General features: G+C 59.9%; 107 protein-coding genes (2 of these 107 only partly in view). 36 read left to right on the top strand and 71 right to left on the bottom strand.

The annotated features are described in order from the left end of the window. From N8H71_RS03475 to N8H71_RS03435, 9 genes are all read right to left on the bottom strand, one after another. On the bottom strand, positions 1-227 hold the 5' portion of the coding sequence (locus tag N8H71_RS03475) for a hypothetical protein (RefSeq protein ID WP_262192870.1). 58 nt of this gene lie to the left of the window's left edge; only the first 227 of its 285 coding nucleotides appear in the window; it begins with the start codon at positions 225-227; its stop codon lies off the left edge, out of view. An 83-nt stretch (positions 228-310) separates the two neighbouring features. Then, positions 311-541: a hypothetical protein gene (locus N8H71_RS03470; RefSeq protein ID WP_007958902.1), complete on the bottom strand. Its 231-nt coding sequence runs from the start codon at positions 539-541 to the stop codon at positions 311-313. A gap of 120 nt (positions 542-661) precedes the next feature. Further along, positions 662-892, bottom strand: a complete 231-nt coding sequence (locus tag N8H71_RS03465) for a hypothetical protein (RefSeq protein WP_007958903.1) — start codon at positions 890-892, stop codon at positions 662-664. A gap of 71 nt (positions 893-963) precedes the next feature. Continuing rightward, entirely contained in the window at positions 964-2589 is a 1626-nt protein-coding gene (locus N8H71_RS03460; protein WP_262192869.1) for an ABC-F family ATP-binding cassette domain-containing protein, read from the bottom strand. Positions 2590-2733: 144 nt separating this feature from the next. After that, positions 2734-3771: a DNA topoisomerase IB gene (locus tag N8H71_RS03455; RefSeq protein ID WP_262192868.1), complete on the bottom strand. Its 1038-nt coding sequence runs from the start codon at positions 3769-3771 to the stop codon at positions 2734-2736. A gap of 73 nt (positions 3772-3844) precedes the next feature. Beyond that, on the bottom strand, positions 3845-4924 hold the full coding sequence (gene modC, locus N8H71_RS03450) for a molybdenum ABC transporter ATP-binding protein (RefSeq protein ID WP_262192867.1): 1080 nt from the start codon (positions 4922-4924) through the stop codon (positions 3845-3847). A 3-nt stretch (positions 4925-4927) separates the two neighbouring features. Beyond that, on the bottom strand, positions 4928-5608 hold the full coding sequence (gene modB, locus N8H71_RS03445; RefSeq protein WP_262192866.1) for a molybdate ABC transporter permease subunit: 681 nt from the start codon (positions 5606-5608) through the stop codon (positions 4928-4930). Next, a complete protein-coding gene (gene modA / locus N8H71_RS03440; RefSeq protein ID WP_262192865.1) occupies positions 5609-6364 on the bottom strand; it encodes a molybdate ABC transporter substrate-binding protein in 756 nt (251 codons plus the stop codon). Between the two features lie 174 nt (positions 6365-6538). Then, the gene (locus N8H71_RS03435) at positions 6539-7600 is read right to left on the bottom strand and encodes an NAD(P)H-dependent flavin oxidoreductase (RefSeq protein WP_262192864.1); all 1062 of its coding nucleotides are present in this window, start codon (positions 7598-7600) and stop codon (positions 6539-6541) included. Positions 7601-7814: 214 nt separating this feature from the next. On the opposite strand from N8H71_RS03435, the gene N8H71_RS03430 reads away from it, so the two are divergent. Both N8H71_RS03430 and N8H71_RS03425 read left to right on the top strand, forming a co-directional pair. Then, positions 7815-8798 (top strand): MDR family oxidoreductase, encoded by a 984-nt coding sequence (locus N8H71_RS03430; RefSeq protein WP_262192863.1) that lies wholly within the window; start codon positions 7815-7817, stop codon positions 8796-8798. Positions 8799-8859: 61 nt separating this feature from the next. Then, positions 8860-9318 (top strand): GyrI-like domain-containing protein, encoded by a 459-nt coding sequence (locus N8H71_RS03425; protein ID WP_262192862.1) that lies wholly within the window; start codon positions 8860-8862, stop codon positions 9316-9318. Here N8H71_RS03425 and ada read toward each other — a convergent pair. From ada to N8H71_RS03400, 5 genes are all read right to left on the bottom strand, one after another. Next, on the bottom strand, positions 9315-10382 hold the full coding sequence (ada, locus tag N8H71_RS03420) for a bifunctional DNA-binding transcriptional regulator/O6-methylguanine-DNA methyltransferase Ada (protein ID WP_262192861.1): 1068 nt from the start codon (positions 10380-10382) through the stop codon (positions 9315-9317). The two genes, N8H71_RS03425 and ada, sit on opposite strands and share 4 nt — an antisense overlap. Before the next feature lie 88 nt (positions 10383-10470). After that, complete coding sequence (gene alkB, locus N8H71_RS03415; RefSeq protein WP_279309491.1) at positions 10471-11133, bottom strand: DNA oxidative demethylase AlkB; 663 nt, start codon at positions 11131-11133, stop codon at positions 10471-10473. A gap of 5 nt (positions 11134-11138) precedes the next feature. Continuing rightward, positions 11139-11852, bottom strand: a complete 714-nt coding sequence (locus N8H71_RS03410) for a 2OG-Fe(II) oxygenase (RefSeq protein ID WP_262192860.1) — start codon at positions 11850-11852, stop codon at positions 11139-11141. Between the two features lie 90 nt (positions 11853-11942). Then, positions 11943-12113 (bottom strand): hypothetical protein, encoded by a 171-nt coding sequence (locus N8H71_RS03405; RefSeq protein ID WP_007958927.1) that lies wholly within the window; start codon positions 12111-12113, stop codon positions 11943-11945. A 34-nt stretch (positions 12114-12147) separates the two neighbouring features. Beyond that, positions 12148-12450: a DUF1883 domain-containing protein gene (locus N8H71_RS03400; protein WP_007958929.1), complete on the bottom strand. Its 303-nt coding sequence runs from the start codon at positions 12448-12450 to the stop codon at positions 12148-12150. 211 nt (positions 12451-12661) lie between these two features. On the opposite strand from N8H71_RS03400, the gene N8H71_RS03395 reads away from it, so the two are divergent. Both N8H71_RS03395 and N8H71_RS03390 read left to right on the top strand, forming a co-directional pair. After that, positions 12662-13018 carry a hypothetical protein gene (locus tag N8H71_RS03395; RefSeq protein WP_262192859.1) on the top strand — a complete coding sequence of 119 codons (357 nt, stop codon included), beginning with the start codon at positions 12662-12664 and terminating at the stop codon, positions 13016-13018. A gap of 72 nt (positions 13019-13090) precedes the next feature. Beyond that, a complete protein-coding gene (locus N8H71_RS03390; RefSeq protein ID WP_011334337.1) occupies positions 13091-13321 on the top strand; it encodes a hypothetical protein in 231 nt (76 codons plus the stop codon). Positions 13322-13323: 2 nt separating this feature from the next. Here the strand turns inward: N8H71_RS03390 and N8H71_RS03385 are convergent, their stop codons facing one another. Both N8H71_RS03385 and N8H71_RS03380 read right to left on the bottom strand, forming a co-directional pair. Next, positions 13324-13620 carry a hypothetical protein gene (locus N8H71_RS03385; protein WP_115078075.1) on the bottom strand — a complete coding sequence of 99 codons (297 nt, stop codon included), beginning with the start codon at positions 13618-13620 and terminating at the stop codon, positions 13324-13326. 140 nt (positions 13621-13760) lie between these two features. After that, the gene (locus N8H71_RS03380; protein WP_007958936.1) at positions 13761-13949 is read right to left on the bottom strand and encodes a hypothetical protein; all 189 of its coding nucleotides are present in this window, start codon (positions 13947-13949) and stop codon (positions 13761-13763) included. A gap of 247 nt (positions 13950-14196) precedes the next feature. On the opposite strand from N8H71_RS03380, the gene galU reads away from it, so the two are divergent. Together galU and gorA are read left to right on the top strand one after the other, a co-directional pair. After that, positions 14197-15036, top strand: a complete 840-nt coding sequence (gene galU / locus N8H71_RS03375; protein WP_007958937.1) for a UTP--glucose-1-phosphate uridylyltransferase GalU — start codon at positions 14197-14199, stop codon at positions 15034-15036. Between the two features lie 129 nt (positions 15037-15165). Next, complete coding sequence (gorA, locus tag N8H71_RS03370) at positions 15166-16524, top strand: glutathione-disulfide reductase (RefSeq protein WP_262192858.1); 1359 nt, start codon at positions 15166-15168, stop codon at positions 16522-16524. Here gorA and N8H71_RS03365 read toward each other — a convergent pair. After that, a complete protein-coding gene (locus N8H71_RS03365) occupies positions 16521-17525 on the bottom strand; it encodes a DNA-binding protein (RefSeq protein ID WP_262192857.1) in 1005 nt (334 codons plus the stop codon). The genes gorA and N8H71_RS03365 overlap by 4 nt on opposite strands. Positions 17526-17702: 177 nt before the next feature. Here N8H71_RS03365 and N8H71_RS03360 point away from each other — a divergent pair, with 177 nt between their 5' ends. The 3 genes from N8H71_RS03360 (at position 17703) to ahpF (ending at position 21032) form a co-directional block, all read left to right on the top strand. After that, positions 17703-18641: a site-specific integrase gene (locus N8H71_RS03360; protein WP_262192856.1), complete on the top strand. Its 939-nt coding sequence runs from the start codon at positions 17703-17705 to the stop codon at positions 18639-18641. A gap of 136 nt (positions 18642-18777) precedes the next feature. Continuing rightward, a complete protein-coding gene (gene ahpC, locus N8H71_RS03355; protein ID WP_003224621.1) occupies positions 18778-19341 on the top strand; it encodes an alkyl hydroperoxide reductase subunit C in 564 nt (187 codons plus the stop codon). A 128-nt stretch (positions 19342-19469) separates the two neighbouring features. Then, a complete protein-coding gene (ahpF, locus tag N8H71_RS03350) occupies positions 19470-21032 on the top strand; it encodes an alkyl hydroperoxide reductase subunit F (RefSeq protein ID WP_262192855.1) in 1563 nt (520 codons plus the stop codon). An 81-nt stretch (positions 21033-21113) separates the two neighbouring features. Here the strand turns inward: ahpF and gloA are convergent, their stop codons facing one another. Then, a complete protein-coding gene (gene gloA / locus N8H71_RS03345; protein WP_085730808.1) occupies positions 21114-21635 on the bottom strand; it encodes a lactoylglutathione lyase in 522 nt (173 codons plus the stop codon). A gap of 142 nt (positions 21636-21777) precedes the next feature. Here gloA and N8H71_RS03340 point away from each other — a divergent pair, with 142 nt between their 5' ends. Next, positions 21778-22296 (top strand): DUF4946 domain-containing protein, encoded by a 519-nt coding sequence (locus N8H71_RS03340; RefSeq protein WP_262192854.1) that lies wholly within the window; start codon positions 21778-21780, stop codon positions 22294-22296. A gap of 205 nt (positions 22297-22501) precedes the next feature. Here the strand turns inward: N8H71_RS03340 and N8H71_RS03335 are convergent, their stop codons facing one another. From N8H71_RS03335 to N8H71_RS03325, 3 genes are all read right to left on the bottom strand, one after another. Further along, positions 22502-22867 (bottom strand): histone-like nucleoid-structuring protein, MvaT/MvaU family, encoded by a 366-nt coding sequence (locus tag N8H71_RS03335; protein WP_262192853.1) that lies wholly within the window; start codon positions 22865-22867, stop codon positions 22502-22504. A gap of 234 nt (positions 22868-23101) precedes the next feature. Then, positions 23102-24637 (bottom strand): EAL domain-containing protein, encoded by a 1536-nt coding sequence (locus N8H71_RS03330; RefSeq protein ID WP_262192851.1) that lies wholly within the window; start codon positions 24635-24637, stop codon positions 23102-23104. Positions 24638-24752: 115 nt separating this feature from the next. Beyond that, complete coding sequence (locus N8H71_RS03325; RefSeq protein ID WP_262192850.1) at positions 24753-25625, bottom strand: LysR family transcriptional regulator; 873 nt, start codon at positions 25623-25625, stop codon at positions 24753-24755. A 77-nt stretch (positions 25626-25702) separates the two neighbouring features. Here N8H71_RS03325 and N8H71_RS03320 point away from each other — a divergent pair, with 77 nt between their 5' ends. Then, positions 25703-26650 carry a DMT family transporter gene (locus N8H71_RS03320; RefSeq protein ID WP_262192848.1) on the top strand — a complete coding sequence of 316 codons (948 nt, stop codon included), beginning with the start codon at positions 25703-25705 and terminating at the stop codon, positions 26648-26650. A 246-nt stretch (positions 26651-26896) separates the two neighbouring features. Next, a complete protein-coding gene (gene hppD / locus N8H71_RS03315; RefSeq protein ID WP_007958955.1) occupies positions 26897-27973 on the top strand; it encodes a 4-hydroxyphenylpyruvate dioxygenase in 1077 nt (358 codons plus the stop codon). A gap of 126 nt (positions 27974-28099) precedes the next feature. Here the strand turns inward: hppD and rarD are convergent, their stop codons facing one another. Both rarD and N8H71_RS03305 read right to left on the bottom strand, forming a co-directional pair. Further along, positions 28100-28981 (bottom strand): EamA family transporter RarD, encoded by an 882-nt coding sequence (rarD, locus tag N8H71_RS03310; protein ID WP_007958956.1) that lies wholly within the window; start codon positions 28979-28981, stop codon positions 28100-28102. A gap of 277 nt (positions 28982-29258) precedes the next feature. Continuing rightward, on the bottom strand, positions 29259-30272 hold the full coding sequence (locus N8H71_RS03305) for an aldo/keto reductase (protein WP_262192847.1): 1014 nt from the start codon (positions 30270-30272) through the stop codon (positions 29259-29261). 253 nt (positions 30273-30525) lie between these two features. Here N8H71_RS03305 and N8H71_RS03300 point away from each other — a divergent pair, with 253 nt between their 5' ends. Beyond that, complete coding sequence (locus tag N8H71_RS03300; RefSeq protein WP_262192846.1) at positions 30526-32481, top strand: hypothetical protein; 1956 nt, start codon at positions 30526-30528, stop codon at positions 32479-32481. A gap of 84 nt (positions 32482-32565) precedes the next feature. Here the strand turns inward: N8H71_RS03300 and N8H71_RS03295 are convergent, their stop codons facing one another. Beyond that, positions 32566-33474: a LysR family transcriptional regulator gene (locus N8H71_RS03295; protein WP_262192845.1), complete on the bottom strand. Its 909-nt coding sequence runs from the start codon at positions 33472-33474 to the stop codon at positions 32566-32568. Positions 33475-33571: 97 nt separating this feature from the next. Between N8H71_RS03295 and N8H71_RS03290 the strand changes: the two genes are divergently transcribed. Together N8H71_RS03290 and N8H71_RS03285 are read left to right on the top strand one after the other, a co-directional pair. Continuing rightward, entirely contained in the window at positions 33572-33934 is a 363-nt protein-coding gene (locus N8H71_RS03290; protein ID WP_262192844.1) for a hypothetical protein, read from the top strand. Between the two features lie 399 nt (positions 33935-34333). Beyond that, positions 34334-34705: a DUF6124 family protein gene (locus N8H71_RS03285; protein WP_262192843.1), complete on the top strand. Its 372-nt coding sequence runs from the start codon at positions 34334-34336 to the stop codon at positions 34703-34705. 87 nt (positions 34706-34792) lie between these two features. Here N8H71_RS03285 and N8H71_RS03280 read toward each other — a convergent pair whose 3' ends face one another. Then, positions 34793-36103 (bottom strand): MFS transporter, encoded by a 1311-nt coding sequence (locus tag N8H71_RS03280; protein WP_262192842.1) that lies wholly within the window; start codon positions 36101-36103, stop codon positions 34793-34795. A 171-nt stretch (positions 36104-36274) separates the two neighbouring features. On the opposite strand from N8H71_RS03280, the gene N8H71_RS03275 reads away from it, so the two are divergent. The 4 genes from N8H71_RS03275 (at position 36275) to N8H71_RS03260 (ending at position 41834) form a co-directional block, all read left to right on the top strand. Continuing rightward, complete coding sequence (locus N8H71_RS03275) at positions 36275-37387, top strand: sugar diacid recognition domain-containing protein (RefSeq protein WP_262192841.1); 1113 nt, start codon at positions 36275-36277, stop codon at positions 37385-37387. Positions 37388-37615: 228 nt separating this feature from the next. Further along, the gene (locus N8H71_RS03270) at positions 37616-38755 is read left to right on the top strand and encodes a glycerate kinase (RefSeq protein ID WP_262192839.1); all 1140 of its coding nucleotides are present in this window, start codon (positions 37616-37618) and stop codon (positions 38753-38755) included. 222 nt (positions 38756-38977) lie between these two features. Continuing rightward, on the top strand, positions 38978-40603 hold the full coding sequence (locus tag N8H71_RS03265; protein ID WP_262192838.1) for a methyl-accepting chemotaxis protein: 1626 nt from the start codon (positions 38978-38980) through the stop codon (positions 40601-40603). Positions 40604-40646: 43 nt separating this feature from the next. Next, positions 40647-41834 (top strand): pyridoxal phosphate-dependent aminotransferase, encoded by a 1188-nt coding sequence (locus N8H71_RS03260; RefSeq protein ID WP_262192837.1) that lies wholly within the window; start codon positions 40647-40649, stop codon positions 41832-41834. A gap of 124 nt (positions 41835-41958) precedes the next feature. Here N8H71_RS03260 and N8H71_RS03255 read toward each other — a convergent pair whose 3' ends face one another. From N8H71_RS03255 to N8H71_RS03235, 5 genes are all read right to left on the bottom strand, one after another. Further along, positions 41959-42936, bottom strand: coding sequence for a 2-hydroxyacid dehydrogenase (locus N8H71_RS03255; protein ID WP_262192836.1), 978 nt, complete (start codon positions 42934-42936; stop codon positions 41959-41961). A gap of 21 nt (positions 42937-42957) precedes the next feature. Then, complete coding sequence (locus N8H71_RS03250; RefSeq protein ID WP_262192835.1) at positions 42958-44256, bottom strand: MFS transporter; 1299 nt, start codon at positions 44254-44256, stop codon at positions 42958-42960. Between the two features lie 58 nt (positions 44257-44314). Then, entirely contained in the window at positions 44315-45373 is a 1059-nt protein-coding gene (locus N8H71_RS03245; protein WP_262192834.1) for a sugar kinase, read from the bottom strand. After that, positions 45366-46148 (bottom strand): sugar phosphate isomerase/epimerase family protein, encoded by a 783-nt coding sequence (locus N8H71_RS03240; RefSeq protein WP_262192832.1) that lies wholly within the window; start codon positions 46146-46148, stop codon positions 45366-45368. The genes N8H71_RS03245 and N8H71_RS03240 overlap by 8 nt, the downstream gene beginning before the upstream one ends. A 189-nt stretch (positions 46149-46337) precedes the next feature. Next, positions 46338-47366: a LacI family DNA-binding transcriptional regulator gene (locus tag N8H71_RS03235; RefSeq protein WP_347710516.1), complete on the bottom strand. Its 1029-nt coding sequence runs from the start codon at positions 47364-47366 to the stop codon at positions 46338-46340. A 224-nt stretch (positions 47367-47590) separates the two neighbouring features. Here N8H71_RS03235 and N8H71_RS03230 point away from each other — a divergent pair, with 224 nt between their 5' ends. From N8H71_RS03230 to N8H71_RS03220, 3 genes are all read left to right on the top strand, one after another. Then, complete coding sequence (locus N8H71_RS03230) at positions 47591-48436, top strand: hypothetical protein (protein ID WP_262192831.1); 846 nt, start codon at positions 47591-47593, stop codon at positions 48434-48436. Between the two features lie 115 nt (positions 48437-48551). Beyond that, positions 48552-50564, top strand: coding sequence for a hypothetical protein (locus tag N8H71_RS03225; RefSeq protein WP_262192830.1), 2013 nt, complete (start codon positions 48552-48554; stop codon positions 50562-50564). 199 nt (positions 50565-50763) lie between these two features. Continuing rightward, positions 50764-53007 carry an autotransporter outer membrane beta-barrel domain-containing protein gene (locus N8H71_RS03220; RefSeq protein WP_262192829.1) on the top strand — a complete coding sequence of 748 codons (2244 nt, stop codon included), beginning with the start codon at positions 50764-50766 and terminating at the stop codon, positions 53005-53007. 64 nt (positions 53008-53071) lie between these two features. Here the strand turns inward: N8H71_RS03220 and N8H71_RS03215 are convergent, their stop codons facing one another. The 4 genes from N8H71_RS03215 to N8H71_RS03200 all read right to left on the bottom strand — a co-directional run bounded on the left by N8H71_RS03215 (position 53072) and on the right by N8H71_RS03200 (position 58811). Beyond that, positions 53072-53587: a hypothetical protein gene (locus tag N8H71_RS03215; RefSeq protein ID WP_262192827.1), complete on the bottom strand. Its 516-nt coding sequence runs from the start codon at positions 53585-53587 to the stop codon at positions 53072-53074. Between the two features lie 130 nt (positions 53588-53717). Then, entirely contained in the window at positions 53718-54359 is a 642-nt protein-coding gene (locus N8H71_RS03210) for a DUF1345 domain-containing protein (protein ID WP_262192826.1), read from the bottom strand. A 180-nt stretch (positions 54360-54539) separates the two neighbouring features. Beyond that, positions 54540-57638, bottom strand: coding sequence for an efflux RND transporter permease subunit (locus tag N8H71_RS03205; protein WP_262192825.1), 3099 nt, complete (start codon positions 57636-57638; stop codon positions 54540-54542). A 15-nt stretch (positions 57639-57653) separates the two neighbouring features. After that, on the bottom strand, positions 57654-58811 hold the full coding sequence (locus N8H71_RS03200) for an efflux RND transporter periplasmic adaptor subunit (RefSeq protein WP_262192824.1): 1158 nt from the start codon (positions 58809-58811) through the stop codon (positions 57654-57656). A gap of 273 nt (positions 58812-59084) precedes the next feature. Here N8H71_RS03200 and N8H71_RS03195 point away from each other — a divergent pair, with 273 nt between their 5' ends. Together N8H71_RS03195 and N8H71_RS03190 are read left to right on the top strand one after the other, a co-directional pair. Further along, positions 59085-59786 carry a response regulator transcription factor gene (locus N8H71_RS03195; RefSeq protein ID WP_065261627.1) on the top strand — a complete coding sequence of 234 codons (702 nt, stop codon included), beginning with the start codon at positions 59085-59087 and terminating at the stop codon, positions 59784-59786. A gap of 4 nt (positions 59787-59790) precedes the next feature. After that, complete coding sequence (locus N8H71_RS03190; protein ID WP_262192822.1) at positions 59791-61092, top strand: ATP-binding protein; 1302 nt, start codon at positions 59791-59793, stop codon at positions 61090-61092. 31 nt (positions 61093-61123) lie between these two features. Here N8H71_RS03190 and pncA read toward each other — a convergent pair whose 3' ends face one another. The 4 genes from pncA to N8H71_RS03170 all read right to left on the bottom strand — a co-directional run bounded on the left by pncA (position 61124) and on the right by N8H71_RS03170 (position 63637). Then, positions 61124-61750, bottom strand: coding sequence for a bifunctional nicotinamidase/pyrazinamidase (gene pncA, locus N8H71_RS03185; RefSeq protein ID WP_262192821.1), 627 nt, complete (start codon positions 61748-61750; stop codon positions 61124-61126). A 50-nt stretch (positions 61751-61800) separates the two neighbouring features. Continuing rightward, complete coding sequence (locus tag N8H71_RS03180) at positions 61801-62559, bottom strand: anti-sigma factor family protein (protein ID WP_262192820.1); 759 nt, start codon at positions 62557-62559, stop codon at positions 61801-61803. Further along, positions 62556-63041, bottom strand: a complete 486-nt coding sequence (locus N8H71_RS03175; protein ID WP_431768300.1) for an RNA polymerase sigma factor — start codon at positions 63039-63041, stop codon at positions 62556-62558. The genes N8H71_RS03180 and N8H71_RS03175 overlap by 4 nt, the downstream gene beginning before the upstream one ends. A gap of 62 nt (positions 63042-63103) precedes the next feature. Continuing rightward, positions 63104-63637, bottom strand: coding sequence for a tetratricopeptide repeat protein (locus tag N8H71_RS03170; RefSeq protein ID WP_262192819.1), 534 nt, complete (start codon positions 63635-63637; stop codon positions 63104-63106). Positions 63638-63794: 157 nt separating this feature from the next. On the opposite strand from N8H71_RS03170, the gene N8H71_RS03165 reads away from it, so the two are divergent. The 3 genes from N8H71_RS03165 to nudC all read left to right on the top strand — a co-directional run bounded on the left by N8H71_RS03165 (position 63795) and on the right by nudC (position 66413). Further along, a complete protein-coding gene (locus N8H71_RS03165; protein WP_262192818.1) occupies positions 63795-64568 on the top strand; it encodes a class I SAM-dependent methyltransferase in 774 nt (257 codons plus the stop codon). A gap of 195 nt (positions 64569-64763) precedes the next feature. Next, entirely contained in the window at positions 64764-65576 is an 813-nt protein-coding gene (locus N8H71_RS03160) for a crotonase/enoyl-CoA hydratase family protein (protein ID WP_262192817.1), read from the top strand. Between the two features lie 6 nt (positions 65577-65582). Then, on the top strand, positions 65583-66413 hold the full coding sequence (nudC, locus tag N8H71_RS03155) for an NAD(+) diphosphatase (protein WP_262192815.1): 831 nt from the start codon (positions 65583-65585) through the stop codon (positions 66411-66413). Here nudC and N8H71_RS03150 read toward each other — a convergent pair. The 4 genes from N8H71_RS03150 to N8H71_RS03135 all read right to left on the bottom strand — a co-directional run bounded on the left by N8H71_RS03150 (position 66381) and on the right by N8H71_RS03135 (position 69120). Further along, complete coding sequence (locus tag N8H71_RS03150; protein ID WP_262192813.1) at positions 66381-67160, bottom strand: TSUP family transporter; 780 nt, start codon at positions 67158-67160, stop codon at positions 66381-66383. The genes nudC and N8H71_RS03150 overlap by 33 nt on opposite strands. A gap of 108 nt (positions 67161-67268) precedes the next feature. After that, on the bottom strand, positions 67269-67790 hold the full coding sequence (locus N8H71_RS03145) for a hypothetical protein (RefSeq protein ID WP_262192811.1): 522 nt from the start codon (positions 67788-67790) through the stop codon (positions 67269-67271). Positions 67791-68021: 231 nt separating this feature from the next. Then, positions 68022-68501 (bottom strand): DUF1348 family protein, encoded by a 480-nt coding sequence (locus N8H71_RS03140; protein WP_115078041.1) that lies wholly within the window; start codon positions 68499-68501, stop codon positions 68022-68024. Between the two features lie 52 nt (positions 68502-68553). After that, on the bottom strand, positions 68554-69120 hold the full coding sequence (locus N8H71_RS03135) for a TetR/AcrR family transcriptional regulator (RefSeq protein ID WP_262192961.1): 567 nt from the start codon (positions 69118-69120) through the stop codon (positions 68554-68556). Between the two features lie 205 nt (positions 69121-69325). Here N8H71_RS03135 and pssA point away from each other — a divergent pair, with 205 nt between their 5' ends. Continuing rightward, complete coding sequence (gene pssA / locus N8H71_RS03130; protein ID WP_262192808.1) at positions 69326-70669, top strand: CDP-diacylglycerol--serine O-phosphatidyltransferase; 1344 nt, start codon at positions 69326-69328, stop codon at positions 70667-70669. Positions 70670-70819: 150 nt separating this feature from the next. Here pssA and efeO (N8H71_RS03125) read toward each other — a convergent pair whose 3' ends face one another. Genes efeO (N8H71_RS03125) through efeU form a run of 4 tightly spaced genes read right to left on the bottom strand, consistent with a single transcriptional unit; the run spans position 70820 to position 75029 of the window. Beyond that, positions 70820-71644 (bottom strand): iron uptake system protein EfeO, encoded by an 825-nt coding sequence (gene efeO, locus N8H71_RS03125; RefSeq protein ID WP_262192806.1) that lies wholly within the window; start codon positions 71642-71644, stop codon positions 70820-70822. 21 nt (positions 71645-71665) lie between these two features. Then, complete coding sequence (gene efeB, locus N8H71_RS03120) at positions 71666-72964, bottom strand: iron uptake transporter deferrochelatase/peroxidase subunit (protein WP_262192804.1); 1299 nt, start codon at positions 72962-72964, stop codon at positions 71666-71668. 17 nt (positions 72965-72981) lie between these two features. After that, complete coding sequence (efeO, locus tag N8H71_RS03115) at positions 72982-74181, bottom strand: iron uptake system protein EfeO (protein ID WP_262192802.1); 1200 nt, start codon at positions 74179-74181, stop codon at positions 72982-72984. Positions 74182-74189: 8 nt separating this feature from the next. Beyond that, positions 74190-75029: an iron uptake transporter permease EfeU gene (gene efeU / locus N8H71_RS03110; protein ID WP_262192801.1), complete on the bottom strand. Its 840-nt coding sequence runs from the start codon at positions 75027-75029 to the stop codon at positions 74190-74192. Positions 75030-75208: 179 nt separating this feature from the next. Between efeU and N8H71_RS03105 the strand changes: the two genes are divergently transcribed. The 6 genes from N8H71_RS03105 (at position 75209) to N8H71_RS03080 (ending at position 82173) form a co-directional block, all read left to right on the top strand. Beyond that, positions 75209-76225 (top strand): AraC family transcriptional regulator, encoded by a 1017-nt coding sequence (locus tag N8H71_RS03105; protein WP_262192800.1) that lies wholly within the window; start codon positions 75209-75211, stop codon positions 76223-76225. Between the two features lie 245 nt (positions 76226-76470). Then, positions 76471-78135 (top strand): AMP-binding protein, encoded by a 1665-nt coding sequence (locus tag N8H71_RS03100; RefSeq protein ID WP_262192799.1) that lies wholly within the window; start codon positions 76471-76473, stop codon positions 78133-78135. Positions 78136-78150: 15 nt separating this feature from the next. Beyond that, positions 78151-78912 (top strand): SDR family NAD(P)-dependent oxidoreductase, encoded by a 762-nt coding sequence (locus N8H71_RS03095; protein WP_085603435.1) that lies wholly within the window; start codon positions 78151-78153, stop codon positions 78910-78912. A gap of 12 nt (positions 78913-78924) precedes the next feature. Then, positions 78925-80118 (top strand): acetyl-CoA C-acyltransferase, encoded by a 1194-nt coding sequence (locus N8H71_RS03090; RefSeq protein ID WP_262192798.1) that lies wholly within the window; start codon positions 78925-78927, stop codon positions 80116-80118. Between the two features lie 139 nt (positions 80119-80257). After that, positions 80258-81385 (top strand): acyl-CoA dehydrogenase, encoded by a 1128-nt coding sequence (locus tag N8H71_RS03085; RefSeq protein ID WP_262192797.1) that lies wholly within the window; start codon positions 80258-80260, stop codon positions 81383-81385. A 14-nt stretch (positions 81386-81399) separates the two neighbouring features. Next, the gene (locus N8H71_RS03080) at positions 81400-82173 is read left to right on the top strand and encodes an enoyl-CoA hydratase (RefSeq protein WP_262192796.1); all 774 of its coding nucleotides are present in this window, start codon (positions 81400-81402) and stop codon (positions 82171-82173) included. 89 nt (positions 82174-82262) lie between these two features. On the opposite strand, the gene N8H71_RS03075 is transcribed toward N8H71_RS03080, so the two are convergent. The 11 genes from N8H71_RS03075 to argH form a co-directional block, all read right to left on the bottom strand. After that, the gene (locus N8H71_RS03075) at positions 82263-83414 is read right to left on the bottom strand and encodes an acyl-CoA dehydrogenase family protein (protein ID WP_262192795.1); all 1152 of its coding nucleotides are present in this window, start codon (positions 83412-83414) and stop codon (positions 82263-82265) included. A gap of 3 nt (positions 83415-83417) precedes the next feature. Then, positions 83418-84524, bottom strand: coding sequence for an enoyl-CoA hydratase/isomerase family protein (locus N8H71_RS03070; protein WP_262192793.1), 1107 nt, complete (start codon positions 84522-84524; stop codon positions 83418-83420). 970 nt (positions 84525-85494) lie between these two features. Continuing rightward, positions 85495-86181 (bottom strand): HPP family protein, encoded by a 687-nt coding sequence (locus tag N8H71_RS03065; RefSeq protein WP_262192792.1) that lies wholly within the window; start codon positions 86179-86181, stop codon positions 85495-85497. A gap of 157 nt (positions 86182-86338) precedes the next feature. Further along, positions 86339-87517, bottom strand: a complete 1179-nt coding sequence (locus N8H71_RS03060; protein ID WP_262192790.1) for an MFS transporter — start codon at positions 87515-87517, stop codon at positions 86339-86341. 171 nt (positions 87518-87688) lie between these two features. Next, a complete protein-coding gene (locus N8H71_RS03055) occupies positions 87689-89041 on the bottom strand; it encodes an MmgE/PrpD family protein (protein WP_262192788.1) in 1353 nt (450 codons plus the stop codon). Further along, a complete protein-coding gene (locus N8H71_RS03050) occupies positions 89038-89928 on the bottom strand; it encodes a polysaccharide deacetylase family protein (RefSeq protein ID WP_262192787.1) in 891 nt (296 codons plus the stop codon). The genes N8H71_RS03055 and N8H71_RS03050 overlap by 4 nt, the downstream gene beginning before the upstream one ends. Then, positions 89921-90769 carry a polysaccharide deacetylase family protein gene (locus N8H71_RS03045; RefSeq protein ID WP_262192786.1) on the bottom strand — a complete coding sequence of 283 codons (849 nt, stop codon included), beginning with the start codon at positions 90767-90769 and terminating at the stop codon, positions 89921-89923. The genes N8H71_RS03050 and N8H71_RS03045 overlap by 8 nt, the downstream gene beginning before the upstream one ends. A gap of 136 nt (positions 90770-90905) precedes the next feature. Next, positions 90906-91730: an ABC transporter substrate-binding protein gene (locus N8H71_RS03040; protein ID WP_085603455.1), complete on the bottom strand. Its 825-nt coding sequence runs from the start codon at positions 91728-91730 to the stop codon at positions 90906-90908. Positions 91731-91769: 39 nt separating this feature from the next. Next, positions 91770-92534 (bottom strand): amino acid ABC transporter ATP-binding protein, encoded by a 765-nt coding sequence (locus tag N8H71_RS03035; RefSeq protein ID WP_007951284.1) that lies wholly within the window; start codon positions 92532-92534, stop codon positions 91770-91772. Between the two features lie 10 nt (positions 92535-92544). After that, positions 92545-93423, bottom strand: a complete 879-nt coding sequence (locus N8H71_RS03030) for an amino acid ABC transporter permease (RefSeq protein ID WP_262192784.1) — start codon at positions 93421-93423, stop codon at positions 92545-92547. Between the two features lie 164 nt (positions 93424-93587). Beyond that, positions 93588-95015, bottom strand: a complete 1428-nt coding sequence (gene argH, locus N8H71_RS03025; protein ID WP_007951286.1) for an argininosuccinate lyase — start codon at positions 95013-95015, stop codon at positions 93588-93590. A gap of 311 nt (positions 95016-95326) precedes the next feature. Here argH and N8H71_RS03020 point away from each other — a divergent pair, with 311 nt between their 5' ends. Then, positions 95327-96292 (top strand): LysR family transcriptional regulator, encoded by a 966-nt coding sequence (locus tag N8H71_RS03020; RefSeq protein WP_262192783.1) that lies wholly within the window; start codon positions 95327-95329, stop codon positions 96290-96292. On the opposite strand, the gene N8H71_RS03015 is transcribed toward N8H71_RS03020, so the two are convergent. From N8H71_RS03015 to arnB, 10 genes are read right to left on the bottom strand one after another with little or no spacing between them, the layout of a single operon-like run. Further along, complete coding sequence (locus N8H71_RS03015) at positions 96276-96803, bottom strand: GNAT family N-acetyltransferase (RefSeq protein WP_262192782.1); 528 nt, start codon at positions 96801-96803, stop codon at positions 96276-96278. The genes N8H71_RS03020 and N8H71_RS03015 overlap by 17 nt on opposite strands. Before the next feature lie 36 nt (positions 96804-96839). Continuing rightward, a complete protein-coding gene (locus N8H71_RS03010) occupies positions 96840-98459 on the bottom strand; it encodes a glycosyltransferase family 39 protein (RefSeq protein WP_262192781.1) in 1620 nt (539 codons plus the stop codon). Next, positions 98432-99811: a UDP-glucose dehydrogenase family protein gene (locus tag N8H71_RS03005; protein ID WP_262192780.1), complete on the bottom strand. Its 1380-nt coding sequence runs from the start codon at positions 99809-99811 to the stop codon at positions 98432-98434. Before N8H71_RS03005 ends, N8H71_RS03010 begins: the two co-directional genes overlap by 28 nt. Continuing rightward, positions 99808-100212 (bottom strand): 4-amino-4-deoxy-L-arabinose-phosphoundecaprenol flippase subunit ArnF, encoded by a 405-nt coding sequence (gene arnF, locus N8H71_RS03000; protein WP_262192778.1) that lies wholly within the window; start codon positions 100210-100212, stop codon positions 99808-99810. Before arnF ends, N8H71_RS03005 begins: the two co-directional genes overlap by 4 nt. Beyond that, entirely contained in the window at positions 100209-100553 is a 345-nt protein-coding gene (gene arnE, locus N8H71_RS02995; RefSeq protein ID WP_262192777.1) for a 4-amino-4-deoxy-L-arabinose-phosphoundecaprenol flippase subunit ArnE, read from the bottom strand. The genes arnF and arnE overlap by 4 nt, the downstream gene beginning before the upstream one ends. Continuing rightward, positions 100550-102199, bottom strand: coding sequence for a lipid IV(A) 4-amino-4-deoxy-L-arabinosyltransferase (gene arnT, locus N8H71_RS02990; RefSeq protein WP_262192775.1), 1650 nt, complete (start codon positions 102197-102199; stop codon positions 100550-100552). Before arnT (N8H71_RS02990) ends, arnE begins: the two co-directional genes overlap by 4 nt. Beyond that, positions 102196-103080: a 4-deoxy-4-formamido-L-arabinose-phosphoundecaprenol deformylase gene (gene arnD / locus N8H71_RS02985; protein WP_262192774.1), complete on the bottom strand. Its 885-nt coding sequence runs from the start codon at positions 103078-103080 to the stop codon at positions 102196-102198. The genes arnT (N8H71_RS02990) and arnD overlap by 4 nt, the downstream gene beginning before the upstream one ends. Continuing rightward, complete coding sequence (gene arnA, locus N8H71_RS02980) at positions 103080-105071, bottom strand: bifunctional UDP-4-amino-4-deoxy-L-arabinose formyltransferase/UDP-glucuronic acid oxidase ArnA (RefSeq protein ID WP_262192773.1); 1992 nt, start codon at positions 105069-105071, stop codon at positions 103080-103082. The genes arnD and arnA overlap by 1 nt, the downstream gene beginning before the upstream one ends. Next, positions 105068-106090 (bottom strand): undecaprenyl-phosphate 4-deoxy-4-formamido-L-arabinose transferase, encoded by a 1023-nt coding sequence (arnC, locus tag N8H71_RS02975; RefSeq protein ID WP_262192771.1) that lies wholly within the window; start codon positions 106088-106090, stop codon positions 105068-105070. The genes arnA and arnC overlap by 4 nt, the downstream gene beginning before the upstream one ends. Next, a complete protein-coding gene (gene arnB, locus N8H71_RS02970) occupies positions 106087-107235 on the bottom strand; it encodes a UDP-4-amino-4-deoxy-L-arabinose aminotransferase (RefSeq protein ID WP_262192770.1) in 1149 nt (382 codons plus the stop codon). The genes arnC and arnB overlap by 4 nt, the downstream gene beginning before the upstream one ends. 431 nt (positions 107236-107666) lie before the next feature. On the opposite strand from arnB, the gene N8H71_RS02965 reads away from it, so the two are divergent. Next, complete coding sequence (locus N8H71_RS02965; protein ID WP_262192960.1) at positions 107667-108557, top strand: site-specific integrase; 891 nt, start codon at positions 107667-107669, stop codon at positions 108555-108557. A gap of 13 nt (positions 108558-108570) precedes the next feature. Here N8H71_RS02965 and N8H71_RS02960 read toward each other — a convergent pair whose 3' ends face one another. The 4 genes from N8H71_RS02960 to arnT (N8H71_RS02945) all read right to left on the bottom strand — a co-directional run. Beyond that, positions 108571-109626 carry an ABC transporter ATP-binding protein gene (locus N8H71_RS02960; RefSeq protein ID WP_262192768.1) on the bottom strand — a complete coding sequence of 352 codons (1056 nt, stop codon included), beginning with the start codon at positions 109624-109626 and terminating at the stop codon, positions 108571-108573. After that, positions 109623-111218, bottom strand: coding sequence for an ABC transporter permease (locus N8H71_RS02955; RefSeq protein ID WP_262192767.1), 1596 nt, complete (start codon positions 111216-111218; stop codon positions 109623-109625). Before N8H71_RS02955 ends, N8H71_RS02960 begins: the two co-directional genes overlap by 4 nt. Before the next feature lie 3 nt (positions 111219-111221). Further along, positions 111222-112235, bottom strand: a complete 1014-nt coding sequence (locus N8H71_RS02950; protein ID WP_262192766.1) for an iron ABC transporter substrate-binding protein — start codon at positions 112233-112235, stop codon at positions 111222-111224. Between the two features lie 276 nt (positions 112236-112511). After that, positions 112512-112894, bottom strand: the end of a protein-coding gene (arnT, locus tag N8H71_RS02945; protein WP_262192764.1) for a lipid IV(A) 4-amino-4-deoxy-L-arabinosyltransferase. 1339 nt of this gene lie beyond the right edge of the window; the window shows 383 of its 1722 coding nt (coding positions 1340-1722); the start codon falls outside the window, past its right edge — the gene reads right to left on this strand; its stop codon occupies positions 112512-112514.

The following is a 112894-nucleotide window of genomic DNA, read 5'->3' as shown; positions in this document are numbered from 1 at the left end:
GTCAGCCGCTCGATCCACTCGGAACGCCAGTCGGACGCCGTGTGCGCATCCTTTGAATGGTGAGCCGCGCGCCGCGCCGCATTGCGCTGGTCTTTGCGCGCATCCTTGTATGCGTCGGTATTGCGGCAGCTGCGGCACTTCACACGATTGAGTTCGCTGCTGGAGGAGAGGTTGTTGCCCTTGTGCCCGCAGGCCAGGTGCCCGTCGACTTTGAAATGAATGACCATAAGACGTCTCCTTGGTGACGTGTAAAGGTATTGACCTCTAACGACCAAGGACGTTCTTTTTTCGCGCACCGTGAATCGATGACCTACCTGAAGCGTGGCAACGGCCGGTCGATCGGTTTGAGCGATGACAGGGTGCTGCGAATCAGCGGGGTATCCTTTTCGATATCGTTCAGCCGGTCGCGGATGCGCAGGGCGGTGGGGTGCCCGCCTTGATGGTCGACCCAGTCGGCGATCTCTTTGCAGGCCGCGGCCAGACGTGCTTCGCGGGCATCGAGCAAGGTGAGGAGAGTGGTGATGGACTCTCTTTCGGACATGGAACACCTCCGTTCATTAATCCGCTCGGTGGCAGCAAAAAGCCCGCGAAGGGCGAGCTTTCTGCCGTTGGGGCGCTGCTCCTTCAGCTGGTTTGAGTATAGACCCGTAAATGACAGCTATCAGCCCGACGACTCGGGTGCGGTCACTCGCGAGCTGGCGGCGTTGAGCCGATGACATTCCTTGCGGGCGTCTTCTTCCCGATCGTAGCCGTCGCCGATGAAGCCGCCGGTTCGCGTGTCGCAGATGCGATACCAGCCCAAGGCTTCGGCGGGCTCATGGAGAGTCTCTCCGGCGCGCCGGCCGTGGATGACGATCTTGTTGCAACGCTTCACGACGAATATGTCTTCCATGGCGTCACCGCGGCTGATTCGTACCAGATCAACTATAGAAGCCCTGAGCAATCGTGCAAAAAATAGCCAAGTCAGTTCGTCGGGTGCAGTTGCCAGCCTGATGGGTACCAGTGCAGGTGGTGAGTCGGATTCAAGGCCTCGAGGAAGTCCTGATCGTGGGAAACGGCGACAATGGCGCCCGGAAATGTCTGCAACGCTCGTTCGAACGCTTCCACAGAAGGCAGATCCAGATGATTGGTCGGTTCATCCAGCAGCAACAGCTGCGCAGGATCCGCTCGCCACAAGGCCAGCGCCAAGGCCGCTTTCAGACGCTCGCCACCGCTCAATGCTGCACAGAGGCCCGTCGCGCGGCTAGCATCCAGCTGCAAGTGGGCGAGATAGCTGCGCAGAGTGCCCTCGCTCAGCGCGGCCCCTTGTGTCATCAGCTGTTCGGTAATGGAGCGCTGATCGTCGAGTTGGGCCAGTTGCTGATCCAGGAATGCGAAGGGAACGTGAGTCGTGGCGGTTCCATCGACGGGTACAAGTTCCCTGGCAAGCACCTTCAGCAAGGTCGATTTGCCACAGCCGTTGGGGCCGCTGACAGCGATCCGCATCGGGCCGTGGATCGTAAGACTCAGTGCATCGTTCGGCAGCCATGGCAGCCGAGCGTCAATCAGCGTGCAGATCTGTCGGTTGTTCGGCACGGCGCTGCCAGGCAGATTGATCAGCACGCTGTCCTCGGGTTGCACCTTGGCGAAAGCCTCGCGCACCTGGGCATCCAGCTCGGACTTGCGGGCCTGATGGCCTTGACGGACATGCCCCATGATTTCCCGGGCGGCGCCCTTGATCGCCACGTATTCGAAACTGGCAATGTTGGCGGTTTCGGCGTTGCGTCGAGAGTTGGCGGCGTGGCGCTGTATCGTGTCGTGCTCGCGCCGTAGCCGAATCCGCTCGCGCTGACGTTCGCTTCTTGCGTGGTCGAGACGGGCTTGGGCCGCCGCTTGATGAACTCGCTGGTGCTCTCGGAAAGCCGAATAATTACCACCGAATTCGATAGCCCCCGACGCGCTCAACTCGACGATCCGCTGCATCCGGTCGAGCAATTGCCGATCATGGCTGACAACGATCAAACCGGTGTGCCAGCGCTCCAGCGAGTTCATCAGCCATTGCCGTCCTAATGCATCCAGGTGGTTGGTCGGCTCATCGAGAACCAGCAGCGGAGCCTGACTCAAAAACGCACCAATCAGGGCGATGCGCGCTTGTTGTCCGCCACTGAGGTGCTCGGTCAAGTCGGTGAAGGCGACTTCGGTCAGCCCGGCGTCATTGAGCAGCCGGCGCAGACGGTCTGGCAGATCCCATTGCTCACCAATGAGATCGAAATCCTCGGCAGATCCGCAGCCCAGATTCATTCTCTCCAGTGCCTGAAGAATAGCGGCGCTGCCGGTGGTCGCGGCGACCGTCTCGCCGGGTGTTGGGACAAGGGTTTGCGCTACGTAGGTCGTCGCCACGGCATGCGTCACGCTGCCGCTGGTGGGTTGCCATTGTCCGGCGATCAGGCGCGCCAGTACGCTTTTGCCGACGCCATTGCGCCCGACGATGGCGGTGGGGTTGTGATCGAATTTCAGATTGAGTGCAGTGAAAATCGTCTCGCCATTGGCGAACTGGAAGCTCAGTTGATTCAGGGAGACGAGTGCAGGCGTACGCGAGACGTGAGTCATCGGCACCTCCAAAAAATGTCGTGAACACTGACACGCGCCATGAACGGCGTGTCGCGATTACATTTTTGAAGGCTTAGTTGTTCACTTGTGCGGTCGTCCTGAAGGAGGTAGGAGGGCGTAGCCTAGTCGAGACGGCCGAAGGCTTCAAGGCGCGCCTGCCTTCTCGGTCATCCGCTCAAGGAACAGTGCCAACGCGACCTCTTCTTTGCGCAGGCCCTTGCGGATGCGCGGTTTCGGCAATTCGGCCAGTGCCCCGAGCATGAAATGCTCCACCACCGCCGGGTGGATGTAGCACTTGCGGCAGACCGCCGGTGTGTTGCCCAGTTGGCGGGCGACACCTTTTACCATCTCGACCACATGCCGCTTGGCCTCGGTCTCGGACTCCCATTGCAGCTCCCGCAGAACTGCCAAAGCGAGGGCGCTGCCGGCCCAGGTCCGGTAATCCTTGGCGGTGAAATCCGCGCCGGTCAGGGTTTGCAGGTAGGTGTTGACGTCGGAGGAGCTGACGGTGTGCCGCTCGCCGTTTTCGTCCAGATACTGGAATAGATTCTGCCCCGGAATTTCCAGGCAGCGCTTGATGATCCGCGCCAGGCGTCGGTCTTTCACCGTGATCTGATGTTCGATGCCGCTCTTGCCGCGAAACTGGAACAGGATCGCACTGCCGTTGACCTCGACATGCCGGCTGCGCAGGGTGGTCAGGCCGTAGGAGCGGTTGTCCCGCGCGTATTGCGTGTTGCCGACGCGGATCAGGGTGGCGTCGAGCAGCGTGATGACCGTCGCCATGACTTTGTCGCGGCTGAAACCGGGCGATGCCAGCAGCGCTTCCAGCTGCCTGCGCAGTTTGGGCAGCGCCAGGCCGAACTCGCGCAGACGCGAATACTTGTCCGCGTCGCGCACTTCGCGCCAGCGAGCGTGATAGCGATATTGTTTGCGCCCACGGGCATCGCGGCCGGTGGCCTGCAAATGGCCGCGGGGATCGGCGCAGATCCACACGTCGACGTAGGCCGGTGGAACGGCCAGCGCGTTGATGCGCTTGATCTCGTCGGGGTCGGAGATGCGCTGACCTGCGGGATCGAAGTAGGCGAATTTTCCGCGCAGTTTTTTGCGGGTGATACCGGGCTGCGTGTCATCGACGTAATGCAGGTCCGAAGGCAACACCTCGGTGAGCGCAGTATCGGGCATGGCGGACTTCCTTCGCGACAAATCAGGCTGTTAAAGCCATTGACCGCACGTCATGAAGGTCGTGCCCGCGGATTTACGCCAGTACCGCGACAGCCTTGATCTGGGCCCACAATGACTGGCCGGCGTGCACGCCAAGCTGATCCCGCGAATAGCGAGTGATACGCGCCAACAGCGGCGTTCCGCCGGCATCGAGGCGAATCAGCACGTGCGCGGCGTTATCGGCCGGTTGCTCGCTGACGACCGTGACCGGCAGGCGATTGAGGATGCTGCTGAGCTCGCTGTTTTGCAGGGTCAGGCTGATGTCGCGCGCGTGAACCTTGCAACGCAGTCTCTGGCCCGTCGTCATCGGCGCGTGGGTTACGCGAATGCTCAGTGGTGAGTTCGGCAATTGCAGGGTGAGCAATTGATAGTCGGCATCGTAGCTGCTGACCTGGCCTTCGATGATTACGCCCGCGTCGTTGTCCATGGCCAGGGGCAGGTCGAGCCGGGCCAGGGTTTCGCCAATCGGGCCGCTGGCCAGCGCTTTGCCATCGCTGAGCAGCACGAGGTGATCGGCGAGTCTGGCCACTTCGTCCTGCGCGTGGCTGACATACAGTACCGGGATTTCCAGTTCATCGTGCAGGCGTTGCAGGTAGGGCAGGATTTCGCTTTTGCGCTGACTGTCGAGGGCCGCCAAAGGTTCGTCCATCAGCAGCAGTCGGGGGCTGGTCAGCAGCGCGCGAGCGATGCCGACGCGCTGACGCTCACCGCCGGACAAGTGCTGCGGGTGACGATCGAGCAAGTGGCCGATCCCTAGCAGTTCTGTGGCCTGGGTCATGTCGACCCGACGCTGCGCCTTGGCAATGCGCTTGAGGCCGAATTGCAGATTGGCCAGCACCGACAGGTGCGGAAACAGGCTGGCTTCCTGAAAGACATAGCCGAGCGCGCGTTTGTGCGGCGGCACGAAAATGCCTTTTTCGCTGTCCTGCCAGACCTCGTCATTGATGCGGATAAAGGCTTGCGGCGCGCGTTCGAGCCCGGCAATACAGCGCAGGCACGTGGTCTTGCCCGAGCCGGACTGACCGAACAGCGCCGTCACGCCGCGACTGGGCATCTGCAGGTCAACATCGAGGCTGAAGCCCGACCAGGCCAGTTTCAGACGTGCATCGATCATCGATCAACTCCAGCCCGCGCGAGTCTTGCGGCTGGAATACAGCGCCAGCAACACCAGAAACGAAAACACCAGCATCGCCCCGGCCAGCCAGTGCGCCTGCGCGTACTCCATGGCTTCGACGTGGTCGTAGATTTGTACGGAAACCACCCGGGTCTTGTCGGGAATATTCCCGCCGATCATGAGCACCACGCCGAATTCGCCGACGGTGTGGGCGAAGCCGAGGATTGCCGCAGTGATAAAACCGGGGCGGGCCAGGGGAAGAATCACGCTGAAAAAGGTATCCCAGGAATTGGCACGCAAGGTCGCGGCCACTTCCAGTGGGCGAGTGCCAATCGCGGAGAAGGCGTTTTGCAACGGCTGCACCACGAAGGGCATTGAGTAGAGCACCGAGCCGATCACGAGGCCGGTGAAGCTGAACGTCAAGGTGCCAAGCCCCAGCCATTGGGTGAAATGACCAATGAAGCCATTGGGGCCAAGCGCCAGCAGCAGATAGAAACCGATGACCGTCGGTGGCAGCACCAACGGTAGTGCGACAATCGCGCCGATAGGGCCGCGCAGCCAGGAACGGCTGCGCGACAACCACAGGGCAATCGGAGTGCCGACGACCAGCAGGATCGCAGTGGTCAGGGACGCCAGTTTCAGGGTCAGCCAGATCGCCGCGAAATCGGCACTCGTCAGCGACATTTAGAGCTGGTAACCGTAGGACTTGATGACCGCAGCGGCTTTCGGGCCTTTGAGGTAATCAACCAGCGCCTTGGCAGCTGCGTTGTCTTTGCCTTTGTTCAGGATCACTGCGTCTTGCTTGATCGGGTCGTGCATGCTCGCCGGAACGATCCACGCCGAGCCGCTGCTGACCTTGCCATCCTTGTAGATCTGCGACAGCGCGACGAAGCCCAGTTCGGCGTTGCCGGTGGACACGAACTGATAGGCCTGGGTGATGTTCTGGCCTTCGACGATCTTGGCTTTGGTGGCCTCAGTCAGTTTCAGTTTTTCGAGTACTTGAGTTGCTGCCAGACCATAAGGGGCGGCTTTCGGGTTGGCGATGGACAGGTGCTGGTACTCGTTTTTCTTCAGGACGTCGCCTTTGGCATCGACGTAACCTTCCTTGGCCGACCAAAGCGCCAGGGTGCCGATGGCGTAGGTGAAGCGCGAACCTTTGACGGTGTCGCCTTCTTTTTCGAGTTTTTCCGGGGTGGTGTCATCCGCCGAAAGGAACACTTCGAACGGCGCGCCGTTTTTGATCTGAGTGTAGAACTGGCCGGTGGCGCCATACGCAGCGATCAGTTTGTGCCCGGTGTCTTTTTCGAAATCGGCGGCAATCGCCTGGATCGGTGCGGTGAAGTTGGCCGCGACGGCGACTTGCACTTCGTCGGCCTGCGCGGCGCCGATGGCGAATACCGCGAGCAGGGCAGGGGCAAAACGTGAGGCACGATTGATCATGTAACGGCTCCGTGGGTGGCAAGTGCAGTGGGCAGTTGTTATTGGAGGGGTAGACTGCGCCGATGCGAGGGGGTGAAACGCTATATAGCGAAATATATAGCGAAATGCCGCCAAACGGGAAGCACTGCTTTTAAACCGGGTGAGAGCGCCACGCTCCTCACCCGTTCAGGTATATCACCGCGTCAGTTTTGCCAGCGCGCCCTCAGCCAGTTGCCGGGTCAATTCGGCAGTGCCGAGGTCTTTGCCAAGCGTGAAAGCCTGGCCGGCCCAGAGGTTGCTGAAGTCCGCTTCACCCTTCGCGCGCAACGGCATCAGGGCACCACCAGCCAGCGGAAAGGCGGGGGCCTTGTCCGACATCGGGCCCAGCTCGCGCATCACTCGATTGAGAATCCCGCGCGCCGGGCGTCCGGTAAACAGATTGGTCACCGCCGTCTCGCTTTCCTTGGCCGTGCGCAAAGCTTTGTGGTGAGAGGCACTGACTTTCGCTTCCGGAGTAAACAGATACGCCGTCCCGACCTGAACCGCTGAAGCACCGAGCAGGAACGCTGCTGCCACGCCGCGCGCATCGGCAATCGCACCGGCTGCAATCACCGGCACACTCACGGCGTCGACCACTTGCGGCACCAGCGCAAACGTACCGACCTGGCTGCTCAAGTCATCGCTGAGAAACATCCCGCGATGGCCGCCGGCCTCGTAACCCATGGCGATGATCGCGTCGCAACCGTTCTGCTCAAGCCAGATCGCTTCGTCGACGGTAGTTGCCGATGAGATGATTTTCGCGCCGGTGGCCTTGACCCGATCCAGCAAGGATTTTTCCGGCAGGCCGAAGTGGAAACTCACCACTTCAGGGCGAAATTCTTCCAGTACTTCGCAGGCGGTCGCATCGAAGGGCGCGCGGTTGGACACCGGCGTCGGTGCATCGAAATCCACACCCAGTTCGCGATAGTAGGGCTCCAGCAGATTCTTCCAGTCGCGGGCCTTTTGCTCATCGGCGGCCGGCGGTTGATGGCAGAAGAAGTTGACGTTGAACGGCTTGTTCGTGCCCTGGCGAATGGTCTTCAGTTCTTCGCGCAGTTGTTCGATGGTCAGCATCGCGGCCGGCATGGAACCGAGGCCGCCGGCGTTGCAAGTTGCGATGACCATGGATGAGTTGGTGGCACCGGCCATGGGGCCCTGGATGATCGGCAGTTCGATGCCGAACAGGTCAAGAATGCGGGTATCAGGCCATTGGCTCATGGAATAGCTTCTCCGACGACAAAACAGGGCAGGGACGGTAGCAGCCGGTTTTTTAACGCAAAGCCAACCCCATGACCAGCACAGATTTGTAGCTTGAACAGCCGGCGCTGGCTGGGGGTTCGGGCCCGATTGGCTAAAGGTCGAGTGGGGCAAAATGTTGCAGTGTGCTATTCCAATCCCTCGACATCCTGAATTCCACCCGTGAGAGGCAGTCATGTTCAAAGGCATTTTGATCGACAAAGACGACAGCGGTTATCGCGCCAACCTGCAGGAGATCAGCGACGAGCAGCTGCCGGAGGGCGATGTGACGGTTCGCGTCGCGTATAGCACGCTGAACTTCAAGGACGGCCTGGCGATCACCGGCAGCAGCCCGGTGGTGCGCAAGTTCCCGATGGTGCCGGGGATAGATCTGGCAGGCACCGTCGAAGTCAGCTCGCACCCGGATTACAAGGTCGGCGACCCGGTGCTGCTCAACGGCTGGGGTGTCGGTGAAAACCACTGGGGCGGTCTGGCGCAAAAAGCGCGATTGAACGGTGACTGGCTCATTCCGCTGCCCAAGGCATTCACCGCTGCGCAAGCCATGGCCATTGGCACGGCGGGTTATACGGCCATGCTGTGCATCATGGCGCTGGAGCGCAACGGCGTGACATCGCAACAGGGCGAAGTGCTGGTAACGGGTGCCAACGGCGGCGTCGGCAGTTTTGCCATCGCGTTGTTGAGCAAGCTGGGCTACCGCGTGGTCGCTTCGACCGGTCGGGTGTCGGAGCACGAATATCTGAAACAACTGGGTGCCAGCGAAATCATTGATCGCGCCACCCTGTCCGAACCCGGCAAGCCGCTGGCCAAAGAGCGCTGGGCGGGCGTCATCGATTCGGTCGGCAGCCACACGCTCGCCAATGCCTGCGCCAGCACCCGGGCCGAAGGCACCGTGGCTGCGTGCGGTTTGGCTCAGGGCATGGATTTCCCGGCATCCGTGGCGCCGTTCATTTTGCGTGGCGTGACGCTGGCCGGGATCAACAGCGTGACCCAGCCCAAGGCTCGCCGTATCGAGGCCTGGGATCGTCTGGCGAAGGATCTGGATTTCGCGCTTTTGCCGCTGATCAGCCATGAAATCGGCCTCCACGAAGCCCTCGAGGCGGCCCCGAAGTTGCTCGCCGGTCAGTTACGCGGGCGGGTTGTGGTCGACGTCAATCGCTGACACATTAGCGCCATCGCGGCCCGTCCGGGCCGCACTTCGAGCTAATGGAGTGGCGTTTTCGATGGACTTACAACAGCAACACGTCGAGTCATTCACGGTTTCCGGCCTGCGCGTACGCACCACCAACGCAGCCGAACACAACCCTGAAACCGCGCAGATCGGTCCGATGTGGGGACAGTTTTTTGCCAAGGGGCTGGCCGAGGCGATTCCCGGCAAACTGACCGAGTCGTCCGTGTATGGCGTGTATTCGGCTTACGAGTCGGATGCCTCCGGGGCGTTCGATGTCACCGCCGGGGTGGCGGTGGCCGAACCGTCAGCAGACTTCGAAACGATCCGGATCGAAAGCGGCAACTATCTGGTGTTCGAAGGGCGCGGCCCGTTGCCGGGAGCGGTCATCGAGACCTGGGGCCGGATCTGGCAGCACTTTGAAGTCAATCCGCAGATCGAGCGTCGATTCGCCACCGACTTCGAGGCCTATACCGGTCCCGAATCGGTGGCGATTTACATCGGCCTGCGTTAAGCCGGCGTTTCACGTAGCAACAGCTCGCGCTTGCGCTCCACGCCCCAGCGGTAGCCGCTGAGATTGCCGTCGCTGCGCACCACGCGGTGGCAAGGAATGGCCACCGCCAGGCTGTTGGCACCGCAAGCCTGGGCCACTGCGCGCACGGCTTTTGGCGAGCCGATCCGCAGGGCGATATCCGCGTAGCTGGCGGTGCTGCCGACCGGAATTTCCCGCAGCGCCTGCCACACCCGTTCCTGAAACGCCGTGCCGCGCACATCCAGTGGTAAATCCAGCCCGATAGCTGGCGCTTCGATGAAGCCGACGACGCGTGCGATCAGTTGTTCGAACTCGGCATCGGCGCCGATCAGATTGGCCCGGCGAAACTGGTCCTGCAGGTCGCATACCAATTGGTGCGGATCGTCCCCCAGCAGAATTGCGCAGATCCCGCGTGCACTTTGTGCCACCAGAATGGCGCCGAGCGAGCACTGGCCGACGGCGAAGCGGATGTCGTTGTTCTGGCCGGCGGCCCGGAAGTCGCCGGGTTTCATGCCGAGTACCTGATCGGCTGCCTCGTAGAAACGGCTGTTGGAATTGAAGCCTGCGTCATACAGCGCTTCGGTCACCGAGCCGCCGTCTGCCAGACGCTGACGAACCCGGCGCGAGCGATGCGCGGCCGCGTAGCCTTTGGGCGTCAGGCCCGTCGCGGCTTTGAACACGCGATGAAAATGGAAGGCGCTCAGGCCGGCGGTTTCGGCCAGCTCGTTGAGCGCCGGCAGACTGTCCGACGCTTCGATCTGGCGACAGGCTGCGGCGACGGTTGCGGCATGCTGAGCAGCGACATCGGTCTGATCCTTGCTCGCCCGTTTGCTGGGGCGATAGCCCGCGGCCTCGGCGTCTTCGGCGGTGTCGAAAAACTCGACGTTCTGCGGTTTCGGCAAGCGCGCCAGGCTGCTGGGGCGGCAATAGATGCCGGTGGTTTTCACGGCATAGACAAACTGGCCGTCCGCCCGAGGGTCGCGTGCCACGACAGCGGCCCAGCGTGGATCGTCTTCAGTGTTCAGCGAGGTGGAAAGCGTTTTCATGATGGAGAGTCCGTTGACCTGTTGAATTTCAGGTTAACCAGTGCCACCGGCCGGAACACTCCGACCCTTGCGGTCAAACTTTGCAGGATTATCCAGCGGTGCGAAACGTCAGGTTGAAACGCTGTTCACCCAGGCGCGGATGCCGGCCAGGCTTGATCGGCAGGATACCGTGATAGCGCAGCCGGTCGACGCCGCCCCAGATCACCATGTCGCCGTGCAGCAACGAGATTTTCTGGCTCCTGTCGCCGCGTGCGAAACCGCCGAACAGGAACGTTGCCGGCAAGCCCAATGACAGAGAAACGATCGGGGCTTCATAGGCATTTTCGTCTTTGTCCTGATGCAGCGACATCTTTGCGCCAGGGACATAGCGATTGATCAGGCAAGAATCCGGTACGAAGTCGGCAAATCCGGCGCGTTTCGCTGCCGTCTGAGCCAGCTCGCGAAAAACCTCGGGCATGGCCGGCCAGGGTTGATGGCTCACGGGATCTTCGGATGAATAGCGGTAGCCGCTTCGATCGGTGATCCAGCCCAGTGCGCCGCAACTGCTGGTGGCCACCGACATGCTGAAACCCCCGGGTGTCATCATGTGGCGCAAAGGGGCGCAGGCGATGATCGATTCCAGGGCCGGCAACAACTGCTCGATTTGCGGCAGAGCAAAGCCGCGCAGCACCCAGGATTGTTCGCCGATCTGTTCGGCGCGCCGGGGCTGCTCGGATCCTGTGTCGGCGAACAGATCGAAGGTGGTTTGCATGATCGTCAGGTCGCGTCGTGGAAGATGATGCCCAGAGTATGCCGTTTTCCGCTGTGCAGTCGGCTGACGCCGTGGCGCATGGTCACCCGATAGTCGCCGCGCAAGCCTTTGACCGGGCGCTGGTTGACCGCAAAGATCAGCGCATCGCCTTTTCTCAGGTCCATCACCAGCGGACGGGACTGCATTCTCGGACGTTGTTCGGTCATGACGAACTCACCGCCGGTGAAGTCTTCGCCAGGTTCTGACAGAAGAATCGCCACTTGCAGTGGAAACACATGCTCACCGTACAGATCCTGATGCAGACAGTTGTAGTCCTGCGGGCCATATTGCAGCAAGAGCGGGGTAGGTCGCAGTTGACCGGCGGCGTGGCAGCGCTCGAGAAATTCGCGGTGCTGCTCTGGAAAGCGTTCTGGCAGACCCATTCGTTCATGCCAGCGGTTGGCCAGCGGCACGAGTCGTGGATAGAGCGCACTTCGCAGGCGTTCCACCAGGGGCGGAAGCGGATAGCGCAGGTATTTGTATTCCCCGCGCCCGAAACCATGGCGGGCCATGATCACCTGGGACCGGAACGGTTCGCTGTGCGGGTAAAGCGCACTCAGCCGATCGCAGGTGTCCGGGCGCAGCAGCGTGCGGATGATGGCAGCACCGTCCTGATCCAGTTGCTGCTCGAGGGCGATCCAGTCGAGCGCGTCGAGCGAGGAGGCGGGTGAGGGTGACATGCTGATTCCTTGGTTTGCATTCAGGTATCAGTCTGGGCCGTCCACCCGGCCGGAACACTCCGCCGCTTGCGGTCGAATTGTCGCCCGGTCTTACAGAGCCTTGCTGACGCTGATGTCGCTGATTACATCGTCGCTCTGGCCGTGCAGGGCATCCAGTGCGGCCTTGGCTTCTTCCGGCGTGCCGTTTTCCAGTTGGGCGAACTCGAAGCGGCGTTCACCGTTGAGTTTGTACTTGATCACGTATTTGGTCGTTTGGGCCACGTTGATGCTTACCTGTCTGCGTTGGTGGAACCGCTCAGCTGAGCTTGGAGCTCGAGCGGCGAATGATCTTGATCGAATGCGTCAGGGTCGGCTTGCGGGTCACGCTGATCGCGCGGCGGTTGACGGTGTCGATGGTGATGTTCCAGAAACCGGTGCTCGGCGCGGTGATACGGGCCGGGAACGTGTCGAAAGCACCGCCGTGATAGGTGTGACGGCCGCCATTCTTGAAGCTGCGGAAGTTGGCGTCGTTCATCAAGCGGATGTTGCAGGTTTGCGAGCATTGAATGACGACGATGTCGTCTTCGTTGAGGTGCTCGCGCTGGTGAATGAATTTCATGGGCGCCTCCAGAAGGGCTTTTTCTACAAAATCAAAACGATAGCATTGTCGATTGGCGCAGTTTATCAGCCCGGACAGGTTATTATCCGGCCGTCGGGCACCGCTTTGACAATTAAAAACAGATATTCACGATTCGATGTGGGTTAAATGCAGTGAGCCTCGGAGAAAAACGGCATTCGTGCTGTCGGAGGGTCTTTATTGGAGGTTTTGTATGAAGTGGGGTGTGGTGATTCTGCCGTTGGCATTGGCAATGGGTGGTTGCGCAAGCGTTTCGGAAATCAATGAAACGCTGCCGACCATGAACGTCATTTCCGGCAAGAAACCCCATGAGTATGCAGAGTGCCTGGGCGAAAAGCTGGCCGACAGCCGTGGCGCCTTGCAGGTGGAGCGGGGCAAGGACGAAGTCCGGGTCATCGTTCCGGGCAAGCTGGGCTCGGGCCCTGCCGCGGTGTTTGACATCGAGGATCGCTCCGGTGGCAGCAGCATCAAGCTGCATGAGCGGATGTCCAATGTGCCGCTGCGTCCTTGGGATGTGCGCAAAGCCGCCACGGCCTGTATTTCCGGCTGATAGACTGTCAGCCGTCAGCATTGATGCCGTCACAGTGTTGCTGTGACGGCATTGTCATTTCTGGAGAGGTGAATGAAGAGAGAGCAGGTGCGGGAGCGACACAAGGAAGGGCTCATTGCGGCGACCCATGTGATCCAGAACCCGGCGAATCCGGGAGAGTGGATCGTGTTTTTCAAGAAAAGCGCCGGTCGCAGTTACTTCCTGGTCGACGATAACGACGAAGTCGAATCTTTCAACCGGCTCGACGACCTGATCGAGGTCGTGCGCGGACTTGGCATCAAATTCGCCGAAATTCACATGTAAGGCTATTTGCACACCACCACAACGCTACGGTTTTTGTAGTTGCCGACATCGACGCCCAGCGTCTTGTCGTCTTCCTTGGGCGCCGGTGTGCCGTCGGTCCCGACGATGCGATAACCGGTTCCGGCACAGGACGCGTCAGCCTTTTCATAACAGCTGGCCCAGGAGTTGGCCTCGCCGGAGCAGTCGATGCTCAACCCTTGTTCGCCGTTGTTCAGGTACGTGGTCTGCGAGGTGGCGCAGCCGGCCAGGGCCGCAAGCGCAATCAGGGGCAGGAAGCTGATGAAGGGGCGGTTGATCATGGCAATGTCGTCTTCGAGGAGGAGGGGGCTAGACGCTATGACAGCGCCGGCATGAAAAGGTTATAGCGATTGGCCACTTCTTTGTGTGCAGCCCAAAAAAAGCCCTGCGCGAAGGCAGGGCCGGGATTCGTCGTTGCCGATCAGTCTTGATCCTTGCCGCGACGCTTCGGCGCAGGAGGCGTGTAATCAAGCACCGCGGCCACTTCAATCGCCATCGCTTCAGTGGGCAGCGGACCGGACACATCTTCGCCGTTGGCGGCGGTGATATGCCACTGGCCATCTTTCCCCTTGGCGACGGTGTACCCATTGATGATTTTTGCTGCGGACATCTAACGGCCTCGTTGGCTGGTTCAAAGGCGCCATGATAACGGTAAATGGCCGAACGGGCGCAGGTCGATGAGGTGTTCCGAGATCTTTGGGCTACGCTGATTGCGCAGCCTCTGTGTGCGGATTGAACTATCCGCCAGATTATTTCTCTATGTTGACATCGGTTAGCCAGTGCGGGGCATTGTAAGGTGCACGCCGCCTGATTAGACTGCGCCGAAACTCGTACACACAGCCCTTTCAAGGACTTATATGATCAAGAAATGCTTGTTCCCAGCAGCCGGTTACGGTACTCGCTTCCTCCCAGCGACTAAGGCCATGCCCAAAGAAATGCTGCCGGTGGTAAACAAGCCACTGATCCAGTACGGCGTCGAAGAAGCTCTGGATGCTGGCCTGAACGAAATCTCCATCGTGACCGGTCGTGGCAAGCGCGCCCTGGAAGACCACTTCGACATCAGCTATGAGCTGGAAAACCAGATCAAAGGCACCGACAAGGAAAAATACCTGGTCGGTATCCGCAAGCTGCTGGACGAGTGCTCGTTCTCCTACACCCGTCAGACCGAGATGAAAGGCCTGGGTCACGCGATCCTGACCGGCCGCCCATTGATCGGTGACGAACCGTTCGCCGTGGTGCTGGCGGACGACCTGTGCGTCAACCTTGAAGGCGACGGCGTACTGACCCAGATGGTCAAACTGTACAAGCAGTTCCGCTGCTCGATCATTGCCATTCAGGAAGTCGATCCGCAGGAAACCAGCAAGTACGGCGTGATCGCTGGCGAAATGATCCGCGACGACATCTACCGCGTACACAGCATGGTCGAGAAGCCAAAGCCGGAAGACGCACCGTCGAACCTGGCGATCATCGGCCGCTACATCCTGACCCCGGACATCTTCGACCTGATCGAACAGACCGAGCCAGGCAAAGGCGGTGAAATCCAGATCACCGACGCCCTGATGAAACAAGCCCAGAACGGCTGCGTGATGGCCTACAAGTTCAAGGGCAAGCGTTTCGACTGCGGTGGTGCTGAAGGCTACATCGAAGCAACCAACTTCTGCTTCGAGAACTTCTACAAGACTGGCAAGGCTTACTGATAAAGCCTGATCTGCCTGTACGAAAAAGCCACCCTCGGGTGGCTTTTTCATTTTCCGCCCCTATATCGGCAGGAGTGCTTGCCCAACGGACGACGGCGGGTATGCTGATCGCCTGCCGAGGAGATAGAAATGGCCTACGATTTTGACCTTTATGTGATTGGTGCCGGTTCCGGCGGTGTGCGGGCTGCGCGTTTTGCTGCCGGGTTCGGTGCGAAAGTGGCGGTGGCCGAGAGCCGTTATCTGGGCGGAACCTGCGTCAACGTCGGTTGCGTACCGAAAAAACTGTTGGTGTACGGCGCCCACTTTGCCGAGGACTTCGAACAGTCCTCTGGTTTTGGCTGGAATCTGGGCGAGGCGGATTTCGATTGGGCCACGCTGATTGCCAACAAGGATCGCGAGATCAATCGCCTGAACGGCATTTATCGCAATCTGCTGGTCAACAGCGGCGTGACTCTGCATGAGGCTCACGCGAAAATCGTTGGTCCTCACGAAGTCGAGGTCAACGGCGAACGCTACACCGCGAAGAATATTCTGATCGCCACCGGTGGCTGGCCGCAGATCCCCGAGATTCCGGGGCATGAGCATGCGATCAGCTCGAACCAGGCGTTCTTCCTCAAAGAGTTGCCCAAGCGTGTGCTGGTCGTCGGCGGCGGTTACATTGCCGTCGAGTTTGCAGGGATCTTCCATGGCCTGGGCGCCAACACGACGTTGCTGTATCGCGGGGATCTGTTCCTGCGCGGTTTCGACGGTTCGGTGCGTAACCACCTGAAGGAAGAGCTGACCAAGCGCGGTCTGGATCTGCAATTCAATGCCGACATTGCCCGTATCGACAAGCAATCCGATGGCAGCCTGAAAGCGACTCTCAAGGATGGTCGCGTGCTGGAGGCGGATTGTGTGTTCTACGCCACCGGCCGACGTCCGATGCTGGACAAGCTGGGGCTGGAAAATACCGATGTGCAGCTAGACGACAAAGGCTTCATCAAGGTCGATGAGCAATATCAGACCACCGAGCCATCAATTCTGGCGCTGGGCGATGTCATCGGGCGTGTGCAGTTGACGCCGGTGGCGTTGGCGGAAGGCATGGCGGTGGCGCGACGTTTGTTCAAGCCTGAGCAATACCGTCCAGTGGATTACAAGATGATCCCGACGGCCGTGTTCAGTCTGCCGAACATCGGCACCGTCGGCCTGACCGAAGAAGAGGCGCGGGAAGCGGGTCACGACGTCGTGATCTACGAAAGCCGCTTCCGGCCAATGAAGCTGACCCTGACTGACTGCCAGGAGCGCACGCTGATGAAACTGGTGGTCGATGGTAAGACCGACAAGGTGCTGGGCTGTCACATGGTCGGCCCGGATGCCGGCGAGATCGTGCAGGGTCTGGCGATCGCGTTGAAGGCTGGCGCCACCAAGCGTGACTTCGACGACACCATCGGGGTGCACCCGACGGCGGCCGAAGAATTTGTCACGATGCGTACGCCGGTCGGCGCTTAAGTCTTTTTCGGTTCTGCTGCGTCTGGCGCTGCCGCAACGGTGGTGGCCAGACGCAGGCTGTCTTGCGCCTTGGTCAATTCCTTCTCCAATGACTGATTGAGCTGCGATTGCTCGTCGACGTTCTGCTTGAGCGTCTGACTTTCCAGCAGGGCCACGCGCAGGCGTTCCTGGAGGAGGGTGCGTTCGCTGTCGACGCGGGACGCTTGCTCCAGCAATTGATCCTGACGCTGATTGCTGTGTTTGAGCTGATCCTGCATCAGGCTCAGTTCGCGTACGGTGCCGCGATTCTCGGTCAGCAAACGCTCGTTGTCGCGGTGCAATTGAGTGATCTCATCCTGACGTACCAGTGCGCTTTGCTGTGCCTGACGCAGCTCCATCTGCAATTGCTGAACCTGAGTTTCGTGACGGCTCTGTTCCTGCTCGCGCTGTTCCTTGATGGCGTTGCGGTAGTGTTCAAGCGCATCGCGGGCGTGCAGGTGCTTTTCTTCCAGTGAGCGGATCTGCTCGTCCTTGTCCTGCAAGCGCAATTCAAAATCTGCCAACGCCTGATTCAGCCCGGCGTTGCGGGTCTGCTCGGTCTGCAGCATCGAGCGTGTATCGCTCAAGGCCTCGGACTCCTTGGCCAGCGCGGCAGCCTGGATGTCGTGCTTCTTCTCTAGTTGCGCATGATCCTGACGAAGCTGATTCAGCTCGTCCTCCAGTGCCTGACGCTGTTGCTCGTACTGCTCGCGCGCCTGATCGATCGGCTCTTGCGCCTGCTCTTTCAGGCGTTGTGCAAGGCGAGTGACAAGTGCCAGCAGCTCGTCGTCGATGGGTTCTGCTGAAGGATCGGCCGGTTCGCTGCCGTCATCCAGTTCTTTCAGATAACGATGAATCGTGGTTTTGGAACCCGTATTGCCCAGCTCGATGCGTACTGCGTCGATGCTGGGGTGTTCGCCACGGGCGAGGATCGCTGCGCGCGCGATCTGGACTACTGCTTTGTTTACGCCGCCACGGGCCATATCTGCTCCTACCATTTCGTACTGTGGTACATGCCACCAAAGTACGCATTGTACCACGTTGAAAATAAAGTGAAATAAGCACCGATAAACGGGCGGGATATACTGGTATTACCCCATGTGAAACCCCTAAAATCGGTTTCCGCAAAAAACCTCAGTACGCCACGAGAAAATCAGCCCATGAGCGATATCGATCGCTATCTGCAAGCCGCCACCCGTGACAACACCCGCCGCAGTTATCGTGCGGCCGTCGAGCATTTCGAAACGGTATGGGGTGGGTTCCTGCCCGCGACAGCGGACAGCATCGCGCGGTATCTGGTGGCGCATGCCGGCGTGCTGTCGGTCAACACGTTGAAGTTGCGTCTCTCGGCGCTGGCGCAGTGGCACAACAGTCAGGGCTTTGCCGATCCCACCAAGTCGCCGGTGGTGCGCAAGGTGTTCAAGGGCATTCGCGCTCTGCATCCCGCGCAGGAAAAACAGGCCGAGCCACTCCAGTTGCGCGATCTTGAGCAGACTGTTGCCTGGCTTGAAAAGGAAATGAAAGACGCCCGGGAACAACAGGATCGACCGTTGCTGCTACGAGCCTGCCGTGACCGGGCGTTAATCCTGCTGGGTTTCTGGCGCGGGTTTCGCAGCGATGAACTGTGTCGGGTGCAGATCGAGCACGTGCAGGCGCACGCCGGCAGCGGCATCACCCTGTACCTGCCGCGCAGCAAAGGCGATCGGGAAAATCTCGGCCAGACCTATCAGGCCCCGGCGCTGCTGAAGTTGTGCCCGGTGCAGGCTTATATCGAATGGATCACCGAAGCGGCGCTGGTGCGGGGGCCGGTGTTCCGCGCCGTCGACCGCTGGGGCAATCTGAGCGAGGAGGGCTTGCACGCCAACAGCGTGATTCCGTTGCTGCGCCAGGCCCTGGAGCGCGCCGGGATCTCCGCCGAGCGTTACACCAGCCACTCCCTGCGACGCGGCTTTGCAACGTGGGCCCATCAAAGCGGCTGGGATCTCAAATCGTTGATGAGTTACGTGGGCTGGAAGGATATGAAGTCCGCCATGCGCTATGTTGAAGCGAGCCCTTTTCACGGGATGGCCCGGATTACGGATAAGCCGCTGTCGCCGTAGATATCGTTTTCTTCTATTAATACAGTCAGCTAATAGCGAAAACAAATCACCAGCATCAGGTTTGCCAATGAGCCATCCGTCGAGTGACTGGGTAGGATTCACCCATCGAATTCACAACCCTGACGGAGAGTCATCAATGCCTATCATCAACAGCCAAGTAAAACCGTTCAAAGCTACCGCGTTCAAAAACGGCGACTTCGTACAAGTCTCGGACGCTGACCTGAAAGGCAAATGGTCCGTAGTGTTCTTCTACCCGGCCGACTTCACTTTCGTCTGCCCAACCGAGCTCGAAGACCTGGCTGACAACTACGCCGCCTTCCAAAAGCTGGGCGTAGAGATCTACAGCGTTTCGACCGACACCCACTTTGCCCACGCGGCCTGGCACAACACCTCGCCAGCCATCGGCAAAATCGAATACACCATGATCGGCGACCCGACCCACGTCATCTCCCGCAACTTCGACGTGCTGATCGAAGAAGCTGGCCTGGCGGATCGTGGCACCTTCGTGATCAACCCTGAAGGCCAGATCAAAATCGTTGAACTGAACGATGGCGGCGTTGGCCGTGACGCTTCCGAGCTGCTGCGCAAAATCAAGGCTGCTCAGTACGTCGCTGCTCACCCAGGCGAAGTTTGCCCAGCCAAGTGGAAAGAAGGCGAGGCCACTCTGGCTCCGTCCCTGGACCTGGTCGGCAAGATCTAAGTCTGTGACACGCAATGCAGGGCGGAACTCCGCACCTACTTAAGTAAGCTGCACCGCCCAATAGAAAAGCCCGGGCGAGATTCGCTCGGGCTTTTTTTCGCCTCAAATAAATTCAGGAGATCGCCCGTATGTTGGACGCCAATCTTAAAGCCCAGTTGAAATCGTACCTGGAACGGGTCACCCAGCCGATCGAGATCGTTGCTTCACTCGACGACGGTGCGAAATCCCGTGAAATGCTCGACCTGCTGAAAGACGTTGCCAGTCTTTCGCATCAAATTACTTTGATCGACAGCGGCGACGATGCTCGCAAGCCGTCGTTCTCGATCAGTCGCCCGGGTGCCGATATCAGCCTGCGTTTCGCCGGCATCCCGATGGGCCATGAATTCACTTCGCTGGTGCTGGCGCTGCTGCAAGTCGGCGGTCACCCTTCGAAGGCCAGTGTCGAAGTGATCGAACAGATCCGCTCGCTCAAGGGAGAGTTCAACTTCGAGACATACTTCTCGCTGTCCTGTCAGAACTGCCCGGACGTCGTTCAGGCGCTGAACCTGATGGCCGTGCTGAACCCGAACATCCGCCACGTCGCCATCGACGGCGCGCTGTTCCAGGACGAAGTCAATGATCGCAAGATCATGGCTGTACCAAGCATTTACTTGAACGGCGAAAACTTCGGTCAGGGCCGCATGGGCCTGGAAGAAATCCTCGCCAAACTCGACACCGGCGCCATCGAGCGTCAGGCCGAGAAAATCAGCGCCAAGCAAGCCTTTGATGTGCTGGTGGTCGGCGGTGGCCCGGCCGGTGCTTCGGCGGCGATCTATGCCGCACGTAAAGGCATTCGCACCGGTGTTGCTGCCGAGCGTTTCGGCGGTCAGGTGCTGGACACCATGGCTATCGAGAACTTCATTTCCGTGCAGGAAACCGAAGGCCCGAAACTGGCGACCGCGCTGGAAGAGCACGTCAAGCAATACGACGTAGACATCATGAACCTGCAACGCGCCGACAAGCTGATCCCGGGCAAAAATGGCGAGCTGCATGAAGTCCGCTTCGCCAGCGGCGCGACCCTCAAGGCCAAGAGCGTGATTCTGGCGACCGGCGCGCGGTGGCGTGAAATGAACGTGCCGGGCGAGCAGGAATACCGCAACAAAGGCGTGGCGTACTGCCCGCACTGTGACGGTCCGCTGTTCAAAGGCAAGCGTGTGGCGGTGATTGGCGGTGGTAACTCTGGCGTCGAAGCGGCCATCGATCTGGCCGGTATCGTGTCCCACGTGACCCTGCTGGAGTTCGACGTTCAGTTGCGCGCTGACGCCGTATTGCAACGCAAGCTGCACAGCCTGCCGAACGTCACCGTGATCACCAGTGCGCTGACCACTGAAGTCACCGGCGATGGCCAGAAGGTCAATGGCCTGCGTTACAAGGATCGCAATACTGACGAGCTGCGCACGGTCGAGCTGGAAGGGATCTTCGTGCAGATCGGCCTGCTGCCTAACACCGATTGGCTCAAAGGCACCATCGAGCTGTCGCCGCGCGGCGAGATCATCGTCGACAACCGTGGTGAAACGTCGATCCCGGGCATCTTCGCTGCCGGCGACGTGACCACCGTGCCGTACAAGCAGATCGTGATTGCAGTGGGCGAGGGTGCCAAGGCTTCCCTCAGCGCGTTCGATCACTTGATCCGCACTTCGGCTCCGGCGTAAACCCCGGGCCCGAAAAAGAAAAACCCCATCAGCGATGATGGGGTTTTTTCTTTGCGGGGTGCTTTCTACCCAGGTTCAGCTTTACAGCGGTGCCGGCTGGATGATCTCGACCCAGTACCCATCCGGATCCTTGATGAACGCCAGGCTTTTCATGCGGCCATCGGTCAGGCGCTTCTGGAAGTCGCAACCCAGCTCTTCAAAGCGTGCGCAAGCCGCAACGATGTCCGGCACCGAAATGCAGATGTGGCCGAAACCACGCGGGTCGGTGTTGCCGTTGTGATAGGCGAAGTCTGCGTCGTTCTCGGTGCCGTGGTTGTGGGTCAGTTCGAGAATGCCGGGAATCGACTTCATCCACTCGGTGCGGGCAGCGGCGTCGGTCGGGATCTGCGATTTGTCGACCAGGGCTAGGAAGTACAGGCTGAATTCCGCTTCGGGGAAATCACGCTTCTCTACCAGCGAGAAACCCAGTACGCGAGTGTAGAAGTCCAGCGACTTGGTGATGTCTTTGACGCGCAACATGGTGTGGTTGAACACGAAGTTGCGGGTTGCGCTGTCCGGGGTGGCGGTGACGCCGGGGAAGGTGTTCAGTTCTTGCAGGCTCATGGGCCCTCCGTAACAAATTGGGGCGAGTGAATGGGCGCAATGATACGCATGCCTGGCAGCATCGCCAAACCGAAAGCGCGGGCTTGCCCTGTGGGCGGGCCGGCCTCAGACTTCACGGCTCAATTCGCGAGTGCCTCTGGTAATGATCCGACCGTTCAAATCGCTGTTCGTTTTCCTGGGTTTTTCCCTGTTTGCTCTGCCGGCTTTTGCCGAGGCGCCGAGCATCACCTGGCCGGCCGGCTGGGAAGTCGAGGCGTTGCCCGAAACCTCCCCGCAAGTCTCCCGTCAGCGCGCTGTGAAGACCGACGCGGATGGCAATCAGGTCATGGTGATGGAGCTGACGATGACCCGCGTGGAAAGTGGTCATCAGGTGAATTTGCAGGGCGTGTTGCTGGAGATGCGCAAGTCGGTGCAGAAGGGCTTTTTTCAGGGCGGTTATCAGAGTGTCTGCAACAAGGTTCATTCCAGTACGTTGGGTTCGCTGACGGCACTTGAGACCACTTGCACCGTGACCGAGAACGGTCGTCACGTGTTGTCGCAAACATTGGTTGCAGCTGTCGAGGCGGATAAAGCGTATGTACTTTCGTATGCAGGGCAGGCGGAGGTTTATAAGGCCAGTGGCGACGAAATAATGGCGGCGAAAAACAGCCTGAAATTCTAGCCAGCTGTTTGCCGGTCAGTGCATCACTAGATGCCTGAAGTGATTAAATACAAAGTTAATCTGACGATAAGCGCAATATCCGGAAGCATAGTTCCAGCAAGAGCGAGTGATTTCCGCTCAACTTTCACCACGCTGAATCGTTGCGTTTGTTAGATATTGTCAAAAAAAAGCCCTGCATTTGCAGGGCTTTCTTGTTTACGAGGGATTAACCGCGCAACCAGGAATCAACGGTGGCCGCACCGTATTGTTCCTTCCAGGCTTTCAGGCCGCGATGGTTGCCGCCCTTGGTCTCGATCAGCTCGCCGGTGTGCGGGTTCTGGTAGACCTTGACCACGCGAGCGCGGCGGGTTTTTGGTGCGGCGCTCAATTGCACGCCGGATTTTGCCGGGTTCGGATCAAGAATGGCGATGATGTCTTTCAGGCCTTTGCCATAGGTTTTCATCAGACCCTGGAGCTTTTCTTCGAATTCGATTTCTTTCTTGAGCCCGGCATCGTTCTTCAGCGATTCCAGCTGCTTGAGCTGTTCCTGAAGGGCCTTTTCAGCTGCACGAAATTCAGCGAGTCTGGACAATATCTTTACTCCAATAGTGTGTTTGGCTGATACCAACCGCAAACAAAGCTATAAGCCAAGAGCCTTGAAGCGACTCGGTGATAATGGCTCACCTGTCCATCTTGCAACAGGCAAGAAAAATTGTAGTAGTTAATGACGCAAGAGTAAATCCTGACTTTTTCTTCATGTAACAACAGCGCTGTTTTTTTTCAAATTGGTGCGCGCTGTCGGCGTTTCAGGATTTATCACATTTAGTTAATGATGAGTTAATGCTTCGATGAAGTCTGCGGCCGGCATGGGTTTGCCGAACAGATAGCCTTGCAGGAAATCGACATGGTGAGCGGCCAGGTAATCAGCCTGGGCTTGCGTCTCTACGCCTTCGGCCACCACGCCGAGTTCCAGCTTGCCGGAGAGCTCGATGATGCTGTCCAGAATGTGCCGGGACAGGGCGTCCTTGTCGATCATGGCTACGAATGTCTGGTCAATCTTCAGAAAGTCGACGTTGAAGGTTCGCAAGTAGCCCAGGCTCGAATGACCGGTGCCGAAGTCGTCGAGCGCGATTTTTACCCCTATTGAACGCAGTTGCGCGAACAAGCGATGAGTGATGTCGGTCGGCTCGATCAACTCGCGCTCAGTCAGCTCCAGCACCAGACTGATGCTGTCCGGCGCGAATGCTGACAAAAACTCACGGCAATCTTCCACCAGCTCCAGGTCGTGGCAATGGCTGGCGGTGATGTTGATGCCGATATGAAAAGGCGCCGTAAAGGTCGACGACAGCGGTCCCAGCACGGCAGCTGTCTGTTGCATCAGCAAGCGGGTCATCGGCACGATCAAGCCGGAATGCTCGGCAAACGGTATGAACAGGTCCGGACGTACCAGACCTTCCTTCGGGTGGTTCCAGCGCATCAGCACTTCGGTGCCTGACCATTTTTTACTGTCGCCGTGTACCACCGGCTGAAAGTACGGGACGAACTCTCCGGCCTCCAGCGCCCGCAACATCTCATGGCTGGGCGAAGTTGAGCGTTTCTGCACGATGTAGCCAATCATCCCGGACACCGCGCCGAAAAAAATCAGCAGGCTGAACAGTGGTGGATACTCGTCACTCATGTAGCGCCAGGTTTCACCGTCCGGAAAACCGGCAGTCACCGTGAATGCGTATTGCGAAGAATTGAGTGTGCTTTGCGCTACCGGCAAATGAGGCAGCGGGCCTTGATGTACTTTGCCGTCGGCGGAGAGCCAGTTATTGCCCACTTGCAGCATTAGCAGTGTTTGCCGGCCGATCAGGCGCAGGATGTTGCCCAAGTGGTAGCCATCCAGTGTCGTCAGCGCTCCACCACGCCCTTCGCTCAAGCGATACACCAGCAACGCGGTATCGGGTGTCACCGGGTTGCCGTTCATCAACCACAGTTTGCCTTGGGTGTAGTCGCCCGGATTGACGGCTTCCTTGAAGTCGCCGAACAGCGAACTGCAATAGAGGTTGTTATCCCACACCAGATTGGTCGAGCGAACGAAGGGGCGGCGAGTCACCTGTTCACGCAACGCCAGTTTGACTTGCTCGCAGGTCTGACCGGCCAGTGGCAGCAAGTCACGGGCGGCCTGGGCCGTGTTGTCGAGCATCAGCTCGAACTGGCGCAAGGCTTCTTCTGCGGTGTGTTGCGAACTCTGCTCAAGCGTGCGCTCGGCCTGCATGTGCAGAATGATCGTGCCCAGCAGAACCGGAACGAGAGCGCACAACAATGTCACGGTGATTCGAGTGCCGCGTTTGCGGCGGGGCCTGACGGTCAGAGGCATGAGCGCATCCTGTCGCGATGGAGTGGGGCTCTCGACTGCAGGCGGGGCAACGGCGCAGCTTCGGGAAAGCGTTTTGTCTGTGCCCATGATAGTTGGCGGATGGCGCTTGCGCCGCTCAACGGTATTTCAGTCGGGTCGCCAGCTGGATGAATGCCAGGGTGGCGGGGGACGCCTGGCGCTGGTCGAGCACGGCCACGCCGACTTGTCGTTGAACGGCGGGTGACAGCGGCTTCTTTACGTAGTGTGGATCCGGATCGATCGGCAGCGAACCTTCGGCCACGACCGTAATGGCGTCACCACGGCCAACGGTATCGAGGGTGCTGAGCAATTGCGAGCAGCGATAGCGGATGTTCGGGCTCAATCGGGCGGCGTTGAACAGGCGTGAAACCAGCTCTGAGGAACCTGCTTCGGTCAGTACGAACGGATCGTTGCATAAGTCTTCGAGCCGCACTGATTCGTGCGTCGTCAATGGATGACCGAGCGGGAGCAGGGCGACCATCTGATCTTCGATCAAGGCAAAGGTGTCAAAGCGATCTTCCGGCAACACCACGAAACCGATATCGATCCGCCGTTCTTCCAGCCACTGGAACACTTGTCGGTCCGGACCTTCGTCGATGTGAATTTCGATACCGGGATGAGCATCGCGATATTGCTGAAGAATCCTGGGCAACAGCGTAATCGAAGACGTGGGGCCGAAGGACCCGATGCGCAAGGTGCCGCGTTTCATTCCCCGCGCATCCGCTGCTTCCTGACGCAGCGTATTGGCCAGCCCGAGCATCGCCCGTGCCCGCAACAGCAGTTGCTCGCCGATGTCGCTCAGTTCCACTTGGGATTGATGTCGGCGCAGCAGTTCGACGCCCAGTTCCTGCTCCAGCGACTTCAAGGCGTGAGACACCGCTGACTGGGAAATCCCCAGACGATGGGCGGCGAGGGTGAAACCACGCAGTTCGGCCACCAGCGAGAAGATTTCGAGTTGGGTGAGGGTCATGAGTAAAGACTCATTTTACGATGATGAAGAATAAGTCGAATGATAAGTCATTCGTCTGGCGTGTCGTGAGGAGAGTTATGAGCAGTTATGAGCAAAGCCGCGTTACAACTTCAGATCTGCCGGTTTATCTGAATCTGGCCTTGGTCACCATGATTTGGGGTGGGACGTGGGTAGCGGGACGATTTCTGGCCGGAAGCCTGAGCCCGGCTTTTGCCGCCAGCCTGCGGTTTCTGCTCGCCAGTGTAGCGTTGCTCGGTTTTCTGCGGATTGCAGGGATTGCGTTGGTGAGGCCGAAAGTCCGCCAGTGGCTGCAACTGGCGATGCTGGGTTTCTTCGGAATTTTCTTCTACAACCTGTGCTTCTTTTACGGGTTGCAATACATCAACGCTTCACGGGCTTCACTGATCGTGGCGTTGAATCCGGCGGTGATCGGTCTTGCATCCTGGCTGCTGTTCAAAGAGCGGTTAAGCCGGCTGAAAGTGATCGGAATCGGGATCTGTATCAGCGGGGCGGCTGTGGTGATCGTCAGTCGCAACCCGCACTTGCTGAGCGGAACGCCGGACGCGTGGATCGGCGACCTGCTGATCCTTGGTTGCGTGCTGAGCTGGGGCATTTATTCGCTGTTTTCCCGCAGCCTCAACCAGAGCATCGGTCCGGTGCAGACCGTGACCTTTTCGATTCTGCTCGGCACCCTGATGTTGTGGGTACTGGCCCTGAGCCGAGGCGAAGTGGACGTTGCGGCGGTGGCCGCACTCGGCACACGCCAATGGCTGAGCCTGGCCTATCTTGGCGTACTCGGCTCGGCGCTGGCCTACATCGGTTACTACGATGGCATCTGTAAAATCGGCGCCACCCGTGCGGGCGTGTTCATCGCGCTCAATCCGCTGACCGCCGTGCTGGCCGGTGCCGTCCTGCTGGGCGAACAACTGACGATGCCCATGTGCCTGGGCGGCGTGCTGATTCTGACGGGCATCTGGCTGTGCAACAAACCCCTTGCGCCGGGCCGAAAAAAGCGGATTTTATAGAGAGGGCAGACAACCCTATTTACGCTGTGTAGAATCCGTTTACGCATACAATAATAATCGTCTTCTGGCAGCAGAAGCCTCGCCCGCAAGAGCCTTGGGTCGACAATGAAGATATTCGGGTTTCAACTGATCTACGGTGACTTCCTCGCCCGCAGTGTGCGTGGCATCTCCTGTGCGCCACCCACCGGTCTCAGCATTACTGACAAATAACTCTGGTTAATTGATAAGAATGATGAGGCGCCAACCATGGCAGATTTATACGAAAACCCAATGGGCCTGATGGGCTTCGAGTTCATCGAGTTCGCATCGCCGACACCTGGCACCCTGGAGCCGATCTTCGAGATCATGGGCTTCACCAAGGTCGCGACCCACCGTTCCAAGAACGTGCACCTGTATCGCCAGGGCGCGATCAACCTGATCCTCAACAACGAACCCCATAGCGTTGCTTCCTACTTCGCGGCTGAGCACGGCCCGTCGGTGTGCGGCATGGCGTTCCGGGTCAAGGATTCGCAGAAGGCCTATAACCGTGCACTGGAACTCGGCGCCCAGCCGATCCACATCGAAACCGGTCCGATGGAGCTGAACCTGCCGGCGATCAAAGGCATCGGCGGCGCGCCGCTGTACCTGATCGACCGTTTCGGCGAAGGCAGCTCAATCTATGACATCGACTTCGTGTTCCTGGAAGGCGTTGACCGCAATCCGGTCGGTGCCGGCCTGAAGATCATCGACCACCTGACCCACAACGTGTATCGCGGCCGCATGGCCTACTGGGCGAACTTCTACGAGAAGTTGTTCAACTTCCGCGAAATCCGCTACTTCGACATCAAGGGCGAATACACCGGCCTGACCTCGAAAGCGATGACCGCACCGGACGGCATGATCCGCATCCCGCTCAACGAAGAGTCGTCGAAGGGCGCCGGGCAGATCGAAGAGTTCCTGATGCAGTTCAACGGCGAGGGCATCCAGCACGTGGCGTTCCTCACCGACGACCTGGTCAAGACCTGGGATCAGTTGAAGAAGATCGGCATGCGCTTCATGACCGCGCCGCCGGACACCTATTACGAAATGCTCGAAGGTCGCCTGCCGAACCACGGCGAGCCGGTCGATCAACTGCAATCGCGCGGGATCCTGCTCGACGGTGCGTCGGATAAAGAAGACAAGCGTCTGCTGCTGCAGATCTTCTCGGAAACCCTGATGGGCCCGGTGTTCTTCGAATTCATCCAGCGTAAGGGTGACGATGGTTTCGGCGAAGGCAACTTCAAGGCACTGTTCGAATCGATCGAGCGTGACCAGGTGCGTCGTGGCGTGCTCGCCACCGAGTAATTAGCTGCACCGATAAAAACTGTGGGAGCGAGCTTGCTCGCGAAAGCAATCGTTCATTCAACACTTCAGTTGACTGATCCGACGCCTTCGCGAGCAAGCTCGCTCCCACAGTTGTTTGTATTGCTTTTAGGGTCTGCGCTGGCGCATCAGGTGCTTGAAGCCTTCAAACACCAGCACCACGACTGCGAGCCAGATCGGGATGTAGGTCAGCCATTCGCCGGGCTTGATGCTCTCGCCGAGCAGCAGCGCCACACCCAGCAACAGCACCGGCTCAACGTAACTCAACAAACCGAACAGGCTGAACGGCAGCAAGCGGCTGGCAATGATATACACCACCAGCGCCGACGCACTGATCAGGCCGAGCAACGGAATCAGCCACGTCAGCGCCGGGTACTGATCGAACACGCCGAAACCCTGTTCGCCGCCGCGCACAAACCAGTACGCCACCGGCAGCATTAAAGTCATGTCGACCCACAAACCGCCGAGGTTGTCAGTCTTGAGGTATTTGCGCAGCACGAAGTACAGCGGGTAACCGACGACCACCACCAGCGTCGCCCAGGAAAAACCGCCGACCTGATACAACTCGTTCAACACGCCGAGGCTGGCAAAAAACACCGCGACTTTTTGCAGGTACGACAGGCTTTCGCCATAAGCAATGCGGCCGGTCAGGACCATGGCCAGCGGCAACAGGAAATAGCCCAGTGACACATCAAGGCTGTAACCGTTGAGCGGCGCCCACATGAACAGCCACAACTGCACGCCCAGTAACGCGGACGAAACGATCAGGCCACCGATCAACTTCGGCAGTGCAGGAACCCGGCGCAGCAACTCCAGCACCCGCCGCCATTCACCGGACAACAACATGAAAACGGTCATGCAGGGCACGGTCAGCAGCATCCGCCAACCGAAAATTTCCACGCCGCTCAAAGGGGTGAGCAACGAGGTGTAGTAATACATGACGGCAAACAGCGTCGAAGCTGTTACCGAGAGAGCGATACCTTTAGACAAACTGTCCTCGCGGGGTGATGGTCAAACGGGGCGCGCAGGATACGTGTTTTTTGTGCTGAATATTGGCCGAGTGATCAATATTTCCCACATGAGACAAAACCTGTGGGAGCGAGCCTGCTCCGGGCGGCGATCCGACGATGAGGTCAGCACATTAAGCATAGGTGGTGTATCGACTATCGCTATCGCGAGCAGGCTCGCTCCCACATTGGGTCCGTGCGGAACACATGATCTGCATTCACCCAAGATCCCTGTGGGAGCGAGCTTGCTCGCGATGCTTTTAAACCTGGCGCGGTTTACGGCCTGGCACAAAATGGCTCACATCATTGAACCCCGGCGTCGACGCATGCCCCGGCGTCACCAGCGAGTCGATAAACGCCTCATCCTCCGCCGTAATCTTCATCGCCTGCGCCTTGGTGTACGCGTCCCATTGTTCTTCGGTGCGCGGCCCGACAATCGCCGACGTCACTGCGCCGTTGTTCAGCACCCAGGCAATCGCAAACTCGACAATCCCGACCCCGCGCTCCTGGGTGTATTGCTGAATCTGCTGGGCAATGCGCAGCGACTCCACCCGCCATTCAGTCTCCAGAATCCGCTTGTCCTGACGCCCGGCGCGGCTGTTGGCGTCAGGGGTCACGTCCGGTGCGTACTTGCCGCTGAGCACACCACGGGCCAGCGGGCTGTAAGGCACCACGCCGAGGCCGTAAGTCTGGGCGGCGGTGATTTGCTCGGTTTCGGCCTGACGGTTGACGATGTTGTACAGCGGCTGGCTGATCACCGGGCGATCAACGCCGAGTTTGTCCGCCACGCGAATCACCTCGGCAATCCGCCAGCCACGATAGTTCGACAGGCCCCAATAACGGATCTTGCCCTGGCGAATCAGATCGCCAATCGCCGAGATCGTGACTTCCAACGGGGTGTTGTGGTCTTCGCGGTGCAGGTAATAGATGTCGAGGTAGTCGGTGCCGAGCCGGGTCAGGCTGGCCTCCAGACCATTGAAAATGTGCTTGCGGCTCAGACCGCTGCGATTCGGCACGCCGTCCACCGGGCCGAAGCCGACCTTGGTCGCCAGCACCCATTCATGCCGATGACGGGCGATGGCCTCGCCGACGATCTCTTCCGAGCGGCCGTTGGTGTAGACGTCCGCCGTGTCGATGAAATTGATGCCCTGATCCCAGGCCTTGTCGATGATGCGCAGCGAGTCTTCTGCGCTGGTCTGCTCGCCGAACATCATCGTGCCGAGGGTGAGGGTAGACACCTGCAACCCCGAGTGACCCAGTGTGCGATAGCTCATGCCGAAATCCTTTTGTCGGTGGGAAAGCTTCCATCAAATACCAGAAACCTTGCTGGGGGCAATCCGATTTATCGCAGGCTACGGAAGTCCGGTCGAAGTAAACGCTCGATCCACAGATATAAAACGATAACAGGCAACCACTTGTCGCTACTGTCAGATCTGACAGTAGCGAACGGACTTCGGCATCAGCTCTTATTTCATCTGAGACCCGAGAGTATCTGGGCGAAATTTTCGATGACTCAGGAGCGTTGCCATGAACACTGAAACACTGGAACAACCAGATAGCGATAACGCTGTGCTTGTGTTGTATCCACCCGATCTGGTCGACAGCAACAAGTCGGTCGTGGGGGCAGATTGTGGCATTGCCATCAATTACTACGATCTGACCCCTATGGGGGCGAAAGTCAGGGTCGATCCTTATGTCGATCAAGCTCCGGGAGACACTGTCTCTCTGAATTTGAACGACGAACCGAATATTGCCAGTACTCAAACCCAGTCCACTGACGATGCAGTCATTTTGTACATCCCGAAAAACAAGCTGTTATCCGGTGCAGATATCATCAATGAGCTGACTTACACTGTGACCAGAGGCAGTCAGAACCAAGGAACCTCCGAACCACCGCTGCGAGTCCTTTATTACGGCGTTCGACCCGGCAAGGAGAATCGCACTCCCGGCGGACCAGGCCATTCTGAGCTCAAGCTTATCTTGCCGCAGGATGTGCTGGACTATGGAATCGATGCGGATCGCGCCGAACAGGGTGTACATGTTTGTTTCGAATACCCCTATTGTGGGGCGTTCAACACAATTCGCCTGAACTGCAACGGTCATGATGTATTCCGCAAGGTTACTGTGGATGAGGCACCCTTGACGCCGACAGCTGTACCCACACGAATTTGTCTCACATTGAAAAAAGCTGATCTTGAACAGGTCAAAGACCATCCGCAGGCTGTTTTCAACTTCACGGTCGACGATCAAGTCGGCAATGGGGCTGACTCGGACTCCCCATGGTCGGCACCCACGTTAGTGGCTGTTGATTTGCAGGGGGGGCGTTTGACAGCACCTGATATCACCGAAGACCCGGATGATCCCAATGATGCCCCGGAAACCATTGACAAGAACAAGCTCGGTGCCAACGACCTGACCATTCAGGTACACGTATTGGCCCCGACATGGGCAACAGAGGACATTATTCGTGTGAAATATGTGGCAACGCCAAACTCCGGCGGTACGCCGGTGGAACACAGCGTTGAAGCTACTGTCGCGCGCATCCCGTTCGTGCAGAAATTGATGATTCCCAACGCCAAGGTCATTGCCGACAGCGTGGTCAGGGTCAGTTACGAGCAAGTCAGGGGCGGGGTGGTCATCGCGCGATCTCGAGTGGCGATGGCGCGGGTCATTCTGGCGCCGGTCATTACCGGGGCCAAGGACCTGGCCGGCGTTGTGTTGGAAAACGGAGGTTCCGTTTCCCACAACAAGATAATCCTTGAAGGGTCCGCCCTTACGGACGCTGTATTGGAGATTCTTGATGGTACGACGGTTGTCCAGGAGGTCCGTACGGGCGCTGATTACAAATGGAAAAGCACAGCGATATCGATTGCTGTTGGGCGGCATGTTTTTACTGCCCGGGAAAAGGCAGGGAATCAGTTGGTTTCGGAGCCTTGGGCGATTGAGCGGTTGGCGTTGAGCATTGATCGGACGCAGATGAAGTTGAATGGGTTTTCGGTGAAGGTCGATGGGTGGCCGAAAACAGGGGAGGATTCGATTGGCAATACCGGCGTTAGGGGTCCAATCGGAGGGATACCGCCGTATGACTATGCATCGTCTGATCCACTGACGGCTCCCGTGACGGCACAGGGTCAAGTGGTGGGGTTGAAAAGTGGCGTGGCAACTATCTATGTTACCGATCAAGAAGGCAGTACTTTGTCTTATGTAGTTGCGGTGACTAATAAATTCAAGCTGGAAATTAGTCGCACCGCAATGACACCTGTTGATGCAGTTCAATGGATGAACTCATTGGGAGGGGTCAATACGTATAACGGAGTTTTCAGGAACGATATCCTGCGCACTTATCTACCTCCAGTTCGTACCGAAAACACATGGTGTTGCGTTAGTTTCGGGCGCTGGCACGGATATATTAGGGTGGACTATTCGTTTAATACCTATGTGTATAACTACGTCTGGATTGCATGGTGCTTGGTCCCGATCTAAACCGGACCATTGGTGTCGGGACAGAGCCTTGTCCCGAAGCCTAAATAATTTGAACTAGAACATTGCAAGAAAGTACTGAGGGTCTTAGATGCGATACTGAGTCAAAATTTCGCAGCGCTCCTTTAAAAAAGTTTTTAACACCTTCACCCGCTCCGACACCTGCACCCGGTGCGGACACAACAGATTGAACGGCACGCTCTCGCCGTGCCATTCATCGAACAGCGTCACCAGCCGCCCGGCGCGCACGTCTTCGGCCACGTCGAGCCAAGCCTTGTAGGCGATCCCGTGCCCGGCGAGCGCCCAGCGTCGCGCGACTTCGCCGTCGTCGCTGAGGTAGTCGCCGCGTACTTCGACCTCGACCGTTTCGTCGTCGCGATGGAAGCGCCAGGTGTTGTAAGGCCGGCCGTTGCGAAGGTAGAGCAGGGCACTGTGTTCGCTCAATTCGGCAGGGTTATGCGGTGTGCCGTGATATTCCAGATACGCGGGACTGGCGCAAGCCACACGCCGATGCTCGGGCAGAATCGGCAGCGCCACCAGCGTCGAATCACTCGGCACGCCAAAGCGCAGCGCGACATCGACTGTCTCGCGAAACAGATCCGCATGTCGGTCATTGAGCAACAGTTGCAGTTGAATGTGCGGGTGCTCGCGCTTGAAATCGTCCAGCCACGGCAGCAACACATTGCGCCCGAAGTCCGACGGCGCCGCCAGTTGCAGCACGCCGCTCAGGCCTTCGGTCTGCTGCTTCAGTGCTTGCTCACCCTCGGCCAGAGTGGCCAGCGCCAGTCGCACGCTTTCCAGATAGCGCCGGCCTTCTTCGGTCAGGCGCATGCTGCGGGTGGAGCGGGCGAAGAGGCGGATGCCGAGGCGGGTTTCCAGACGTTTCAGCGCGATGCTGGCGGCGGCCGGGGTCAGCTCCAGCGCTCGGGCAGCGGCGGAGATGCTCCCGGAGTCGGCAGTGCGCACGAAGATTTCCAGATCGAGGATTGAGCTCATTAGTAAAAATCCGTTGAAGATCCTTGGCGTTTTGCGGGATTTTTCCGGGATTGGCAAGCGCAGATACTGGAATCCTGAATAACTGCAGGAGACAGACATGACTTGGACATTTGATCATCTGGCCTTCAACACTGCTGACGGTCAGGCGCTAGAGGACGCTTTCGGCGGGTTATTGGAATTGACGCCGGGGCGTAGGCCGCCCTTTCCGTTTCCGGGGCGGTGGTTGTATCAGGAAGGGGAGGCGTTGGTACATGTGATTGAGCAGCCTTCATCCGAGGACGCTGCTTTGAGCCATATTGCGTTTCGCACCGATGAAGATGCGGCGGTGGTTTTGGCGCGGGTGCAGGGCAGTGGGTTGCCGTACCAGGTGGCGCAGGTGCCGGAGGACGGGATCTGGCAGATTTTTGTGCAGATGCCGGGCGGGTTGGTGCTTGAGCTGGATGCGAAATCCATAGGGTGATGCTCGTTCCCACGCGGAGCGTGGGAACGATCTGATGCGAGGGTGTTTAAGTGTGGTGTTTAAGCGACATGTTCGGACATGCACCCCAGGCTACACAGCCTTGCGCCGTTGCCTACGACTAAGCCAGAATCCGCCGGCTTGTGCGCTCAAGGGCCGGGTTTTATCGTTGTCCCGTCGCTGAAAAACAGCGATCGGGTTTGGTAGCCCGGATCTGACTTGTTGCGCAATTCACCGTATTCGGACGCTCATCCGTCCGTGCTTTTATGGTGGCCATGCGTGGGGCGCTTTCGAGCGCGCCGGTTCTCCAAGTCACCGGTCTACCAACCCGTGCATGGCCACCACCTCTTCGTTTGGTAGCGAAGTTTGATGGCTCCATTTTTCTGATTTGGAGATTCAAACGTGATCAAACCAACACCCAACCCACCCGCAACCGACACCACCTCGCCCTACGAAACCCTCGATTCAAAGAAATTCCACGAAGCCGCCGACCGCGCCCTCGACCACTACCTCAATCCGCTGCTCCCCAGAAAACCGCTGCTCAAACCCAACACCCGCTACCTCATCGCCCCCGGCATCGACAGCGAAGAACTGCTGGCCGATGCCTCTGAAACCCTGACTTGCGCCAAAACCATGGCCACTGACTTCGCCGGACTGGTTGACGGCTCGCAGCGACATGTACTGCTGGGCATCGCGCAACTGATCATGCTGAGTGAACTGGCGGTGAACCGAGCGCTGGATAATCTGGAGCTGAAGACCGAAACGCCTGTGTAGCCTGTTCGTTCCCACGCAGAGCGTGGGAACGATCTATCTGAGGAAAAAAAACGGCCCTTAATGGGCCGTTTTTGTGTTCGCCAATAATCAGGCTCGCAACGTCCGCGTCATCCGCAACGCCAGCAAACTCCCGCCCACAATCACACCCGCCAGCAGGTACAACGCCGCATCGGTCGACCCGGTGCTGTCCTTGACCCAACCCACAAGGTAGGGGCTGAGGAACCCGGCCATCTGCCCCATCGAGTTGATCAACGCTAACCCACCCGCTGCAGCACCCGCGCTCAGCATGGCAGTCGGCACCGGCCAGAACATCGGCAGACCGGTCAGCGCACCCATCGTCGCAATGGTCAGACCAAGAATCGCAATCGCCGGATTCGCCGCGAAGTTCACCGCGATCAGCAGGCCGACAGCGCCCATCAACATCGGCACCACCAAATGCCAGCGACGCTCTTTACGCAAGTCTGCCGAACGACCGACCACCAGCATGAACACTGCCGCCAGCAAGTAAGGAATCGCACTCAACCAGCCAATCACCAGGTTATCGCTGAAGCCGAGGTTCTTGATGATCGACGGCAGCCAGAAGTTGATCGCGTACACGCCGCTCTGGATGCAGAAGTAGATCAGGCCGAAGGCCCAGATGGCCGGGTTCTTGAACACGGCGATCAGCGAGTCGGAAGTGGTTTTCGGTTTATTCGCCAGGTCTTCCGCCTGATCGGCTTCCAGCACCGAACGCTCATGCGGGGTCAGCCACTTGGCGTTGGCGAAGTTGTCGCTGAGCAGGAAGTAGGCGAGGGCGCCCAGGACCACGGTCGGAATGCCTTGCAGCAGGAACATCCACTGCCAACCGGCCAGACCACCCTGGCCCGCAGCGAAGTGATTGAGGATCCAGCCGGAAAACGGGCTGCCGAGCAGGCCCGACACCGGAATCGCCGACATGAACAACGCCATGATCCGGCCACGGCGGAACGTCGGGAACCACTGCGAGAGATAGAGCACAACGCCCGGGAAGAACCCGGCTTCGGCGGCGCCGGTGAACAGGCGCAAGGTGTAGAACTCGGTCGGCGTGGTGACGAACAGCAGGCAGGTCGACAGCGTGCCCCAGGTGATCATCATCAGCGCGATCCAGCGCCGTGGGCCGAATTTGGTCAGGGCCAGGTTGCTCGGTACGCCGCACAGCACGTAGCCGATGAAGAAGATACCGGCCCCGAGGCCGTACACGGTTTCGCTGAACTTCAGCGCGTCGAGCATCTGCAGTTTGGCAAATCCAACGTTGACCCGGTCGAGGTAGTTGAACAGGTAGCAGATGAAGATGAAGGGGATCAAACGCAGGGTGATGCGTTTGTAGACGGCATTTTTATCGTCAGCAATGGTCTGGGTAGCTGCGGCGCTCTGCGACATAGCGGCTCTCTCTTTATTATGATTTTTTGCGATGCAAAGGGTAACGTTGATCGCCCTGAGAGTCTCGGCCACCTTTGGCCGGATTGTCTTTGTGCCTGAGCACAGGGTTTGTCGCCAGACCCTGTGCGGGTGAACAACCGTCCGCGCCTGTTTTCAAGGATTTCAGCCCCTATGTTCGAACTCGATCACGACCTCGCCCAGGACATCGTCGACCGGGCCATGGCCATTTTGCCGTACAACGTCAATGTCATGGACAGCCAGGGGTTGATCCTGGGCAGTGGCGAGCCGGAGCGGATCAACACCCGTCATGAAGGCGCGCAACTGGTGCTGGCCAACGGTCGGGTGGTGGAGATCGACGCGCAGACGGCTGTGCATCTGAAGGGCGTGCAGCCGGGGATCAATCTGCCGCTGTTGCTCGATCAACGCTTGATCGGTGTGCTCGGCATCACCGGCGAGCCAGAACTACTGCGCACTTACGCCGAGCTGGTGCGCATGACCGCCGAGATGCTGGTCGGTCAGCGCAACCAGCAATCCGAGCAGCAATGGCGGCGGCAGCGTTGCGATGACTTATTGGCATTGCTGTTGAGCGAGGCGGGGGATTCACCGCGTCTGGTGGACGAGGCCCAGCAACTCGGGCTCAAACCCCAACTGACGCGGGTGCCCTATCTGTTCGAGCTGGGCCTGGAGCATGCGCCTGGACAAACCGTCGAAGCGCTGAGTGCCTGGTTGATATCGCGTTATCCGGACAGTTGGTGTGTCAGCTCGGCGAAGTCGTCGCTGCTGTGGTGCCGTCCGGCAAGCCAGAACATCGAGCACGATCGCCTGCTGGAAAAACTCGATGGTCTGGGTTGGAACATTCTGCGCATTGCGGTCGGCGGGCAGGCCGATGGTCTGACCGGGCTGCGGCGTTGTTATCGGCGGGTCGGCGATTTGCTCGCTTATGGCCGCGAAGTGCTGCCGAATTCACGGCTATTGACCCTCAATCGCTATCGCTTACCGGTGATGCTCTGGCGCCATCGCAACGATGATGCGCTGGATGAACTGCTCAAACCGTTGCGCAAAGTGATCGCCAAGGACAGTAACGGTCAGTTGCTCGCAACCCTGCGCAGTTGGTGCGATCACGACGGGCAGAGCCAGGCCTGCGCCGATGCGTTGGGGATTCACCGCAATAGCCTGCGCTACCGGATGGAGCGAATTGCCGAGTTGAGCGGGGTGGATCCGTTGAAGCTCGACGGGATGCTGGCGCTGTATCTGGGGGTGCAATTGCTGCCGCAGACTGACTGAAGTTTGTTCGGTGCCTTGGATAATGCTATCGCGAGCAAGCTCGCTCCCACAGGGAAATGCATTCACCTGTGGGAGCGAGCTTGCTCGCGAAGAGGGCGGGACATTCAGCATCCATCCCAGAGCCTTTGTGAAAATGAACAATAAACGCCAATCCAACTTGTGCAGCGGACAGGCGTCAACGCGCAAGGCGACTGGCAGCATGAGGGGCATTGGAACTGGAGAATTCGCATGAAAATCGTCATCGCCCCCGATTCGTTCAAGGACAGCCTGAGTGCCCAAGGCGTTGCAGAAGCCATTGCGCTGGGCCTGGTGCAGGTCTGGCCGCAGGCGACGCTGGTCAAATGCCCGATGGCCGACGGTGGCGAAGGCACGGTGGAGTCGATTCTCGCCGCGTGCGAAGGCGAACTGCGCCGCACCCGTGTGCGTGGACCGCTGGGTGCAGCGGTCGAAGCCGCGTGGGGCTGGTTGCCGCACAACCACACCGCGATCATCGAAATGGCCGAGGCCAGCGGTCTGCAACTGGTGCCACCGGGGCAGCGTGATGCGTGCATCAGCAGCACGTTCGGCACCGGTGAACTGATCCGCGCCGCGCTGGACGCTGGCGCGCAACGAGTGATCCTTGCCATCGGCGGCAGCGCCACCAACGACGGCGGCGCCGGCGCGATGCAGGCGCTGGGCGTGAAGCTGCTGGATGCCCAAGGGCAATCGCTGGTGTCGGGGGGATTGGCGTTGGCGCAACTCGCAAAACTGGATCTCGACGAACTAGACCCGCGTCTGGCGCAAGTCCGCTTCGACATCGCCGCCGACGTCAACAACCCGCTGTGCGGCCCCCACGGCGCCTCGGCGATTTTCGGCCCGCAGAAGGGCGCATCTCCTGTGCAAGTGCAACAACTGGATCAGGCCCTCGGTCACTTTGCCGAACTTTGCGCGCAGGCGTTGGGCAAGGACCTACGCGATGAACCGGGCAGCGGTGCGGCAGGCGGACTGGGTTTTGCCGCCAAGGCGTTTCTCGGCGCACGGTTCCAGGCCGGTGTTGAAGTGGTCGCGGAACTGGTCGGATTGGCCGACGCAGTGAAAGATGCAGACTTGGTCATCACCGGCGAAGGGCGCTTCGATGCCCAGACCTTGCGCGGCAAGACGCCGTTCGGTGTAGCGCGGATCGCCAAGCAGCAGGGTGTGCCGGTAATCGTTATCGCCGGCACCTTGGGCGAAGGCTATCAGGAACTCTACGAACACGGCATCGACGCAGCATTCGCGGTCACCAGTGGCCCGATGAGCCTCGAACAGGCTTGCGCCGAAGCACCGCGTCTTTTACGCGAACGCGCGACAGACATCGCTCGCGTCTGGCGGATGGCAACCCCGGCCTGACCTGTCACCCATCATGTAAAACAGCGGGTGTTTCATTCGTGAAACACCCGCAACACTTTGAAAAATATTTCATCTTTACCCGCAAACTTCCTCAAGCCTGGCCGATACAGAAGTCAGGCGCGCACAAGACATTCCAAAAACAGTGACGCCGGACTGAAGCCCGCCCCGGGCCAGTGATCAGCGCAAGGACGCTCGTCGTTTCAATCATCCGAGAGTCCTCCTATGTCCTTGCGTAATCTGAATATCGCGCCCCGTGCCTTCCTCGGTTTTGCCTTTATTGCCTTGCTGGTGATCGTGCTCGGCGTGTTCGCCGTCAATCGCATGTCGATCATCCGTCAGGCGTCCCTCGAGATGGAGTCGACGCAACTGCCCAGCGTCACTCAACTCGCCGTAGTGACGGAAAACGTCCTGCGCCTGCGCATCCTCTCGTTCCGCATTCTGGTCAACCGCGACCCGGCCGGTTTGCAGGAAGCCCAGACCCGCATCGGCGTGCTGGTGGACAAGGTACGCGCCGCCCAGGCCAGTTACGCGGCACTGCCGGCCGGTTCGGAAGAGCGCGCGCTGTATCAGACCTTCGCAACGACCCTCGACAACTACCTGCAAGCGCAGAACCAGATGATGGACCTGTCGCGTCAGGACAAAGTCGATGAGATGCGTACCCTGATCAACACGAAGATCAAGGACGGCACCGACAAAATGGGCGAACAACTCAACCAACTGATTGCGATCAACTCGGCCGATGCGAAAACCGCGTCGTCCCAGGCCGGTGACCAGTACAGCGGCGCGATCACCGGGATCATCGTGGTGGCCGTGATGGCTGCGTTGCTGACCGTGCTGCTGGCCTGGCTGCTGACCCGCAGCATCGTCACCCCGCTGAACCGCGCCGTCGCTGCTGCGCAAACCATCGCCGGCGGCAACCTGACCAAAGCCATCGAAGTCGACGGCAAGGACGAACCGGCACGCCTGCTTGAAGCGTTGGCGGCGATGCAGACCAACCTGCGCAAGACCATCGAACAGATCGCCGGTTCCGCCACGCAACTGGGCGCCGCCGCCGAAGAACTCAGCGCGGTGACCGAAGAAGCGTCCCGTGGCCTGCAACAGCAGAACGACGAAATCGAACAGGCCGCCACCGCCGTCAATGAAATGACCGCCGCGGTGGAAGAGGTCGCGCGCAACGCGGTGTCGACCTCCGAAGCCTCGAACCAGTCGACCCACGCCGCCCGCGAAGGTCGCGACCAGGTTGTGAAAACCGTCGACGCGATCCAGACCATGACCCACGACGTGCAGAACACCGCGCAAATGATCGAAGGCCTGGCCGCTCAGGGCCGCGACATCGGCAAGGTGCTGGACGTAATTCGTGCCATCGCCGAGCAGACCAACCTGCTGGCGCTCAACGCCGCGATTGAAGCGGCTCGTGCTGGTGAAGCGGGGCGCGGTTTCGCCGTAGTAGCGGACGAGGTTCGCGCCTTGGCCCATCGCACGGCGCAATCGACCCAGGAAATCGAAAAAATGGTCGCCGGCATTCAGAACGGCACCGGCGAAGCAGTCGAGTCAATGCAGCAGAGCAACCAGCGCACTCAGTCCACGCTGGAAATGGCCCGTGCCGCCGGCATCGCACTGGAGCAGATTACTCAATCGATTCACCAGATCAACGAGCGCAACCTGGTGATCGCTAGCGCTTCTGAAGAGCAGGCGCAGGTGTCCCGCGAGGTTGACCGCAACCTGGTGAATATCCGTGACCTGGCCACGCAATCGGCTGCCGGTGCGAATCAAACCAGCGCAGCGACCCACGAACTGTCGCGTCTGGCAGTGGATTTGAACGCCATGGTGGCGCGTTTTGTGATTTGAGATAGGGTGAAGTCTGGAGAGATTGCGCGAACAGGAGACGTGCATGCGCTATTCAGCCTTGACCCAACGAATCGCCGGGGAGGGAGCAGCGGCCTGGCGGATTCACGACCGAGCGCTGGAGTTACGCGCCGAAGGGATTGATGTGTTGCTGCTGTCCGTGGGTGATCCGGATTTCGATACGCCGCTGCCGATCATCCACGGCGCCATCGACAGCCTGTTGGCGGGCGATACTCATTATTCCGAAGTGCGTGGCCGGCTGGAGTTGCGCAAGCGCATCGCCGAACGGCATCGGCGGCGCAGTGGCCAGGAGGTCGAGGCGGATCATGTGATCGTGCTGCCCGGCGCGCAATGCGCGGTGTATTCAGTGGCGCAATGTCTGCTGGATCCGGGCGATGAGGTGATCGTCGCCGAACCGATGTACGTGACTTATGAAGGTGTGTTCGGTGCCTGTGGCGCAACCGTGGTGCCGGTGCCGGTACGCCCGGAAAACGGCTTTCGCGTCGATCCGGTGGATGTCGCAGCGCGGATCACCCCGAAGACTCGGGCCATGCTGCTCAACAGTCCCAACAATCCCTCGGGTGCCAGTCTGCCGCTGCTGATCTGGCAGGAATTGGCGGCACTGTGCATTCGTCATGACCTGTGGCTGATCAGCGATGAGGTCTACAGCGAATTGTTATACGAAGGCGAGCACGTCAGCCCGGCGAGCCTGCCGGGCATGGCCGAGCGCACCGCGACCATCAACAGCCTGTCCAAATCCCATGCCATGACCGGTTGGCGCATCGGCTGGATGATCGGGCCAAAACCGTTGGCCGAACATCTGGTGAATCTGTCGCTGAGCATGCTGTTCGGTCTGCCGGATTTTGTGCAGAAAGCGGCGCAGATAGCGCTGGAAAAAGATCTGCCGGAAGTGACGCAGATGCGCGAGGAATACCGGTTGCGTCGGGATCTGGTGTGCGAGCGCTTGCGCGGCTGCCCGGGGTTGTACCCGATCAAGCCGGATGGCGGGATGTTCGTGATGGTCGATGTGCGTCAGACCGGGATTGGGGCGCAGGACTTTGCCGAGCGGTTACTGGAAGGGTATGGGGTTTCGGTGCTGGCGGGGGAGGCATTCGGGCCGAGTGCGGCGGGGCATATTCGCATCGGGCTGGTGGTGGATCGGGTGAAGCTGGCGGATGCGTGTTCGCGGATTGCCCTGTGCGCTGCGCAGCTTCTCCAGGTGCGTAGCGCCTGAAAGTTCTGTGTTGCCAGCACCGGCCTCTTCGCGAGCAAGCTCGCTCCCACAGTGTACTGCGGTGTACACAAGACCTGTGGGAGCGGGCTTGCCCGCGAAGACGGCCTGACAGGCGCTGAAGATTTCAGCCTTGCCAAGCTGATGAATTCACCAGATTCATCGGCTTCTCCCCACCCAACGCGGCCAACAGATTCTCCACCGCACACCGCGCCATCGCCTCGCGCGTTTCATGGGTTGCCGAACCCATGTGCGGCGTTGCCACGACGTTGTTCAACTGCAACAACGGCGAGTCATGATTCAACGGTTCGCGCTCGAACACATCCAGCCCCGCCGCGCGAATCCGGTTATGCCGCAAGGCGTCGATCATCGCCGCCTCATCCACAACTTTGCCCCGTGAGATGTTGATGAAGATGCTTTCCGGTCGCATCAACGCAAACTGCTCGGCGCCAATCAAACCTTCAGTCTGCGCCGTCAGCGGCAACGTCAGGCAGATGAAATCCGCCTGCTGCAACAACGCTTCAAGGCTGCGGTACTGCGCATCGAAACGTTCTTCAACTTCCGGTTTGCGCGACTGGCTGTGATAGATCACCGGCATCCCGAACCCGAAATGCCCGCGCTGCGCCAATGCCTCGCCGATCCGACCCATGCCGATGATGCCCAGCGTCTTGCCGTGCACATCGGTACCGAAATGCGCCGGGCCGATGCTGCGATGCCAGTGACCGCCGCGCACCATGTTCGCCAGTTCCACCACACGCCGGGCGGTGGCCAGAACCAGTGCGAAACCGGTGTCGGCGGTGGTTTCGGTGAGCACGTCCGGGGTGTTGGTCAGCAGGATGTTGCGGCGGGTCAGGTAGTCGATGTCGTAGTTGTCGACGCCCACCGAGACGCTGGAAATCGCTTCGAGCTTCGGCGCCAGATCGAGCAGCGCCGCGTCCAGTTTCAGGCTCGCACCGAGTAAGCCGTGGGCGCCGGGCAAGGCGTCGCGCAGTTTCATCAGGCCGTCGGCGTCGAGGCTGTCGATCAGCGTGACATCGACCTGTTCCTCAAGGCGCGCCATCAGCGCCGGCGACAGTTTCTTGTACAGCACAACCTGCTTTTTCATCACAGTCATCTCTCTATCAATTCAGGAATGGGCCGGCAGCGGACGCGGTGCGACGCGCTTTGTCGTCACCCGGTCGCTGGCGCCGGGCTTGAGAAAAATCGTCAGTACCACCGAGAGCATCAGCGCGCCGCTCATCAACAAATACGAAGCGCCGGGCGAACCGGTGGAGCTGTTGAGGTAACCGACCAGGTACGAGCCGCCGAACGAACCGAGAGCACCCATGCTGTTGATCAGCGCCATGGCGCCACCGGCAACGTTGGCCGGCAGAATCTCCGGGACAATGGCAAAGAACGGCCCGTACGGCGCGTACATGCAGGCGCCGGCAATCACCAGCAGCGTGTACGACCACCAGAAATGCTCGGCGCCCAGAGCGTAGGAGCCGTAGAACGCTACCGAAGCAATCAGCAGCGGCGGCCAGACGAAGCGTTTGCGTTTTTGCAGTTTGTCCGAGCCCCAGGACACCAGCAGCATACCGATCACCGCGGCCAGATACGGCAGGGCGGACAGCCAACCGGCTTCGATCATGTCCATCTGTGCGCCAGCCTTGAGGATCGATGGCAGCCACAACACGAAACCGTAGACGCCGATGCTCCAGCAGAAAAATTGCAGGGCCAGAATGATCACCTTCGGCGAACGGAAGGCTTCGGCGTAATTCTTCACCGCTTTGATGCCGACCTGTTCGGCGGCGAGCGCGCTTTCCAGATCGTGCTTTTCCTGGTCGTTGAGCCACTTGGCCTGGGCCGGGCGATCATCGGCCAGCTTCCACCAGATAAATGCCCAAAGCACCGCCGGCAGACCTTCGATGATGAACATCCAGCGCCAGCTGAAATGCTGCACCAGATACCCCGAAACCACCGACATCCACAGCATGGTCACCGGGTTGCCGAGGATCAGGAAGGTGTTGGCCCGCGAGCGTTCGGCACGGGTGAACCAGTGACAGAGATAGACCAGCATCGCCGGCATTACCGCCGCTTCGACCACGCCGAGCATGAAGCGGATGACGATCAGCCAATAGGCGTTGGAGACCACACCGGTCAGCGTGGCGAGCCCGCCCCAGAGGATCAGGCTGACGAAGATCAACTTCTTGACGCTGTGCTTTTGCGCGTAGATCGCACCGGGCACCTGGAAGAAAAAGTAACCGAGGAAGAACAGCGCGCCGAGCAGCGAGGACAGGCCCGGCGTGATCATCAGGTCGGCGGCCATCCCGGAGGCAGCGGCGAAGCCGTAATTGGCGCGGTCGAGGTACGCCAGGCTGTAGGTGATGAACACGATCGGCATGATGTACCACCAACGGCGGGTGGCGAGGGTTGCGGTTTTCATGGTCTTGCTCCTGAGCTTGTTGTTTTTGTCGCAGCAGGTTCAAAAATTGTTGCGTCTGTTACGCCCCCTTCGCGAGCAAGCTCGCTCCCACAGTGTCCGTGGCGTACACAAGACTTGTGGGAGCGAGCTTGCTCGCGAAGGCAGCCTCGAAGGCAGCCTCGAAGGCAGCCTCGAAGGCAGCCTCGAAGGCAGCCGAGAGTTCGGATCGGGTCGGCAGTCCTTCCATGTCGCCACGGCTCTGCACCGCCCGGCTGCCAATCCAGTTGGCGCGTCTGACCGCCTCGGGAAAACTCAAGTGCTCCAGCAGGGCACTGATCATCCCCACCGCAAAACCATCCCCGGCACCGACCGTGTCGACCACGGTTTCTACCGGCACCCCGGCGACAAATCCCTGATCCAGATGCGTGCGGTAATACGCACCCTGCGGCCCGAGCTTGATCGCCACGGCTTCGGCGCCCTGATCGAGATAAAACGCCGCGATGTCCGCCGGATCATCAAATCCGGTCAGCAGCCGACCTTCACTCAACCCCGGCAGCACCCAATGGGCGAGGGCGGCTAGCCGGTTGATCTCGCGGATCATCTCCTGCTCGCTGGCCCACAGGCTCGGGCGCAGGTTCGGGTCGAACGACACACTGCGCCCGGCGTTGCGCATGCGGGTCATCAGCTCACGGGACATTTCCCGTGCTGACGCCGACAGCGCCGGCGGAATGCCGGTGGCGTGCAGATGCCGGGCGCCGAGCAGTGTCGGGGTGATCGACTGCGGCGACAGATGACTGGCCGCCGAGCCACGACGGAAATACTCAACCGTCGGATCGCTGCCGTCATCGTTGCGTGATTTGAGCTGGAAACCGGTCGGGTGAGCGTTGTCGACTTCGACATGGCTGCAGTCGAGCCCCTCGCGAGCCAGGGTTTCGACGACAAATCGTCCCAGTGAATCGGCACCGACACGGCTCAGCCATGCCACCTTGAAACCGAGCCGGGAAAGTCCGATGGCCACGTTGCTGTCGGCCCCGGCAATACGTTTGTGGAACTGCTCGACCGTCGCCAGATCACCGCTCTGTTCGGCGACAAACATGGCCATGGTTTCGCCGAACGATAGAATATCGATCTCAGACATGAGCAGGCTCCAGACGGGATTGGCCGAGGCGGGCGAGGGCGGCAACGTGTTCGGTGGTCAGCTGCACCAGGTCATCGCCGTGCAACGGGTATTCGGCGGCGCGCATGACCCCTTGGGCCATGTGCCGCAGCAGTTGTTCCCACAAATGCAGGTCAGTGGCGGCCGGCGGCACGGCCACCAGTTTGCCGTCGGCGCGGCGGGCCACGGCTTTGCAATGCACGTAGCCGACATGCCGGCCCAACAAGCGTGCGGCGCTGGTGGCGGACTGGTCTTGCCACTGCCAGTTGCCAATGTCGAAGGTCATCTTGATCGGCAGGTTGTGCTGCTCGACGGCAGTGAAGAACCGCTGAAACGGTTCGATGCGGCCACCGTGCAGGGTCTGGTCGTTTTCCACCAGCAGTTGCACCGGGCTTTGCGCAAGGATCTGCGCCAGCGTCTGCAGATCGTTGTTGTCGGTGAAAAAACCAAGGGAAACCTTTAGCCACTTCGAGCCAAACGCTTCGGCGTTTTGCAGCGCGGTGATGAGTTCGGGATTGGGCCGCGACTGGCCGGCCAGCCACAGTTCGATGGGCGAGGAGTAGATGCTTTGCAGGCCTTCAGCCTGTGTAGCTGCGGCGAGCTGTTCAGGGACTTCGTTGGTGAGCAGCTCTTCGCGCCATTCGATGCGATTGGCGCCGGCAGCGGCCAGCACTTCGATGAACGAAGCCTGACCATGACGCCGGACGAGGTCGGCGCCGTAGCTGGACAGGCTGATGGAAACGGCAGGTTTATTCATTGTTATCTACCTCTGAAACCGGTTTCATTTTTGCTCAAAAAAAATCAGCAAGTTGTGCAGTGCTCTTTCGGGCCCCTTCGCGGGCAAGTCGAATAGTCGCACCGCAGCTCCCACACTGTTTGTGGCGAACACAGAGACTGTGTATGACATTGGACCTGTGGGAGCGGGCTTGCCCGCGAAGAGGCCACATCAGTCACCACAAAATCCACGGGTCGAACAGCGCTCAATAAGCACCGGCGCAAAATCCAGCGTCCGCGCCGCCTCATCATCCCCACGCAAACGCTTGAGCAAACACTCAAACGCCCGCGCACCAATCTCCTCTGTAGGCTGGGCGAGGGCAGTAATCCCGCTGCCCACCAACGGATACCAGTCCAGATCGTCCAGCGCGATCAGCCCGACATCCTCGAACAACCGGCAGCCAATCTCGCGTAAAGCCAGGGTGCAGGCGAGCGCCGCCACGCCATTGGCGCAGAACAGGGCTTTCGGGCCGTTATCAGGTGTGTTCAAAAAGGTTTGAAGATCATTCGCAAGACTCGAACCGGTTTCCAGCACTGCGCCATGCATGTCTTCGCGTTGGCCAATCTGCTGCTGAAAACTACTGACCCGCTCTATCCGTGAACTGGTGCCGTCGTAGGGTTCAGTCACCAGCAACACATCGCGATAGCCGCGTTGCTGAAGATGTTCCAGCGCCATCTCGATGGCTTGCGGGTTGTCCAGTCCGACCATGTCGCTGTCTAGCCCCTCGACCTTGCGATCCACCAGCACCATCGGCATTTCCCGCTTCAACTCATCCAGTTCATCCCGATGATGGCCCAGGGTATTCACGATCAGCCCTTCGATGTTGTACGAGCGCAACAGCGCCAGGTGCTGGCGTTCCTGCTCGTCATCGCGGTCGGTGTTGCACACCACCAGGCTGTAACCGTGCCGGCGGCAGGCGGTTTCCACGCCGTGCATCACGGCAATCGAATAAGGGTTGCGGATATCGGCCACCAGCATGCCGATCAGGCGCGTGCGGCCGCGTTTCAGGCCGCGGGCCATTTGATTGGGGCGATAGCCGAGTTCGGCAATTGCCTGCTCGATGCGCTGGGCGATGGCATCGGAGAGCAGGGCGCGGTCGTCACCAATGAAGCGCGAGACGCTGGCCTTGGACACGCCAGCGTGTTCGGCGACGTCGAGCATGGTCACGCGGCTGCGCTGGGCGGCGGAGAAATCATTCACAGTGGGTCTTCTTATTGTCTGAAACCGGTTTCAGGAGACACCAGGCGCCCCGTTCACGTCAAGTGAAGATGGCTTTGATTACGGGGGTAAAGTCAGACATATCCGATAGGCGGTAGAAATACCTGTCAGATCTGACAGTAGCTCAAAGCACTGAAAGCGCCCTTAATCTGTTCAGCAACAACAAGCGCCAGAGAGCAGAATTTCAGACTGAAAGGGGTGTTCAAATGTCATCCAGTGGGCCGCTGAATTTCAAGCCACCTCAAGTTATCGGGGTACTGGATCATTCACTGGATCCAGAGGGACATATTCCCTATGAGTTGCTTCCCAAAGGCATTGATGTGGAGGTCCCACTTTGGCCTTCCTATGCCACGCAGCCAGGGGAACGAGACAAACTCATTGTCCATTTTGAAAAAGTTGGGCAGGCACCTGTAGAAATCATAAATGAGTATCTTCCAGCGGATATACGGCCAGAGTTTGTCATTCATATTGGTCCAGAGCATTTGTTAAATGATGGCGTCGGCCAGCTATGGTATGAAGTTTATGATACTGCGGACCACCCGTCCTTTTCAGATCCCCGCAATTTGACAATCGATCACACCCCTATTGCCGATGAACTTGATGAGGCCGATTTTCGTGATGCAACCAAGTGGGGCTATGTTAGATGTGATACCGATCCGCCCATTTGGGAAGGTATTCGGGTTGATATTCCACCATTGAAAGAATTCAAAGTCGGCGATCGCTGTGAAACGCTCTGGAGAGGCTACCGTTCATTGAACGGTAGCGGTGTCGAGTTTGTTCGAGCTCGCTGGAAAGATGTGCGCAAAAGCTTGTCTGCGGAAGATATCGAAAGTGGATACGGCCTGACGGTTTTGCCCTACGAACCCCATATAAAACCAATGGATGATGAGTGTTCCGCGACAATTGTCTACCGGGTTTTTCGCGGTAAAAAGCTAGTGGGTATTTCAAAACTTGCAGTTCTGAAAATTGATCGAGTGATACCGGGTGTCGGTTTTTGCGGCCCGATCAGGCGTCCTTCCAAAGGGAAGGGTGAGGGCAAACAAAGAAAGTGAGTAATGAATTACTCTGAATGCCTGGTTGATGGATATTGATTTCATTTTGGGCAAGGGCGTGATGGTGAATGCTTGTTTATTGTTGCGCTATTTACTTTGATGGAGCGAGGCAATCATGAACGCGATAATTGAGAAAGCCAAGTTGTCGAGGAAAGCGGTACTTCAATCAAAAACCAATAGGGCAGATGGCGTACTGGCTGATCCCCCCCCAGCGCCTACTTTTCCCGCGCAGACTATTCCGGGTGATAAGCGAATTCCTATCGTGCATCTTGACAAGGAACTGGATTATCTGATCAGAAAGCCTTTGCTTGAGGATGAGGACGACGCAATTCAACCGCAGATTCGTAAAAAAGACACCACTACCTGGATCGATATTCTTCCTGGTCAGTTTTTGGAATTGGGACCGGTAGCGGATAGAGACTGGACTCAACCCTTTAAAATTGCGCAATCTTTTCTGAAAGAAGACCCCACTCCTGAAGAGCCGACGGAATGGTTCTTTCGCTACATTTTTTATGCGGGCGGTACAAACGATGTTGCGTCACTCGAGAGCTCCTTTGCCATTGACCGGACGCGTTACAACGTTGTCAAGACTCCGCCATCTGACCGTACACCAGGCGCACCTACCTGGCCTGCCGATCTGGGCCCCTTGGACCCAATTGATGAGGCATATCTCGAAGGCAAGTCCGGCATTGTCGTCAAGCCGTTTATCGCGGCTAATTACATGGCCAATGATGTTTTTGCCTGGTTCTTTGGACCATCTCCCGATCCTGGGCGCGACACGCCCGTTCTTGTCGGATCTTTGTCTGCCAATCAGGATGCCGAGATTCCCGCCGCTGTTTTCATAAATGCGGGTGATGGTCCCAATCGCCTGATCTACGTAAATACCGATGCGGCAGGTAATGTGGCGCGCACTTCGAATTTCAGCCAACGCAACGTGGTACACAAACCTGATCCTGATCCTGGTACGGTTAAGCCGCCAATTGTTACGTTGGCCAATGGTGACAATGGCGATAACCTGATTGACCGTGAAGACATGCTTTTTGATGCGAGAGGTGTCGAGATTGTAGTTGAAGTCCCAACTCCGAATTCTCCAGCAGACACGATCGTCGTTACTCTGCACAACGAACAAGTCGGAACTGAACAGAGAATCGGAGCTGCGACCGAACTTAAGTTTTATGCACCGCGTGCGTTGGTAGAGCAGATATATGGAAACACAGACGGTATCGTTCAGCGTACGGTGGCCTTCAAGATGTTTCGCGGTCTCAAGGAGCTGGCAACCGACAAGGTGGATATTGATATTGATATATCATTTGTCGGTGGAACCCTGCCAGCCCCAAGTCTGAGAACGACGGCGGGCAGTGACAACGAAATCCTGGAGTCCGATTATGGTGATGATGGCATACAGGCCAGTTTGGCGATGCCGGCGACTCCACCGACAGAAGAGGGTTGGTTGCTTGATTTTATTTTTGGCATTGAAACGTTCGCTACCGTACCCCTGACTGCCGGGCAGGCAGGTACAACCATTTCCGAAAAACTGCCGTGGTCGGTGGTGGAGGCACTAGGCGGTGGATCGACACACGTTCTACGCTGTGAACTCTATGTGCCCGGCGGTACCAATAGAAACAAGTCCGGAAATCAGGATATTCCTGTAGAACCCTTTCCGATTCAAATGGACGCGCCGGAGATACTCCATCTTGCAGGCCCGGTCCGAAGAATCGGATGTCCGACTCTGAACTTCCCTACTGCTACAAACCCTGGCGATGGCACCCCACGGCGAAACTTGCTGGTGCGTGTATTGCCGAACGCATTCACCGTGAATGGCGAAGAAATTACGTTGAAATATATCGCCTATCCAAAAGATGATGCGTCAACACCCATTCCCGGTACAGATGCTGAAGCCACATTTCAGATATCAGGTACTTTTCCCACTGATGGGATTGTTATCGGAATTGGCGATTATGAAGAGGATTTCAAACCTGCTCACCAGGCATTGGGCCATGTCTGGTATGTAATTTCGCGAGGTGGGCCAGGCCAAAACCTTACACCTGATTCAGCAGTGGCCATCCGAGAGCTGGATCTGGATGACAGCGAAGGGCGGTTCTGCGAAGAGTTTGTACCGACCCCTTAGCGATCACGACTACGGGCGGCGAGGATAAAAAACTCGCCGCTTTGTTTTTCGTCCTTCCGAGAAAGTCTTGATGAATATTCCTCGGTAAATAGAGATTAATCCTACATAAATATTTGAATAATCCGGATAGTTTGCCAGCCCGCGATTGGTCGGCCGCCTTTAAGGAAGGCCACTAGCGTTAATCCTGCAGGTGACAATTATGTGGAAGAAAGTGGCAACCAACTCAAAAAATCCGTTCTTCAGAACCGTTTTAAGTACATCGCTGTTTTCCGTGTGTATTTCATCGGTGTCCGCAGCCCCGGTTGTCGGTAGGGATGAAACCGTAAGCGGTGGTACCCCGGAATCCTGGGATCTCAGCCAGGGCGCCAGGTTAACGGTCAATGGTGCGCAGACGCTTCAGATCACCTCTGACAGTTCTATCCTCAACGTCAACGCTGGCAGTACAACCCAACAGATATCTGCGCGAAACGATTCCAAGGTCAATCTGAACGGCGCAACCGTTGTCGGTACGCGCGGACTGGCCGCTGTTCTTCTGAGCAACAGTGACGCCACGATCGATAACAGCACGATCACTGGCAATCGCATTGGGCTTCAAGCGATTCGTGACCTTACTACGCAGATTGGCTCTCACGTCACCGTTGCCAACAACAGCACGATCAGCGGTGCTCTGGGCGGAGCGCTGGTGAGTGCTTTCAGTACCCTTGATCTGGTCGACTCGACACTGATCGGCACTGGAGCCACCAGTTACGGGCTTCGATTGCGCAGCGGCCAGGCATCTGCGACGGGTAGCACGATAGTGGGCGGGCAGGAAGGTGTCGTGATCGATCTGGATCCCAACGAAGTCCGACCCGCGGTCCTGAATATTGAAAACACTACCGTCCAGGGGCAAACCGGATCGGCCATTTTGGTTGACTTTGCCAATGCGTCAGACTCGACAGCCACCGTTTCACTTACCCGGGCTCGCTTACTCGCGGGCAACGGCACATTGCTTGACGTAAAGGGCGGAGCGAATACTTCACTATTGGTCAACGACAGCCAACTGGCAGGCAACATTGTCTCGGAGCAGGGCAGCACGACACATTTGACACTTCAGAACAATTCCACCTTGACAGGTCATTTGGAAAACGTCGCCAGCGCTACCGTCAATGACACGTCGAGTTGGGTCATGGTCGGCAATGGCAGCATTGAACAATTGACGCTTAACAACGGTGGCTCGGTGGTGTTCGGCGGCAACGATGCGTTCTACCAGTTGAACGTGGGCTCGCTATCCGGTAACGGTCGGTTTGTGATGGGCACTGATTTCGCCACCGGGCAGACCGATTTGTTGAACGTCACTGGCAATGCCAGTGGGACGCACGAGTTATTGATTGCGAGCAGTGGCGTTGATCCGGCGGCTGGGCAACCTATCCGCGTCGTCCAGACCGCTGGAGGCGACGCGCAGTTTTTCATGAAACGCGATGTCGATCTGGGTACTTATTCTTACGGTGTGGCAAAAAATGGCAATGACTGGATCCTTGATCCCAGCACCCGGACGGTAAGCCCGGGGGCGAGGTCAGTTCTCGCCTTGTTCAATACCCCCTCGACAATTCTGCTCGGAGAACTCGCACCCTTGCGTACGCGTATGGGGGAATTGCGTTTCAATGGCGGTCGTGCCGGCGCCTGGGGTCGCACTTACGGCAATAGATACAATGTCGCCGATGGTTCTGGCGTGGGTTATAAGCAAACTCAGCAAGGTTTCACCCTGGGGGCAGATGCTGCAATTGGCGACTCCCAGTGGTTGGTGGGTGCAATGGCTGGTTACAGCAAATCCTTCCTTGATCTTGATGCCGGAACTTCAGGAAAGATCGACAGTTACTATCTGGGCACTTACGCGACCTGGCTCGACGCGGTTTCCGGCATTTATTTCGATGGTGTTTTGAAAGCCAACCGTTTTCGTAACGAGGCGAAAGTGAGCCTGAGCGACGGCAAGCGTGCAAAAGGTGACTATGAAAACACAGGAATTGGTGGATCAATCGAGGTAGGTCGCCATATACCGCTTGGCGATGGTGTGTATGTCGAGCCTTTCACCCAATGGTCTGCGTCCGTGGTTCAGGGTAAAAACTTTTCCCTCGATAACGACTTGCAAGCTGAAGGCGATCGTATGCATTCCTTTATCGGCGAGGCAGGCGCAACGATTGGTCGTAATATTGAACTGGAGAGCGGTCGAGTCCTGCAGCCGTATCTGCGCGCCAGTTGGGCGCACGAATTCGCCAAAAACAATAAGGTCGAAGTCAACAACAATGTCTTCAACAATGACCTGTCGGGGTCACGATTGAAGTTGGCTACGGGCCTTGCCATGACGCTGACGAAAAATCTTCATGTGCATGCCGATTTTGATTACAGCAATGGCCGCAATATCGAACAGCCATTGGGCGTGACTATCGGTGGACGTTATGATTGGTAAGTGCTGACAATGATTGCAGAAAAAAGGAAGCCATGAGGCTTCCTTTTTTACTTTATGCGAGTAGTCATGCGACGCGTTTATGCTGGTGGGTACTGTACTTCACAAGTCTGTTGATCGCTTCGAATTTCACATTGATTTTAAGCGAAACCGGTGTTTCACCCTCTCTGTATTCAACAATCGCGTCTTTCAATTCGCCGCTTAGGACGCCGGTGATCGAATCGAATTTAAAATCTACTTTTCCACTTGCTTGTGAGTAGAGGTAAGCCTCTGTGCCACTTTTATTGAAAACATAAGTCAATCTGACTTGCGTCTGTTCGGGAGTCAGCTCGTACTCGCCATCAGCCGCTTCTTCGGAGACAGAAAGAGTGATTTCTTTCGTAGCAGACTGCTGTACGTCGCGATGACGGGCAAACATTTGAAGGGCCTTACCATGTGGCGGTTCGTATTGTTCTGAGGTGAGCTCAACCAACGTTGCCTTGAACGTCTCAGTGTCGTTCAGCTTCCCTTCGCACATTCCTGCGCGGGCAGCCTGCCGGGTTTTGAGCATTTTCGCGTTCATCGAAATAATCTCCATAGTCATCACAAAGTATCCCGCTTTATAAAGACTACCCTCGGGATGAACTATCAAACTGCGAAAGGGATGCACTGTAAACTGTCAGAGTTGACAGTTTACAGTGCGTCGATTATGTGTTTTTTATCCGACGCACTGATCAGCCAAACAACCCAGCTGCAATATTGATTGAAAACCCCAGAATCGCCGTATTGAACACAAACCCGATCAACGACTGCGCCAGCACGATCTTGCGTATTTCCCGCGTTGCCACGCCGACATCTGCCGTCTGAACGGCCACGCCGATGGTGAACGAGAAGTACAGAAAGTCCCAATAGTTGGGCGTGGTCAGGCCTTCGGCAAAGCGCAGCGCCGGCTCCTTGCCGTCCCAGGTGTAAAACAGCCGGGCGTAGTGGACGCAGAAGATCACCCCGATCAGCAGCCATGAGCCGATCACCGTCAATGCAGTAAAACCGTAGTGCAGGAGTTTGCTTGTGGCTTCCAGATCCTTGCTGCCAGCCAGCTCGACGGTAATGGTCGCCAGGCTGGCCAAAGCGGCGATGCAGACGACGAACAGCACCAGCCCGGCATTTTCATCCTCGACTTCGGCAATGCGTTTGACGTCCGGCGCTTTGGCGCGGATGGTCAGCCAAAGCATCAGGATCAAGTACGTCCAGACCCCGGCGTTCCAGCCGATGAGGATTTTGCTGATGACAGATTCCGCCGGGGCCAGGAGGCCGGCGGCAAGGCCGACCAACGCGGCAGCGGAGAGGCGAGGGTGGGTGCGGGCGAGGAAGCGCATGGGGACTCGATGGGCCAGGGTGTTCAAACACCTTAGCCCAGCGATGGCAGGTCTGACCATAACGCTGGATGTTTGCAAATCCCTGTGGGAGCGAGCTTGCACGCGAATGCGTCCGGTCAGCCAACACCCACTTTGAATGTGTCGACGCTTTCGCGAGCAAGCTCGCTCCCACATTTGAGATCAGTGGGGCTTGGTGAATCGTTGTACGAGCTTTATGACGACAACGAAGAACACCGGTACAAAGATCACCGCCAACGTGGCGGTAATCATCCCGCCAATCACCCCGGTACCAATCGCCTGCTGGCTCGCCGAACTCGCGCCCGTGGCAATCGCCAGGGGCACCACACCCAGAATGAACGCCAGCGAAGTCATGACAATCGGCCGCAACCGCAGACGCGCCGCTTGCAACGTGGCATCAATCAGGTCATGACCTTCGTCATACAGGCTCTTGGCAAACTCGATGATCAGGATCGCGTTTTTCGCCGACAGGCCGATGATGGTGATCAGCCCGACCTTGAAGAACACGTCGTTGGGCATCCCGCGCAAGGTCACTGCCAGCACCGCGCCGAGTACACCCAGCGGTACAACGAGCAGCACGGAAGTCGGAATCGACCAGCTCTCGTACAACGCCGCCAGACACAGGAACACGATCAGCAGCGACAGTCCGAGCAGGATCGGCGCCTGACTGCCGGACAAACGTTCCTGCAGCGACAGACCGGTCCATTCCTGACCCAGGCCTTTCGGACCTTGAGCCACCAGCCGTTCGATTTCCGCCATGGCTTCGCCAGTGGTATGTCCGGGCGACGGTTCGCCGGAAATCGCGATGGCCGGGTAGCCGTTGTAGCGGGTCAATTGCGCCGGGCCCTGAGTCCATGTGGCTCGCACGAACGCCGACAACGGCACCATCTTCCCGACCTCGTTGCGGACATGCATTTTCAACAAGTCATCGACCTGACTGCGACGGTCGCCTTCGGCCTGTACGACAACGCGTTGCATCCGCCCCTGATTGGGGAAGTCGTTGACGTACGAGGAGCCAACGGCAGTGGACAACACATTGCTGATGTCAGCGAAAGAAACACCCAGTGCGTTGGCTTGCTCGCGATCGACTTCCAGCTGCACTTGCGGTGCTTCGGCCAGTGCACTTTCGCGTACGTTCATCAGGATCGGACTTTCTTCGGCGTCATGCAGCAATTCGGTTCGCGCCTGCATCAGCGCGGCATGGCCGAGGCCGCCACGGTCCTGCAGGCGGAACTCGAAACCGCTGGACGTACCGAGTCCGTCCACGGGCGGCGGCAGTACGGCGAACGCCACGGCGTCCTTGATCTGGCTCAGGGCTATGTTGGCGCGGTCGGCAATCGAGCTCGCTGAATCGTCGCTGCCACGTTGCGACCAGTCCTTGAGCGTGGTGAACGCCAGCGCGGCGTTCTGCCCGCTGCCGGAGAAACTGAAACCAAGGATCACGGTGCTGTCGCCCACACCCGGCTCTCCGGCGTTGTGCGCTTCGATCTGCTCGACCACCTGCACCGTGCGGTTCTTGCTCGCACCGGGCGGCAGTTGAATGTCGGTGATGGTGTAGCCCTGGTCTTCGACTGGCAGAAACGAGGAAGGCAGGCGCGCGAAGCACAGACCCAGACCCACCAGCAGCACAACATAGATCAGCAGATAGCGCCCGGTGCGTTTCAGCGCGTAACCGACCCAACCTTGATAGCGATCGGTCAGTCGCTCGAAACGGCGGTTGAACCAGCCGAAGAATCCGGTTTTTTCGTGGTGTTCTCCCTTGGCGATGGGCTTGAGCAAGGTTGCGCACAGCGCCGGGGTCAAGGTCAGGGCGAGGAAGGCCGAGAACAGGATCGAGGTGGCCATCGACAGCGAGAACTGCCGGTAAATCACGCCCACCGAGCCCTGCATGAACGCCATCGGAATGAACACCGCCACCAGCACCAGCGTGATGCCGATGATCGCGCCGGTGATTTGATTCATCGCCTTGCGCGTCGCTTCTTTGGGCGACAGGCCTTCGGTGGCCATGATCCTTTCGACGTTCTCCACCACCACAATGGCGTCGTCCACCAGAATGCCGATGGCCAGCACCATGCCGAACATCGTCAGTACGTTGATCGAGAAACCCAGCGCGAGCATGGTCGCGAAGGTGCCCATCAGCGCTACCGGCACCACCAGCGTCGGGATCAGCGTGTAGCGGATGTTCTGCAGGAACAGGAACATCACCGCGAACACCAGCAACATCGCCTCGCCGAGGGTGTAGACCACTTTGGTGATCGAGACCTTCACGAACGGCGAAGTATCGTAGGGGATCTTGTATTCCACGCCGGCCGGGAAGTAGCGCGACAGTTCATCCATCTTCGCCCGGATCAGCGTTGCGGTGCTGAGGGCGTTGGCGCCCGGCGACAGCTGCACGCCGACGGCGGTGGACGGCTTGCCGTTCAGACGCGTGCCGAACTGGTATTCCTGGCTGCCGATCTCGACCCGCGCCACATCCTTGATGCGTACCGTGGAGCCGTCCGGATTGGCCTTGAGCACGATGTCGGCGAACTCTTCCGGCGTCGACAGTTGTCCCTTGACCAGTATCGTCGCGGTGATTTCCTGAGTGTTCGGGCTCGGCAGGTCACCAATGCTGCCTGCGGAAACCTGAGCGTTCTGCGCAACGATGGCGGCGTTGACGTCGGCCGGCGTGAGGTTGAAACCGATCAGCTTCTGCGGATCGATCCAGATCCGCATCGCCCGCTCGGCGCCATACAGCTGCGCCTTGCCGACGCCGTCGATGCGCTTGATCTCGTTCATCACGTTACGCGCCAGGTAATCGCTGAGCGCCACGTCGTCGAGCTTGCCGTCGCTGGAGGTCAGGGTGATCAGCAACAGGAAACCGGCGGAGACTTTCTCCACCTGCAAACCTTGCTGATTGACCGCTTGCGGCAGGCGCGACTCGACCACTTTCAAGCGGTTTTGCACGTCAACCTGCGCCAGTTCCGGGTTGGTGCCCGGCTGGAACGTGGCCTTGATCGTGGCGCTGCCGAGGCTGCTCTGCGATTCGAAATACAGCAGGTGATCGGCGCCGTTGAGCTCTTCCTCGATCAGGCTGACCACGCTTTCGTCGACGGTCTGCGCCGAGGCGCCCGGGTACACGGCATAGATTTCGATCTGCGGCGGCGCGACGTCGGGGTATTGCGCCACCGGCAATTGCGGGATGGCCAGCGCACCGGCCAACAGGATGAACAACGCGACGACCCAGGCGAACACCGGGCGGTCGATAAAGAACTGCGGCATAGAAGAGCGTCCTGCTTACTGACCAGAGGTCTGGGCAAGTGGAAGAGGGGTGTCGTCGATCTGCACCACTTCACCCGGACGGGCGTGTTGCAGGCCTTCGATGACGATGCGATCGCCGGGCTTGAGGCCGCCAGTGACGATCCAGCGGTCGTTCTGCACCGCGCCAAGCTGAACCGGCTGCTGGGCGACGCGCATCTGATCGTCGACGGTCAGCACCTGAGCCACGCCGGCGCTGTCACGCTGTACGGCGCGTTGCGGAACGCTCAGACCGTGCTGGATCACGCCTTGTTCGAGACGCACACGAACAAAACTGCCGGGCAGCAGATCGAGGTCCGGGTTGGGGAACTCGCTGCGCAGAATGATCTGGCCGGTGCCCGGATCGACTGTGATGTCGCTGAACAGCAATTTGCCGGGTAACGGATAGGCACTGCCATCATCCTGGATCAGTGTGGCCTTGACCTGATCCTGGCCGACCTGTTTCAACTGCCCGGAACGGAAGGCCCGACGCAGTTCGTTGAGTTCGCGGGTCGACTGGGTGACGTCGGCGTGGATCGGATTCAATTGCTGGATCAGCGCCATGGGTGTGGTTTCGTTCTGGCCGACCAGCGCGCCTTCGGTCACCAGAGCGCGACCGACGCGGCCGGAAATCGGCGCGGTGACGGTGGCGTAACCAAGGCTGAGTCTGGCTCGTTCGACGGCTGCCTTGCTGGCGGCGACATCGGCGGCGGTTTGCCGGGCGTTGGCGCGGGCGTTGTCGTAATCCTGAGCGCTGATGGCTTTATCGTCGATCAACTGGGCGTAGCGCTGTTCCTGCAACTTCGCCTGGAACGCATTGGCCTCGGCCTTGCGCAGGGCGGCTTCGGCGCTGTCCAGATCAGCCTTGAACGGTGCCGGATCGATGCGAAACAGCACGTCGCCCTTTTTCACGTCGCTGCCTTCGCGGAAAGTACGTTGCAGTACGACCCCGGCCACCCGGGCGCGGACTTCGGCGATCCGTGGCGCGGCAATGCGCCCGCTCAGTTCGCTGCTGATCGACAGGGGGCGCGCCTCGAGGGTTTCGACTCGTACGGTGGCCGGCGGTGCCTGTTCTTCGGCGTTCGAGGGTTTATCACACCCACTCAGCGTCAGCGCCAATGCGATCAGACCGAGCCCGGCCAGCAGATTCTTCGACATGTACAACCCCCAATATTGATGTCCGCATCCTACGGACACTGGCCGAGGGTAGCGGTGAAGCTTTGTAGCTGCTGTGTGAAATTGTGTAAGGGTTTTGCTCAGGGACGAGTGAGGGCGTATATCCTTCACGCCTTGAATTATTTCGTGACTGTTAAGCCGCTTTCGCGAGCAAGCTCGCTCCCACAGGTTTTGTGAACGACACAAATTCAATGTGGGAGCGAGCTTGCTCGCGAAGAGGTCCTGACAAACACCACTGCAATATCTGGATCATCAATGCCCAACATTCTTCTGGTCGAAGACGACACCGCTCTCGCCGAACTGATCTCCAGTTACCTCGAACGTAACGGTTACTCCGTCAGTGTGATCGGCCGTGGCGACCATGTGCGCGAACGGGCGCGGCTCAATCCGCCGGACCTGGTGATTCTCGACCTGATGCTGCCAGGCCTGGATGGCTTGCAGGTTTGTCGGCTGTTACGGGCCGATTCGGCCACGCTGCCGATTCTGATGCTCACCGCCCGCGACGACAGCCACGATCAGGTGCTGGGCCTGGAAATGGGCGCCGACGATTACGTCACCAAACCTTGCGAGCCGCGAGTCCTGCTGGCGCGGGTCCGTACTTTGTTGCGCCGCAGCAGCCTCGGCGAACCGATGACCGCCAACGACCGCATCCTGATGGGCAATCTGTGCATCGACCTGTCGGAGCGCACCGTGACCTGGCGCGATCAACCGGTCGAGCTGTCCAGCGGCGAATACAATCTGCTAGTGGTGCTGGCCCGGCATGCCGGCGAAGTGCTGAGCCGCGACCAGATCCTGCAACGCCTGCGCGGCATCGAGTTCAACGGTACCGACCGTTCGGTGGACGTGGCGATCTCCAAGCTGCGGCGCAAGTTCGACGACCACGCCGGCGAGGCGCGCAAGATCAAGACGGTGTGGGGCAAGGGTTATCTGTTCAGCCGTTCCGAGTGGGAATGCTGAGCCGATGTTCAGAATCCTGTTTCGCCTGTATCTAGTGACGATCGTCTCCTACAGCGCGGCGATCTATCTGGTCCCGGATCTGGTGGTGATGGCGTTCAGGGATCGTTTTGTGACTTACAACCTCGATTACTCCCGTGGACTGCAATCGCTGATCACCAAGCAGTTTCGTGCGGTGCCGCAGGATCAGTGGCCAGAACTGGCGGCATCCATGGACAAGGACTTCCAGCCGCTGCACATCGTGCTGGCGCGCATCGATGACGCTGATTTTTCGGCGATCGAGCAAGAGCGTCTGCGTCGTGGCGAAAATGTGGTGCGTATCGGCGACTGGGGCTGGCGTACCCTGGCGGTGACGCCTCTGGACGACCAGACAGCGGTGCAAATGGTGGTGCCGCCGGATCCGATGGACGTGAATCTGTTGTACTGGAGCATCAACGTGCTGATCGGCGCGAGTCTGCTGGCGTGCCTGTTGCTGTGGTTTCGTCCGCACTGGCGCGATCTGGAGCGTCTGAAGGGCACCGCTGAGCGTTTCGGCAAGGGGCATTTGAGCGAGCGCACGCAGATTGGATCGAGTTCGAATATCGGCAGTCTGGCCAACGTATTCGACACCATGGCTGGCGACATCGAAAACCTGCTCAACCAGCAGCGGGATCTGCTCAACGCCGTGTCCCATGAATTGCGCACGCCGCTGACCCGCCTGGACTTCGGCCTGGCGCTGGCGCTGTCCGATGACTTGCCGCAAACCAGCCGCGAACGATTGCAAGGGCTGGTCGCGCACATTCGTGAACTCGATGAATTGGTGCTGGAGTTGCTGTCCTACAGTCGCCTGCAGAATCCCGCGAAGTTGCCGGAGCAGGTCGAAGTGTCGCTGGACGAGTTCATCGACAGCATTCTGGGCAGCGTCGACGAAGAACTCGAATCCCCGGAAATCGTCATTGATGTGCTGCTGCACAATCAGCTGGAGCGCTTCACTCTCGATCCCCGTCTGACGGCCCGTGCGATTCAGAACCTGTTGCGCAACGCCATGCGCTATTGTGAAAAACGCATTCAGATCGGTGTGCAGGTCTGCCCCAAAGGCTGTGAGATCTGGGTGGATGACGACGGCATCGGCATTCCGGAAGACGAGCGGGAGCGGATTTTCGAACCGTTCTATCGGCTGGATCGCAGCCGCGATCGGGCCACTGGCGGGTTTGGTCTCGGGCTGGCGATCAGCCGTCGTGCGCTGGAAGCGCAGGGCGGGACGTTGACCGTGGAAAGTTCGCCGTTGGGTGGGGCGCGGTTCAGGCTTTGGCTGCCAACCCCCATTTAACGATCAGTGCGCTGGGCGGGAACGGGCATCATCAGAGCAGTTCAGTCGACTGGATCAGTCCAACCCCCGCCACCTGCATCCGCTCGATCGCCGACGCCAGCGATCCATTCAAGTCAATCGCCCGACATGCATCCAGCACCACAAACGCGTTGAACCCCGCCGCCCGCGCATCCAGCGCGGAGAACATCACGCAAAAATCCAGCGCCAGGCCGACCATGTACACCGTGTCGATCCCGCGCTCCTTCAGGTAACCGGCCAGACCTGTGGTGGTGACGCGATCCGCCTCCAGAAACGCCGAATAGCTGTCGATGTCCGGGTTGCAGCCCTTGCGGATGATCAGTTGCGCATGGGGCAGATCGAGCCCCGAGTGAAACTCGGCACCGCGTGAACCCTGAATGCAATGGTCCGGCCAAAGCGTCTGCTCGCCATAAGGCAGTTGAATCACGTCGTACGGCTGGCGGCCAGGGTGGCTGGACGCAAACGAAGCATGCCCGTCCGGATGCCAGTCCTGAGCGATGACCACTTGCTTGAACTGCCCGGCGAGCCGGTTGATCAGTGGAACGATCAGGTCACCTTCGGGCACGGCCAACTGGCCGCCGGGGATGAAGTCGTTCTGCACGTCGATGACCAGCAGGGCTGTGCGTGGCGAAATCGGCATAAATCCATCCTTCCTGGGAAATCACTCGAGCAGCATAGTGACAAAATTCTTTAAACGTTCAGCCGGGTCTTAAACATTTTCGCCATGTCTTCCAGCTCGGAAGCCGGGTGATGGCCGATCAGCATCCAGGCGTGTTCACGCTCGGTCCAGTACACCACGTTCATCCCGTGCTGGCGTTCATGGGCCAGCGGTTGGCTGCCGCTGTTGGTGCGCGTGACGCACAGTGCCAGCGGGCCGTGGGTGGCGTCGAGCCAGGTCATCTGGGCGATGGGCACGCCGTCGTATTCAAGTAACTGCGCGCGTTTGAACTGCGCGCCGGGCAGTTTCAGTTTCGCCGGCGACAGGCTCACGCCCAGCCGCGCATCGACGTTTCGCAACTGCGCCAGTTGCGAGGCCTCGTCGGTGGGCAGATGTTCGAGGGTCTGCGGCACATATAGCGCCATGTAATCGCCCACCAGTTCGCGCCAGTTGTGCGATTGCTGCATTTGCCAGGCCATGAGCAAGCGGTCCGCCGCGACACCCGCGAGTGCGGCGCCCGCTGCCGCCGCGCCGATGAACCAGCGTCGGCTGAAACCGGGCTTCTGCGGTGATGGCGCGGCATCGAGCCGGGCCTGCAAACGGTCGAGCGGTGCCTGTTGCGCCAGTTCGTCGTAGGCCGCTTTGAACGGCAGATTGCTGCGGCTCAGCCACTGCACTCGCAGGCTCAGCAGCGGATCGTCGGCGATGAGGCTGTCGAGTTGGTCGCGCTGATCGCGGTCCAGTTCATCGTCCAGATACGCCACCAGTTGCTCGTCGGAAGGCGCATTCATTGCCGGTCTCCTGCGGGGGTGTTCGGTACCGCTTGCAGCGGCGGGTATTCGGCCAGTTTCAAGCGCGCTATGGCCAGCCGGCTCATGACCGTGCCGATCGGCACTTGCAGGATCTCGGCGACCTCGCGGTAGGACAGGCCTTCGACGTAGGCGAGATACACCGTTTCGCGCTGGGTTTCGGGTAACGCATCGACCCGGCGGATCACCTGCGCTGCCATCACATGAGTCTGCGCGGCGTATTCGCCATCGAACGTCAGCTGGCTTTCGGCGTCCGTCACGCCCTGGCCCTGGCGCACGCGACGGGCGCGCACTTCGTTGAGCCAGATCGAATGCAGAATGCTCAGCAGCCAGCGATCCATGCGCGTGCCGGCCACGTACTGGCCCGAACGTTCGAGCGCCCGCACGCAGGTGGCTTGCACAAGATCCTCGGCCACATGCCGGTTGCGCGACAGCAGCAAGCCGTAGCGCCACAGGCGCGCCAGGTGTTGCCCGAGTTCGGCTCTGAAGGCCTGATCGCTGAAAATGTTCGCCTCCGCGTGTCGTGTCAGGTTTTCGATGAATCGTTGATGGCTTCGGCCAGGTCCCGGTATTCCTCGCAGGTCGTGCCGCAGATCTTCTGGATGTGCTGCAACTGCTCCTGCGCCAGATCGACGCGACCCTTGATCACATAGGCTTCGCCCAGGTATTCGCGGACCTGCGCGTACTGCGGATCGAGTTTCACCGATTGCAGGTAATAACCGATGCCTTCGTCGGTGCGTCCCAGTTTGCGCGTCGCGTAACCGCGATAGTTGAGGGCCTTGGCAGTGTTCGGCTCTTTGAGCGTGTCGAGCAGCGCGAGCGCTTCTTCATATCGACCGTCTTTGGCCAGGCGATAGGCGTAGTCGGTACGGTCGGCATCCGGCACGAGGCTGCTGGTCTGTCTGACACATTTCTGTGTCTTACTGTCGAATACCTGGCCTTTCGGGCAGTTGGGTTTCTGGACCGGCTCGTCTTCATCGCCATGGGCGAGGGCCAGAGGGCTCGACAGCACCGCGGCCATCAGCAACGGGGCGGCGAACATAACGGAACGAAGGGTCATGGGCAAGGCTCCACAGTGGGTTGCGTTTGTCTTTGAACACCGCAGGGTGAAAATTTATTCATTGCTTTGTCAGGTGCCATTCAAGGAAAGCCCAAAATCGAGCGCTATGCTCGTGACGTCTGTCGCCGAACTGTCGTTCCACCCTGGGAGTTGCGCCATGAAAGATCAGGTTCATCACTCGGCCGCCGCCGGGTATAAAACCGCTGCCGACACCTACGTCAAAGGTCGACCGGACTACCCACCGGCCGTCACCGACTGGCTCACGGAAACGCTGGGCCTCGATGCGAACAAGACCGTTATCGACCTGGGCGCCGGCACCGGCAAGTTCACCGGACGGCTGGTGGCGACCGGGGCACAGGTGATCGCCGTGGAGCCGGTGGCGCAAATGCTGGACAAGCTCTCCGCCAGTTGGCCACAGGTGCTGGCCGTCAGTGCGATGGCGACGGATCTGCCCTTGCCCGACGCGTCGGTGGATGCGGTGGTCTGTGCTCAGGCCTTTCACTGGTTTGCCAGTACCGAGGCACTGGATGAAATCGCCCGAGTACTGAAACCGGGGGGCAAGCTCGGGTTGATCTGGAATCTGCGCGACACCAGCGTCGGCTGGGTGCCGAAACTCGACGCGATCGTCAATGCGCAGGAGGGCGACACCCCGCGTTATTACACCGGTGCGTGGCGCAAGGTGTTCCCGCATCCGGCGTTCGGGCCATTACAGGCAGAACACTTTCACCACGGTCACACAGGTGCGCCTGAGGATGTGATTTTCAACCGGGTGCGCTCCACCAGTTTCATCGCGGCTCTGCCGGATGCACAACGGGCACGGATCGATGAGCAGCTGCGGGCATTGATTGCGTCCGATCCGGAGCTGCGGGGCAGGGACGTGATAACCGTGCCTTACGAAACCGCAGCATTCGTGGCGGTAAAGGGACATTAGATTGGCGGCGCGGCTTATCGCCAGCAGGCTGGCTCCGACAGTTGAAATGCATTCCCCTGTGGGAGCCAGCCTGCTGGCGATTGGGCCATATGAGTCACATCGTCCCTCTGTTGAGTCCCGCATTTGGCCGAACCGCCGTGCTGATGCCTTGTTATAGTTCGGGCCTCATTTTCAGCCCGGTAAAGGATTTCTGCCATGACTCAATACTCCGCCTTCAGCGTCGAACTGGCCGACAACATCGCCCATGTGCAGATCAATCGTCCGGAAAAGATCAACTCCATGAACGCCGCGTTCTGGAGCGAAATCGTCGAGGTGTTCCAGTGGATCGACGACACCGACGAAGTGCGGGTGGTGGTGCTCAGCGGCGCCGGCAAACACTTCTCCTCGGGCATCGATCTGATGATGCTGGCCGGTGTGGCCAATGAACTGGGCAAGGACGTCGGCCGCAATGCGCGCCTGCTGCGCAAAAAGATCCTGACCCTGCAAGCGTCCTTCAATGCCGTCGACAATTGCCGTAAACCGGTCATCGCGGCGATCCAGGGTTACTGCCTGGGCGGCGCCATCGATCTGATCGCTGCCTGCGACATGCGCTACGCCGCCGAAGACGCACAATTCTCGATCAAGGAAATCGACATCGGCATGGCGGCCGACGTCGGCACCTTGCAACGGTTGCCACGGATCGTGGGTGACGGCATGCTGCGTGAGCTGGCTTACACCGGTCGCACCTTTGGCGCCGAAGAGGCGCGCAGCATTGGCCTGGTCAATCGCGTCTACAGCGACAAGGACAGCCTGATCGAAGGTGTGATGGACATCGCCCGCGACATCGCCGGCAAGTCGCCGATTGCGATCACCGGCACCAAGGAAATGATCAGCTACATGCGTGACCATCGCATCGACGATGGTCTCGATTACGTTGCCACCTGGAACGCCGCCATGCTGCAATCCAACGATTTGCGCGTGGCCATGGCTGCCCATATGAGCAAACAGAAACCCGAATTTCTGGATTGAGAAACCATGACACCTCGCTGGACCACTGCAGTACTGGACACCGATCAACCCGGCGGCTGGGCCGTGGCGCGCAGCCCCGAGGGTTTCCTGTTCGATGACAACGGCGCGCTGTTCCCACGGGAATGGCTCAAGCGTCAGGACTTGTCGATCCTTGCCGAGCACGGTATCGGTCATCTCGATGGTGAACCGGTGTATCTGCTGGAACTGCGCAGCACCAGCGAGGTGCCGGGTTGCAACTGGAAAGGCCTGCGGGCGTTCATGCTCGACGGCGATCACACGATCTACAAAGTGCTGGGTTATGCGGCGCAGATCGGGACGTGGGCGCGGGAACACCGTTTCTGCGGCAATTGCGGTCAGGCCATGACCCAGGTGCCACGGGAGCGGGCGATGTATTGCCAACCGTGCGATCTGCGCAGCTATCCGCGGATTTCGCCGAGCATGATCGTGCTGGTGACCCGTGGCGATGAAGTGCTGCTGGCGCGTTCACCGCGTTTCGTCACCGGGGTCTACAGCACGCTGGCCGGGTTTGCCGAACCGGGTGAGTCGGCCGAGGATTGCCTGATCCGCGAAGTGCGAGAGGAAGTGCAGATCGAGGTGAAGAACATTCAGTACATGGGCAGCCAGTGCTGGCCGTTTCCGCACTCGATGATGCTCGGCTTCCATGCCGAATACGCCGGTGGCGAGATTGTCTGTCAGGAAGACGAGATCGAAGACGCCCAGTGGTTCAACGTGCACAATCTGCCGCCGTTGCCGGCGTCCAAATCGATTGCCCGTTACCTGATCGACGTCTACGTGGCGCGGCGCTTAGGCCACGCTGAACCAGTGCTGCCAGGCTAGGCGCACGGTCAACCCCAGTACCACGGTGATGAACACCGGACGAATGAACTTGGCGCCGCCGCTGATCGCGGTGCGCGCCCCGAAGAATGCGCCGACCATCACCGACAGGCCCATGCTCAGGCCGATGATCCAGTCCACCTGCCCGGAAAACACGAACACCGACAGCGCCGCAATATTGCTGACGAAGTTCATGCTGCGCGCCACGCCGCTGGCCTTGACCAGATCGATCGGGTAGAGCAGCAGGCTGCTGACGGTCCAGAACGCGCCAGTGCCGGGGCCGGCCACGCCGTCGTAGAAACCGAGGCTGAAGCCCTGGGTCGATTGCCACTTTTTCTTGATCGGCGCGTCGCTGTCCAGCGGCGCTTTCGGCGTGCCACCAAACAACAGGTACAGGCCACAGGCGAAGACGATCACCGGCAGCATTTTGTTCAGCCATTCGGCGGGCAGGTAATGGGCGACGATGGCGCCGGTCAGCGCACCGACCAAAGTGCCGACAATCGCGTGCATCCACTGCTTGGGATGGAACAGCTTGCGTCGGTAGAAGGTGAAACTGGCGGTGGCCGAACCGAAGGTCGAACTCAGCTTGTTGGTGCCGAGCACCAGGTGCGGCGGCAGGCCGGCGGTGAGCAACGCAGGGGTGGTCAACAGACCGCCACCGCCGGCGATGGCGTCGATGAATCCGGCAATGAAAGCGACAAGGGTCAGAACGGCCAGGGTGGTGAGGTCAACGCTGAGTTCGAAAGGCATGGAATCGGCTTATTTCGGCAGGGCAGGAACGGGCGGTCATCATAGCTGTAACCCTTGTTCATCGCGACTTGGATCCTCATCAATCAAGCGCTGCCCGAGCGCAAGTCGCTACAAAATCCAGAACCAGACTTTGTTGATGAAATACGGCCCTTTGTTTCCAAACGGATCATTGGGAATGCCGAAGTGAACATCCAACCATTCATAGCCGGGTCGAATGATGCCTTTGAGGGTCAATGTTCTTGTCTTCGGATCGACATATTCCAGTCTGTACCAGACTTCGTCTTCACCTGTGCCTGGGTTGTATGCCCAAATCGTGCAAGTGATAAACGCGCGGAGCAGTGGATTGGAGGTTTTATCGCGATCAGTGGTGTGAAATTGTCGAGCCGTGGTGTCTTGCAGCGGGACAGCATTGGGAGCTTCAGCGTCGACGCTGAGCGTGAATTCTCCGTGCTGAATACGAAAACGTTCGGTGGCCAGATTCTGGCCCTGGTTTCTGCCACCAACCATGCGCGCGGCATAGTTGGAGTGATGGAGTACGACCGACATGGGGGTGTCGTAGTTGCGAGCAATCCAATGCTGGAAGTCGCCGGTGCTGAAATCACCATTTCGAATCAGGTTTTTTTGTGTCATGTCAGATGCTCACGTAAACAGTAGGAAGGGCAGTTGCTGTCCGCTTCGACCGGGCAACCTCTCTACGTGAATATCATTCGACGCATATCCCCTAGACGCTACTGTCACAACTGACAGTCCATAAGCACCGTTCGCGATAAGCAAGGCAGTCGGATGTGATTTCCAACTGCAGTTGGGTCAGCATGACGGCGGGAGCACCCGTGCTCCCGCCGATGACAGCTGGGTTTGCAGTTACAGGCCGAGCTCGGACAACCCCGGATGATCATCCGGGCGTCGGCCCAGCGGCCAGTGGAACTTGCGTTCGCTTTCCTTGATCGGCATGTCGTTGATGCAGGCGTAACGCTGGAACATCAGGCCGTTGTCATCGAACTCCCAGTTCTCGTTGCCGTAGGAACGGAACCAGTTACCCGAGTCGTCGTGCCATTCGTAGGCGTAGCGCACGGCGATGCGGGTGTCGGAGTAAGCCCAGAGTTCCTTGATCAGGCGGTAATCCAGTTCCTTGGCCCATTTGCGGGTCAGAAAGGCTTTGGCTTCTTCGCGGTTGTTGGCGAATTCGGCGCGGTTGCGCCATTTGGTGTCCAGGGTGTAGGCCAGCGACACGCGCTGCGGGTCGCGGGAGTTCCAGCCATCCTCGGCCAGACGAACTTTTTCAATGGCCGATTCACGGTTGAACGGTGGCAATGGCGGACGAACTTCGGCTGCAGTAGACATATTTGTTTCCCCACTGATTAAAGTTGAACAACTTGTCAGGCTTATTAAGGCGTTACAGCTCCAATAACTTTCGCGCCATGCATTGCGCATTATCGGCAGCACTGTGATCACCCATCACAAGCGCTACGGTAATGGCGCCGTCAATCAGGATCAGCAGCTGCTTGGCCAACAGCTGCGGGTCCTCGGCCCCATGTTCGGTACACAGCTCGCACAGGTAGTCGAGCAGTTTCTGTTTGTGGTCTTTGGCGACCAGGCGAACCGGATCCTCGGGATCGCCGGTCTCACCGCTGGTATTGATGAAGGCGCAGCCCCGGAAGCCTTCCGAGGCGAACCAGCCCTTGAGCACGGTAAACAGATTGAGCAGGCGGTCGGCCGGGGTTTCGGCCTGATCGACGGCGCTTCTGTACCAGTGCATCCAGCGCACGTCGCGGCGTTGCAGGGCGGCGACGGTCAACTCCTCCTTGTTGGCGAAGTAGCGGTAAATACTCTTTCTGGAAACGCCGGCGGTTTTCACCAGAAGATCCATACCGGTGGCAGCGATGCCACTTTTGTAGATCAACTTTTCGGTGACATCCAGGATGATGTCTCGGGTCGTGTCGTTGCTTGTGATTTCGTTCATGTGGCGAACAGTAGAACGATCGTTCTCCTTGGTCAAGCGCTGATTTTGAAATGGCTTTCGCGAGCAGGCTCGCTCCCACATTGGAAATGTGATTCACGTGGGAATCAGGCGGCTGGCGATGAAGTCATTACAGACACTCACAAGACCCGAAGGAGTTGATGGTGTAAGCTCTCGGGTTCTTCGGATTCGACCCATTGCGAGCCCTATGCCGTTGCTTTTCAAACGCTCTCTGCTGCCCAAACTGCGCAGCTTTCCGCTGACCGCCGAGGCCGTGACGATCCTGCCCGGCGCCGCCGATTTCCGTCGTTGCCTGCTGGAGAAAATTGCCCAGGCGACCCAGCGCATCTACCTCGTCGCGCTTTATCTGCAAAACGATGAAGCCGGCCAGGAAGTCCTCGATGCCTTGCACGCTGCCAAACTCAAGCGTCCCGAGCTTGAAATCGCGGTGGTCGTCGACTGGCTGCGGGCCCAGCGTGGCTTGATCGGCGCTGGCAAACAGCCGGGCAACTCGGCGTGGTATCAGGAAATGACCCGCACCCACCAGAGCGTGGTGCCGGTCTACGGCGTGCCGGTGCAGACCCGCGAGCTGTTCGGCGTGCTGCACCTCAAAGGCTTCGTGATCGACGATTGCGTGGTCTACAGCGGTGCGAGCCTGAACAACGTCTACCTGCACAAGTTCGACAAGTATCGCTTCGACCGTTATCACGTGTTGCAGAGCCGCGAACTGGCGGACTCGATGCACCATCTGGTCAAGCACGGCCTGATCGAATCGAAGGCGGTGCATCGCCTCGACCTGCCGAACCTGCCGACCACCCGCAGCCTGCGCAACGACATCGGCGATCTGCGCAGCCGGCTCAAATATGCGGCCTACGACACCAGCGCGGGCAGCACGGCGCATATTGGCCTGTCGGTCAGTCCGTTACTCGGTGTGGGCAAGAACAACACGCTGAACCGGGTGATTCTGGAGCTGATCGCCAGCGCCCAGAAGCAACTGACCATCTGCACGCCGTACTTCAACCTGCCGCTGGGGGTGATCCGCGAGATCAACCGGGCGCTGGCGCGCGGCGTGAAGATCGACATCGTGGTCGGCGACAAGACGGCCAACGACTTCTACATCCCGCCGAGCGAGCCGTTCAAGGTGATCGCCGCGCTGCCGTATCTCTACGAGATCAGCCTGCGCCGTTTCGCCAAGCGTCATCAGCGCAACATCGACAGCGGCCAGTTGAACCTGCACCTGTGGCGTGAAGGCGACAACAGCTATCACCTCAAGGGCATGTGGATCGACCAGCGCTACACGCTGCTGACCGGCAACAACCTCAATCCACGGGCGTTCCGTCTCGATCTGGAAAACGCCTTGCTGATCGATGACCCGAAAGGCGAGTGGCTGGAACCGCGCCGCGTGGAGCTGGAGAACATCTTCGTTCACACCACACGGATTGCGCGTTTCCAGGATCTGGAAGCCTTGCCGGATTACCCGGCCGGGGTGGCCAAGTTCCTCAAGCGCGTGAGCCGGGTGCGGGTCGAGCGGTTGCTGTACCGGATTCTGTAAGGCACAGAATTTTCAGCGCCGCTAAAAATGCCTTCGCGAGCAAGCTCGCTCCCACATTGGATCTTCGCTGAGCACAATTTCTGTGTTCAACAAAGACCTGGTGTGGGAGCGAGCTTGCTCGCGAAAGGGGTAGAGCAGGCGCTACAAGTCTCAGTTCAGACCAAGCTTGCCACGCAGCGTCGACAGGTCTTCGGCCAGGGTATTGACCGGACCGACCAGCGCCTTGCGGTCGTTGTCCTTCACCTTGTCGTAAGTCTCGAAACCGCCGTCCTTGGTCTTGTACTTGGCCAGGATCTTGTCCACGGTGGCGAAGTTCTTGTCGACTTTGGCGACGAAGGCCTTGTCCTGTTTCTCGATCTGCGGACGGAACAGGTCGACGATTTTCTTCGCGCCGTCGATGTTGCCCTGGAAGTCGTACAGGTCGGTGTGGCTGTAGCGGTCTTCTTCACCGGAAATCTTGGTCGCGGCGACTTCTTCAAGCAGCGCAGCGGCGCCGCCGACGACTTTTTCCGGCGGGAAGGTCAGGCCGGCGACGCGGGTCTGCAGGTCTTTCACGTCTTTGTTCAGGCCATCGGCCAGGGCGTCGAGATCCTTGGTGCTCTTTTCCGAGAACAGCGAGTATTCGATGCGGTGGAAACCGGTGAAGTCTTCGGCTTTCACGCCTTGCTCGTGGTCATCGACGCGGGAGTCGATGGAGGCGTCGAGGTCGCTGAACAACTCGGCGATCGGCTCGATCGACTCGTAATAGACGCGGGTCGGCGCGTAGAGCTTTTGCGCGGTGGCCAGGTCGCCTTTTTTCACCGCGTCGGTGAACTGCTGGGTGTGGCTGGCCAGTTCATCCAGTTGTTCGGTGACGTAGATCTTGTAGTCCGACACCGGCCCCACCAGATCCAGTGGCGCAGTCGCGGCGAACGCCGACAGCGGGGAGTTGAGCAAACCAAGGGTCAGCAATAACGCGAGTGGCGTCTTTTTCATGGGGGCGGCTCCTGTTGAATGCTATGCAGTTGTTTTTGGTTGAGTAGCGTTGAGCAGCGAGCGACCGATGAAGTCCTTGTCGCCCGTGACACCCGGCAGGGTGAAGAAGTAACCGCCGCCGACCGGCTTGAGGTATTCCTCCAGCGGCTCGCCGTTGAGGCGGGTCTGCACGGTGATGAAGCCTTTTTCCAGGTCGGCCTGGTAACAGATGAACAGCAGGCCCATGTCGAGCTGGCCGTTCTTGTTCACGCCGTTGGAGTAGTTGAACGGCCGGCGCAGGATCAGGTTGGCCTGACTCGCTGTGGTGCGCGGGTTGGCCAGGCGGATGTGTGCGTCGAGCTTGGTCAGCTTGCCTTCCGGGTCCTTGCTGTAATCCGGCACCTCGGTCTCATGGCTGGCGCCCATCGGCGCGCCGGTGGTTTTGACCCGGCCGATGATGCTTTCCTGTTCCTGCAATGGCGTGCGGTCCCAGCGTTCGACGAAGTTGCGGATGATCCGCACCGCCTGATAACTGCCGTGGGCCGCCCAGGCCGGTTCGTCACTGCCCGGTTGCACCCAGACGATGCGATCCATGGCCTTGCCGTCGTTGGAATCCGGGTTGGCCGAACCGTCGCGGAAACCCAGAAAGTTGCGCGCCGATTGCGCCGGCACACCGGGTTTGGCCGGGGCTTGCGGCGGCACGCTGCCTTCCTGTTTCCAGCGCACCAGCAGCAAGTCCGGCAGGTTTTTCACGATGTCGCGCAGGGCGTGGATGTTGGTGTCTGCGGTGTTGGAGCAGAACTGCAGGCTCAGGTCACCGTGGCAGCAATCGGCTTCCAGCGCATCGTTGGGGAAGCCGACCATGCGCACCAGACGCTTGGGTTTGGCGGACGCGAGCCCGAAGCGCTCGTCGAACAATGATTCGCCGACAGACACGGTGATGGTCAGGTTGTCCGGCGTCACCACCGGGCCGAGGATGCCGGAGTCCGGCGGCGGCAATTTCGGATCGATCTGCGCCACCGGGCCGCCCCTCATCAGGAACGCGATGCGCTCGTTGAGGGTGCGGAACAGGCGTTCGAGGTCTTCACGGTCGCTGGCCAGCACATCGAACGACACCAGCATGCCGGCCGCCGGGCGCGGGGTGACGATGCCGCTCTGATGTACGCCATGAAAGTCGTGGTGATCCTGGGTCTTGTCGCTGCTCGGCGCTTCGGTGACTTGCGCAGGCGCGGCGGCCATTGCCGGGCAGCTCAACGCCGTGCCGGCCAGTGCGACACCGGCGGCGCCCATGCCCATCAGTACGCGGCGACGTTGCAGGTTGAAGTGTTCGGAATCGTTCATCGGTATTCGTCTTCTGCTTACAGGCCGGAGAGGCCGAGGGCGGGATCAATGGCGTCGAGGGCGTCGGCCAGGGCCTTGGCCTTGTCGGCGATCTGCTTGCGTTGCTCACCGTTGACGGTGTCGTAACTGGCGTAGCCGTCCTTGACCTTGAAGCTGTTCAGGGTGTTGTCGAAGTCAGTCAGCGCGCTGTCGATTTTCGGCAGCAGGTCGGCGGCGGATTTGCTCAGCAACGGGCGCAGCAGTTCGACGACTTTGTGCGCGGTTTCCTGATTGGCCGCGAAGCCGTTGAGATCGCTGTGGCTGTAGCGTTCCTCTTCGCCGCTGGCGGCGCGCACGTCGGCGAGGGTGTTGAGGTTGCGCACGACGATTTCCACCAGTTGCTCTGGTGGCAGCGACTGGGCCAGCAGCTGTTGTTTCAGCGTGGTGACGTTGTCGAGCAAGCCTTGGGCAATTGGCGTCAGGCCATCGAGTTTGCGTTGCTGGAACAGCGCGAATTCGAGGCGGTGGAAACCGACGAAGGCCGGATCCTGCTCGCGTTTTTCGAAGTAATCGGCGCGGGCGTTGATGCTGTTGTCCAGCTCGGCCAGCCGTTGTGCGGCCGGGGCCAGATGCTGATACGCGGTGCGGGCCGGCAAATACAACGCCTGGGCCTGGGCCAGATCGCCGCTGTCGATGGCTTGATTCAGTGCCGTTACGGCTTTGATCAGCGCGCTGCCCTGGCTGGCTAGATAAACCCGGAACTCCGACAGCGGCCCGACAAAGGCAACCATCGACGGCTTGGCCTTGGCGGCGGCATCCGAAGCGGCGGTTGGTGTCACGTGCAGGGTGCCGCGCGGGTTGCTCAACAGACCGCAGGTGATGGCGTAGTCGCCGGGCTGCAGGTTGGCGTTGATCACCTGGCTCAGGCCCGGCGCGATGTTCTCGCGCTCTTCGATCACCAGCACGCCATCGAGGATTTCCCATTCCACCGCCCGGTCGGAGCGGTTGACGATGCGGAAACTGGCGCGTCCGGCCGGCACCGTCAGGGCGTTCGGTTCGCAACTGTGCGGATGGATGTTCACCACCACTTCGTCACGGTTGTGCTGACGTTTGGCGGCGGCCATTTTCGAGGCGTAGTAGAACAGACCGCCGGCGGCGATCATCACGATCACCGAGCCGGCCACCGCCCAGCGCAAGGCGCGGGGAGGGGAGGCTTGAGGAATATCAGGCTTTGACATGAAGGCCCTTATTGGTTGGAAACGGAAGACGATTGGGCAGCAGGCTTGCGCGCCGGCATGAAAAACATCACCAGCGCCACCAGCAGATAAATCAGGTACGCGCCGAGGGTGCTGACGGTCGGTGCGTCCTGATAACCGAACATGCCGGCCAGCACCGAGCCCAGCGGGCCATCCATCGGCAGCGTCGCGCTGAAGTCGAAGAGCACGGTTTGCAGGTGGTTCCACACCCCGGCTTCATGCAGGGCCTGCACCGAGTTGGCGAGAATCCCGGCGGCGACGACGAGGATGAACAGCCCGGTCCAGCGGAAGAACGCCGACAGGTTCAAACGCATGCTGCCGCTGTAGATCAGGAAGCCAACGATGATCGCCAGAATCAGGCCGAGCAGGGCGCCGATCGGCGCGGCCGGGCCTTCGCTCTGCTGGAACACGGCGAGCAAAAAGAACACTGTTTCCAGCCCTTCCCGGGCCACGGCGAAAAACACCATGGCGATCAGCGCGATGACCTGATGCTTCGACGCAGTCAGCGCATGATCGAGGGAGGCTTGCAGGGAGTGCTTGATCGAACGCGCCACTTTGCGCATCCAGAACACCATCGAGCTGAGAATGCCCACCGCCACCAGCCCGACCACGCCTTCGAACAGTTCCTGCTGTTTTTGCGGGAATTCGGCGCTGACCAGTTCCAGGCCACCACCGACCAGCAACGCCAGCGCAGCGGCGAGAAACACCCCGATCCACACCGCCGGCATCCACTGGCCACGGCCGGTCTGTTGCAGGTAGCTGGCGATGATGCCAACGATCAGCGCGGCTTCGATGCCTTCGCGCAACATGATCAAAAAGGGAACGAGCATTCGACGATCACTGTGTAACGAAATGAGGTTACAAGTTGTAACATAATGAAAGTCATTCTCACATGGCATCCATTGACATTAACCTGAACCTAAGCTGAACGAGTCTGAACATCCACGTCGCCCAGCCAGCTGCGCTAAGATGCCCGCCACTCGAACAACAACAGGATTACGCGGGTTCCATGTCGGAAAAAGACACCATCGCCATTCAACTGGTGCGCGAAGCACTGCTGCAAAGTTGTGCCCCGGGCGTGGCCACGGAAGAGGTCTTGAGCAAGGTCGGGATCGATCCGGCGCTGCTGGTCACCGATGACGTCCGCGTGCCGGCCAGCCAGTACGCGCGGTTGTGGCGCCTGCTGGCCCGGCGCGGCGATGACGAGTTCTTTGGCATGGACCCGCGCAAGCTCAAATCCGGCAGCCTGGAATTCCTCTGCCGCAGCGCCATGGCCCAGCCGAACCTGGCGGCCGGGCTGAGCAGTGGTCTGAATTTCCTGTCGTTGATGCTTGAACGCATGCCGGCGCAACTCGTGCACCAGCAGAGTCTGGCGGAAATCGTGCTGCTGGAAGACGACCCGGAACCGCGCCGCGCCTTCACCTATTTCACTTACTGGATGATCGTCCACGGCGTGGCATGCTGGCTGGCGGGGCGGCGGATTCCGATCCTGGCCATCGAATTGCGCTGCCCGGCGCCGGATTTCTGCGATGACTATCGGGTGATGTTCTCCGAGAACCTGCGCTTCGCCCGGCCGCGCACGCGGATGATCTTCGCCGCTGACGTGCTGGATCTGCCGATCAAGCGCAGCGCCGAGGAGTTGAAACGCTTTCTCGCCCATGCGCCGGCCAACATTCTGGTGAAGTACCGCGACCCGGAAAGCCTTGCGAGCCGGATCAAGCAGGATCTGCGTCAGTTGTCCGCCGAACAGTGGCCGGAAACCGATGCGCTGGCCCAGCAGTTGTGCATGTCGGCTTCGACCCTGCGCCGGCGTCTGGCCGAAGAAGGGCAGACTTATCAGGGGTTGAAGGACAGCGTGCGCAAGGAACTGGCGATTACCTGGCTGGCGGAGCCTTCGATCAGTTTTGCCGAGATCGCCGCACGGTTGGGGTTTGCCGATGCGAGTTCGTTCTACAAGGCGTTTCGCAAGTGGTCGGGGACCAATCCTGGGCATTACCGGAGCCTGATTCTCAACGAAGCAGACTGATTCGATTATTGCGGTGATTGATCTTGCCTCTTCGCGAGCAAGCTCGCTCCCACAAATTGGAATGCATCTCTGTGGGAGCGAGCTTGCTCGCGAAAGCGTCCGCTCAGGCGCTGGATGACCTGAACCTTGGCCAAACCAGTCATCCATCTTGATGGCTTTGACCATTGCCCCGCACCCCGCATGGCGCGAGTATTCCTCTGTTGTTTACGGTTCCCCAACCTAATAAGAACAGAGGGATTCTGGCAATGCGCGATTACTTGTCTGCCACCGCACAGTTTGATTATCAGCACACCGTGGACGCCGCGCTCAGCGGCACGCTCGAGGCGCTCAACGCCTGCGTCGAATGTTGTGACCGTCACGCCTTGCCGGGGCGCATTGCGCTGTTCTGGGAGGGCCGCGACGGTGCCAGTGCGACGTACACCTTCAGCGACCTGCAGGACAAAGCCGCGCGTTTCGCCAATTTCCTTCTCGCCCAAGGCGTGCAGAAGGGCGACAAGGTCGCCGGCCTGCTGCCGCGTAACATCGAATTGCTGATCACCGTGTTCGCCACCTGGCGCATCGGCGCGGTGTATCAACCGCTGTTCACCGCGTTCGGCCCCAAAGCCCTCGAACATCGCCTGAACAGCTCCGGCGCGAAAGTGGTGGTGACCGACGCGGTCAACCGGCCGAAACTCAGCGAAGTCGCCGATTGCCCGACGCTGGTCACTGTCGGCGGTCCGAAAGGCCAGGGCATCGTCCGTGGCGATTTCAGTTTCTGGGCCGAGCTGCCCAACCATTCCAATGTCTGCGAACCGGTGATGCTGACCGGCGAAGACCCGTTCCTGCTGATGTTCACCTCGGGCACCACCGGCCCGTCGAAAGCGCTGTCGGTGCCGCTCAAGGCCGTCGTGGCATTCCAGAGCTACACCCGCGATGCCGTCGATCTGCGCCCGGAAGATTCATTCTGGAACGTCGCCGATCCGGGCTGGGCCTACGGCATTTATTTCGGCGTCACCGGCCCATTGTCGATGGGCCATCCGATCACGTTCTACGATGGCCCGTTCACCCTCGAAAGCACCTGCCGGGTGATCAACAAGTACGGCATCACCAACCTCACCGGTTCACCCACGGCGTATCGCCTGTTGATTGCCGGCGGTGATGATTTCGCCAAATCGATCAAGGGCAAGCTGCGCATCGTCAGCAGCGCCGGCGAGCCGTTGAATCCGGAAGTGATTCGCTGGTTCGCCGACAACCTCGGCGTGGTCATTCACGACCACTACGGTCAGACCGAGCTGGGCATGGTCCTGTGCAACCACCATGGCCTCGAACACCCGATCCACCTCGGCGCTGCCGGTTTCGCTTCGCCGGGCCATCGCATCGTGGTGCTCGACGAGCAGAACAACGAACTCGGCGTCGGCCAGCCCGGCATCCTTGCCATCGATCGCACGCAATCGCCGATGTGCTGGTTCGCCGGGTATGAAGGCGCGCCGACCAAAGCCTTCGTCGGCAATTACTACCTGAGCGGCGACACCGTCGAGTGGAACCCGGACGGCAGCATCAGCTTCGTCGGCCGCAGCGATGACGTGATCACCACTTCCGGCTACCGGGTCGGCCCGTTCGACGTGGAAAGCGCGCTGATCGAGCACCCGGCGGTGGTCGAAGCCGCCGTGGTCGGCAAGCCGGATCCCGAGCGCACCGAACTGGTCAAAGCCTTCGTCGTGCTCAACCCGCAATACCGCGCCGAACCGGCGCTGGCCGAAGAACTGCGCCAACACGTGCGCAAACGTCTGGCCGCGCATTCGTACCCTCGTGAAATCGAATTTGTCAGTGAGTTGCCGAAAACCCCGAGCGGCAAATTGCAGCGCTTTATCTTGCGCAACCAGGAAATCGCCAAGGCTCAAGAGGCCGCGGCGCACAACGTTTCAGCTTGAATCAGGAAGTCAGTCATGCAGATCGAGAACAAGGTTTTTATCGTCACCGGCGGCGCATCCGGCCTGGGTGCCGCCACCGCTGAATTGCTGGTGAGCGCCGGCGCCAAAGTGATGCTGGTGGACATGAACGCCGACGCCGTCGCCGCCCAGGCCCAGCGCCTCGGTGCGCAGAGCGTGGTGGCCGACATCAGCAACGAAGCCGCCGCCGAAGCCGCCGTGCAGGCAACGGTAAAAGCCTTCGGCAGCCTCAATGGCCTGGTGAACTGCGCCGGCATCGTTCGCGGCGAGAAGATCCTCGGCAAGAACGGCCCGCATGCCTTGTCCAGCTTCGCTCAGGTGATCAACGTCAACCTGATCGGCAGCTTCAACATGCTGCGTCTGGCAGCGGCAGCGATTGCCGAAAGCGAAGCCAACGCCGACGGCGAACGCGGCGTGATCATCAACACCGCCTCCGTTGCGGCGTTCGACGGCCAGATCGGCCAGGCCGCGTATTCCGCCTCCAAAGGCGCGATCGCCAGCCTGACCCTGCCTGCCGCCCGTGAACTGGCGCGCTTCGGCATCCGCGTGATGACCATCGCCCCGGGCATCTTCGAAACCCCGATGATGGCCGGCATGACCCCGGAAGTGCGCGACTCGCTGGCCGCCGGCGTACCGTTCCCGCCGCGTCTGGGCAAACCTGCCGAGTACGCTGCGCTGGTGCGGCATATCATTGAAAACAGCATGCTCAACGGTGAGGTGATCCGTCTCGACGGTGCCTTGCGCATGGCCGCCAAATAAGGAGGATTTCTCATGACCATCTCCAACGATCCGATTGTCATCGTCAGCGCCGTCCGCACCCCGATGGGCGGTTTTCAGGGCGAGCTGAAAAGCCTGACCGCGCCACAACTCGGAGCTGCCGCGATCAAGGCTGCGGTCGAACGCGCCGGTATTGCCGCCGATGCGGTCGATGAAGTGCTGTTCGGCTGCGTACTGCCGGCCGGACTCGGCCAGGCGCCTGCGCGTCAGGCTGCGCTGGGCGCGGGGCTGGATAAATCCACCCGCTGCACCACGGTCAACAAAATGTGCGGCTCGGGCATGGAAACCACCATTCTGGCCCACGACATGCTGCTGGCCGGCAGCGCCGATGTGGTGATCGCCGGCGGCATGGAAAGCATGTCGAACTCGCCGTATTTGCTGGACCGCGCCCGTGCCGGTTACCGCATGGGCCACGGCCGGGTGCTGGATTCGATGTTCCTCGACGGCCTCGAAGACGCCTACGACAAGGGCCGCCTGATGGGCACTTTCGCCGAGGATTGCGCTGAAACCAACGACTTCAGCCGCGAGGCTCAGGACGCTTTCGCCATTGCCTCGACCACCCGCGCCCAGCAGGCGATCAAGGACGGCAGCTTCAAGGCCGAGATCGTTCCGCTGACCGTGACCGTCGGCAAAGAACAAGTGGTCATCAGCAACGACGAGCAACCGCCAAAAGCCAAACTGGACAAGATCGCTTCGCTGAAGCCGGCGTTCCGTGAGGGCGGCACCGTGACCGCTGCCAACTCCAGTTCGATCTCCGACGGTGCTGCTGCGCTGGTGCTGATGCGCCAGTCGCAAGCCCAGAAACAGGGGCTGAAACCGCTGGCAGTGATTCACGGCCACGCCGCGTTTGCCGATACCCCGGGCCTGTTCCCGGTGGCGCCGATTGGCGCGATCAAGAAGCTGATGAAGAAAACCGGCTGGTCGCTGGATCAGGTCGATCTGTTCGAAGTCAACGAGGCCTTCGCCGTGGTCGGCATGGCGGCGATGACCCACCTGGAAATTCCTCACGACAAGCTCAACATCCACGGTGGCGCTTGCGCCCTGGGCCATCCGATCGGTGCGTCCGGCGCACGTATTCTGGTGACCTTGCTCTCGGCCCTGCGCCAGAAAGGCCTGAAACGCGGCGTCGCGGCGATCTGCATCGGCGGCGGCGAAGCCACGGCGATGGCCGTGGAATGCCTTAGTTAAAGCGGACGACAAACACTGTGGGAGCGAGCTTGCTCGCGAAAGCGGTATGTCATTCAGTTACTTGTTAACTGACAGGACGCCTTCGCGAGCAAGCTCGCTCCCACAGGTTTCGCGCTGCAATCAGAATTAAGGATTCACCATGATTCCCAATGACGACCAACAACAAATCCGCGACATGGCCCGGCAGTTTGCCGAGGAACGGCTGAAACCGTTCGCCGCCGAGTGGGATCGCGAGCACCGCTTCCCGAAAGAAGCCATCGGCGAAATGGCCGGTCTGGGCTTCTTCGGCATGCTGGTGCCGGAGCAGTGGGGCGGTTGCGACACCGGTTACCTGGCCTACGCCATGGCCCTGGAAGAAATCGCTGCCGGCGACGGCGCCTGCTCGACGATCATGAGCGTGCACAACTCGGTGGGTTGCGTGCCGATCCTCAAGTTCGGCAACGACGACCAGCGTGAGCGCTTCCTCAAACCGCTGGCCAGCGGCGAGATGCTCGGTGCTTTCGCGCTGACCGAACCGCAGGCCGGTTCCGACGCCAGCAGCCTGAAAACCCGTGCACGCCTTGAAGGCGATCACTACGTGCTCAACGGCTGCAAACAGTTCATCACCTCCGGGCAGAACGCCGGGATCGTGATCGTGTTTGCCGTCACCGATCCGAGCGCCGGCAAGCGCGGGATCAGCGCCTTCATTGTGCCGACCGACTCGCTGGGATACAAAGTCGCTCGCATCGAAGACAAGCTCGGCCAGCACGCCTCGGACACCTGCCAGATTCTGTTCGAAGACGTGAAAGTGCCGGTGGCCAACCGGTTGGGCGAGGAGGGCGAGGGCTACAAGATCGCTCTGGCCAACCTCGAAGGAGGCCGTGTCGGCATCGCTTCGCAATCGGTGGGCATGGCCCGCGCCGCGTTCGAAGCCGCCCGTGATTACGCCCGCGAACGTGACACCTTCGGCAAGCCGATCATCGAGCATCAGGCCGTGGCGTTCCGTCTGGCGGACATGGCCACCCAGATCGCTGTGGCGCGGCAGATGGTGCATTACGCCGCCGCCCTGCGCGACAGTGGTCAGCCGGCGCTGGTCGAAGCGTCAATGGCCAAACTGTTCGCCTCGGAAATGGCCGAAAAGGTCTGCTCCATGGCATTGCAAACCCTCGGCGGTTACGGTTACCTCAACGACTTCCCGCTGGAGCGCATCTACCGCGACGTGCGGGTCTGCCAGATCTACGAAGGCACCAGCGACATTCAGCGCATGGTCATTTCGCGCAATCTTTGAGAAGGAATCTGCACATGAGTTACGAAACGATTTTGCTGGAAACCCATGGCCGCGTCGGCCTGATCACCCTCAATCGCCCGCAGGCGCTGAATGCCCTCAACGCGCAACTGGTCAGCGAAGTGAACCGCGCGCTCGATGGTTTTGAAGCCGACGCAAACATTGGCTGCATCGTCATCACCGGCTCGACCAAAGCCTTTGCCGCCGGCGCCGACATCAAGGAAATGGCTGATCTGACCTACCCGCAGATCTACATGGACGACCTGTTCAGCGACAGCGACCGCGTGGCCAACCGCCGCAAGCCGATCATCGCGGCGGTCAACGGTTTTGCCCTCGGCGGTGGCTGTGAATTGGCGCTGATGTGCGACTTCATCCTGGCCGGTGACAACGCCAAATTCGGCCAACCGGAAATCAACCTCGGCGTGCTCCCAGGCATGGGCGGCACCCAGCGCCTGACCCGCGCCGTGGGCAAGGCCAAGGCCATGGAAATGTGCCTGAGCGGGCGTTTGATCGACGCGGTGGAAGCCGAGCGCTGCGGCATCGTCGCACGGATCGTGCCGAGTGCCGAGTTGCTGGATGAGGCGCTGAAAGTCGCGGCGGTGATCGCCAGCAAGTCGCTGCCGATTGCGATGATGGTCAAGGAAAGCGTCAACCGCGCGTTCGAAGTGAACCTGACTGAAGGCGTGCGGTTCGAGCGCCGGGTGTTCCATGCGGCGTTTGCGACGCAGGATCAGAAGGAAGGGATGGCGGCGTTTGTGGCCAAGCGGCCGGCTGAGTTCAAAGGCAAGTAACGCGGCGCTTCCATCGCCAGCAGGCTGGCTCCCACATTGGATCTGTGATTACACAAATCCCTGTGGGAGCCAGCCTGCTGGCGATGCTTTTAGAGCTGGTAGTTCTTCAACTCCCGCGCAATCACCATCCGCTGTATCTCGCTCGACCCCTCATAAATCTGGGTAATCCGCGCATCCCGGTAGTACTTCTCAACCGGGTAATCCTCCAGATACCCATACCCGCCATGAATCTGAATCGCTGACGAACACACCTTCTCAGCCATCTCCGAAGCAAACAGCTTGGCCTGCGAAGCCTCCGACAGACACGGCTTACCCGCCGTCCTCAACCGCGCCGCATGCAGGATCATCAGGCGTGCCGCGTTGATCTGCATCTGCATGTCTGCCAGCAGATTGGCGATGCTCTGGTGCTCGACAATCGCCTTGCCGAACTGCACCCGATCACGGGCGTAACCCAGCGCCGCTTCAAACGCCGCACGGGCAATGCCCAATGCTTGCGCCGCGATACCAATGCGTCCGCCTTCAAGGTTGGACAAAGCAATGGCCAGGCCTTTGCCGCGTTCACCCAACAGATTCGCTTCAGGAATGCTGCAATTGTTCAGCGTCACCGCGCAGGTGTCGGAAGCGCGGATACCCATCTTGTGTTCGGTACGGTCAACGATGAACCCCGGCGTATCGGTCGGCACCAAGAACGCAGAGATCCCACGCTTGCCCAGATCCGGATCAGTCACCGCAAACACGATCGCCAGTTTCGCCCGCTTGCCATTGCTGACAAATTGCTTGGCGCCGTTGATTACCCATTTCCCGTCGCGCAGTTCGGCGCGGGTACGCAGGTTGTGTGCTTCGGAGCCAGCCTGGGGTTCGGTCAGGCAGAAGCAGCCGATCACCGCGCCGCTGGCCAGATCCGCCAGCCAGGTCTGTTTCTGTTCTTCGCTGCCGTAATTGAGCACCGGCCCGCAGCCCACCGAGTTGTGGATGCTCATGAACGCGCCGGTGGCGCCGTCACCGGCGGAAATTTCTTCCACCGCCAGCGCGTAAGCCACGTAGTCGACGTAAGTGCCGCCCCATTCTTCGGGCACCACCATGCCCAGCAGGCCGAGTTCGCCCATCTTCGCCACCAGGGCGTCATCGATCCAGCCAGCTTTTTCCCAGGCTTGCGCGTGGGGGGCGATTTCGCCACGGGCAAAGTCCCGGGCCATGTCGCGGATCATTACCTGGTCTTCAGTCAATTCGAGATCGTGCATGGCTCAGCTCCCGCTCTCTTCGAAGCCGTGGAAGAAACTCGCGATGTGCTCGGCGTGCAGCGCAGCCAGGGTCGGCGGGTTCCAGCGCGGTGATTTGTCTTTGTCGATCAGCAAGGCGCGCACGCCTTCGATCAGGTCGCCGCGTTCGAACCACTGGCGATCCAGATGCAGTTCGAGGGCAAAGCAGTGTTCCAGGCTCAGATGGCGGCCGCGACGCAACATTTCCAGGGTCACGCCCATGGCCAGCGGCGAGCGGGTTTCCAGCAGGTCGGCGGTGGTGGTCGCCCATTCGTGGCTGTCGGCGACGGTCACGGCGCGCAGTTGCTCGACGATGCTCGGCACGTCAGGCAACGCAAAGAAGTGGTCGATGGCCGGGCGCAAGGCTTCGAGCGGCGCATCCGGCAGGGTTTGCACGGCGTGGCGGGCCAGCAGGTTTTGCAGATCCTTCAACGGCGTATCGTGCCACTCCAGGTGATCGAGCTGTTCGTCGAGGGTGCCGAGTTTGCCGCTTTCCAGATACCAGTCGGCCAGGCCGCAATACAGCGCATCCGCCGCACGGATCTGCACGCCGCTGACGCCCAGATAAATCCCCAGCTCACCGGGAATCCGTGGCAGGAAATAACTGCCGCCGACATCCGGGAAATACCCGATCGCCACTTCCGGCATCGCCAGACGGCTCTTCTCGGTGACCACCCGCAGATCGGCGCCTTGCACCAGACCCATGCCGCCGCCGAGAACGAAACCGTCCATCAACGCCAGCACCGGTTTGCGGTAGTGGTGGATCGTCAGGTCGAGGGCATATTCCTCGACGAAGAAATCTTCGTGCAGCGTGTCGCCGCTTTTATGGCTGTCGTACAGGGATCGAATGTCGCCACCGGCACAGAAGGCTTTCTCGCCGGCACCGCGCAGCACGACGGCGTGGATATCGGCATCGGCGGCCCAGGCATCCAGGTGTTGCTGGAGCTGGCGCACCATATCGAGGGTCAGGGCATTGAGGCCGGCGGGGCGGTTGAGGGTCAGATGACCGATGTGATTGCGAACCTCGGCCAGCACTTCGTGCGGCGTGGCATCCATGGACGAAGTCCGCGGGGATGAAGCCTGAGCAGTCATCACTAACTCCCTGCTTTTATTGTCTTTATTCGAGAAGCCCGCGCGCGGGCGTTACCGGATCGTAACAGTGCAAATTTGCCGTGTACAACGGGGATATGTGCATGGGGTGTCTGCATTTTTGCCTTGATCAGTGCCAGGGCAAGTGTAGATAGAAAGGAAGGGATTTTCGGGCAGCGGACAGGACAGTGTGTCAGTCACGATCAAGAAATGTTGGTGCGGGGGGGGGGGGACGCTGGTAGTCCTTTGCAGCTTTCCCCCGCCTGCACGGTGATGCAGACGGGGGATTGGTTCATTTGTACCGGTTTGTCAGGTATGTTTTCGTATCCGGTTCCCAATTCAGATCGCTATCGGGTTTACCGAAAACGTCAAGTACCCCTATTGCGTATGTGTTAACGAAGTCGCCATTAACCGTATTCACGTTCGTCAGTGTTTTAACGGCTGATATGAATCCGTAGGATTGCTCCGAGGTCGCCGAATTGTAGATTGTCCCCAAAGTGATTGCAGCGGGATCGTTATCAGACAATCGGGCCAACATGAAACCCGAGGTGTAATTAACCCACTGGACATTCCTCACCCCTACATAGTCCAACATGTCCAGTACCCATGAATTCTTGCGTTTATGCGGACTGAATACGACTGCGATTATAGCCATTTCATATTTCTCCTGAACCTGTCTGATTCCATTGTTTCGTTTTGGTTTACTACCGCGCAGGCGGGGCACCACAGACAGGAGAACAGCTCAACTTGTTATCCGCGTGTACCTCATGGCTTTTCTACCGTTAGCCCGTCCATTTCGCGCGTTCCCATCGTGATCCCTGCGATTTTTTTTAGAAACTGTCATAAATACCAGTCTTTTATACCGTGACGGGATCAGAAACTGTTTTGTTATAGCCAGACAGTTTTGATGGCTGAAAACGCAATACGGCGGCGCCCGACAGGTAAAAGACGCATAAAAAGAGTGGCGCTGTTTTCAGGAGAACACCTGGCCAATGCTCCGCCGTTTGGCATGCAATTCACTGGCATGAATCAACTGCTCCAGATCCTCCGGCGTGACATCGATGAATGCCTCCATATCGGCCAGTGCCAATTTCAGATCCTCGGCCGTGATGGACTGGATATCGACGGGACCCACGGCCGGCGCAGGTTCGGCAGGGCGTTTCGGGTAGCGGATGCGGGTGAGGTTGTTGTAGGCCAGTGCGGCGAGCAGCAGACACGCGGCGCTGAGCATCACCGGTTCCAGGGCTTTCCAGTCCATGGCGATGGTCATCGGGTCGGCCAGCACCATCGTCAATGCCACGGCGCCGGCCGGAGGATGCAGGCAGCGCAGCCAGCACATCAGGATCAGCGCCATGCCTGCGGCGAGGCACGCACTGCCCAAGGTTCGGCCGAGTACGTGGGCCACCAGCAACGCGACGACGCCCGCGCACAGATAACCGCCGATGATCGACCACGGCTGGGCGAGGGCGCCGGACGACACCGCGAACAGCAACACCGCCGAAGCGCCCAGCGGGCCGATCAGGTGGTAGGCCACTTCAATGCCGAATACCTGACTGCACGCCCACACGCTGAACAACGTGCCCAGGGCCATGCCGATGGCGGCGCGGCTCCATTCGGTGGGGCGGGTGTTGATGGCGGCGGGCAACCAGCGAGCGAGCATGCAGAATCGATCCTTTGCGAAATTCAGGGCAAAAAAAAGGACTTGTCCGTAAACGCGGAAAGTCCTTCGAAGTGTTCCAACTATTGGGGGAGGAACGCGCACAGTGTGCCAAGCAATCACGATGCTGACAAATTCATATAAATGCAGTTTCAGTGCATTATTTCTGAAGTAAAGCCACGCGCCGCCCGCTCATGAAACACAGGAAACCGCCCATCGCGGTCAGTGCGCTGAGGGCGTAGAACATGGTCGGCGCCGGCGTGTGCATCAGCAGGAAGCCGCAAATTACCGGGCTCAACGCGCCACCCAACGCCGCCAGATTCTGCGCGCCGTAATAGCTGCCGCGCAGTTCTTCCGGGGCCAGGGTGTCGACGAACAGGAATTCCGACGGGTAAATGATCATCTCGCCGAGGGTGAAGATGAACATCGCGATGCACCACGTCACCAGGCTGTCGGCGAGGCTGAAACCAATCAGGCCGAGGATGAACAGACTGGTGCCGGCGGCAATCCAGTAGCGCAGTTTTTCCCGGTTGAGGAAGCGGCCGATCTGGTATTGCAGCAGAATTACCGCGATGGCGTTGCAGGCGAGCAGGGCAGCCATGGTTTGCAACGCCCGCTGCGAGTCTTCGACCACCAGCAGGTATTGCGACAGGTACAACGTGAAGCGCCCGTGAACCACGGTGCTGAGCAGGCAGCCGCAGGTGAACATGATCAGCGTGCGGTCGTTTTTCAGGGTAATCAGGGTTTTCAGGAAGCTTTGCGGCTGGCCGATGGCGGCGACCGGGCTGGCGTCCTTGGGGATGCCGATCATTAGGAAGATGCTGCCGAAGGCGATGCCGGCGGCAATCAGGAACGGCGCAATCGGGTACACCCCGGCGATCACCACACCGAGCATCGGGCCGGTGGCGTAGCCGATGTTGGTCAGGGTATAGCGCAGGGAAAACGCCTTGGCCCGCTGGCCCATGGGCAGGTTTTCACTGAGGATCGCCTTGGAGCCGATCAGGAACAATGCCGACGCGGTTTCGGTGATGACCAGGGTGGCGGTCGTCAGGTACAGGTCTTTGGCGAAGGTCAGCAACACGAAGCCGATGGCACTGGAAAGCATCGCCAGAATCAGCAACCGGCGCTTCTCGAGCCGGTCGATGATGTAGCCGCCGTACAGCGCAAGCAGGGTGGCGATGAACACCGCGATGCCCAGCAACAATCCGACGTCCTGTTGGTTGAGGCCGAGCTTGTTGCTCAAAAACAAGGTGAGCAACGGACTGGTGATGGCGCGGCTGACGACGATAGTCAGTGAAACGATCATCAGGCGGCGGATAACGAGCGAGTAGGTGGCCACGGAAAATCAAATGTCCTTATCAGTTATTTTTGTGCCTGGCTTCAGACCGAGTTGACTGCATCGCGAGCAGGCTCGCTCCCACAGGTATCGTGGTGGAAACCGTTTTTGTGAACACCTCGAACCAATGTGGGAGCGAGCCCGCTCGCGATGAGGCCAGTTCAAACGACACATTCATTCCATCAGCCACCGTTCCAGACCGCCCACCGAATCCAGCGTCTCGAGCCGCCGCAGTTGATCGAGCAAGCCTTCAGCCTTTCCCTGCGCCAATACCCGCAACGCCAGACTGAAAAACTTCTCCTCCAGCGCCGCCTCGCTCAACGGATTGCCCGGCGCCCCCAGCGGTACCTCGACACACAGACTCGCCTGACGCCCATCGCGGGTTCGCACAACGACCACCGGTTCGCCATCCTCCGACAGTCGCTCATCCACTTCAAGGCGAATGCACGTCAGCCAGTGAGCGATGCGCGGATCGTTGCGTGGCTGTTCATCGTAAGCCTCAAGCCGGCAATGCCCGTGCACCAGCCGCGCAGCGAGGGCGTAGGGCAGACTCATCTGTGCGGCCGCGAGGCTGCGGGTATCGCGACTGCCGCACATGTCGAGCAGAAACCCGCACAGGTTCACCTGGACGTCTTCCACCTGATCCGCGCCGACCTGCAATTGCTCCAGCAAAAAGCCGAGCGCATCGATGGCCGAATGGGTGCCACGGCACGCGGCGTAGGGCTTGATCGAACAGCGCGCGAGTTTCCAGACCCATCCCAAATCAGCATCCAGCGCATCCGGCTGCGCGCTGCCCGGCGCCAGAGTCTTGAGAAATCCACCCCAGACATCCTCGAACAGCACCGACGGCCCGCTGACACCTTCGCGAGCGAAACGCGCCGCGAGCAAACCGCCTTCGGCGGCGCGTCCGCTGTGCAGTTTCTTGCTTTGCGAACCGTCATGAATGAACGCCCACAACCCACCGCTGAAACTGCCGGCGATGCCCAGCGCCGACACGGTTTGCCCGACATCCAGCGCAAAGATCCGCGCACAGGCCGCCGCCGCGCCGAACACACCGCAGGTGGCGGTCGAGTGCCAACCAGCGCCGTTGTGGGCCGAATAACTGCCGCAGGCTTCCAGCACCCGCCGGCCGATTTCGTAGCCGATGACCACGGCGGTGATGAACTCGCGACCGTCCACCGGTCGATCCACCAGCGACAGCGCGGCCATCACCGCCGGCAACACCACCGCACCGGAATGATCGCAACCGCCGGTGTCGTCCAGTTCCAGCGCATGGGCGGCGATGCCGTTGAGCAAGGCCGCATGCCCCGCGCCGACGCGTAGCGACGAACCCCAGACCAGCGCAGTGCCGGGCTCTGCGCCGAACACTTGCCGCGCTTGAAGCGCCACCGCACTGCCGGCCCCGACCAGCGCCGCGCCGAAGGTGTCGAGAATGTGTCGCTTGGCCTGTTCCACTAAAGCCAGTGGCAGGTCTTCAAACCGGGTCTCGACGCAAAACTGCGCCAGCCGCTGCATGCGTTCCGTCATACGAGGTAGTCCCGATAATGGCGCTCATACACTGACGCCGGATGATCCTGCGCAACCGGCGCCGCCGTCTGCGCCCACCACTGCGCGACTTCGGCGCCGGTGGCGATCCACACGTCGTCGTGCTGCTGAATGCCTTGCAGCAATTCCCGCAGCACGCCGATGCGTCCGGGCGTGGCGATGATTTCCGGGTGCAGGCGCAGCACGTAGCACAGGCCGAAGCGGTGGAATCCGGCGAAGTCCATTTGCAGGTTGCCCAGGGTGTGGCTGTAGGAGGCGATTCGCGATTGTGCCGGCGGCACGGCCGGGCTCAGGTTGAAGGCGAAATAGGGCTCGTCTTCCAGTTCGTAGTGCAGCGGCAACTCGACCACTTCGGGTGCGGTCGGGTGCAAGAACGGCAGGTCATCACCACGCCATGATGACGACCAGCGAATGCCGTGATCTTTCAAGGCTTCGATGAAGCCCGGCGCGCCGTTGCCCGCAGGAATCCGGAAGCCAGTTGGACGCACACCGGTCAGGGCTTCCAGCGCTGCACAACCCTTGGCGACATCCGCGCTCTGCGCCACCAGATCCAGCGTGTCGTAATCCTGATGGCGGTAGCCGGCGCAGGCGATTTCATGCCCGTCAGCCTGAATCGCGGCGATGTGCTGCGGATTTTCCTCGGCAACGATGCCGGGCACGAACCAGCTGCTGCGCACCCCGAGTTCCCTGAACAGGCCGAGCAATCGCTCGACGCCGCGTTGCGTGCCGTAGCGCCACACCGATAGCGTCTTGTCACGCCCGGCGACTTCCGGGGCCTGGGTGAGAATGCCGTGGATGTCGTTGTAGTCGACGGTCAGCACCACCGCGCAGCGTTTGCCGGCGGGCCAGAGGTTGTCAGCGTCAGCCATGGTGATGCTCCTTCAGCCACCAGCGAGCGACGTCGCGGCACGTGGCGAACCACACGTCATCGCGCTGGCGCATGTGTTCGAAGAGTTTCTCCAGCAACAGGATGCGCCCCGGCTTGCCGGTGATTTTCGGGTGGAACAGGGTGGTCAGGCACAGGCCTTGATCCATCGCGCCGTCGTACTCGCGTTGCCAGTTGTCGAGGGTCAGCTCGTAGCTGGCGGTGCGGTCTAGCCCGGACGGGAAGTTCGGTGCGCGGGTGTAGGCGAGGGAGGCGTAGTCGTCCATTTCCCAGCGGCCGGGGATTTCCACCAGCGGAGTGTCGTGGCCGGGGACGTTGACCAGATACGGGCGATCATCGCCGCGCATGCTGCTGGAATAGATGACGCCGTTGTCTGCCAGCATCGCCGGGGTTTCAGCGCGCCAGTCACCGGACGGGGTGCGAAAGCCTTCGGCGCGGATGTGCAGGTATTGCCAGAAGACGTCGCGGGATTTGTTCATCACGGCCTGCTGCTGGTCCAGCGTCAGGGCGTAGAAGGATTCGTGCTTGTAGCCGTGGTAGGCGACTTCATGACCGCGCTCGACAATGGCCTGGCATTGTTTCGGCCAGTTCTCCACGACCCACGCGGGGACGAAGAAAGTGGTCGGGATCTTGAAGGCGTCGAGCAGATCGAGCAGGCGCGGCAGGGCACGGTAGGGGCCGTAGCCGCCGAAGCCGAAGTATTCGGGTTTGTGCCAGATCGAGTTGTTGAGCATGGCATCGCCGGTCGGGCCGTCGAGGTCGAAGGCCAGGGCGAGGCAGGCTTTGTGCTGGTCGGGCCAGGTGGGTTGGGGTGAACTGAGCATTGGGCGCTCCACACATGTAGGGACGTACGCTGTACCTGTGGGAGCGAGCTTGCTCGCGATGAGGCCATGTCAGTCGACATCTCTGGTGAATGACACACTGACTTCGCGAGCAAGCTCGCTCCCACAGAGGAACCAATTACTTGCCGGCGTTAATTGTCACATCCTTGATCGCACCCAGCTCCAGATCCCACTTCTTCAGGATCGCGTTATAGCTGCCGTCATCCACCATGCTCTGCAACGCCACCTTCACCGCTTCACTCAGCTCAGGCTTCTTCTTGCTCACCCCCAGCCCGGTGAACTGCACGGAGATCGGCTGGCCGACCGTTTTGTACATGTCCTTTTCCTGGGTCTTGAGGTACGACAGGGTTTCGCTGCCCTGCATCGCCGCATCAATGCGGCTCTGGCGCAGTTGCGCACGGGCGTCGGCCGAGCCTTCGGTGCCGATCACGTTGATCGCAGGTTTGCCGGCCGCTTCACAGTTTTCCTTGCTCCACGCGGCGATTTCCGCCGGGAAGGTGGTGCGGCGGCTGGTGCCGACTTTCTTGCCGCACAGGTCGATGATCTCGTTGGTCGCGGCGTTCTTCTGCAAGGTGTAGAACTGCGGGCCGCTGGTGAAGTAGTCGACGAAGGTCACGCTGGCCTGACGCTCGGCGGTGTCGGTCATGCCCGACAGGACCATGTCCACGCGGTCGGTGGTCAGGGCGTTGATCATTTGCTCGAAGCCGGTTTCCTGCCACTTGATCTTCACCCCGAGGCGTTCGGCCAGGGCGTTGCCCAGGTCGTAGTCAAGGCCGGTGAGCTTGTTGGTGGCCGGGTCCTTGAAATCCATCGGCGGATAGTTGGGCATGATCGCGACGACGATCTCGCCTTTCTCCTTGATGCTGGCCGGCAACTCGGCGGCCACGGCGAAACCGCAAGACATGAGGGAGGTGAGTACTGCTGGAATGACGAAGTTCTTCATGGACGTTCTCTTATGAGTGTTGTGAAGGCCAAAGGGGCCTCAGGTTCGAACGGCAGAAATGAAGCTTTGGGTGCGCGGGTTTTGCGGACTTATTAGTATTTCTTCGGGGCTTCCAGCCTCCACGATCTGCCCGCCGTCCATGAACACCATGCGGTTGGAAACCTCCCGGGCGAAGCCCAGTTCATGGGTGACGACGATCATGGTCATGCCGGTCTGCGCCAGATCGCGCATCACCGACAGCACCTCACCGACCAGTTCCGGGTCGAGTGCCGAAGTGGGTTCATCGAACAGCATCAGCTTGGGTCGCATGGCCAGCGCGCGGGCAATCGCCACCCGTTGCTGCTGACCGCCCGACAGTTCAATCGGGTAGCTGTTGCGTTTGTCGGCCAGGCCGACCCGGGCCAGCAGTTCCAGGGCTTCTTCGTGCGCCTCCTTGGGCGAACGCTTGAGCACCTGGCACGGGCCTTCGATGATGTTTTGCAGCACGGTCATGTGCGGGAACAGGTTGAAACGCTGGAACACCATGCCGGTGGCCAGGCGCTGGCGGGCGATCTGCGACTCGTTGAGTTCGTGCAGCTTGTGCCCGACCACGCGGTAGCCGACCAGTTCGCCGTCGACCCAGAGGCCGCCCTTGTCGATCTTTTCCAGCTGGTTGACGCAGCGCAGCAGGGTGCTCTTGCCCGAGCCGGACGGGCCGATGATGCACAGCACTTCGCCTTGCTCGACCTCGATATTGATGTCCTTGAGCGCGTGGTACTGGTCGTAATATTTGTTCAGGCTCACGGCCTTGACGATGCTTCTCATGACGGACTCCTCAAGAACGCTTGCCGGCGCCGCGAGCGAAACGACGCTCCAGACGGCTTTGACCAAAGGACAGGACGGTGACGGTGGCCAGGTACCAGATACCGGCGACGATCAGCAGCTCCATGACCCGGGCGTTGGCGTAGTAAATGTTCTGGGCGTTGTAGAGCAGTTCCGAGTACTGGATGACGCTCGCCAGCGAGGTCATTTTCACCATGCCGATGAATTCGTTGCCCACCGGCGGAATGATGATCCGCATGGCCTGGGGCAGGATGATCCGGCGCAGCGCCTGCAGGCGCGGCATGCCGATCGACTTGGCTGCTTCGTACTGGCCGGTGTCCACCGACAGCAGGCCGGCGCGCACCACTTCGGCGGTGTAGGCGCCCTGGTTGATGCTCAAACCGAGCAGGGCGGCCACGAACGGTGTCATCAGGCTGACAGTGTCGACCTGGAACAGGCCGGGGATGCCGATGGTGGGGAAAATCAGCGCCAGGTTGAACCACAACAGCAGTTGCAGAATCAGTGGCGTACCGCGAAACAGCCAGGTGTAGGTGACAGCCACGTAGCGCAGGATCGGGTTGGCCGACATGCGCATGATCGCGGTGATCACCCCGAACACGATGCCCAGCGCCATGGCCAGCACGGCCATGATGATCGTGTTGAACAGGCCCCACATGATCGCTTCGGAAGTGAGGAACTGGCCGATGTACGACCATTCGATCTTGCCTTCGGCGAAGGCCCGCACCAGACCGATGATCGCGATGACGATCACGGTGGCGAAGAAGATCCGCCCGTAATAGCGCCGTGGCACATGCTGGTACTGGGTAATGTCGAACTGGTTTTCCGCCAGTTTACGCTCCGCCTGGAGTCGTTCTGCCTGAGTCTGGCTCATGGTGTTTCTCCGAACTGTACTTTCAAATCCAACACGATCACTGTGGGAGCGAGCTTGCTCGCGAATAGGCCGTGTCAGGCGACATCGAGGTTGAATGACACACCGCATTCGTCGGAACGCCGCCCGGAGCAAGCTCGCTCCCACAAGGTTATGTGCCATGGCCGTTAGAGGCGGAAGCCCTGGTAGTTTTCGGTCCACTGTTGCTGCGCGGCGAGGGCGGTTTTCAGGCGGCCGATCTGCTCGCGCACCTGTTGCGGCGCGGTGCCGCCCCAGCCGCTGCGGGCGGCGATGGCGGCTTCCAGGGTCAGGCTGTCACGCACGTCTGCCGTGAGACGCGGGTCGATCTCGGCCAGCAATGCCGGCGAGGCTTCCCACAATTCGAGGTCGTGTTTTTCGCAGGCTTGCACCAGCGCCCCGGTGATTTCGTGGGCCTCCTTGAACGGCACGCCGCGCACTGCCAGCCAGTCGGCGACTTCGGTGGCGAGGGTGAAACCCAGTGGCGCCTGACGGCGCAGTTCCTCGACGTTGACGGTCATGGTCGCGACCATCCCGGCCATGGCCGGTAGCACCAGCAGCAGGGTGTCGACGCTGTCGAGCACGCCGTTCTTGTCTTCGCTGAGGTCGCGGTTGTACGACAGCGGCAGGGATTTGAGCGTCGACAGCAGGCCGGTCAGGTTGCCGATCAGACGCCCAGCCTTGCCCCGGGCCAGTTCGGCGATGTCGGGGTTTTTCTTCTGCGGCATGATCGAACTGCCGGTGGCGTAGGCGTCGTCCAGGTCGACCCAGCGGAACTGGCGCGACGACCACAGGCAGAACTCTTCGGCCAGGCGCGAGATGTTGATCCCGAGCATGCTGGCGATGAACAGAAATTCGGCGACGTGATCGCGGCTGGCCACGGCGTCGATGGAGTTTTCGCAGACCCCGGCGTAGCCCATTTCCTTGGCCGATTGCTGCGGCTGGCGAGCGATGGCGGAACCGGCCATGGCTGCAGCGCCGAGGGGTGACAGCGAAGTGCGCGTGTCCCAATCCACCAGGCGCTGCACGTCACGCAACATCGATTGGGCGTGGGCCAGCAAGTGATGGGCGAACACGATCGGTTGCGCCTGCTGCAAGTGGGTGAAACCCGGGCAGATGCTCTCGACGTGCTGCTCGGCCTGATCCACCAGCGCCGTTTGCAGGGCCAGCACTTCCACGGCCAGGGTGCGCACGTGATCACGCAGGAACAAGCGCAGGTCGTTAGCGGTCTGGTCGTTGCGCGAACGGCCGGCGCGCAGCTTGCCGCCCAGTGCGCCGAGGCGTTCGGTCAGCAGGCGTTCGATGAAGGTGTGGACGTCTTCGTCGTCCAGCGTCGGGGCGATGCGCCCGGCAGCGAAATCGGCACCGATGCCGTCCAGGGCTTCGATCATCGTGCGGGTTTCCTGCTCGTCGAGCAGGCCGGCACGTTGCAGTTCCCCGGCGTGGGCCTTGGAGCCGGCCAGATCGTACGGCGTCAGGCGGAAATAGCGCTCGGGGCAACGGGACAGGGCCGCCAGGGCTGCGGACGGGCCGCTTTTGAAACGGGCACCCCAGAGACGGTCGGTGGTTTGAGACATTTGTTGTTTTCCTCGTCGGTAACGCGAACTGAAATTGGTGTGCTGGGCCCTGAAAATCGCGCCGGCCAATTAGTGGACAGACGCAGCAGACAGAATCAGGCCAAAGCAGTTTTCAAGAGGGCAGTTGCAAAGAGACAAGAGCTGATCGAAGTGTCAGCTTTTAATGTTTGGCGATCAGTGAGTTGGCACTGATGTTCGGGATTTTCTGGCGGTTGCCAAGGCTGGTTTTCTGTGATCATTATTATTAGCCGGCGATGTTTTTGTTGTTGGACACAGATTGTTGAACATTGCGCCAGAGGTAAATCAGCATTATGGAAACCCCACTTTCCAATTCCGGAAACCCGCCGCTGAAAACGGCTCATCGAGCGCCGTTGGCCCTCAGTGGACTGGATTTCAAACTGCTCAAGGTGTTCAAGGCGGTGGTCGAAGCCGGCGGCTTCAGCGCGGCGCAAAACGAGCTGAATGTGGGCCTGGCGGCCATCAGTAAACAGATTTCCGACCTGGAAATCCGTATCGGCATGCGCCTGTGCACCCGAGGTCGGGAAGGGTTTCACCTGACCGAAGAGGGACGCCTGGTGTATCAGGCGTCGATTGATCTGTTTGCTTCGGTCGACAACTTTCGCGACCGGCTTAGTTCGGCGCAGAACGAACTTATCGGTGATCTTGGTGTGGGTGTTATTGATAATACGATCAGTGATGAAAGTTCGCCGTTAGTTGCGGCGCTTAAAAGGATCAATGAAGAATCGCCTAAAGTAAGGTTTCAACTTCAGGCAACACAACTGGATGAAGTTGAAAGAGGCGTCGTGGAAGGTCGTTTAGTTGCCGGTATTGTTCCGGTTTATCAACGCCGCGAAGAGTTCGATTATTACCCGTTGTACGAGGAACGTTCGGAGGTGTACTGCGCCGTTGGACATCCGCTGTTCGACCTGCCCGAGACGCAAATGAGCATTGATGTGCTGCAGGAATACGAGTGCATCAACCACCGCTATGCGATCCACCGCGACAAGCTGAACTTCGCTCGCTACGACAGTTTTTCAGCTTCCGCGACCCAGGTCGAAGCCGTGGCGCTGCTGATCAAGACCGGGCGTTTCGTAGGATTTCTACCCCGGCATTACGCCGCCACGCTGGTGGCGGCAGGGCAATTTCGCGCGGTGCTGCCGGAGCGGATCAATATCTCTACGCCGTTCAATCTGATCCTGCGCCACAACACCGTGCGCAGTCCGCTGGTCAAGGCGTTCGCCCAGGCGCTGGGCGTTGATCTCAAGGCGTCGGCGTGATGACCAGGCGCATGGCGCAGCGGCGCTCGCCAGGTAATCCGTGAGCGATTTCATCGCGCAAAACATGGTTCAGACGTGCGCCGGTATCCTCGGCGCTCAATAGCGCAAAACCCATGCGTTGATAAAACGGCGCATTCCACGGCAGATCTCGAAAGGTCGTCAGCGTCACCGCCCGAAGTTGCCACAGACGCGCCTGTTCAATCGCCGCCAACAGTAACTTGCGACCGACGCCCCGGCCCTGAAAGTGTTGGCTGACGGACAGTTCCTCAATGTGCAACTGTTGGTCGACAGTCAACGCCCTTAAAAAACCTGCAAGTTGCCCGTCGTTGTTTTCCGCAACCCACAGTTCGCCCCGTTCAATGGCGGGCAAATGCTCCAATGCTTGCGGCACGGCGGCATCTGCCAGCCAGTTCAGTGAAGAATCGCGGCGAAACAGTTCAGCGGCGGATTGCTCGATGGCGGGGAGGGCGGTGGCGTCGGCCGCACGGGCCGCTCGCACGGTAAAAGTCATGGTGCAGCTGTCCTTGTCGAATACATGTCACGAAGGTTAAGGCGCCAGCCACAGCAACACATAATCGTTTTTATCGAAACGACCGCTCAATACCGGTTGCAATGACCCCAGTGACGTTCCTTGCAAGGCGTGCATGTCGCTGCGATCCATCATCAACCATGCCGGACCTTTGAGTGCTTCGAGCTCTTGCGTGGTTTCGGTGAACAGCGGTTGCAGATCCTGCTCGATATTGACCATGAACTTGATTGCCTTGGCGTCCTTGCCCATGCCATGGAGCACCAGCGGCGCAGGGTTTTGCCGGACCTGCGCAAACACGGCGCGACTGAAAGTGCGGGTGTCGTAGAGCTGACGCTCCACGGGCTCGAACACCAGTGCATACACCGACCACACTGCCAGAACCGCACTGAGCGCCAGTATTTCCGCACGCCAGCGCACGAAGATCAGCCGCGACAGCGCCACCAGTTGCAACGTACCCAATACAATCAGAATCAGCGTCAAGTCTGTCGCGGTTTCGGGAAACCGGCGTTCGGCCCACAACAAAACCACGATCAGCAGTCCCGGAATCAGCAGCCAGAGCCCCTGCATACCAACACGCAGCCAGGCAAACACCCGGCCATGCAATACCTGAAACGGATACGCCGCGATGATCGCCGCCATGGGCAGCATCGGCAGCAGGTAACGGGCCTTTTTCGCCTGCGGGATCGACAGCCCGATTATCACGATCAACCCAGCCGCGGCGCAGTATTTCACCAGTTGCAAGGCCGGACCGCGTTGCTGCGGTTTGCTCAGCCACGCGGCTGCCAGCGCCAGCAATGCCAATGGGTAGGCCAACGCGTAGTTGCCCAGCGAGCTGGTGAAGTAATACAGCGAACCACTGACGCCTTCGCTGCCGTCCATGCGCCCCATGAATTGCATGCGAATCACGTCCTGACGGAATGCGGGGCCACCGCTGAGGTCCGCCAGCCAGAGCAATACCACCACGCAGGCGATGAGCAGCCCCGACGCCAGCACCCCGAACAACAATAGCCGTGACCATTGTCGGTTGATCAGGTAATAGGTGCACAGCATGCCGGTCGGCACCACCAGACCGATCGGCCCGCGAATGCCGAATCCCAGCAATAGCAAAACGAACACCAATGGCCAGCGTCGACCGGCACCGAAGTGGTCATGGGCATAGCCGAGATAAAATACCGCCAGCGCTACGGCGGCGAGCATCGCGTCTTGCGAGACGGCGCGGGTCTCGGTGATGAAGGTGCTGGTGAGCATCAGCAACGCGATGCTGACCACCGCCCAGCGCACGGATGAGGGCGCGAGCAAGCGATACATCAACGTCACGGTGACTGCTCCGGCGACCGCGCTCGGCAACCAGGCCGTCAGGCTGTTGACCGTCCCGAACGGCAACGACAACAGCCAGATGAACACTGTCGACGTCGACAGGTAATCGGCGTACGGCTCGCCGTAGGTCGTGGGAAAAACACTGGGCCCGTGGCGCAGCATTTCCTGGGCGAACAACACAAACCGCGAATCGAAACCGATGGGCGCCTGTCCGTATACCCCGGCGATGAACAGCAAAAGCGCCAGCAGCCCTGCGAACAGGGACTGCCGGCGGATGGCAGGGGACAACGTGATCAAGCGACGTCCGAGGTGTGCGGCCATTGCTGCAACGGAATCGGCAAGGTGCGCGACTCACCCCGGCCCATCGGGAAGTAATGGAAGCCGTTACGGGCCAGGCGTTCGGCGTCGTACAGGTTGCGGCCGTCGAAGATCACCGGGGCTTTCAAGCGTTGCTGAATCAGGTCAAAGTCCGGTGCCTTGAACTGCTGCCATTCGGTGCAGATGATCAGCGCGTCGGAACCGGCCAGTACCGATTCGGGTGTGCCCATCAGCATCAGCTTCGTTTCGTCCGGGTACAGATGCTGGGTTTCCTGCATCGCTTCCGGGTCGAACGCGCGTACGTTGGCGCCGGCGGCCCACAGCGACTCCAGCAAGACCCGGCTCGGCGCGTCGCGCATGTCGTCGGTGTTCGGTTTGAACGCCAGCCCCCACAGCGCGAACGTCTTGCCGCGCAGGTCGCCCTTGTAGAACGCGTTGATGCGTTCGAACAACTTGTGTTTCTGCCGCTGGTTGATCGCTTCCACGGCTTGCAGCAAGTCGCTGGAACAGTGTGCCTCTTCGGCACTGTGAATCAGGGCACGCATGTCTTTGGGGAAGCACGAACCGCCGTAACCGCAACCGGGATAGATGAAGTGGTAACCGATTCGGCTGTCGGCCCCGATGCCCTGGCGCACCGATTCGATGTCTGCCCCCAGGTGTTCGGCCAGCTCGGCGATCTGGTTGATGAAACTGATCTTGGTCGCCAGCATGCAGTTGGCGGCGTACTTGGTCAGCTCGGCGCTGCGCAGGTCCATGAACATGATGCGGTCGTGGTTGCGGTTGAACGGCGAGTACAGGTCACGCATCACGTCGCGCACTTCTTCACGCTCGCAGCCGATGACGATCCGGTCCGGCCGGCGGCAATCGGCGACCGCCGAGCCTTCCTTGAGAAATTCCGGGTTGGACACGATATCGAACTGCAACAGGCGCCCGGCCTTGACCAGCGCTTTGTCCAGATGGGTGCGCAAGGTGTCGCCGGTGCCGACGGGCACGGTGGATTTCTCCACCAGAATCAGTGCCTGCTCACGATGGCGGGCCACCGCGTCGCCCACTGACAACACGTAACGCAAGTCGGCCGAGCCATCTTCTTTCGACGGGGTGCCGACAGCGATGAACGCGACTTTGCCGTGCTGCACCGCGAGTTTTTCATCGCAGGTGAATTGCAGGCGTCCGGCGTCCAGGCCTTCGCGGACCAGACTGGCCAGCCCCGGCTCGAAGATGCTGACGTGACCCTCGCGCAACAGCTCGACTTTTTTCTCGTCGATGTCCATGCACACCACGTCATGGCCGACTTCGGCCAGCACGGCGGCCTGCACCAGGCCAACATAACCGCTACCAAATACTGTGATTTTCATGGCGAACTCCTGAGTTCGGGCGCTTGAACGGGACGACTGTTAATGGTGATGACGCCGAGCATGACCAGCGCCACGCCCAGCGAACGGGAAAAACTGAAGGTTTCGTTGAACAGCGGCAGGCTGGCCGCCAGCAGGTATACCAGCGCATAGCTGATGCTCAGCAGCGAGTAGGCCCGGCCCAGCGGAAGATCGCGCAGGGCGAGCAGCCAGCAGAGCATCGACAGCGCATAGGCGAAGATCGCCGCCAGCACCACGGTCAGCGCCGACAGGTCGATATGGGTCAGCGTCAGCCACTGATCGGGGGCGGGCAGGCGCGTCATGCTCCAGCGCATGCCCAGTTGGGCAGCACTGACCAGCCCGACACTGGTGAGGGCGTAAGCGATTCCACGGCGCTGGTTCATGTGTGTTGCCCCAGCAGCGCCACGCCGCCGAGCACCAGCGCGACACCGAACCAGTGGCGGCCATCGACCGCTTCGCGGAACACAAAGCGGGCAATCAGCGTAATGACCACGAAATTGAGACTGAGCATCGGGTAGGCAATGCCGACCGGCAGCCTCTGTAACACCAGCAGCCAGACCAGCAGGCCGGCGCCGAGGGCGAACAGCGCCAGCCACAGCCAGGGCGAGCGCAGTTTTTCGGCCCAGGTCGAATCGACGCCGCGCCAGCTCTCCACGGCGTATTTCTGCGCGACCTGGCCCAGGCAGGTCAGCAGGCACGCGGCCAACAGCAGCAACAGGCTCATGACACCTCCTTGGGCAGGATCATGATCACCAGATTGCCTTGTTCATACCGAACGCCGTCCTTGGGCAGTCTGTCGAGTTCGTCCAGTTCGTCTTGCCCCTTGACCCGCATCACCACGCCGACCGGACCGGTCTTGCGGGCTTCGCGCATCCACTGTTGCACCCGGTCGGGATCGACCCGCTGTTGAATGCCGTCAGGATAGGCCAGGCCATATTTCAATTCGCCTATCGTGTTGTACAACGCGACTTGCGGGCGTTTCAGGCGCCAGGCCAGGGCCGAGGCCGCCCCCAGGTCGTTGCTCAACAGTTGTGTGGTGTCGGCCAGTTCGTCCATGTGATGCAGGATGAATTGATCCGGGGTTTTGTTGGCCACCACGGACTTGGGCAACGCGGCCGGCAGTATCGCGATGAACAGCAGGCTGCCGAGCGCGGGTGCGGCCCAGCACTGCAACGGCCGGAACGCTTGCAGCAGGTTGCTGATGATCCAGCCGATCAACGCGATGAACACCAGTACCAGACTGTGCAGTTCGTGGTCGTACAGCGGGCGTTTGAGTTGCACGTAAACCAGTGCAATCAGCGTGACCACGCCCAGCAACAGGTTCAGCAGGCCATTGAGGCCCAGCGCCCGACCTTGCTCCAGGCGCAAGCGATCAGCCAGCGCATGGCCCATCAACAACGCCAGCGGCAGCAGGCACGGCAGGATGTAAGTCGGCAGTTTGCCGTTGCTCAGACTGAAAAACAGCAGCGGCATCAGCAGCCACAGGCCGAGAAACGCGATGCTGGTTTCGCGGCGGGTGTGCCACGCCTGTTTCAACGCCACCGGCAGCATGCCGACCCACGGCAGACTGAATGCCACCAATAGCGGCAGGTAGAACCACCATGGCGCGTCATGCTGGGCATCGTCGCCGGCAAAACGACGGATGTGTTCGTGCCAGAAGAAGAATCGCCAGTAATCCGGTTCCTGACTGTGAACCGCCAACACCCACGGCAGGCTGACGATGATCGCCACCGCGATGGCCACCGGGCCGTAGAACAGCAACTCCTTCCAGCGCTTTTGCCAGAGCATCCACGGCAAGGCGATCAGCACCGGCAGCAGCCAGGCGAGAAAGCCCTTGGTCATAAACCCCATGCCGCACGCCAGTCCCAGCACCGCCCAACCGACCATGCGCTGGCCGTTGGAGCGGCTGTCGAGCGCAAACCACAGCGCCACCAGACTCAGATTGACCCAGAAGGTAAATTGCGGATCGAGGTTGGCGTAACCGGCCTGGCCGGCGACGATGGTGAAACTCATGTAGAGCAGGGCGCAGACGAAGCTTTTGCGCGGCTCGTTCCACAAGCGGCGGGCGATGAGGAAGCACAGCAGCACGCTCAGCCCGGTGCTCAGCGCCGAGGCGAAACGCACGCCGAACAGGTTCTGCCCGAACACGGCCTGCCCGAGGGCGATCATCCAGTAACCGGCCGCCGGTTTTTCGAAATAACGCAGACTCATGAAGTGCGGTGATGCCCAGTTACCGCTCAGCAGCATCTCCTGGCTGATTTGCGCGTAACGGGTTTCATCGGGAATCCACAAACCGTGACTGCCCAGCGGCAGCAGATAGGCCAGCAGGAAAATCCCCAGCAACAGCGGCAATGCCCAGCGTTTGCTCATGCGCCTTGCACTCCCAGCCAGCCTTCGCGACCTTCGAGGGCGCCACGTTGCACGCGGCCGACCGGCAGGGTGTTGAGAAACTCGGGCAACAGATCGCCCAGAGGCTGGAACCGGATATCTCGCTGGCGTGCATCGGCCAGCAATTGACGAAAATCTTCGGCCATCAGAATCCCTTCTACTTCGGCGTGAATGGTGTAGACGTTGAGGTTGTCCGGGCGGAACCGGTCGAGGATGAAGGCGTTGAAATCCTTCGCCGCCACACTCGGCCCGACCACTTCATCGAAGGTCGGCAAGTCCACCGGAATCTGCGGCGCCCCGACCGAACCATCGGCCAGCAACGGACGAAACAGCCGCTGCCCACGGCAATCGCTGTTGTAGCGAAAGCCGAAGGCCTGCTTGGCTTCGATCACACGCTCGTCCGCACGCCAGCCGGCGGCGGCCGAACAGGTGACTTTTTCACCCAGAATGTCGCTCAAGGTGTCGACGCCCTGGCGGATCTGCTCGATCAGTTGCGCATCGCTCCAGCGCCCGGCATTGGCCTGCCAGCCGTGGTGATCCCAGGCGTGCAGGCCGACTTCGTGGCCGGCGGCCCGGGCCTGACGCATCAGGTGTCCGAGGTCGCGACCGATCGGTTTGCCCGGCCAGGCGGTGCCGGCCAGCAGGATGTCCCAGCCGTAGAGGCCGACGGCGTTGGAGCGCAGCATCTTCCAGAGGAACTGCGGGCGGATCAGGCGCCACAGATGCCGGCCCATGTTGTCCGGGCCGACACTGAAGAAAAACGTCGCCTTGATCTGCGCTTCATCGAGGATTTCCAGCAAGCGCGGCACGCCTTCGCGGGTGCCGCGAAAGGTGTCGACGTCGATGCGCAAACCGGCCTGCATTAACGCTTGCTCTCGATTTCGGCCATTGCCTCACGCAAGAAGAAATCCAGCGTGTTGCCGATGGTCTCGCGCATTTCCACGGTCGGCGTCCAGTCCAGCAGGCGCTTGGCGTTGGCGATGCTCGGTTTGCGGTGCTCGACGTCCTGGTAACCGGCGCCGTAGAACGCCTTGCTTTCCACGTCGCGGAAACCGGCGAACGGCGGGAAGTTGGAACGCAACGGGTGAGCTTCGAACTGGCGTAGCAGCTCTTCGCCCAACTGGCGAATGCTGGCTTCGTTGTCCGGGTTGCCGATGTTGATGATCTGGCCGTTGCAGACGTCGTTGTCGTTATCGATGATCCGCGCCAGCGCCTCGACGCCATCGGCGATGTCGGTGAAGCAGCGTTTCTGCTCGCCGCCGTCGAACAGTCGGATCGGCGTGCCTTCCACCAGATTGAGGATCAATTGGGTGATGGCGCGGGAACTGCCGATGCGCGCCGAATCCAGACGGTCAAGGCGTGGGCCCATCCAGTTGAAGGGACGGAACAGGGTGAAGTTCAGACCCTTGGCGCCGTAGGCCCAGATCACCCGATCTAGCAGTTGCTTGGACACCGAGTAGATCCAGCGCTGCTTGTTGATCGGGCCGACGATCAGGTTCGAGCTGTCTTCGTCGAAGTGCTTGTCCTGGCACATGCCATAGACTTCCGAGGTCGACGGGAAGATCACGCGCTTGTTGTATTTGACGCAGTAGCGCACCAGTTTCAGGTTTTCTTCGAAGTCGAGCTCGAACACCCGCAGCGGGTTGCGCGTGTATTCGATCGGCGTGGCAATGGCCACCAGCGGCAGGACCACGTCGCATTTCTTGATGTGGTACTCGATCCACTCCGAGTGAATGCTGATGTCGCCTTCGACGAAGTGAAAACGCGGGTGGCTGCGCAGACGGTCGATGGCGTCGGAGCCGATGTCCAGGCCATAGACTTCGTAGCGCTCGTCACGCAACAGACGCTCGGACAAATGGTTGCCGATGAAACCGTTGACGCCGAGGATCAGCACCCGGGTACGGCGCGGCCCACGGCCGGACTCGGCACCGCGCAACAGCGAGCCATCCACCAGGCCGAGTTCATTGGCCAGTTGCGGGCCGCTCAGGTACAGGCCGTTGTCGTTGCGCTGGCCGGCGTTGATCACCAGCGAATCTTCACCGCAGGCGATGCGCAGCGGATCGACACTGATGACCCGGCCCGGCGCCTGGCCTTCATTGCCCTTGACGACTTCGGCGTTCCACACGATCAGCTTGTGCTCGCCCACGGCACAAAACGCACCCGGATAGGGGCGGGTCACGGCGCGAACCAGGTTGAACAATTGCTCGGCCGGGTTGGCCCAGACCAGTTTGCCGTCTGCCGGGGTGCGACGACCGAATACCGTGGCTTTCGATTCGTCCTGTGGAGTCTCGGTGAATTTGCCTTGGAGCATGGCCGGCAAGGCGTCACGCAGCAGATCGCTGGCGGCGGTGCGCAATTTTCCGTGCAGGCTCAGAGCCGTGTCGGCGCGCTCGATGGCGACACGCTGCTGGGCGACGATGGCGCCGGCGTCGGCACGTTTGACCATGCGGTGCAGGGTCACGCCGGTTTCGGTCTCACCGTTGACCAGCACCCAGTTGGCCGGGGCGCGGCCACGGTAGCGCGGCAACAAGGAACCGTGCAGGTTGAATGCGCCTTTTTTGGCGAGGGCCAGCAGCGGTTCGCTCAGCAGGTTGCGGTAGTAGAACGAGAAGATGTAATCCGGATCGATTTTGGCGATACGTTCGATCCAGAGCGGGTGGTTGGCGTCTTCCGGCGCGTGCACCGCGATGCCTTTGTCGGCGCACAGTTGCGCGACCGAGGCATAGAAGGTGTTTTCCTTCGGGTCATCGGCGTGAGTGAACACCGCTGCAATGTCGTAGCCGCTGTCGAGCAGGGCTTGAATGCCGGCGCAGCCAATATCGTGGTAAGCGAAGACAACGGTTTTTGCACTCATGAGAGAACCTGATCAGACGTGGAGTTGGAAGTGAGGCCGTCAACGGTGATGGCGGGTGCCGGCGTGGCGGGATGCCCGCGCAGGACTTTTTCAATGAAGAAACGCGGGCGGGCGCGCACGTCGCTGTACATGCGCCCCAGGTATTCACCCAGCAGGCCCATACCGATGAACTGGCCGCCGGTGAACACGAACAGCACGGCGAACAGCACGAACAGGCCATCGCCGGCCCATCCGGCGCCAAAGGCCAGGCGCATCACGATCAGTGCTGCGGCAAACAGCACGCCGAGCCCGGCCATGATGAAACCGACGATGCTCAACAGACGCAGCGGGGTGGTGGTCATGCAAGTGATCAAGTCGAACATCAGGTTGATCAGGCGCATCGGGCTGTACTTCGAATCACCGTGTTCGCGCTCGGCGTGGGCCACGGGGATTTCGGTGGTGTGGCGGGCGAAGCTGTTGGCGAGGATCGGAATGAACGTGCTGCGTTCGCGACAGGCGAGCATCGCGTCGATGATGGTGCGGCGGTAAGCGCGCAGCATGCAGCCATAGTCGCTCATGGCGACGCCGGTGGAGCGCTGCACGGCGAGGTTGATGAGTTTCGACGGATAGCGGCGCAGGGCCGAATCCTGACGGTTGCCGCGCACAGTGCCGACCACGTCGTAGCCTTTTTCGGCCTCGGCCACCAGGCGCGGGATTTCTTCCGGCGGGTTTTGCAGGTCGGCGTCGAGGGTGATTACAACGTCGCCCTTGCACTGTTCGAAACCGGCCATGATTGCTGCGTGCTGGCCGTAGTTGCGGTTGAGGATGACCGCCACGAACGGACTGTCCTCGACCAAGGCGGCGTCTTCGAGCAATTGCGCGGAGGCGTCGCGGCTGCCGTCGTCGACCAGCACGATTTCGTAGTCGTGACGCAATTGCTGGCAGGCGGCCTGGGTGCGGCGCAGCAGTTCCGGCAGGCTGTCTTCTTCGTTGTAGACCGGGATGACGATCGACACGCAATGAATCGGATAAGGTCTCACGGGCGTTTCCCCATCAGGTGTTCAATGGCCCCGACGACCCGGTCCAGATCCTGGTCGGTCATGTCGGGAAACAAGGGAATCGAGCACAGCCGCGCCGAGTTCCACTCGGTGTCAGGCAGGGACAGCTGCGGGTCACGCTGGCGATACCAGGTGTGCAGGTGAGTGGCGATGAAGTGAATGCCGGTGCCAATGCCCTGATCCTGCAAACCTTTCATGAAGGCTTCGCGGTCCATCCCGCAGCGTTCGCTGTCGATGCGCAGGATGAACAGGTGCCAGGCGTGCTGTTGCGCGTATTTCGGTACGGCCAGTGGTTGCACCGGCAGGCCTTCGAGTTTTTGCAGGTATTGCGTGGCCAGTTCGGTGCGACGGGCGTTGATCGCGTCCAGACGCTCCAGTTGCACCAGCGCAATCGCGGCGTTGATGTCGGCCAGGTTGTATTTGAAACCGGGCTCGATCACCTGGGCCTGGGGTTTGCGGCCGTGGGTCAGACGGTCGTAGGCATCGACGCCCAGACCGTGAAATTTGAGCATGCGCACGCGGCTGGCCAGGGCTTCGTTGTCGGTGACGAACATCGCGCCTTCGGCGCAGGTCATGTTCTTGATCGCATGGAACGAGAAGATCGCGGTGCCTTGCGAACCCACGTGGCGCCCCTTATAGCGGGTGCCGGCGGCGTGGGCGGCGTCTTCGATCACGGCGATGCCGTGCTTGTCGGCCAGCGCGTACAGCGGATCAAGGTCGAACGCGGCGCCGGCGTAATGCACGGGAATGATCGCTTTGGTGCGCGGGGTGATGGCGGCTTCGATGCGCGCAGCGTTGGTCATCAGGGTGTCGCGGTCGACATCGACGAACACTGGCGTGGCACCGAGCAGGGAAATCATGTTGGCGGTGGACACCCAGGTCTGCGACGGGGTGATGATTTCATCGCCAGGGCCGATTCCCAGCGCCAGTAAAGTTACATGCATGGCACCGGTGGCCGAGGAAAGTGCCACGGCATGGCGGCAACCGACGTACTGGGCAAACTGTTCTTCGAGGGCCTGGTTTTTCGGCCCGGTGGTGATCCAGCCGGAGCGCAGAACTTGCTCCACGGCGGCAATTTCTTCATCACCGATACTGGGGCGGGAGAAGGGGAGAAACGCCTGACTCATGCACACCTCATTGCAAAGAAAAAAGAAATAGATCCACTGAAGTATTGGATCCAATCAAAGCGTAGACGCGAAAAAATCCTTTGCATCAATAAGTTGCCAAGACGACATAACGTCGGGTTCGGTTGACTTTTCAGGCGTTGCCCGGCAGGTTGGGCAGCGCCGGCACAGGACTCAGTGGAATTAAGGTTATGCCCGTTTTTGTGAAAGGAACATGAAAAACCGGTCGGCGAATCGTTTATCTGAAGCCCATACAGCCACTGTTCAGACTTCTACCGTTTATCGCGGTTTTTAGTAGAAAAGTCCTACGGAAGTGTTCCGCTTATATTAAGAATGTTGCAGTTGTTAGTTGCTGTGTTGAACTGCTTTTACTCAAGGCCCGACGTTTGATTGACTTACCCGTTGCATCCCCCGACACCCTGAAAACCAACCCGATGACTGTGTATCTGGCGCGTTTGGCTCCTTCCAGCCAGCTCACCATGCGTTATGTTCTACAAGATGCCGCCGACCGCCTCGGTTTCGAAGACATGAACGTCGAAGAGATTCCCTGGCATGCCTTGCAACCGGAAGATGTCGTTGCGTTAGTCGCGGCATTGCGTGAAGACGACTACGCGCCGAATACTTCATCGCTCTATGTAAACGCTATTCGCGGTGTGATGAATGAAGCCTGGCGCATGAGTCTTATCAGCCAGGAACATCTATTGAAGATGCGCTCGGTCAAAGGCATTGCCGGCACGCGACTGTCTCAGGGGCGCAATCTGAAGCGCACGCTGATTCATGAACTGATGGAAGTCTGCGCGGCCGATCCGCGACCACAAGGTTTGCGCGATGCGGCGGTGATTGCGCTGTTGTACGGCACCGGCATGCGCAAGTCGGAGTCGGTGGATCTGGACCTGAATCAGGTGGATTTCACCGAGCGCAGTCTGAGCGTCACTGCCAAGGGCAACAAACAACTGATCAAGTACGCACCGGCCTGGGCGTTCGCCAAACTGAATGCCTGGCTGGAGTTTCGACGTTCGGAACTCAAGGAAGGCGAGAGCGACGACGCGTTTCTGTTCAACCGCATTCGCCGCGGCAGCCACATCACCCGCGAGCGCATCACCAAACACGCGATCTATTACATCGCCCGCCAGCGCGGCACCCAGGTCGGGGTGAAGATCATGCCCCATGATTTTCGCCGCTCATTCATTACGCGGGTGATCGAAGAGCATGACCTGTCGATTGCCCAGAAGCTGGCGCATCACAGCAATATCCAGACAACCGCCAACTATGACGTGCGTGACGACAACGAACGGCGCCGCGCGGTGGATCGCTTTGACCTGTAGCTTCGATCTGTAGTCAGGACGTCGAAAGCACATGCGCCGGTCCCGAGACCGACAGTTGCACCGCGCTGCCGGCCGGCGGCGCGTGCATCCCCGTGCTGCGTACCAGCAATGAGCGACCGCAAGCCGGTTGAGCCGGCGCGTGCAGCTCGACAGTCAGGGTGCAGGTGTTGCCGCCAAAATCACGTTCCGTGACCACGGCATTGCAGGTGTGGGCTTCATCGGCATCAGACAACTGCAACTGTTCGGGGCGCAACATGATCTGCGCGTCACCACAAAAACCGTTGCTTGCGACCGGGATCCGGCCCAGATCGCAAAGCGCCCAGCCGGCTTCAATTTGTGCGGGCATGACCACCGCCTCGCCGAGAAAACGCGCAGTCTGCTCATCGTCGGGGTAACGGTAGAGGTCCATCGGGTGACCCGACTGCACCAGCCGGCCGTCGCGCATGACGGTCAGTTGATCGGCGAACGACAGCGCTTCGCTCTGATCGTGGGTCACCAGAATCGTGGTTACACCGGCGTCTTCCAGAAGGCGCGCGACCATTTTGCGCATGGCGCCGCGCAGACCGGTGTCGAGCGCGGAAAACGGCTCGTCCAGCAGCATCAAGCGCGGTTGCTGGGCCAGTGCCCGGGCGAGCGACACCCGCTGTTGCTGGCCGCCGGACAGCTCGTGAGGCCAGCGCGTGGCCATGTTGGCATTCAGGGATACGCTGTCCATCAACGCGAGGATGCGCTCGGTCCGGGCATTGCCGACGTCCGTTAGCCCGAAGCCGATATTGCCGGCCACGGTCATGTGCGGGAACAGCGCGCCATCCTGCGGCACATAACCGATCTGCCGTTGGTACGCGGGCACGGCGTGGGTGCTGTCGACCAGGGTCTGGCCATTGAGCGTGAGGCTGCCGGCGTCGGGGAATTCGAATCCGGCGATCATCCGCAACAGGGTGGTCTTGCCGGAGCCCGAGGGACCGACGATCACCGTGCGGCTGCCAGTCGGGACGGAGAGGCAGATATTGTCCAGCGCCGTTTGCGCGCCAAAGGCTTTGCTTAGGGAAATGATATCGAGAGCGTTCATCGGCCGGCACTGCGCCTGGATTGGTGATAGAGGATGGCCGTGAGCGGCAGCGACAACAAGACCATCAGTAGCGCGTAAGGCGCTGCGGCGGCGTAGTCGATTTCGCTGGTCATGGCCCAGAAACCGGTGGCCAGGGTGCGCGTGCCGTTGGGCGCGAGCAGCAGGGTCGCGGTCAGTTCATTGGTGATCGCCAGAAACACCAGCGCCGCGCCCGCCGCCGCACCGGGCGCCGCCAGACGCAAGGTGATCAGCCACAAGGCGCGCAAGGGCGAGCGACCGAGGCTTTGCGCGATGTTTTCCAGCTCCACCGGCGCCTGTGCAAATCCGGCGCGCAGGCTGACCAGCGCGCGGGGCAGAAACATCAGCAGGTAGGCCAGCAGCACGGTGATGGTGGTCTGGTAGATCGGTCGGGCGAAATGGATGGTCACGGTCACCAGTGCCAGCGCCACGACGATTCCCGGCAGTGCGCTGGTGATGTAGTTGCAGCCTTCGAGCAGGCGTTGCAGCTTGCCGGGAGCGCGGATCGACAGCCACGCAATCGGGATCGCCGCAAGGCTGGTCAAAAGTGCACCGGCCACGCCAAACGACAATGTTTGCAGCAACGCCGGCAACAACTCAGTGCCTTGCCAGACCTCGGCGCCGCCAGCGATCAGCCATTTGCCGAGAGTCAGCAACGGTACGCCTAGCGCCAGCAGACAGGTCAGGGTTTGCAGACACAGACCCAGCATCGCGGTGCTCCGACGCAAACGCACGGTGCGTTGTTCGCGGGCACTGCCGGAACCGACGCGGGCGTATCGCGCCTGCCCTCGGGCACTCGACTCGACCGTCAGCATCGCCAGGCAACACAACGCCAGAACGCTGGCGAGCATGTTGGCGGCCGGGCCGTTGAAGGTGGATTTGAACTGGTCGAATATCGCCGTGGTGAAGGTGTCGAAGCGGATCATCGCGTACAGGCCATATTCCGCCAGCAAGTGCAGACCGACCAGCAACGCACCGCCGCAGATCGCCAGACGCAATTGCGGCAGTACCACCCGAAAAAACACTGCCCACGGCCTGAGGCCCAGGGATTCGGAGACGTCTTCAATCGCCGGATCGAGGCGGCGCAACGTCGCGGCAATCGGCAGATAGAGGAACGGAAAATAGGCGATCACCGACACCAGCACCCCGGCCGGCAATCCATTGATCGACGGAATCAGGCTGACCCACGCGTAGCTGTGCACGAAGGCCGGCACCGCCAGCGGCGCGACGGCCAGCAATGACCACAGCCGTCGCCCCGGCAGGTCGGTGCGTTCGGTCAGCCAGGCCAGCGTGATCCCGAGCACGATGCAGATCGGCAAGGTGATCACCACCAACAGCACGGTGTTGATCAACAGTTCGGCCACTCGAGGACGAAAGACCAGCGCTTCTATGGTCGCCCACCCGGTGTACCACGACACGCCGATCACAAACGCAATCGGCAGCAGCGAAAGCAGCGACACCGCAATCGCGAGCACGACCACCCACGGACTCCCACGCCCGTTGAGGGCGCGGGTTCTGCGTGACAGGTTGGCGGAGGGCGCCGCAGCGATCTCCGCGGGCAGAGGTTCGGGCATCAATTACAGCAGTCCTGCCTGGGTCATCAACTCGACGGCTTTCTTGCTGTCGAGCTTTGATGCATCGACTTTCGGCGCGTCCAGATCCTTCAACGGCACCAGTTTCGGGTTGGAACCGGCGTCCTTGCCTACGGCGTATTCAAAAGAGTTGCCGGTGCGCAGCACTTCCTGGCCCTGCTTGCCGGTGATGTATTGGAGGAATTTCTGCGCGTCTTCCTGGTGTTTGCTGGAAGCCAGCACGCCACCACCGGAAATGCTCACGAAGGCACCCGGATCCTGATGCCTGAAGTAGTGCAGGGCAGTGTTCTTGCTGTTTTCGCCGGTCTTGGCCTGATCGACGAAAGCGTAATAGTGGTAGATCACGCCGCTGTCGACTTGCCCGGCGTTCACCGCTTTGAGCACCGAGCTGTTACCACGGTAGGCGGTGAAGTTGGCTTTCATGCCTTTGAGCCATTCGAGGGTGGCGGCTTCGCCTTTCTGCTCCAGCACGGCGGCGACGATGGCCTGGAAATCCGCACCGGCAGGTGACGCGGCCCAGCGACCTTTCCAGGCCGGGCTTGCCAGATCCATCAGGGATTTGGGCAGGTCTTTCTCCGGCAGTTTGGCCGGGTTGTAGACGAACACCGTGGAGCGTGCGGCGATGCCGACCCATTGGCCGTGGGCCGGGCGATACGCCGCGTCGACTTGCTCAAGAGTGGCCGGAGCTATGGGTGCGAACAGCTTGGCATTGTCCACCAGCACCATGGCCGGGGAGTTTTCCGTCAGGAACACATCCGCCGGCGACGCCGCGCCTTCCTGCACTATCTGATTGCCCATTTCCGTGTCATCGCCGTTGCGCACCGTGACCGGAATTCCGGTTTCTTCAGTGAACCCGGCCACCCAGGCTTTGGTCAGGGTTTCGTGCTGGGCGTTGTAGACAACAAGGCCCACGGAGTCGGCAGCAAAGGCCTGCCCGGCAGCGAGCAGCGCGGTCGCCAGCGCGGCCTGTTTCAGAAAGGACGGAACGGATGGACTCATGGCGGGGCTGCTCCTGTTTTTAGACGTTATGGGCAAGCATTCGCGGGAGTTTCAATGCGAATGATTTGCATATGTTGGCTGGCTGGCAATGTAGAGAGGCAAATGAGAAAAAAACGTCAAACAAACCGTTAATACATGTCATTGCCATTCAGGTTAGCAGTCACTTGAGAGGAACGCCGGGCAATGCCCGGCGTTGTTTTGCAGAAGATTTGTGAGGGGAAAGCGTGGGAGCGCAGAACCGCTGTTTGCGCAGCCGGCCGTGTGCCGGTCAACAGGTCATGGCTGGCTCTGTGGAAAGATGAAGATCTGCAGGTTGCCGCGTCGGTAGTGTTTGCCATCCACCGGCAGCCGTTCGACTTCCTGTTCCTCAAGGGTGCTGTTGACGCGCATGACGACGCCGACCGCCCCTTTCTTGCGGGCTTCGGTCATCCATTGCCCGACCTGTTCAAGTTCGACCTTGCGCGCCGCCATGGCCGGATCTTCGAGACCGTACTTCAATTCACCGACGGTGTTGAACAGATCCACTTGCGGTCGCTTCAAGCGCCAGGAGAGCGCTGAGGCGGCGCCCAGGTCGTTGCTCAGCAGCGAGGTGGTCTCGCTCAAGGCTTGTTGATGTTCAGCAATGAATTGATCGGGCATCTTGCTATCGACGATTTGTG

This window comes from Pseudomonas koreensis, from assembly GCF_025447595.1.
GTDB classification, from domain to species: domain Bacteria; phylum Pseudomonadota; class Gammaproteobacteria; order Pseudomonadales; family Pseudomonadaceae; genus Aquipseudomonas; species Aquipseudomonas koreensis_H.
The sequence above is the reverse complement of the archived record's forward strand: the minus strand, read 5'-3'. Positions and strand labels throughout refer to the sequence as shown.

Excerpts from the sequence above, each read along its gene's own strand:
- N8H71_RS03470 (WP_007958902.1), bottom strand. The coding sequence starts at position 541 with ATGTCCGAAAGAGAGTCCATCACCACTCTCCTCACCTTGCTCGATGCC.
- N8H71_RS03465 (WP_007958903.1), bottom strand. The coding sequence starts at position 892 with ATGGAAGACATATTCGTCGTGAAGCGTTGCAACAAGATCGTCATCCAC.
- N8H71_RS03460 (WP_262192869.1), bottom strand. The coding sequence starts at position 2,589 with ATGACTCACGTCTCGCGTACGCCTGCACTCGTCTCCCTGAATCAACTG.
- N8H71_RS03455 (WP_262192868.1), bottom strand. The coding sequence starts at position 3,771 with ATGCCCGATACTGCGCTCACCGAGGTGTTGCCTTCGGACCTGCATTAC.
- modC (WP_262192867.1), bottom strand. The coding sequence starts at position 4,924 with ATGATCGATGCACGTCTGAAACTGGCCTGGTCGGGCTTCAGCCTCGAT.
- modB (WP_262192866.1), bottom strand. The coding sequence starts at position 5,608 with ATGTCGCTGACGAGTGCCGATTTCGCGGCGATCTGGCTGACCCTGAAA.
- modA (WP_262192865.1), bottom strand. The coding sequence starts at position 6,364 with ATGATCAATCGTGCCTCACGTTTTGCCCCTGCCCTGCTCGCGGTATTC.
- N8H71_RS03435 (WP_262192864.1), bottom strand. The coding sequence starts at position 7,600 with ATGAGCCAATGGCCTGATACCCGCATTCTTGACCTGTTCGGCATCGAA.
- N8H71_RS03430 (WP_262192863.1), top strand. The coding sequence starts at position 7,815 with ATGTTCAAAGGCATTTTGATCGACAAAGACGACAGCGGTTATCGCGCC.
- N8H71_RS03425 (WP_262192862.1), top strand. The coding sequence starts at position 8,860 with ATGGACTTACAACAGCAACACGTCGAGTCATTCACGGTTTCCGGCCTG.
- ada (WP_262192861.1), bottom strand. The coding sequence starts at position 10,382 with ATGAAAACGCTTTCCACCTCGCTGAACACTGAAGACGATCCACGCTGG.
- alkB (WP_279309491.1), bottom strand. The coding sequence starts at position 11,133 with ATGCAAACCACCTTCGATCTGTTCGCCGACACAGGATCCGAGCAGCCC.
- N8H71_RS03410 (WP_262192860.1), bottom strand. The coding sequence starts at position 11,852 with ATGTCACCCTCACCCGCCTCCTCGCTCGACGCGCTCGACTGGATCGCC.
- N8H71_RS03400 (WP_007958929.1), bottom strand. The coding sequence starts at position 12,450 with ATGAAATTCATTCACCAGCGCGAGCACCTCAACGAAGACGACATCGTC.
- N8H71_RS03395 (WP_262192859.1), top strand. The coding sequence starts at position 12,662 with ATGAAGTGGGGTGTGGTGATTCTGCCGTTGGCATTGGCAATGGGTGGT.
- N8H71_RS03390 (WP_011334337.1), top strand. The coding sequence starts at position 13,091 with ATGAAGAGAGAGCAGGTGCGGGAGCGACACAAGGAAGGGCTCATTGCG.
- N8H71_RS03385 (WP_115078075.1), bottom strand. The coding sequence starts at position 13,620 with ATGATCAACCGCCCCTTCATCAGCTTCCTGCCCCTGATTGCGCTTGCG.
- N8H71_RS03380 (WP_007958936.1), bottom strand. The coding sequence starts at position 13,949 with ATGTCCGCAGCAAAAATCATCAATGGGTACACCGTCGCCAAGGGGAAA.
- galU (WP_007958937.1), top strand. The coding sequence starts at position 14,197 with ATGATCAAGAAATGCTTGTTCCCAGCAGCCGGTTACGGTACTCGCTTC.
- gorA (WP_262192858.1), top strand. The coding sequence starts at position 15,166 with ATGGCCTACGATTTTGACCTTTATGTGATTGGTGCCGGTTCCGGCGGT.
- N8H71_RS03365 (WP_262192857.1), bottom strand. The coding sequence starts at position 17,525 with ATGGCCCGTGGCGGCGTAAACAAAGCAGTAGTCCAGATCGCGCGCGCA.
- N8H71_RS03360 (WP_262192856.1), top strand. The coding sequence starts at position 17,703 with ATGAGCGATATCGATCGCTATCTGCAAGCCGCCACCCGTGACAACACC.
- ahpC (WP_003224621.1), top strand. The coding sequence starts at position 18,778 with ATGCCTATCATCAACAGCCAAGTAAAACCGTTCAAAGCTACCGCGTTC.
- ahpF (WP_262192855.1), top strand. The coding sequence starts at position 19,470 with ATGTTGGACGCCAATCTTAAAGCCCAGTTGAAATCGTACCTGGAACGG.
- gloA (WP_085730808.1), bottom strand. The coding sequence starts at position 21,635 with ATGAGCCTGCAAGAACTGAACACCTTCCCCGGCGTCACCGCCACCCCG.
- N8H71_RS03340 (WP_262192854.1), top strand. The coding sequence starts at position 21,778 with ATGATCCGACCGTTCAAATCGCTGTTCGTTTTCCTGGGTTTTTCCCTG.
- N8H71_RS03330 (WP_262192851.1), bottom strand. The coding sequence starts at position 24,637 with ATGCCTCTGACCGTCAGGCCCCGCCGCAAACGCGGCACTCGAATCACC.
- N8H71_RS03325 (WP_262192850.1), bottom strand. The coding sequence starts at position 25,625 with ATGACCCTCACCCAACTCGAAATCTTCTCGCTGGTGGCCGAACTGCGT.
- N8H71_RS03320 (WP_262192848.1), top strand. The coding sequence starts at position 25,703 with ATGAGCAGTTATGAGCAAAGCCGCGTTACAACTTCAGATCTGCCGGTT.
- hppD (WP_007958955.1), top strand. The coding sequence starts at position 26,897 with ATGGCAGATTTATACGAAAACCCAATGGGCCTGATGGGCTTCGAGTTC.
- N8H71_RS03305 (WP_262192847.1), bottom strand. The coding sequence starts at position 30,272 with ATGAGCTATCGCACACTGGGTCACTCGGGGTTGCAGGTGTCTACCCTC.
- N8H71_RS03300 (WP_262192846.1), top strand. The coding sequence starts at position 30,526 with ATGAACACTGAAACACTGGAACAACCAGATAGCGATAACGCTGTGCTT.
- N8H71_RS03295 (WP_262192845.1), bottom strand. The coding sequence starts at position 33,474 with ATGAGCTCAATCCTCGATCTGGAAATCTTCGTGCGCACTGCCGACTCC.
- N8H71_RS03290 (WP_262192844.1), top strand. The coding sequence starts at position 33,572 with ATGACTTGGACATTTGATCATCTGGCCTTCAACACTGCTGACGGTCAG.
- N8H71_RS03280 (WP_262192842.1), bottom strand. The coding sequence starts at position 36,103 with ATGTCGCAGAGCGCCGCAGCTACCCAGACCATTGCTGACGATAAAAAT.
- N8H71_RS03275 (WP_262192841.1), top strand. The coding sequence starts at position 36,275 with ATGTTCGAACTCGATCACGACCTCGCCCAGGACATCGTCGACCGGGCC.
- N8H71_RS03270 (WP_262192839.1), top strand. The coding sequence starts at position 37,616 with ATGAAAATCGTCATCGCCCCCGATTCGTTCAAGGACAGCCTGAGTGCC.
- N8H71_RS03265 (WP_262192838.1), top strand. The coding sequence starts at position 38,978 with ATGTCCTTGCGTAATCTGAATATCGCGCCCCGTGCCTTCCTCGGTTTT.
- N8H71_RS03260 (WP_262192837.1), top strand. The coding sequence starts at position 40,647 with ATGCGCTATTCAGCCTTGACCCAACGAATCGCCGGGGAGGGAGCAGCG.
- N8H71_RS03255 (WP_262192836.1), bottom strand. The coding sequence starts at position 42,936 with ATGAAAAAGCAGGTTGTGCTGTACAAGAAACTGTCGCCGGCGCTGATG.
- N8H71_RS03250 (WP_262192835.1), bottom strand. The coding sequence starts at position 44,256 with ATGAAAACCGCAACCCTCGCCACCCGCCGTTGGTGGTACATCATGCCG.
- N8H71_RS03245 (WP_262192834.1), bottom strand. The coding sequence starts at position 45,373 with ATGTCTGAGATCGATATTCTATCGTTCGGCGAAACCATGGCCATGTTT.
- N8H71_RS03240 (WP_262192832.1), bottom strand. The coding sequence starts at position 46,148 with ATGAATAAACCTGCCGTTTCCATCAGCCTGTCCAGCTACGGCGCCGAC.
- N8H71_RS03230 (WP_262192831.1), top strand. The coding sequence starts at position 47,591 with ATGTCATCCAGTGGGCCGCTGAATTTCAAGCCACCTCAAGTTATCGGG.
- N8H71_RS03225 (WP_262192830.1), top strand. The coding sequence starts at position 48,552 with ATGAACGCGATAATTGAGAAAGCCAAGTTGTCGAGGAAAGCGGTACTT.
- N8H71_RS03220 (WP_262192829.1), top strand. The coding sequence starts at position 50,764 with ATGTGGAAGAAAGTGGCAACCAACTCAAAAAATCCGTTCTTCAGAACC.
- N8H71_RS03215 (WP_262192827.1), bottom strand. The coding sequence starts at position 53,587 with ATGACTATGGAGATTATTTCGATGAACGCGAAAATGCTCAAAACCCGG.
- N8H71_RS03210 (WP_262192826.1), bottom strand. The coding sequence starts at position 54,359 with ATGCGCTTCCTCGCCCGCACCCACCCTCGCCTCTCCGCTGCCGCGTTG.
- N8H71_RS03205 (WP_262192825.1), bottom strand. The coding sequence starts at position 57,638 with ATGCCGCAGTTCTTTATCGACCGCCCGGTGTTCGCCTGGGTCGTCGCG.
- N8H71_RS03200 (WP_262192824.1), bottom strand. The coding sequence starts at position 58,811 with ATGTCGAAGAATCTGCTGGCCGGGCTCGGTCTGATCGCATTGGCGCTG.
- N8H71_RS03195 (WP_065261627.1), top strand. The coding sequence starts at position 59,085 with ATGCCCAACATTCTTCTGGTCGAAGACGACACCGCTCTCGCCGAACTG.
- N8H71_RS03190 (WP_262192822.1), top strand. The coding sequence starts at position 59,791 with ATGTTCAGAATCCTGTTTCGCCTGTATCTAGTGACGATCGTCTCCTAC.
- pncA (WP_262192821.1), bottom strand. The coding sequence starts at position 61,750 with ATGCCGATTTCGCCACGCACAGCCCTGCTGGTCATCGACGTGCAGAAC.
- N8H71_RS03180 (WP_262192820.1), bottom strand. The coding sequence starts at position 62,559 with ATGAATGCGCCTTCCGACGAGCAACTGGTGGCGTATCTGGACGATGAA.
- N8H71_RS03170 (WP_262192819.1), bottom strand. The coding sequence starts at position 63,637 with ATGACCCTTCGTTCCGTTATGTTCGCCGCCCCGTTGCTGATGGCCGCG.
- N8H71_RS03165 (WP_262192818.1), top strand. The coding sequence starts at position 63,795 with ATGAAAGATCAGGTTCATCACTCGGCCGCCGCCGGGTATAAAACCGCT.
- N8H71_RS03160 (WP_262192817.1), top strand. The coding sequence starts at position 64,764 with ATGACTCAATACTCCGCCTTCAGCGTCGAACTGGCCGACAACATCGCC.
- nudC (WP_262192815.1), top strand. The coding sequence starts at position 65,583 with ATGACACCTCGCTGGACCACTGCAGTACTGGACACCGATCAACCCGGC.
- N8H71_RS03150 (WP_262192813.1), bottom strand. The coding sequence starts at position 67,160 with ATGCCTTTCGAACTCAGCGTTGACCTCACCACCCTGGCCGTTCTGACC.
- N8H71_RS03145 (WP_262192811.1), bottom strand. The coding sequence starts at position 67,790 with ATGACACAAAAAAACCTGATTCGAAATGGTGATTTCAGCACCGGCGAC.
- N8H71_RS03140 (WP_115078041.1), bottom strand. The coding sequence starts at position 68,501 with ATGTCTACTGCAGCCGAAGTTCGTCCGCCATTGCCACCGTTCAACCGT.
- N8H71_RS03135 (WP_262192961.1), bottom strand. The coding sequence starts at position 69,120 with ATGAACGAAATCACAAGCAACGACACGACCCGAGACATCATCCTGGAT.
- pssA (WP_262192808.1), top strand. The coding sequence starts at position 69,326 with ATGCCGTTGCTTTTCAAACGCTCTCTGCTGCCCAAACTGCGCAGCTTT.
- efeO (WP_262192806.1), bottom strand. The coding sequence starts at position 71,644 with ATGAAAAAGACGCCACTCGCGTTATTGCTGACCCTTGGTTTGCTCAAC.
- efeB (WP_262192804.1), bottom strand. The coding sequence starts at position 72,964 with ATGAACGATTCCGAACACTTCAACCTGCAACGTCGCCGCGTACTGATG.
- efeO (WP_262192802.1), bottom strand. The coding sequence starts at position 74,181 with ATGTCAAAGCCTGATATTCCTCAAGCCTCCCCTCCCCGCGCCTTGCGC.
- efeU (WP_262192801.1), bottom strand. The coding sequence starts at position 75,029 with ATGCTCGTTCCCTTTTTGATCATGTTGCGCGAAGGCATCGAAGCCGCG.
- N8H71_RS03105 (WP_262192800.1), top strand. The coding sequence starts at position 75,209 with ATGTCGGAAAAAGACACCATCGCCATTCAACTGGTGCGCGAAGCACTG.
- N8H71_RS03100 (WP_262192799.1), top strand. The coding sequence starts at position 76,471 with ATGCGCGATTACTTGTCTGCCACCGCACAGTTTGATTATCAGCACACC.
- N8H71_RS03095 (WP_085603435.1), top strand. The coding sequence starts at position 78,151 with ATGCAGATCGAGAACAAGGTTTTTATCGTCACCGGCGGCGCATCCGGC.
- N8H71_RS03090 (WP_262192798.1), top strand. The coding sequence starts at position 78,925 with ATGACCATCTCCAACGATCCGATTGTCATCGTCAGCGCCGTCCGCACC.
- N8H71_RS03085 (WP_262192797.1), top strand. The coding sequence starts at position 80,258 with ATGATTCCCAATGACGACCAACAACAAATCCGCGACATGGCCCGGCAG.
- N8H71_RS03080 (WP_262192796.1), top strand. The coding sequence starts at position 81,400 with ATGAGTTACGAAACGATTTTGCTGGAAACCCATGGCCGCGTCGGCCTG.
- N8H71_RS03075 (WP_262192795.1), bottom strand. The coding sequence starts at position 83,414 with ATGCACGATCTCGAATTGACTGAAGACCAGGTAATGATCCGCGACATG.
- N8H71_RS03070 (WP_262192793.1), bottom strand. The coding sequence starts at position 84,524 with ATGACTGCTCAGGCTTCATCCCCGCGGACTTCGTCCATGGATGCCACG.
- N8H71_RS03065 (WP_262192792.1), bottom strand. The coding sequence starts at position 86,181 with ATGCTCGCTCGCTGGTTGCCCGCCGCCATCAACACCCGCCCCACCGAA.
- N8H71_RS03055 (WP_262192788.1), bottom strand. The coding sequence starts at position 89,041 with ATGACGGAACGCATGCAGCGGCTGGCGCAGTTTTGCGTCGAGACCCGG.
- N8H71_RS03050 (WP_262192787.1), bottom strand. The coding sequence starts at position 89,928 with ATGGCTGACGCTGACAACCTCTGGCCCGCCGGCAAACGCTGCGCGGTG.
- N8H71_RS03045 (WP_262192786.1), bottom strand. The coding sequence starts at position 90,769 with ATGCTCAGTTCACCCCAACCCACCTGGCCCGACCAGCACAAAGCCTGC.
- N8H71_RS03040 (WP_085603455.1), bottom strand. The coding sequence starts at position 91,730 with ATGAAGAACTTCGTCATTCCAGCAGTACTCACCTCCCTCATGTCTTGC.
- N8H71_RS03035 (WP_007951284.1), bottom strand. The coding sequence starts at position 92,534 with ATGAGAAGCATCGTCAAGGCCGTGAGCCTGAACAAATATTACGACCAG.
- N8H71_RS03030 (WP_262192784.1), bottom strand. The coding sequence starts at position 93,423 with ATGAGCCAGACTCAGGCAGAACGACTCCAGGCGGAGCGTAAACTGGCG.
- argH (WP_007951286.1), bottom strand. The coding sequence starts at position 95,015 with ATGTCTCAAACCACCGACCGTCTCTGGGGTGCCCGTTTCAAAAGCGGC.
- N8H71_RS03020 (WP_262192783.1), top strand. The coding sequence starts at position 95,327 with ATGGAAACCCCACTTTCCAATTCCGGAAACCCGCCGCTGAAAACGGCT.
- N8H71_RS03015 (WP_262192782.1), bottom strand. The coding sequence starts at position 96,803 with ATGACTTTTACCGTGCGAGCGGCCCGTGCGGCCGACGCCACCGCCCTC.
- N8H71_RS03010 (WP_262192781.1), bottom strand. The coding sequence starts at position 98,459 with ATGGCCGCACACCTCGGACGTCGCTTGATCACGTTGTCCCCTGCCATC.
- N8H71_RS03005 (WP_262192780.1), bottom strand. The coding sequence starts at position 99,811 with ATGAAAATCACAGTATTTGGTAGCGGTTATGTTGGCCTGGTGCAGGCC.
- arnF (WP_262192778.1), bottom strand. The coding sequence starts at position 100,212 with ATGAACCAGCGCCGTGGAATCGCTTACGCCCTCACCAGTGTCGGGCTG.
- arnE (WP_262192777.1), bottom strand. The coding sequence starts at position 100,553 with ATGAGCCTGTTGCTGCTGTTGGCCGCGTGCCTGCTGACCTGCCTGGGC.
- arnT (WP_262192775.1), bottom strand. The coding sequence starts at position 102,199 with ATGAGCAAACGCTGGGCATTGCCGCTGTTGCTGGGGATTTTCCTGCTG.
- arnD (WP_262192774.1), bottom strand. The coding sequence starts at position 103,080 with ATGCAGGCCGGTTTGCGCATCGACGTCGACACCTTTCGCGGCACCCGC.
- arnA (WP_262192773.1), bottom strand. The coding sequence starts at position 105,071 with ATGAGTGCAAAAACCGTTGTCTTCGCTTACCACGATATTGGCTGCGCC.
- arnB (WP_262192770.1), bottom strand. The coding sequence starts at position 107,235 with ATGAGTCAGGCGTTTCTCCCCTTCTCCCGCCCCAGTATCGGTGATGAA.
- N8H71_RS02965 (WP_262192960.1), top strand. The coding sequence starts at position 107,667 with ATGACTGTGTATCTGGCGCGTTTGGCTCCTTCCAGCCAGCTCACCATG.
- N8H71_RS02960 (WP_262192768.1), bottom strand. The coding sequence starts at position 109,626 with ATGAACGCTCTCGATATCATTTCCCTAAGCAAAGCCTTTGGCGCGCAA.
- N8H71_RS02955 (WP_262192767.1), bottom strand. The coding sequence starts at position 111,218 with ATGCCCGAACCTCTGCCCGCGGAGATCGCTGCGGCGCCCTCCGCCAAC.
- N8H71_RS02950 (WP_262192766.1), bottom strand. The coding sequence starts at position 112,235 with ATGAGTCCATCCGTTCCGTCCTTTCTGAAACAGGCCGCGCTGGCGACC.